Annotated in this window: 102 protein-coding genes, 7 tRNA genes, 1 other RNA gene and 2 pseudogenes (2 of these 112 cut by a window edge); 50 read left to right on the forward strand and 62 right to left on the reverse strand. The window is 56.2% G+C overall.

Annotation, left to right across the window (positions count from 1 at the left end):
* Together aroC and prmB are read right to left on the reverse strand one after the other, a co-directional pair.
* Positions 1–353, reverse strand: partial view of a chorismate synthase gene (aroC, locus tag ACLI4M_RS02610; protein WP_133623162.1) — the 5' portion only. 733 nt of this gene lie to the left of the window's left edge; 353 of the gene's 1,086 nt are visible here — the first part of the coding sequence; its start codon is at positions 351–353; its stop codon lies beyond the left edge, outside the window.
* 26 nt (positions 354–379) lie between these two features.
* Positions 380–1,312: a 50S ribosomal protein L3 N(5)-glutamine methyltransferase gene (gene prmB, locus ACLI4M_RS02615; RefSeq protein WP_048915386.1), complete on the reverse strand. Its 933-nt coding sequence runs from the start codon at positions 1,310–1,312 to the stop codon at positions 380–382.
* A 200-nt stretch (positions 1,313–1,512) separates the two neighbouring features.
* Here prmB and smrB point away from each other — a divergent pair, with 200 nt between their 5' ends.
* Positions 1,513–2,064 (forward strand): endonuclease SmrB, encoded by a 552-nt coding sequence (smrB, locus tag ACLI4M_RS02620; protein WP_133623161.1) that lies wholly within the window; start codon positions 1,513–1,515, stop codon positions 2,062–2,064.
* Positions 2,065–2,173: 109 nt separating this feature from the next.
* Here the strand turns inward: smrB and sixA are convergent, their stop codons facing one another.
* The 4 genes and pseudogenes from sixA to ACLI4M_RS02640 all read right to left on the reverse strand — a co-directional run bounded on the left by sixA (position 2,174) and on the right by ACLI4M_RS02640 (position 6,739).
* On the reverse strand, positions 2,174–2,656 hold the full coding sequence (gene sixA / locus ACLI4M_RS02625) for a phosphohistidine phosphatase SixA (protein ID WP_048915384.1): 483 nt from the start codon (positions 2,654–2,656) through the stop codon (positions 2,174–2,176).
* Between the two features lie 170 nt (positions 2,657–2,826).
* Positions 2,827–4,979 (reverse strand): annotated as a pseudogene (fadJ, locus tag ACLI4M_RS02630) (fatty acid oxidation complex subunit alpha FadJ).
* On the reverse strand, positions 4,979–6,289 hold the full coding sequence (gene fadI, locus ACLI4M_RS02635) for an acetyl-CoA C-acyltransferase FadI (protein ID WP_133623159.1): 1,311 nt from the start codon (positions 6,287–6,289) through the stop codon (positions 4,979–4,981). The pseudogene fadJ and the gene fadI overlap by 1 nt, the downstream one beginning before the upstream one ends.
* Positions 6,290–6,442: 153 nt before the next feature.
* Positions 6,443–6,739: a YfcZ/YiiS family protein gene (locus tag ACLI4M_RS02640; RefSeq protein ID WP_099753350.1), complete on the reverse strand. Its 297-nt coding sequence runs from the start codon at positions 6,737–6,739 to the stop codon at positions 6,443–6,445.
* A 374-nt stretch (positions 6,740–7,113) separates the two neighbouring features.
* Here ACLI4M_RS02640 and fadL point away from each other — a divergent pair, with 374 nt between their 5' ends.
* Positions 7,114–8,451: a long-chain fatty acid transporter FadL gene (gene fadL, locus ACLI4M_RS02645; protein ID WP_048915381.1), complete on the forward strand. Its 1,338-nt coding sequence runs from the start codon at positions 7,114–7,116 to the stop codon at positions 8,449–8,451.
* A gap of 73 nt (positions 8,452–8,524) precedes the next feature.
* Here fadL and mlaA read toward each other — a convergent pair whose 3' ends face one another.
* From mlaA to ccmA, 10 genes are all read right to left on the reverse strand, one after another.
* On the reverse strand, positions 8,525–9,286 hold the full coding sequence (gene mlaA / locus ACLI4M_RS02650) for a phospholipid-binding lipoprotein MlaA (RefSeq protein WP_133623158.1): 762 nt from the start codon (positions 9,284–9,286) through the stop codon (positions 8,525–8,527).
* A 27-nt stretch (positions 9,287–9,313) separates the two neighbouring features.
* Positions 9,314–10,534: a c-type cytochrome biogenesis protein CcmI gene (ccmI, locus tag ACLI4M_RS02655; protein WP_133623157.1), complete on the reverse strand. Its 1,221-nt coding sequence runs from the start codon at positions 10,532–10,534 to the stop codon at positions 9,314–9,316.
* Positions 10,531–10,989 (reverse strand): cytochrome c-type biogenesis protein, encoded by a 459-nt coding sequence (locus tag ACLI4M_RS02660; protein ID WP_048915378.1) that lies wholly within the window; start codon positions 10,987–10,989, stop codon positions 10,531–10,533. Before ACLI4M_RS02660 ends, ccmI begins: the two co-directional genes overlap by 4 nt.
* The gene (locus tag ACLI4M_RS02665) at positions 10,986–11,543 is read right to left on the reverse strand and encodes a DsbE family thiol:disulfide interchange protein (protein ID WP_048915377.1); all 558 of its coding nucleotides are present in this window, start codon (positions 11,541–11,543) and stop codon (positions 10,986–10,988) included. Before ACLI4M_RS02665 ends, ACLI4M_RS02660 begins: the two co-directional genes overlap by 4 nt.
* Positions 11,540–13,495: a heme lyase CcmF/NrfE family subunit gene (locus ACLI4M_RS02670; RefSeq protein ID WP_133623156.1), complete on the reverse strand. Its 1,956-nt coding sequence runs from the start codon at positions 13,493–13,495 to the stop codon at positions 11,540–11,542. Before ACLI4M_RS02670 ends, ACLI4M_RS02665 begins: the two co-directional genes overlap by 4 nt.
* The gene (gene ccmE, locus ACLI4M_RS02675; RefSeq protein ID WP_133623155.1) at positions 13,492–13,974 is read right to left on the reverse strand and encodes a cytochrome c maturation protein CcmE; all 483 of its coding nucleotides are present in this window, start codon (positions 13,972–13,974) and stop codon (positions 13,492–13,494) included. The genes ACLI4M_RS02670 and ccmE overlap by 4 nt, the downstream gene beginning before the upstream one ends.
* Positions 13,971–14,204: a heme exporter protein CcmD gene (gene ccmD, locus ACLI4M_RS02680; protein ID WP_133623154.1), complete on the reverse strand. Its 234-nt coding sequence runs from the start codon at positions 14,202–14,204 to the stop codon at positions 13,971–13,973. Before ccmD ends, ccmE begins: the two co-directional genes overlap by 4 nt.
* Positions 14,201–14,944: a heme ABC transporter permease gene (locus ACLI4M_RS02685; RefSeq protein ID WP_048915373.1), complete on the reverse strand. Its 744-nt coding sequence runs from the start codon at positions 14,942–14,944 to the stop codon at positions 14,201–14,203. The genes ccmD and ACLI4M_RS02685 overlap by 4 nt, the downstream gene beginning before the upstream one ends.
* A 79-nt stretch (positions 14,945–15,023) precedes the next feature.
* Positions 15,024–15,683, reverse strand: a complete 660-nt coding sequence (gene ccmB / locus ACLI4M_RS02690) for a heme exporter protein CcmB (protein WP_133623153.1) — start codon at positions 15,681–15,683, stop codon at positions 15,024–15,026.
* Positions 15,683–16,300 (reverse strand): cytochrome c biogenesis heme-transporting ATPase CcmA, encoded by a 618-nt coding sequence (gene ccmA / locus ACLI4M_RS02695; RefSeq protein WP_133623152.1) that lies wholly within the window; start codon positions 16,298–16,300, stop codon positions 15,683–15,685. Before ccmA ends, ccmB begins: the two co-directional genes overlap by 1 nt.
* A 246-nt stretch (positions 16,301–16,546) precedes the next feature.
* Between ccmA and ACLI4M_RS02700 the strand changes: the two genes are divergently transcribed.
* From ACLI4M_RS02700 to ACLI4M_RS02755, 12 genes are all read left to right on the forward strand, one after another.
* Entirely contained in the window at positions 16,547–17,467 is a 921-nt protein-coding gene (locus tag ACLI4M_RS02700) for a formate/nitrite transporter family protein (protein WP_099755043.1), read from the forward strand.
* A gap of 70 nt (positions 17,468–17,537) precedes the next feature.
* A tRNA-Arg gene (locus tag ACLI4M_RS02705) sits at positions 17,538–17,612 on the forward strand.
* A gap of 599 nt (positions 17,613–18,211) precedes the next feature.
* Entirely contained in the window at positions 18,212–19,492 is a 1,281-nt protein-coding gene (locus ACLI4M_RS02710; protein WP_133623151.1) for a nucleotide sugar dehydrogenase, read from the forward strand.
* A gap of 29 nt (positions 19,493–19,521) precedes the next feature.
* Complete coding sequence (locus ACLI4M_RS02715; RefSeq protein WP_166643166.1) at positions 19,522–22,074, forward strand: tetratricopeptide repeat protein; 2,553 nt, start codon at positions 19,522–19,524, stop codon at positions 22,072–22,074.
* On the forward strand, positions 22,071–24,104 hold the full coding sequence (locus tag ACLI4M_RS02720) for a glycosyltransferase (protein WP_133623149.1): 2,034 nt from the start codon (positions 22,071–22,073) through the stop codon (positions 24,102–24,104). Before ACLI4M_RS02715 ends, ACLI4M_RS02720 begins: the two co-directional genes overlap by 4 nt.
* Positions 24,105–24,218: 114 nt before the next feature.
* Positions 24,219–25,292: a polysaccharide biosynthesis/export family protein gene (locus tag ACLI4M_RS02725; protein WP_166643165.1), complete on the forward strand. Its 1,074-nt coding sequence runs from the start codon at positions 24,219–24,221 to the stop codon at positions 25,290–25,292.
* A 2-nt stretch (positions 25,293–25,294) separates the two neighbouring features.
* Positions 25,295–26,608: an ABC transporter permease gene (locus ACLI4M_RS02730; RefSeq protein WP_166643164.1), complete on the forward strand. Its 1,314-nt coding sequence runs from the start codon at positions 25,295–25,297 to the stop codon at positions 26,606–26,608.
* A 6-nt stretch (positions 26,609–26,614) separates the two neighbouring features.
* Entirely contained in the window at positions 26,615–27,337 is a 723-nt protein-coding gene (locus ACLI4M_RS02735) for an ATPase (RefSeq protein WP_133623146.1), read from the forward strand.
* A gap of 19 nt (positions 27,338–27,356) precedes the next feature.
* Entirely contained in the window at positions 27,357–28,493 is a 1,137-nt protein-coding gene (locus tag ACLI4M_RS02740; protein ID WP_208864877.1) for a Wzz/FepE/Etk N-terminal domain-containing protein, read from the forward strand.
* A 40-nt stretch (positions 28,494–28,533) separates the two neighbouring features.
* Positions 28,534–29,625, forward strand: a complete 1,092-nt coding sequence (locus ACLI4M_RS02745) for an SDR family oxidoreductase (protein WP_133623145.1) — start codon at positions 28,534–28,536, stop codon at positions 29,623–29,625.
* Between the two features lie 40 nt (positions 29,626–29,665).
* Positions 29,666–30,889: a pectate lyase family protein gene (locus ACLI4M_RS02750; protein WP_208864876.1), complete on the forward strand. Its 1,224-nt coding sequence runs from the start codon at positions 29,666–29,668 to the stop codon at positions 30,887–30,889.
* A 643-nt stretch (positions 30,890–31,532) separates the two neighbouring features.
* Entirely contained in the window at positions 31,533–33,473 is a 1,941-nt protein-coding gene (locus tag ACLI4M_RS02755; protein ID WP_133623144.1) for a methyl-accepting chemotaxis protein, read from the forward strand.
* A 59-nt stretch (positions 33,474–33,532) separates the two neighbouring features.
* Here the strand turns inward: ACLI4M_RS02755 and ACLI4M_RS02760 are convergent, their stop codons facing one another.
* The gene (locus tag ACLI4M_RS02760; RefSeq protein ID WP_048915310.1) at positions 33,533–34,780 is read right to left on the reverse strand and encodes a mechanosensitive ion channel family protein; all 1,248 of its coding nucleotides are present in this window, start codon (positions 34,778–34,780) and stop codon (positions 33,533–33,535) included.
* A gap of 72 nt (positions 34,781–34,852) precedes the next feature.
* Positions 34,853–35,404, reverse strand: coding sequence for a chorismate mutase (locus ACLI4M_RS02765; RefSeq protein WP_133623143.1), 552 nt, complete (start codon positions 35,402–35,404; stop codon positions 34,853–34,855).
* Between the two features lie 186 nt (positions 35,405–35,590).
* On the opposite strand from ACLI4M_RS02765, the gene ACLI4M_RS02770 reads away from it, so the two are divergent.
* Positions 35,591–35,800 (forward strand): hypothetical protein, encoded by a 210-nt coding sequence (locus ACLI4M_RS02770; protein ID WP_048915308.1) that lies wholly within the window; start codon positions 35,591–35,593, stop codon positions 35,798–35,800.
* 45 nt (positions 35,801–35,845) lie between these two features.
* Here ACLI4M_RS02770 and ACLI4M_RS02775 read toward each other — a convergent pair whose 3' ends face one another.
* Positions 35,846–37,774: a methyl-accepting chemotaxis protein gene (locus ACLI4M_RS02775; RefSeq protein ID WP_133623142.1), complete on the reverse strand. Its 1,929-nt coding sequence runs from the start codon at positions 37,772–37,774 to the stop codon at positions 35,846–35,848.
* 339 nt (positions 37,775–38,113) lie between these two features.
* Between ACLI4M_RS02775 and ACLI4M_RS02780 the strand changes: the two genes are divergently transcribed.
* Positions 38,114–39,340, forward strand: a complete 1,227-nt coding sequence (locus ACLI4M_RS02780) for an L-lactate MFS transporter (RefSeq protein WP_133623141.1) — start codon at positions 38,114–38,116, stop codon at positions 39,338–39,340.
* 43 nt (positions 39,341–39,383) lie between these two features.
* On the opposite strand, the gene ACLI4M_RS02785 is transcribed toward ACLI4M_RS02780, so the two are convergent.
* From ACLI4M_RS02785 to ACLI4M_RS02805, 5 genes are all read right to left on the reverse strand, one after another.
* On the reverse strand, positions 39,384–40,274 hold the full coding sequence (locus ACLI4M_RS02785; RefSeq protein WP_062818121.1) for an SMP-30/gluconolactonase/LRE family protein: 891 nt from the start codon (positions 40,272–40,274) through the stop codon (positions 39,384–39,386).
* Between the two features lie 519 nt (positions 40,275–40,793).
* Positions 40,794–41,075 carry a hypothetical protein gene (locus ACLI4M_RS02790; protein ID WP_048915303.1) on the reverse strand — a complete coding sequence of 94 codons (282 nt, stop codon included), beginning with the start codon at positions 41,073–41,075 and terminating at the stop codon, positions 40,794–40,796.
* Positions 41,076–41,330: 255 nt separating this feature from the next.
* Complete coding sequence (locus ACLI4M_RS02795; protein ID WP_133623140.1) at positions 41,331–42,140, reverse strand: hypothetical protein; 810 nt, start codon at positions 42,138–42,140, stop codon at positions 41,331–41,333.
* A 58-nt stretch (positions 42,141–42,198) separates the two neighbouring features.
* Complete coding sequence (locus ACLI4M_RS02800) at positions 42,199–42,648, reverse strand: universal stress protein (RefSeq protein WP_133623139.1); 450 nt, start codon at positions 42,646–42,648, stop codon at positions 42,199–42,201.
* A gap of 12 nt (positions 42,649–42,660) precedes the next feature.
* Entirely contained in the window at positions 42,661–43,443 is a 783-nt protein-coding gene (locus ACLI4M_RS02805) for an IclR family transcriptional regulator (RefSeq protein ID WP_133623138.1), read from the reverse strand.
* A gap of 171 nt (positions 43,444–43,614) precedes the next feature.
* On the opposite strand from ACLI4M_RS02805, the gene ACLI4M_RS02810 reads away from it, so the two are divergent.
* The 3 genes from ACLI4M_RS02810 (at position 43,615) to ypdK (ending at position 46,413) form a co-directional block, all read left to right on the forward strand.
* A complete protein-coding gene (locus ACLI4M_RS02810) occupies positions 43,615–45,222 on the forward strand; it encodes an MFS transporter (RefSeq protein ID WP_099754671.1) in 1,608 nt (535 codons plus the stop codon).
* Positions 45,222–46,250, forward strand: coding sequence for an efflux RND transporter periplasmic adaptor subunit (locus tag ACLI4M_RS02815; protein ID WP_133623137.1), 1,029 nt, complete (start codon positions 45,222–45,224; stop codon positions 46,248–46,250). Before ACLI4M_RS02810 ends, ACLI4M_RS02815 begins: the two co-directional genes overlap by 1 nt.
* Positions 46,251–46,317: 67 nt before the next feature.
* On the forward strand, positions 46,318–46,413 hold the full coding sequence (gene ypdK, locus ACLI4M_RS02820) for a membrane protein YpdK (RefSeq protein WP_208864875.1): 96 nt from the start codon (positions 46,318–46,320) through the stop codon (positions 46,411–46,413).
* A 50-nt stretch (positions 46,414–46,463) separates the two neighbouring features.
* Here the strand turns inward: ypdK and alaC are convergent, their stop codons facing one another.
* Positions 46,464–47,666 (reverse strand): alanine transaminase, encoded by a 1,203-nt coding sequence (gene alaC, locus ACLI4M_RS02825; RefSeq protein ID WP_133623136.1) that lies wholly within the window; start codon positions 47,664–47,666, stop codon positions 46,464–46,466.
* Between the two features lie 118 nt (positions 47,667–47,784).
* A complete protein-coding gene (locus ACLI4M_RS02830) occupies positions 47,785–48,312 on the reverse strand; it encodes a GNAT family N-acetyltransferase (RefSeq protein ID WP_099754674.1) in 528 nt (175 codons plus the stop codon).
* Between the two features lie 123 nt (positions 48,313–48,435).
* On the opposite strand from ACLI4M_RS02830, the gene ACLI4M_RS02835 reads away from it, so the two are divergent.
* From ACLI4M_RS02835 to ACLI4M_RS02845, 3 genes are all read left to right on the forward strand, one after another.
* Entirely contained in the window at positions 48,436–49,677 is a 1,242-nt protein-coding gene (locus ACLI4M_RS02835) for a DUF1479 domain-containing protein (protein ID WP_133623135.1), read from the forward strand.
* Between the two features lie 295 nt (positions 49,678–49,972).
* Entirely contained in the window at positions 49,973–51,658 is a 1,686-nt protein-coding gene (locus ACLI4M_RS02840) for a sensor histidine kinase (protein ID WP_133625032.1), read from the forward strand.
* A 14-nt stretch (positions 51,659–51,672) separates the two neighbouring features.
* A complete protein-coding gene (locus ACLI4M_RS02845) occupies positions 51,673–52,401 on the forward strand; it encodes a LytR/AlgR family response regulator transcription factor (protein WP_133623134.1) in 729 nt (242 codons plus the stop codon).
* 19 nt (positions 52,402–52,420) lie between these two features.
* Here ACLI4M_RS02845 and glk read toward each other — a convergent pair whose 3' ends face one another.
* Together glk and ACLI4M_RS02855 are read right to left on the reverse strand one after the other, a co-directional pair.
* Positions 52,421–53,386, reverse strand: a complete 966-nt coding sequence (glk, locus tag ACLI4M_RS02850; RefSeq protein ID WP_133623133.1) for a glucokinase — start codon at positions 53,384–53,386, stop codon at positions 52,421–52,423.
* A 158-nt stretch (positions 53,387–53,544) separates the two neighbouring features.
* On the reverse strand, positions 53,545–55,194 hold the full coding sequence (locus ACLI4M_RS02855) for an alpha-keto acid decarboxylase family protein (RefSeq protein ID WP_133625031.1): 1,650 nt from the start codon (positions 55,192–55,194) through the stop codon (positions 53,545–53,547).
* Positions 55,195–55,401: 207 nt separating this feature from the next.
* Between ACLI4M_RS02855 and mgrA the strand changes: the two genes are divergently transcribed.
* Both mgrA and ACLI4M_RS02865 read left to right on the forward strand, forming a co-directional pair.
* Entirely contained in the window at positions 55,402–56,391 is a 990-nt protein-coding gene (mgrA, locus tag ACLI4M_RS02860; RefSeq protein WP_133623132.1) for an L-glyceraldehyde 3-phosphate reductase, read from the forward strand.
* 186 nt (positions 56,392–56,577) lie between these two features.
* Positions 56,578–56,931 (forward strand): DUF2502 domain-containing protein, encoded by a 354-nt coding sequence (locus ACLI4M_RS02865; protein ID WP_099754678.1) that lies wholly within the window; start codon positions 56,578–56,580, stop codon positions 56,929–56,931.
* Positions 56,932–57,048: 117 nt separating this feature from the next.
* Here ACLI4M_RS02865 and ACLI4M_RS02870 read toward each other — a convergent pair whose 3' ends face one another.
* The gene (locus ACLI4M_RS02870; protein WP_133623131.1) at positions 57,049–58,290 is read right to left on the reverse strand and encodes an Nramp family divalent metal transporter; all 1,242 of its coding nucleotides are present in this window, start codon (positions 58,288–58,290) and stop codon (positions 57,049–57,051) included.
* 439 nt (positions 58,291–58,729) lie between these two features.
* Between ACLI4M_RS02870 and ACLI4M_RS02875 the strand changes: the two genes are divergently transcribed.
* A complete protein-coding gene (locus ACLI4M_RS02875; RefSeq protein ID WP_048915289.1) occupies positions 58,730–59,914 on the forward strand; it encodes a NupC/NupG family nucleoside CNT transporter in 1,185 nt (394 codons plus the stop codon).
* A gap of 56 nt (positions 59,915–59,970) precedes the next feature.
* Here ACLI4M_RS02875 and ACLI4M_RS02880 read toward each other — a convergent pair whose 3' ends face one another.
* Both ACLI4M_RS02880 and ACLI4M_RS02885 read right to left on the reverse strand, forming a co-directional pair.
* Entirely contained in the window at positions 59,971–61,275 is a 1,305-nt protein-coding gene (locus ACLI4M_RS02880) for an LLM class flavin-dependent oxidoreductase (RefSeq protein WP_133623130.1), read from the reverse strand.
* Between the two features lie 2 nt (positions 61,276–61,277).
* A complete protein-coding gene (locus tag ACLI4M_RS02885; protein ID WP_133623129.1) occupies positions 61,278–62,195 on the reverse strand; it encodes an aliphatic sulfonate ABC transporter substrate-binding protein in 918 nt (305 codons plus the stop codon).
* A 149-nt stretch (positions 62,196–62,344) separates the two neighbouring features.
* Between ACLI4M_RS02885 and ACLI4M_RS02890 the strand changes: the two genes are divergently transcribed.
* The 5 genes from ACLI4M_RS02890 to ACLI4M_RS02910 all read left to right on the forward strand — a co-directional run bounded on the left by ACLI4M_RS02890 (position 62,345) and on the right by ACLI4M_RS02910 (position 67,575).
* On the forward strand, positions 62,345–63,244 hold the full coding sequence (locus tag ACLI4M_RS02890) for a LysR family transcriptional regulator (RefSeq protein ID WP_133623128.1): 900 nt from the start codon (positions 62,345–62,347) through the stop codon (positions 63,242–63,244).
* Positions 63,245–63,350: 106 nt separating this feature from the next.
* A complete protein-coding gene (locus ACLI4M_RS02895; RefSeq protein ID WP_133623127.1) occupies positions 63,351–64,433 on the forward strand; it encodes an LLM class flavin-dependent oxidoreductase in 1,083 nt (360 codons plus the stop codon).
* Positions 64,433–65,407: an ABC transporter substrate-binding protein gene (locus tag ACLI4M_RS02900; RefSeq protein ID WP_133623126.1), complete on the forward strand. Its 975-nt coding sequence runs from the start codon at positions 64,433–64,435 to the stop codon at positions 65,405–65,407. The genes ACLI4M_RS02895 and ACLI4M_RS02900 overlap by 1 nt, the downstream gene beginning before the upstream one ends.
* Positions 65,400–65,984 carry a cysteine dioxygenase gene (locus tag ACLI4M_RS02905; RefSeq protein ID WP_133623125.1) on the forward strand — a complete coding sequence of 195 codons (585 nt, stop codon included), beginning with the start codon at positions 65,400–65,402 and terminating at the stop codon, positions 65,982–65,984. The genes ACLI4M_RS02900 and ACLI4M_RS02905 overlap by 8 nt, the downstream gene beginning before the upstream one ends.
* Positions 65,977–67,575, forward strand: coding sequence for a rhodanese homology domain-containing protein (locus tag ACLI4M_RS02910; RefSeq protein WP_133623124.1), 1,599 nt, complete (start codon positions 65,977–65,979; stop codon positions 67,573–67,575). Before ACLI4M_RS02905 ends, ACLI4M_RS02910 begins: the two co-directional genes overlap by 8 nt.
* A gap of 154 nt (positions 67,576–67,729) precedes the next feature.
* Here the strand turns inward: ACLI4M_RS02910 and ACLI4M_RS02915 are convergent.
* Positions 67,730–67,805 (reverse strand) — tRNA-Ala (locus ACLI4M_RS02915).
* A 50-nt stretch (positions 67,806–67,855) separates the two neighbouring features.
* A tRNA-Ala gene (locus ACLI4M_RS02920) sits at positions 67,856–67,931 on the reverse strand.
* A 345-nt stretch (positions 67,932–68,276) separates the two neighbouring features.
* Between ACLI4M_RS02920 and ACLI4M_RS02925 the strand changes: the two genes are divergently transcribed.
* Together ACLI4M_RS02925 and ACLI4M_RS02930 are read left to right on the forward strand one after the other, a co-directional pair.
* The gene (locus ACLI4M_RS02925) at positions 68,277–69,065 is read left to right on the forward strand and encodes a formate/nitrite transporter family protein (RefSeq protein WP_133623123.1); all 789 of its coding nucleotides are present in this window, start codon (positions 68,277–68,279) and stop codon (positions 69,063–69,065) included.
* Positions 69,066–69,217: 152 nt separating this feature from the next.
* Entirely contained in the window at positions 69,218–69,568 is a 351-nt protein-coding gene (locus ACLI4M_RS02930; protein WP_048915280.1) for a YfeC-like transcriptional regulator, read from the forward strand.
* Positions 69,569–69,613: 45 nt separating this feature from the next.
* On the opposite strand, the gene gltX is transcribed toward ACLI4M_RS02930, so the two are convergent.
* On the reverse strand, positions 69,614–71,023 hold the full coding sequence (gene gltX / locus ACLI4M_RS02935) for a glutamate--tRNA ligase (protein WP_048915279.1): 1,410 nt from the start codon (positions 71,021–71,023) through the stop codon (positions 69,614–69,616).
* A gap of 272 nt (positions 71,024–71,295) precedes the next feature.
* On the opposite strand from gltX, the gene ACLI4M_RS02940 reads away from it, so the two are divergent.
* From ACLI4M_RS02940 to ACLI4M_RS02965, 6 genes are all read left to right on the forward strand, one after another.
* Positions 71,296–71,371: transfer RNA gene (locus ACLI4M_RS02940), tRNA-Val, on the forward strand.
* Positions 71,372–71,423: 52 nt separating this feature from the next.
* Positions 71,424–71,499, forward strand: a tRNA-Val gene (locus tag ACLI4M_RS02945).
* 35 nt (positions 71,500–71,534) lie between these two features.
* Positions 71,535–71,610, forward strand: a tRNA-Val gene (locus ACLI4M_RS02950).
* 4 nt (positions 71,611–71,614) lie between these two features.
* Positions 71,615–71,690: transfer RNA gene (locus ACLI4M_RS02955), tRNA-Lys, on the forward strand.
* Between the two features lie 31 nt (positions 71,691–71,721).
* Positions 71,722–71,845: non-coding RNA, RtT sRNA (locus ACLI4M_RS02960), on the forward strand.
* A 291-nt stretch (positions 71,846–72,136) separates the two neighbouring features.
* A complete protein-coding gene (locus ACLI4M_RS02965; protein WP_048915278.1) occupies positions 72,137–72,481 on the forward strand; it encodes a FlxA-like family protein in 345 nt (114 codons plus the stop codon).
* Here the strand turns inward: ACLI4M_RS02965 and ACLI4M_RS02970 are convergent.
* On the reverse strand, positions 72,478–73,398 hold the full coding sequence (locus tag ACLI4M_RS02970; RefSeq protein ID WP_048915277.1) for a LysR family transcriptional regulator: 921 nt from the start codon (positions 73,396–73,398) through the stop codon (positions 72,478–72,480). The genes ACLI4M_RS02965 and ACLI4M_RS02970 overlap by 4 nt on opposite strands.
* 93 nt (positions 73,399–73,491) lie before the next feature.
* On the opposite strand from ACLI4M_RS02970, the gene ACLI4M_RS02975 reads away from it, so the two are divergent.
* Positions 73,492–74,514 carry a bile acid:sodium symporter family protein gene (locus ACLI4M_RS02975; protein ID WP_133623122.1) on the forward strand — a complete coding sequence of 341 codons (1,023 nt, stop codon included), beginning with the start codon at positions 73,492–73,494 and terminating at the stop codon, positions 74,512–74,514.
* A 50-nt stretch (positions 74,515–74,564) separates the two neighbouring features.
* Here ACLI4M_RS02975 and ACLI4M_RS02980 read toward each other — a convergent pair whose 3' ends face one another.
* From ACLI4M_RS02980 to zipA, 4 genes are all read right to left on the reverse strand, one after another.
* Positions 74,565–76,034 (reverse strand): PhoPQ-activated pathogenicity-related family protein, encoded by a 1,470-nt coding sequence (locus ACLI4M_RS02980; RefSeq protein WP_133623121.1) that lies wholly within the window; start codon positions 76,032–76,034, stop codon positions 74,565–74,567.
* A gap of 107 nt (positions 76,035–76,141) precedes the next feature.
* On the reverse strand, positions 76,142–76,354 hold the full coding sequence (locus tag ACLI4M_RS02985) for a DUF3820 family protein (RefSeq protein ID WP_048915272.1): 213 nt from the start codon (positions 76,352–76,354) through the stop codon (positions 76,142–76,144).
* A 1-nt stretch (position 76,355) separates the two neighbouring features.
* Positions 76,356–78,368: an NAD-dependent DNA ligase LigA gene (gene ligA, locus ACLI4M_RS02990; protein ID WP_133623120.1), complete on the reverse strand. Its 2,013-nt coding sequence runs from the start codon at positions 78,366–78,368 to the stop codon at positions 76,356–76,358.
* A 70-nt stretch (positions 78,369–78,438) separates the two neighbouring features.
* The gene (gene zipA, locus ACLI4M_RS02995; protein ID WP_133623119.1) at positions 78,439–79,398 is read right to left on the reverse strand and encodes a cell division protein ZipA; all 960 of its coding nucleotides are present in this window, start codon (positions 79,396–79,398) and stop codon (positions 78,439–78,441) included.
* 220 nt (positions 79,399–79,618) lie between these two features.
* On the opposite strand from zipA, the gene cysZ reads away from it, so the two are divergent.
* The 6 genes from cysZ to crr all read left to right on the forward strand — a co-directional run bounded on the left by cysZ (position 79,619) and on the right by crr (position 84,785).
* On the forward strand, positions 79,619–80,380 hold the full coding sequence (gene cysZ, locus ACLI4M_RS03000) for a sulfate transporter CysZ (protein WP_133623118.1): 762 nt from the start codon (positions 79,619–79,621) through the stop codon (positions 80,378–80,380).
* 297 nt (positions 80,381–80,677) lie between these two features.
* Positions 80,678–81,649, forward strand: a complete 972-nt coding sequence (gene cysK, locus ACLI4M_RS03005; protein ID WP_048915268.1) for a cysteine synthase A — start codon at positions 80,678–80,680, stop codon at positions 81,647–81,649.
* Positions 81,650–81,659: 10 nt separating this feature from the next.
* Entirely contained in the window at positions 81,660–81,911 is a 252-nt protein-coding gene (locus tag ACLI4M_RS03010; protein ID WP_208864921.1) for a hypothetical protein, read from the forward strand.
* Positions 81,912–82,040: 129 nt separating this feature from the next.
* On the forward strand, positions 82,041–82,298 hold the full coding sequence (gene ptsH / locus ACLI4M_RS03015; RefSeq protein ID WP_048915267.1) for a phosphocarrier protein Hpr: 258 nt from the start codon (positions 82,041–82,043) through the stop codon (positions 82,296–82,298).
* A 213-nt stretch (positions 82,299–82,511) separates the two neighbouring features.
* Complete coding sequence (ptsI, locus tag ACLI4M_RS03020; RefSeq protein WP_048915266.1) at positions 82,512–84,239, forward strand: phosphoenolpyruvate-protein phosphotransferase PtsI; 1,728 nt, start codon at positions 82,512–82,514, stop codon at positions 84,237–84,239.
* A gap of 42 nt (positions 84,240–84,281) precedes the next feature.
* Positions 84,282–84,785, forward strand: coding sequence for a PTS glucose transporter subunit IIA (crr, locus tag ACLI4M_RS03025; protein WP_012440843.1), 504 nt, complete (start codon positions 84,282–84,284; stop codon positions 84,783–84,785).
* A gap of 71 nt (positions 84,786–84,856) precedes the next feature.
* On the opposite strand, the gene ACLI4M_RS03030 is transcribed toward crr, so the two are convergent.
* The 12 genes and pseudogenes from ACLI4M_RS03030 to ACLI4M_RS03085 all read right to left on the reverse strand — a co-directional run bounded on the left by ACLI4M_RS03030 (position 84,857) and on the right by ACLI4M_RS03085 (position 95,552).
* Positions 84,857–85,552: a GntR family transcriptional regulator gene (locus tag ACLI4M_RS03030; protein ID WP_133623117.1), complete on the reverse strand. Its 696-nt coding sequence runs from the start codon at positions 85,550–85,552 to the stop codon at positions 84,857–84,859.
* A gap of 20 nt (positions 85,553–85,572) precedes the next feature.
* A complete protein-coding gene (locus ACLI4M_RS03035) occupies positions 85,573–86,925 on the reverse strand; it encodes an ATP-binding protein (protein ID WP_133623116.1) in 1,353 nt (450 codons plus the stop codon).
* On the reverse strand, positions 86,922–87,602 hold the full coding sequence (locus ACLI4M_RS03040) for a response regulator transcription factor (protein WP_048915263.1): 681 nt from the start codon (positions 87,600–87,602) through the stop codon (positions 86,922–86,924). The genes ACLI4M_RS03035 and ACLI4M_RS03040 overlap by 4 nt, the downstream gene beginning before the upstream one ends.
* Before the next feature lie 162 nt (positions 87,603–87,764).
* Positions 87,765–88,643: a cysteine synthase CysM gene (cysM, locus tag ACLI4M_RS03045; protein ID WP_133623115.1), complete on the reverse strand. Its 879-nt coding sequence runs from the start codon at positions 88,641–88,643 to the stop codon at positions 87,765–87,767.
* 76 nt (positions 88,644–88,719) lie between these two features.
* Positions 88,720–89,808 (reverse strand): sulfate/thiosulfate ABC transporter ATP-binding protein CysA, encoded by a 1,089-nt coding sequence (cysA, locus tag ACLI4M_RS03050; protein ID WP_133623114.1) that lies wholly within the window; start codon positions 89,806–89,808, stop codon positions 88,720–88,722.
* Entirely contained in the window at positions 89,798–90,673 is an 876-nt protein-coding gene (cysW, locus tag ACLI4M_RS03055; protein WP_048915260.1) for a sulfate/thiosulfate ABC transporter permease CysW, read from the reverse strand. Before cysW ends, cysA begins: the two co-directional genes overlap by 11 nt.
* Positions 90,673–91,506 carry a sulfate/thiosulfate ABC transporter permease CysT gene (cysT, locus tag ACLI4M_RS03060; protein WP_048915259.1) on the reverse strand — a complete coding sequence of 278 codons (834 nt, stop codon included), beginning with the start codon at positions 91,504–91,506 and terminating at the stop codon, positions 90,673–90,675. Before cysT ends, cysW begins: the two co-directional genes overlap by 1 nt.
* A 2-nt stretch (positions 91,507–91,508) precedes the next feature.
* Positions 91,509–92,522, reverse strand: a complete 1,014-nt coding sequence (locus ACLI4M_RS03065) for a sulfate ABC transporter substrate-binding protein (protein ID WP_133623113.1) — start codon at positions 92,520–92,522, stop codon at positions 91,509–91,511.
* A gap of 225 nt (positions 92,523–92,747) precedes the next feature.
* Complete coding sequence (locus tag ACLI4M_RS03070) at positions 92,748–93,641, reverse strand: Dyp-type peroxidase (RefSeq protein WP_133623112.1); 894 nt, start codon at positions 93,639–93,641, stop codon at positions 92,748–92,750.
* A gap of 116 nt (positions 93,642–93,757) precedes the next feature.
* Positions 93,758–94,382: pseudogene (locus tag ACLI4M_RS03075) on the reverse strand (RpoE-regulated lipoprotein).
* A gap of 69 nt (positions 94,383–94,451) precedes the next feature.
* A complete protein-coding gene (locus ACLI4M_RS03080) occupies positions 94,452–94,898 on the reverse strand; it encodes a DUF2919 domain-containing protein (RefSeq protein ID WP_099753437.1) in 447 nt (148 codons plus the stop codon).
* Between the two features lie 228 nt (positions 94,899–95,126).
* Positions 95,127–95,552: a GNAT family acetyltransferase gene (locus ACLI4M_RS03085; protein ID WP_048915254.1), complete on the reverse strand. Its 426-nt coding sequence runs from the start codon at positions 95,550–95,552 to the stop codon at positions 95,127–95,129.
* Between the two features lie 207 nt (positions 95,553–95,759).
* Here ACLI4M_RS03085 and amiA point away from each other — a divergent pair, with 207 nt between their 5' ends.
* A complete protein-coding gene (gene amiA / locus ACLI4M_RS03090) occupies positions 95,760–96,638 on the forward strand; it encodes an N-acetylmuramoyl-L-alanine amidase AmiA (RefSeq protein ID WP_133623111.1) in 879 nt (292 codons plus the stop codon).
* A gap of 47 nt (positions 96,639–96,685) precedes the next feature.
* A complete protein-coding gene (gene hemF / locus ACLI4M_RS03095) occupies positions 96,686–97,594 on the forward strand; it encodes an oxygen-dependent coproporphyrinogen oxidase (RefSeq protein WP_133623110.1) in 909 nt (302 codons plus the stop codon).
* A gap of 38 nt (positions 97,595–97,632) precedes the next feature.
* On the opposite strand, the gene maeB is transcribed toward hemF, so the two are convergent.
* The 7 genes from maeB to ACLI4M_RS03130 all read right to left on the reverse strand — a co-directional run bounded on the left by maeB (position 97,633) and on the right by ACLI4M_RS03130 (position 106,440).
* Complete coding sequence (gene maeB, locus ACLI4M_RS03100; protein ID WP_099753434.1) at positions 97,633–99,912, reverse strand: NADP-dependent oxaloacetate-decarboxylating malate dehydrogenase; 2,280 nt, start codon at positions 99,910–99,912, stop codon at positions 97,633–97,635.
* A gap of 562 nt (positions 99,913–100,474) precedes the next feature.
* The gene (locus ACLI4M_RS03105; RefSeq protein ID WP_048915250.1) at positions 100,475–101,437 is read right to left on the reverse strand and encodes a sugar-binding transcriptional regulator; all 963 of its coding nucleotides are present in this window, start codon (positions 101,435–101,437) and stop codon (positions 100,475–100,477) included.
* A 116-nt stretch (positions 101,438–101,553) separates the two neighbouring features.
* Positions 101,554–102,198, reverse strand: a complete 645-nt coding sequence (gene dhaL, locus ACLI4M_RS03110; RefSeq protein ID WP_133623109.1) for a dihydroxyacetone kinase subunit DhaL — start codon at positions 102,196–102,198, stop codon at positions 101,554–101,556.
* 4 nt (positions 102,199–102,202) lie between these two features.
* A complete protein-coding gene (locus tag ACLI4M_RS03115) occupies positions 102,203–103,204 on the reverse strand; it encodes a dihydroxyacetone kinase subunit DhaK (protein WP_048915248.1) in 1,002 nt (333 codons plus the stop codon).
* A gap of 34 nt (positions 103,205–103,238) precedes the next feature.
* Positions 103,239–103,985 carry an SDR family oxidoreductase gene (locus ACLI4M_RS03120; RefSeq protein WP_133623108.1) on the reverse strand — a complete coding sequence of 249 codons (747 nt, stop codon included), beginning with the start codon at positions 103,983–103,985 and terminating at the stop codon, positions 103,239–103,241.
* Positions 103,982–105,256 carry an MFS transporter gene (locus tag ACLI4M_RS03125; RefSeq protein ID WP_133623107.1) on the reverse strand — a complete coding sequence of 425 codons (1,275 nt, stop codon included), beginning with the start codon at positions 105,254–105,256 and terminating at the stop codon, positions 103,982–103,984. Before ACLI4M_RS03125 ends, ACLI4M_RS03120 begins: the two co-directional genes overlap by 4 nt.
* A gap of 71 nt (positions 105,257–105,327) precedes the next feature.
* Positions 105,328–106,440, reverse strand: coding sequence for an MDR/zinc-dependent alcohol dehydrogenase-like family protein (locus ACLI4M_RS03130; protein ID WP_048915245.1), 1,113 nt, complete (start codon positions 106,438–106,440; stop codon positions 105,328–105,330).
* 311 nt (positions 106,441–106,751) lie between these two features.
* Here ACLI4M_RS03130 and rpiB point away from each other — a divergent pair, with 311 nt between their 5' ends.
* The 3 genes from rpiB to tkt all read left to right on the forward strand — a co-directional run bounded on the left by rpiB (position 106,752) and on the right by tkt (position 110,460).
* A complete protein-coding gene (gene rpiB / locus ACLI4M_RS03135; protein ID WP_048915244.1) occupies positions 106,752–107,210 on the forward strand; it encodes a ribose 5-phosphate isomerase B in 459 nt (152 codons plus the stop codon).
* Between the two features lie 235 nt (positions 107,211–107,445).
* The gene (gene tal, locus ACLI4M_RS03140) at positions 107,446–108,396 is read left to right on the forward strand and encodes a transaldolase (RefSeq protein WP_048915243.1); all 951 of its coding nucleotides are present in this window, start codon (positions 107,446–107,448) and stop codon (positions 108,394–108,396) included.
* Between the two features lie 63 nt (positions 108,397–108,459).
* Positions 108,460–110,460: a transketolase gene (gene tkt, locus ACLI4M_RS03145; RefSeq protein ID WP_133623106.1), complete on the forward strand. Its 2,001-nt coding sequence runs from the start codon at positions 108,460–108,462 to the stop codon at positions 110,458–110,460.
* 239 nt (positions 110,461–110,699) lie between these two features.
* On the opposite strand, the gene ACLI4M_RS03150 is transcribed toward tkt, so the two are convergent.
* From ACLI4M_RS03150 to ACLI4M_RS03165, 4 genes are all read right to left on the reverse strand, one after another.
* On the reverse strand, positions 110,700–110,978 hold the full coding sequence (locus ACLI4M_RS03150; RefSeq protein WP_133623105.1) for a hypothetical protein: 279 nt from the start codon (positions 110,976–110,978) through the stop codon (positions 110,700–110,702).
* Between the two features lie 321 nt (positions 110,979–111,299).
* Entirely contained in the window at positions 111,300–111,578 is a 279-nt protein-coding gene (locus ACLI4M_RS03155; protein WP_133623104.1) for a hypothetical protein, read from the reverse strand.
* Positions 111,575–114,130, reverse strand: a complete 2,556-nt coding sequence (locus ACLI4M_RS03160) for a colicin-like bacteriocin tRNase domain-containing protein (RefSeq protein ID WP_133623103.1) — start codon at positions 114,128–114,130, stop codon at positions 111,575–111,577. The genes ACLI4M_RS03155 and ACLI4M_RS03160 overlap by 4 nt, the downstream gene beginning before the upstream one ends.
* Positions 114,131–114,337: 207 nt before the next feature.
* On the reverse strand, positions 114,338–115,035 hold the 3' portion of the coding sequence (locus tag ACLI4M_RS03165; protein ID WP_133623102.1) for a DUF1176 domain-containing protein. The gene runs 394 nt beyond the window's last position; the window shows 698 of its 1,092 coding nt (coding positions 395–1,092); its start codon lies off the right edge, out of view; its stop codon occupies positions 114,338–114,340.

Here is a 115,035-nt window from a genome sequence, read left to right on the forward strand (position 1 = left end):
CGGAAGCCGTACTTCTGGTCGTAGGTGTAATCCGCATGACCCGGGCGATAGAGATCTTTGATCGCGCCGTAGTCCTGCGAGCGCTGATCGGTATTTTCGATCAGCAGTCCGATGCTGGTGCCGGTGGTGCGCCCTTCGAACACGCCCGACAGAATTTTCACCTGGTCCGGCTCGCGGCGCTGGGTGGTGTAGCGTGAAGTGCCCGGACGGCGACGATCGAGATCGTGCTGAAGGTCGGCTTCGGTCAGCGGGATCCCCGGCGGTACGCCATCCACGATACAACCGAGGGCGATGCCGTGCGATTCGCCGAACGTTGTGACCCGAAATACTTGTCCAATGGTATTACCCGCCATACGGCTTCCTCACTAAAATTTAAAAATCAGTCTTTATAGATTTTGAAATGATGTTGTGCGTCGATAATCTGCTGTTTGGTCAGCATAAACACGCCGTCACCGCCGTTATCAAACTCCAGCCAGGTAAACGGTACATCCGGATACTGCTCGATCATGTGCACCATGCTGTTGCCCACTTCGCAAATCAGCACGCCCTGCTCGCTGAGATAATCCGGTGCGCAGGCCAAAATACGGCGCGCCAGCTTCAGCCCATCGCGACCCGCAGCCAGGCCGAGTTCCGGCTCGTGACGGTACTCGTTCGGCAGGTCGTCCATATCGTCGGCGTCAACGTAGGGCGGGTTAGTGACGATCAAATCGTACTGCGTTTTAGGCAGTTCGCGGAACAGGTCAGCGCGGATCGGCGTGACGTGGTGGTCAAGGCCGTGCGCGCTGATATTTTGTTCAGTCACCGCCAGCGCATCCGTGGAGATATCCACCGCATCGACTTCCGCATCCGGGAAGGCGTAAGCACAGGCAATCGCGATACAGCCGCTGCCGGTACACATATCAAGAATGTGCTGCGGCTCGTCAGCGATCAGACCGGCAAAGCGATTGTTGATCAACTCGCCAATCGGTGAACGCGGCACCAGCACGCGCTCATCGACGTAGAATTCATGGCCGCAGAACCAGGCTTTATTGGTCAGGTAGGAGACCGGAATGCGCTCGTTGATACGGCGGATCACGCGCTCAACGATGCGGTGACGCTCGCTGGAAGTGAGGCGCGCCGTGCGCATATCTTCAGGAATATCCAGCGGCAGATAGAGCGTTGGCAGCACCAGCTGAACGGCTTCGTCCCAGGGATTGTCGGTGCCGTGGCCGTACCAGATGTCAGCGGCAGAAAAACGGCTGACCGACCAGCGCAACATATCCTGAATAGTGTGCAGTTCATTGACTGCTTCTTCGACGAAAATTTTGTCCAAAGTGCCCTCCGCAGGCCGTTCTGTTAAACCCGGGCGTTAGTTTGCCATGAAGCTGGTGATAATTCAGCGCGCAGGGGTGAAAAAGCTGAGATTTGTTTCAGCCGCGGGCGCGGAAAAGGTAGACTGGCGACAGAAAATGACTGAAACGCCCCTTTAAAGCGGTTGCGAAACAGCAGCCAGGAAAATAGTGACCTACAGAGATGAGCAAAAAAGAGAAGCTGAGCGCGGAAGATGAGGCGCTGTTTCGCGGGTTGATGAGCGGCACGCGCAAGCTGGCGCAGGACACCATTGTTCATAAACCGCTGCGTAAAAAGATAAGTGAAGTCCCGCAGAAACGCCTGTTGTCGGAACAGATAGATAACAGCCACTATTTTTCCGACGAGTTTCAGCCGCTGCTGGCCAGCGAAGGCGCGGTGCGCTATGTGCGTGCGGATGTTGACCATTACAAGCTGAAGCAGCTGCGCCGCGGTGATTTCAGCCCGGAGATTTTCCTCGATCTGCACGGTTTAACGCAGAATCAGGCTAAGCAGGAGTTGGGCGCGCTGATTGCCGCCTGTCGCCGTGAGCATATTTTTTGTGCCAGCGTGATGCACGGGCACGGTAAACACGTTCTGAAGCAGCAGACACCGCTGTGGCTGGCACAGCATCCGCACGTAATGGCATTTCATCAGGCACCCAAGCTATTTGGCGGCGATGCCGCGCTGCTGGTGCTGATTGAAGTGGAAGAGTGGTTACCGCCGGAATTACCGTAGCCTGGATGGCTGATTTGACACGGGCCGACCGGAAAAAAGGGTCGGCCCCTACAGGTGACGCGGAATAGTGTAGGGGCCGACCTTTTTTTTCGGTCGGCCCGCAAGGCGATTACATCGCCTTGGCTAATTTCGCCGGAGAGACCTGCCACTCGAGCTTGCCCAGCACATTTTCCGCATCGAAGTCGATGCAGGCAATGGCGGAAGTGGCAAACATCGGCGGCGCTTCCTGCGGGCACAGCTCTGCCACCAGGTAGCCCACCAGCGGCAGATGTGAAATCACCAGCGCCGACTTCACGCCTTCATTCGCCAGCGCGTGCAGGTAGCACGCCACCAGCCCGGGGTCGCCACCCGGGGTTAATTCTGGCAGCACATCCTCACCTTCCGGCAGAGGCAGCGCTTCACGCACCGTGCTGAGAGTCTGCTGGGCGCGCAGATAGGGACTGACCAACACCCGTTCAATATCAACCGACTGACCGCTAAGCCAGGTCGCCATTTGACGGGTTTCATCACAGCCGCAGTGAGTCAAAGGTCGAACTGAATCACTTGCTGCATCTAAAGCCGCATCGCCGTGACGCATTATGAAAACTTGCATATAGCACCGCTGTTGTTAAACAAAAACGCCGGGGGACAACGCCAACCGACTCTTCATTCAGAGAATGAACGCTGTGTTGTACCCCAATGCCTTGAGTATAGTCAACCGATTGTTTACTTATTGAGCGCCCTGGTGGGCACCCGCCATAAGTAACTCACCCCGTGACCAGACTAACCCGCTGAATCACGAAAACTATTCAGATTTACGTCCGGTTTATAGAACGTTTGCTGCTGTTCCAACATTTTTTTCAGCAGCGCGCAGGGAGCAAAACGCGCACCGTGACGCTGCGTTAACAACTCTAAACTGTTAACCACTTCAGCAATGCCCAGCTGGTCCATATAGCGGAACGGCCCCCCGAGGAAAGGTGGGAAACCAATGCCAAATACCGCGCCGATATCACCGTCGCGCGCGCTGGCAATCACCTGCTCTTCCAGGGTGCGCGCCGCTTCATTCAGCATCATCATCACACAGCGCTGCGAGATATTCTGTGCGTCAAGGTGGTGTTTTGGCGTGATGTTCAGCAGGCGGTAAATGGCACTGTCCACCTGTTTTTTTCGCCCTTTCTGCGGATAGAGATAAAAGCCGCGCCCGTTTTTGCGCCCTTTGCGGTCGTCATTCAGCACCGCAACCAGTGCTGGCGGCAAGGCGAAACGTTCTCCCCAGGCCTGTTCGAGGATCGGCATAATATGGGTGCCAACATCAATACCGACCTCGTCCAGCAGCTGCACCGGACCGACCGGGAAGCCAAATTTAACCAGCGCCGCATCAATAGATTCGATCGGTTCGCCCTCCAGCAGGCAGTGCATCGCCTCGATCATATAGGGCGCCAGAATGCGGTTAACGTAGAAGCCAGCGCTATCCGCCACCACAATGGGGGTTTTACCCTGCTTTCTTGCCAGAGAGACTGCCGTCGCCACCGTCTCTGCTGCGGTTCCCGCATGAGGGATCACCTCAACCAGCGGCATTTTTTCCGGCGGGCTGAAGTAGTGCAGACCAATAACGTTATGCGGACGCTGCGCGCCGGCAGCGATTTCGGCAATCGGCAGCGAAGAGGTATTGGAGGCAAACAGCGTTTCTGCGCCGCAGTGCTGTTCAATCTCCGCCACCATTTTCTGCTTCAAGGCCAGATCTTCAAACACCGCTTCGATCACCATATCGCGCTGGCTGAACCCCTGGTAATCCGTGCTACCGCTGATCAGTGCCATCTGCTGCTGGCGTTCGGCCGCGCTTATCCGGCGTCTTTTAACGCCTTTACTTAACAGATCCCAACTGGTTTTCAGCGCGTGATTGATACCCTGCGGGCTGACATCCTTGATGCGCACCGGTAATCCGGCACGCGTGGCGGTCACACAGGCAATTCCCCCGCCCATCAGCCCCCCGCCGAGCACGCCAATGCTGCGCAATGCGCGCGGCTGAGCCTGTGCGCCCCGCTCTTTTTTCATTGCGGTGGTGGCAAAGAACAGGCTGCGCAGTGCGGCAGACTGCGGCGTCATTGCCAGCTCGCCAAAGGCGCGGGCTTCGGCGGCATAACCGCTACTGCTGCCCTTCTCCAGCCCGCAGCGCACCACGCTGAGGATTTTATCCGCCGCCGGATAGTTGCCGTGAGTTTTCGCCTGCGTCTGGCGCTGGGCCAGACGGAACAGGATGGCACGCCCCGCTGGGCCGGCGAGCAGCCGTTCGCGCAGCGGAAGACGCTGTCGGGCGGTACGCGGTTGCAGCGCCAGCTTAACGGCGGTATCCAGCAGGATACTGTGGGCGACGGCATCATCCACCAGCCCACATTTGCGCGCGGCGCGGGGGCGCAGCGTTCTGCCGGTAAGGATCATATCCAGCGCGGTCGAGGCGCCAATCAGGCGCGGCAGGCGCTGGGTGCCGCCGGAGCCGGGCAGCAGCCCCAGCTGCACTTCCGGCAGGCCAAGGCGGGTTTTGTCGTCGAGCGTGCAAACCCGGCGGTGGCAGGCCAGCGCCAGCTCCAGCCCCCCCCCAGGCAGGCACCGTGGATAGCTGCCACCACCGTAACCGGCAGCGCTTCAATCTCGGCCATCACGTTCTGCCCCTGCTCGGCCAGCGACTGCGCCTGCTGAGCATTTTCACAGGCGGCGATCATGCTGATATCGGCCCCGGCAATAAAGGAATCGGGCTTGCCGGAAATCAGTACGATGCCAGCCAGCCGGGGATTGGCGCGCGCATTGCGGATTGCCGTACGGATCTGCGCAGCAAACTCCGCTTTCAGGGTATTCATCTTCTCGCCCGGTACGTCGAGGGTAATCACCGCCACGTTATCCAGGCGCATCGTCAGCCTAAATGCGCTTGTCTGTTCCATTATTCCGCCTCCAGAACCATGGCTGCACCGAGGCCACCTGCCGCGCAGGCGGTGACTAATCCTAAGCCGCCGCCGCGCCGCCGCAGCTCGTTAAGCGTCTGGGTAATCATACGCGCCCCGGTGGCGGCAAACGGGTGGCCATAAGCGATGGAGCCACCCAGCACGTTAAACTGTTCCTGATTGACTTCCCCCAGCGCGTGCGGACGGTTCAGCACCTCACGGGCAAAACGCTCATCGGCAAACATTTTCAGATTAGCCAGGGTCTGGGCGGCGAAGGCTTCATGCATATCGATCAGGCTGAGGTCGGCAAGGGTAATTCCGGCACGATCCAGCGCCAGCGGTGAAGCATAAGATGGCCCTAACAGCATATCTTCGCGCACGCCAATCGCCGTGAAGGCATAGCTGCGCAGATAGCCGAGCGGGGTTATGCCCAGCTCGCGCGCGCGCGATTCCGTCATCAGGATCACCGCCGCCGCACCGTCGGTCAGCGGCGTACTGTTGGCGGCCGTCACCGTGCCATGCTGGCGGTCAAAGGCCGGGCGCAGGCGCGCATAATCTTCCGGCTTTGAGTCGCTGCGCACGTTGTTGTCCTGCTCCAGCGGCTGCTTCCACGGTGGCGCAAACGCCGTCATCACTTCTGCGTTCAGCAGCCCCTGCTGCCAGGCGCGCGCGGCGTGCTGATGAGAACGGTGCGCCAGCGCATCCTGCTGTTCACGCGTGATGCCGTGGCTTTTCGCCATCTGTTCGGCAGTATCGCCCATGCGCAGCCCGGTTGAATACTCCGCAACCGCAGGCGGCACCGGCATTAAATCACGCGGGCGCAGGCGGGAAAGCAGCCTGAGCTTTTGCCCGACGCTGCGTGCTTTACTGAGGTCGAGCAGCGTGCGCGCCAGGGTTTTACTGACGCCAATCGGCAACACGGAAGTGGAGTCAGCCCCGCCGGCGATGCCTGCCCGAATCGTCCCCGCCAGCAGGCTTTCCGCCACGTTGGCTACCGCCTGAAAGCTGGTGGCGCAGGCGCGGCTGACGCTGTAAGCATCCGTGCTGACGTTGAGTCCGCTGGCCAGCACGATTTCACGGGCAATATTCGGCGCTTCCGGCATCTGCACCACCTGGCCGAAGACCAGCTGCTCAATGATGTCAGCCGGCAGCTCGCTGCGCGCCATCAGTTCACTCACCACCATACGGCCAAGCTCCAGCGCAGGAATACCGTGGAAAGCCGTTGCCTGGCGGGCAAAGGGGGTACGTAAACCGTGGGTAATGGCGATACGATCGCCCTGACGGGTCAGCAAAGGTAATGCTTTGCTCATTATTCTCACCTGTGTCGTGTCGATAGAGGCATCATTGCCAAAGAGGTCGGACCTGATAAGTGTAATCAGAATTGATGCAGGCGCTACGACGGGAAGAGAAAAATGCGAGTGGAAACACGAATCTGGCGAAGGAGAGCTCCTCCGCCACGGGGATTAACGCAGAGCGAGCTGGAAGATCATCGTTTCAGCCTGGCAGCTGAAGGTAAAATCACAGTCCAGCTGTACGCCCTGTGGCGTTTCGCTGATGCGACTGTCAATAGTGCAGGGTTCAGATTCCACCGCCCGCGCTTTTTCACTTAGCGATTGCAGCATCGCCTGGGCTTCAGCATGGGTGCTAAATAGCTGGCTGAATGTGGCAGTACAGTCGGTATTATCCATTATCGTGCCCACATCCACACAGCAACAGGCCGCCGTTTCACTGGCACTACAGCGGTTAATGGCATCGCTCATACATCCTCCGGCATGCCACCCAGATACGGCGGCAGATTATTTAGACTGGCGTCAGTCTACGCTTGCCCGGTTTTCAGCTCCAGCCATCGGGCAAAAACAGCGTGTTAAGTGACGAAAATCACACTATTATTTGATCCAAAACAAGTCAGACTAAGACCAGTAAATATCAAGTGTAAGTTTTTTGTTAGCCAGATCTCTTTTCCAGCATCATTTCCGCAATATTTAAAAAACATTATTGCAACACATATACAGGTCAGACCTATACTTGCGCCACTGGTCTGATTTGTTGGTTGTCTGTCAGTCCCTAGAATTCGCGATCCCTTGTTACGCTAAGTAACAGAGTTTAATAAAAATCCGATAATGAGGTTGTGGTCATGAACCATAAAAACCTGTTTGCTAAGTCTGCACTCGCAGCAGCAGTGGCGCTTGTTTCTTCGAATGTCGTAGCAGCCGGCTTTCAGCTAAACGAATTTTCTACGATTGGCCTCGGTCGTGCCTATTCTGGTGAAGGCGCGATGGGTGATACCGCCGCGTCCGCCAGTCGTAACCCGGCAACCATGGCACTGATGGACCGCCCGATGTTTTCCATCGGCGGGGTATTTATCGACCCGGACGTGAATATTAGCGGTGAATCCGGTTCCGGCAACAGCCTGAACGCCGATAATATTGCACCAACGCAGTGGGTTCCTAATATTCACTACGTTCAGCCAATAAACGACCAGTGGTGGGTTGGCGCCAGCGCCACCTCTAATTACGGTCTGGCAACAGAATTTAATGATGGTTATGCCGGCGGTCCGTTTGCGGGTAAAACCGATTTAATGACCATGAACCTGAATTTAAGCACCGCCTATCGTCTTAATCAGCACTTCAGCTTTGGCGTAGGTTTTGATGCTGTCTACGCCCGTGCCAAAATCGAACGTAATATCGGTGAGCTTGGTGCCCTACTGCCTGCCGCAGGATTACCTGCTGCACCGGCCGACACGCAGATTGCCCATCTTAAAGGTGACGAATGGGGTTACGGCTGGAACGCCGGTATCCTGTATGAAGTAGATGACAACAACCGCTTCGGCCTGACCTACCGTTCTGAAGTTAAAATCGACTTCGACGGCGATTATCGCAGCGATATCCCGGTAGCTTATAACCCGATTGGCGGTCAGTTCGGCCTGCCAACCGGCACCAGCGGCCAGACAATTCCGGGGTCGCTGTCGCTGCATCTGCCAGAGATGTGGGAAGTTTCCGGCTATCACAAAGTCGCGCCTCAGTGGGCGGTGCACTACAGCCTGGCCTACACCAGCTGGAGCCAGTTCCAGGAACTGCGCGCCACCGACAGCAACGGCAATGATCTGTTCCTGAAGGATGAGAGCTACCATGATGCCTACCGCATCGCGCTGGGTACCAGCTACTTCTACGATAAAAACTGGACCTTCCGTACCGGTATCGCCTTTGATGACAGCCCGGTCCCTTCTGACAAACGCTCTATCTCGATTCCCGATCAGGATCGCCTGTGGCTGAGCGCCGGCGCGTCCTACGCGTTTAACGATAATGCTTCAGTCGATGTCGGCGTCTCCTACATGCACGGCCAGAGCGTAACGATTAAAGAGGGTACCGACCCGGTTGCCACCGCGCGAAATGGCGGCGTAGCAACCCCTTATACCTTTAATTCTGAAGGTAAAGCGTGGCTGTACGGCGCGAGCTTTAACTACAAGTTCTGATTGCCCGGCAGGCTCTAAGTACAAAAAACCCCACATCAGTGGGGTTTTTTATTGCCTGAAGCTAATCGGGTATTTACTGGGAGTCGATAGAATTCAGATCGCCCTCAATCGCCGACGCGTTCGGGTTTTCCTGCGGGATCAGCTTGCCGTCGCTGGCAAGGAAATCATGATGCTGGAAATAGGCCGCACGCACGAAGGCGTAAGGATCTTTCGAGTTTTTCAGCATAGCGTCGGAATCCAGCAGCTGGGCACGGGTTTCAATCCCTTCCAGCGTCCATTTACCAATCGACATCCACCAGGTCAGCCAGCTGAGCGGTGGGTACACATCGTCGACCAGCCCGCCAATATCTTCACGCGGCGTAAAGCCACCGTAGCCCGGCAGCTCCACATAGGTTCCGTAACCCACACCGTAATGGCCGAGCGTGCTGCCGAAGGCGCGCGTCTCTTCTTTTGCCAGTTTCGGGTTAGCCATGGAGGCAACATCGATAAAGCCGCCCATGCCCAGCAGGGTGTTCAGGAAGAAGCGGTTAAAATGCACCATCGCCTTGTACGGATTCCCTTCCACGAAGTAGTTCACCATGGTGGCAGGCTCATCGAGGTTGCTGAGGAAGTTCCCCAGACCGGTGCGCGCAGGCACCGGCACATAATCACGCCAGGCCACCGCGACGGGACGCACGACATAAGGATCCAACACGTTGTAGTTAAAGTTGAACATTGAACGGTTGAAACCTTCCAGCGGATCGGAACGCCCCTGTGGTTCATCCCCCGGTTTAGAGCTAGCGCAACCCACCATCAGTACGCTCGCCAGCACTAAGCCCGTCAGGCGATAGTTCATAGTTTTCTCCCTGTACTGTTTTATAAATTATCGCCCAGCGGATGACATTTGCCGGTTAATTTCAACAGCCATCTGCTGCTGCCCGGCAAACGGGGTGACCGCACTCAGCCCAAACCAGTCGCCCGGCTGCGGATTGGCGCTGCCATCACGTGAAATACGCACGCGGACCTGTAACTGGTGCTGCGCGGATAACAGGCGCTGCGGCATCATGGCATTGCTGTCATCCAGCGTGAGCGATAAAGGAAAATGGCTCAGCGGTAACTTTTTCACCGCCACGGGGACCGGTGAGTTCCCGTCTGACACGGAAATATACAACACTCCGCCCTCTGGTAACATTTTTTCTGCCGCAGGCGACAGAGTGACCGTTAGTGCCAGCTGGCTATTTTGCTTACCGGATGCGCTTTTGGCCTGCTCGATGCTGCGCTGGATCATCAGCACGCGCCGATCGTCAGCCGGTAACAACTGTAACATCTTTTGCCAGGCGCTAATCGCCTCCGCATAGCGCTGCTGACCAAAAGCATTAAATGCCAATAAGCCCAGCACCCGCAAATCGCTGCCGTCATGACGCGCCATCTCTTCCAGCATTGCCGTTGCCTGGCTGTTGTCCTGCGGATCTTCAGAACGGGTCAACACTTCAGCATAGCTCAGGCGCACTTGCTCATCGGTTGGCGCCAGCTGTAATGCATGACGAAACGCCTGGCTGGCCGTGCTGGCGTTGTTCAGCACCATGCCCAGCCGGCCGAGCATCATCCAGTCGTTGAGATTTGTCGGGTCGCGCTGTAGCTCGCTGCGAATGCCTAATGCCAGGCGCGCCAGCTGTTCCATGCTCAGCGGGCGGGCCTGCGGGTCCATCACCTGGGCACGCAGCGCGGGCAGTTCGTTCTTCACCTGCTGCCACGCCAGCACCTGCGACAGGCCACCGGTTTTCAGATAGAAACCGATGCTGACGCCGAGCAGCAGCAGCACGCCCGGCAGCAGCACCCAGCGGCCGATCGGACGTTCCCTCAGTGACGTTTGCGGCGGCACGTCCAGCAGCAGCGTTTGCTGCAGTTCGCGCACCATCTCCGGTCGCTCGGCCACCACGCCCTGCGCTTCATCTTCTTCCAGCTCGCGCAGGCGCTGATGGTAAAAGGTCTGGTTCAGCGTATCGCGGTCACTCACGCTGCCGCTATTTCTGCGCCAGGCCAGAACAAACAGCAGGCAGGCGGCGATCAGCAGCGCCAGAAGGGTTAGCAAAAGTGCGCTCATGGTTGCTTCCTGTTATTTAACAACGCATCCAGCCGCTGCTGCTCGGCGGCATCCAGCTCGACATGCGGCGTGCGTTTGCGGCTGCGCAAAATAATCACCAGCGCGCCAATGATCACAAACAGCGCCGGGCCAGCCCACAGGATCAGGGTGGAGGCAGTCAGCGGCGGCTGATAAGAGACAAAATTACCGTAGCGCGCCACCATATACGCCTTCACCTGTTCCGGCGTCTGCCCTGCGCGCAGCAGCTGATACACCTTGAGGCGCATATCCCCGGCGATCATCGCGTTTGAGTCGGCAATGCTGTTGTTCTGGCATTTCGGGCAGCGCAGCGATTCGGTCAGATGGCGGTACTGCTGCTCCTGGGTGACTGAATCAAACTGATAAGTATCGATATTATCGGCCAGCGCCAGGCTGCTAAACAGCAGTGACGCCAGCAGGATCAGGATAGATTTCACGAACCGCTCTCCTGGCTATATTTCTGCCACAGCGGTTTGACTTCGTCATTCCACACGCGCTCGTTGAGATCGCCCGCGTGGCGATAGCGGATAATCCCGTGACCGTCGATCAGGAAGGTTTCCGGCGCGCCGTACACGCCCAGATCCAGCCCCAGCATCCCGTCGCCGTCATACAGGCTCAACGCATACGGGTTACCCAGCGTATTGAGCCAGTTAATCGCTTTCTGGCGGTCGTCTTTATAGTTCAGGCCCACCACGCGCACGCCTTTGGTCGCCAGCGTGTTGAGGTACTGATGCTCCGCGCGGCAGGTTGGGCACCAGGTAGCCCAGACGTTCAGCAGCAGCGGTTTACCGTCGGTCAGCACTGACTGGTCAAAGGTTTTGCCCGGCTGGTCGAGTGATTCCAGCTTAAATACCGGCACCGGCTTGCCGACCAGCGCCGACTCCAGCCGCGTCGGATCATCGCCGTTGGCGTTACGGGTTAGCTGCCACAGCAGCGCCGCCGCCAGCAGCAGAAACAGGATCAGCGGGATATAGAGGATTTTCTTGCTCATGCCAGCTCCTTCTGCGCTTTCTTACTGGCGCGATAGCGCGGGTCGAGCAGGCAGAAAATGCCGCCCACCGCCATAAACACGCCGCCAAACCAGATCCAGCGCACAAAAGGTTTGTAATAGATGCGTACCGCCCACGAATTACCGCCCAGCTCTTCGCCCAGCGCCGCATAGAGATCGCGCGTAAAGCCGCCGTCGATCGCCGCTTCGGTCATCATGGTACGCGCCACGCTGTAGTAACGTTTTTCCGCGTGCAGCGTGGCCTCATGTTTGCCGTTGCGCGTCACGTCGATAATGCCCACGCCGCCGGAGTAGTTCGGTCCCTGCAGGCTTTGCACGTCGCGGAAGGTGAAGTGATAGTTGTGGATATCCACGCTGTCACCCGCCTTCATACGCACGTCGCGCTCCACGCTGTAGTTCTGGCTGAAGGCGATGCCGATCACCGTTACCGCCACCCCGAGGTGGCCCAGCACCATGCCCCAGTGGCTGCGCGACAGATGGCGCAGCCCGCGCAGAAAGCTGTGGCGGTGAGTCGCGCGCTCGTGCAGCTCCAGCAGCGTCAGGATAATCACCCAGACCGCCATCATCAGCCCCACTACCGTCATCGCTTCAATGCGGTCCTGCATCAGCCACGGCAGCAGTATCGACAGCAGCAGGGTAGCAACCACGGCAATCGCCAGGCGCTTCCACAGCTTCTGCGGCTCATCGCGACGCCAGCGCACCAGCGGACCGATGCCGAGCATCAGCGCCAGCGGAGCCATCAGCCAGGTAAACAGCGTATTAAAGAACGGCTCGCCGATGGAGATGGTGCCCAGCCCTAGCTGTTTATGCACCAGCGGCAGTAGCGTACCGAGCAGCACCACCAGCATCGCGGCAATCAGCAGCACGTTGTTGCCGAGCAGGAAGGATTCCCGCGACCACACCTCGTTCTGCACCCGGCTGCGCACCTTGCTGCCCTTGATGGCGTACAGCAGCAGCGAACCGCCGATAACAATAATCAGGAAGGCGAGGATAAACATGCCGCGCGCCGGATCGGAGGCAAACGAGTGCACCGACACCAGCACCCCGGAGCGCACCAGGAAAGTGCCCAGCAGGCTGAGGGAGAAGGCAGCGATCGCCAGCAGCACGGTCCAGGCCTTAAAGGTGCCGCGCTTCTCGGTAACCGCCAGCGAGTGGATCAGCGCCGTTCCGGCCAGCCACGGCATAAACGAGGCATTCTCGACCGGATCCCAGAACCACCAGCCGCCCCAGCCAAGCTCGTAATAAGCCCAGGCGGAACCGAGCACGATGCCGATGGTGAGGAACACCCAGGCCGCCGTGGTCCACGGACGCGACCAGCGCGCCCAGGCGGTATCCAGCCGTCCGGCCATCAGCGAGGCAATCGCAAAAGCGAACGCCACCGAGAAGCCGACATAGCCCATATACAGCAGCGGCGGGTGGAAGATCAGCCCAATATCCTGCAGCATCGGGTTCAGGTCGCTGCCGTCGATAGGGAAGTCCGGCAGCGTGCGGGTAAACGGATTCGAGGTTAGCGTGATAAACAGCAGGAAGCCGAGGTTGATCATCCCCATCACCGCCAGCACGCGGGCAATCGCCTCCAGCGGCATCGCGCGGCTGAACAGCGCCACCGCCAGCGTCCAGGTGCTCAGCAGCAGCACCCATAGCAGCAGCGAGCCCTCATGCGCGCCCCAGGTGGCAGCCACCCGGTAGTAAACCGGCAGCAGCGTATTGGAGTTGGTGGCCACATACGCCACGCTGAAATCATTCACCACAAAGGCGTGAACGAGGATAATAAACGCCGCCGCGATACAGGCAAACAGCCCGTAGGAGAGCGGGCGGGCCAGCCCCATCAGCCGACGATCGTGGCGCGCCGCGCCCCACAGCGGGTAGATGCTGAGCAGCAGGGAGAGCGCCAGCGCCAGGCACAGCAGGAAGCTGCCGATTTCGGGGATCATGACTGGCCTCCGTTATTGTCGTTAGCGGCAGGATGGGTGTGATTCTTCTTCATCGCGTCACTGATTTCCGGTGGCGTGTATTTTTCATCGTGCTTGGCCAACACTTCTTTGGCGATAATGTGCGTACCGTCCTGCAGTACGCCCTGCGCCACTACGCCCTGCCCTTCGCGGAACAGGTCCGGCAGAATACCTTCGTAGCTGACGTTAATCACCGCGCTGTTGTCATACAGCTGGAAGGCGACTTTCAGGGTATCCGGGTCGCGCTTAACGCTGCCCGGCATCACCATGCCGCCAATACGCAGCCGCTGCCCCGGCTCCGGCTTAACGTGGGTTTCACCTTTGCCATACACCACTTCACCAGGAGTGTAGAACAGATCGATATTAGAACGCAGTGCGTACATCACTAAAGCCGTTGCCAGCCCCAGCCCGACGAGCACCACCATCACCAGCATCAGGCGATTTTTACGACGGGGATTCACGATGGCTCTCCTGCCGCTTCACCGGCGTTTTTTTTCACTTTTGCCGCACGAATGCGCTGCTCACGCGCCTGGCGCTGACGAATATCCGCCAGCAGCCGACGACGTTGTAAAACGGTATGCACTACCAGGCCGCCAAGGGCAACCAGCGTACAGATTACGGCCAGCCAGACATAGAAGGCGTAGCCGCCCATGGCAAAGAAGTCGTGCCAGGTAGAGAATGCCGGCGTCATGATTTACGCCCCCCTTTTGCCGCCACGGCAGCCACCCACGGGCGGTGGCGCTCGCTCAGCAGCAGCAGATTGCGCAGGCGCATCAGCGTCAGGGTAACGAATATCAGCAGATAACCGAGGATTGACCAGCGCAGCGGCGTGCGCATACTCGGGTCTATCGCCTGCTGCAACACCCCGCTAGACCCCTGGTGCAGCGTGTTCCACCACTGCACCGAGTAGTGAATAATGGGCAGGTTAACCACCCCAACGAGGATCAGGATGCTGGCCGCGCGGCCCGCCATGCGGCGGTCGTCAAAGGCGTGATAAAGCGCGATAGTGCCCATATAAAGGAACAGCAGCACCAGCTCCGAGGTCAGGCGTGCATCCCAGATCCACCAGGTCCCCCACATCGGCTTACCCCATGCGGAACCCGTCACCAGGGCAATAAAGGTAAATACTGCCCCCACCGGAGCCATTGCGGCGGCGGCAAGATCGGCGGTTTTCCACTGCCACACCAGCCCGACAAAGGCCGCAATCGCCATTGAGGCATAGATGCCCATTGACCACATCGCGGCAGGCACGTGGATATAGATGATGCGGTAGCTGTTACCCTGTTGATAATCTGATGGGGCAAAACCGAATCCCCATGCCCAGCCGAGCAGCAGCGCCGCGATGCCGGGAATGGCAAACCACGGCACAAAACGGCCGCATAACGGGTACAGCCGCTCGGGCTGGCCCAGTTGATGTATCCATTTCCACATTATTATTTTGCTCACAATAAAAGAAATCGTTCTGGTATCTGCATCGGAACTGCCGCGCGCACCGGTCTCTGTTAGCCGTTTAGTGCACGCTTACCCGTAAAGCTGCTGCGGTGGCAAACGGCGCCAGCGTGGCGCTCCCCACCAGCAGCGCGCCGAGAATGGCCAGGTAACCATCAATCGGCAAGCCCATCCCGGCAGCATCAATCGCCGCACTGGCAAAAATCAGCACCGGTACCGCCAGCGGCAGCACCAGTAAACTCAGCAATACGCCACCGCGCCGCAGCCCGACCGTCAGCCCGACGCCAATGGCACCGAGGAAGCTCAGGGTGGGTGTCCCCAGCAGCAGGGTCAGAGCTACCGCCCGCCAGCTGGCAAAATCCAGCGACAGCAGCAGCGCCACCAGCGGCGACAGCAGCAGCAGCGGTAGGCCGGTGACGATCCAGTGCGCCGCCACCTTGCCCAAAACCGTTATCGGCAGCGGTGCGGGCAGCAGCAGCAGCTGTTCCAGCGAACCATCGAGAAAATCATCGCGAAACAGTCTTTCCAGCGCCAGTAGCGAGGAGAGCAGCGCCGCAACCCAGACAATCCCGGGGGCAATTCGCGCCAGCAGCTGCGGCTCCGGGCCGATGCCGAGTGGAAACAGGGTAATCACAATCAGGAAAAACCACAGCGGATTGATAATCTCCGCGCCGCTGCGAAAGGCAATGCGCAGTTCACGCTTGAGTACGCGCCAGAACATCACGGCTCCCCTGCGTAAGTGAGACGAATACGGCTGACGCGCTGAGCGGCCCCTGGCAGATCCTGATGGGTTGTGAGGATCACTGCCCCGCCCTGCTCTGCGTGCTGCACAAACAGCGCCATCAGTTTCTCCACGCCGGATTTATCGATTGCCGTCAGCGGCTCATCGAGGATCCACAGTGCGGCCTGGCTCAGCCACAGCCGCGCCAGCGCCACGCGCCGCTGCTGCCCGGCGGAAAGGGCTGCGACGGGCACATCTTCATAACCGGTGAGGTCAACCTGCTCAAGCGCCTGAAACAGCTCATCCGCCGTACGTTCGGCATGCCAGAAACTGAGATTTTCAAACGGCGTCAGCACCGCCTTCACCCCCGGCTGATGGCCGAGGTAGAGCAGGCTGGCATGATAGCTTTCGCGCTGGCGCTGGATGCTTTCCTGCTGCCAGAGGATCTCTCCCTGCTCCGCCCGGCTGAGGCCGGCAAGAATTCGCAGCAGTGAGGTTTTCCCTGCCCCATTCGCCCCTTCAACCTGCACAATTTCACCCGCCGCAACGGTAAAGCTGAGATTGCGAAACAGCGCCCTTTCGTCGCGAACACATGTCAGATTTCTGGCTGCCAGCATGGGAGGAAGATCACACTTTGTTAAATTTGATGGCGAATAGTACCACAGGCTTTACGTTCGCTGAAACGCGGCAGGTCGCGCCCGGCGCGGTTTTGCGGCTCTGTACGCCGTAAAGCGCACAAAAACAGCTGAAAACATCGCTGCGGTTAAAGCTTTGTTACTCTTCTTATAAAATCTACTTACATTTCACTTTTTAGCGACAATACCCGCTACGCTTATCAGGACACTTTATTACTGGGGGGAAAAATGGATAACACACAAAAAGAGACTGAAAATCAGGTTGAGAGCGAAGAGAGCGAACAGGGCGAAGAGATCGAGGTGGATGAGGAGGCGTTGCCCTCACGCGCTGCTGCGGTCCATGAACAGATCCGCCAGGAAGGTGAGAAGGAGTTAGAGCGTGATGGGCTGGCGCTGCTGTTTTCCGCCATCGCGGCCGGGCTGTCGATGGGCGCATCGCTGATGGCAAAAGGGATCTTTCAGGCCAATCTGCACGACGTGCCCGGTGGTTTTCTGCTGGAAAACCTCGGCTACACCTTCGGCTTTATTATCGTCATTATGGCGCGCCAGCAGCTGTTTACTGAAAACACCGTGACGGCCGTGCTGCCGATAATGCATAAACCTAGCGGCAGTAACCTGCTGCTGCTGCTGCGCCTTTGGGGGCTGGTTCTGGTCGGGAACCTGGTAGGTACCGCGCTGGCGGCGCTGGCCTTTACCCATATGCCCATTTTTGACGATGCGGTGCGCAGCGCCTTTGTCAGCATCAGTCAGAAAGTGATGGAGAATACGCCGGGAGAGATGTTTGCCAATGCGGTGGTATCCGGCTGGATTATCGCCACTATGGTATGGATGTTCCCTTCCGCTGGCGGCGCGAAAATCTGGATTATTATCCTGATGACCTGGCTGGTAGCGCTCGGCGACCTGGCGCATATCGTGGTGGGTTCGGTAGAGATCTTCTATCTGGTGTTCAACGGTGAGATCCCGTGGCAGCAGTTTATCTGGCCCTTTGCCCTGCCGACGCTGGCGGGTAATATCATCGGCGGCACCTTTATCTTTGCCCTGATCAGCCACGCGCAGATCCGCAACGATATGAGCACCGAGGCCAAAGCTAAAGCGCAGGCCGAGGCGAAGCGTAAGCAGCATAAAGAGAAGAAGGATTGCGCGGATTGATGGTTAAACGCGCAGTCAGTCAGGTAACTGGTTAATCCGCGGCGATAATTGCGTTATACTGCGCGCCGCGGTCCCCTTAGTTAAATGGATATAACGAGCCCCTCCTAAGGGCTAGTTGCAGGTTCGATTCCTGCAGGGGACACCATTTCACAGTTCGCCCCCTCCTTCGTGGTTCGCAAAAACGCTTAAAAGTCAGGCTCAACTTAAGACACTCTTTCGCGATGGTTCGTTGGCAAACATGCTCCACAACGGTTAAAAAAAGTAGTGCTTAAGTTATTGATTCGCAGAATCAATAATTCCGTAAGATATTTTTCCTGTTTAATATATTGTTGCATATTGGAATTAAAACCTCGTAAAGACGCTTAATTTTTTCATAAAACCTCGCCTGACTTACGCTTATAAAAAATGTATATTTCACCTAAATTTCAACCTGCAATAAACACTATATCTTGATAACATTGAAGATACATATTGAAAATGGTTTTATTGATTTTAGTAAAATCACCACCAGAGGCTTAACTTCCCGCAGAATCCTGAAAATTTAATGATTATCGATAAATATCTATTTAAATCGATCGATTCAATGATTATAAACTAACCACCACCCCACCCTAAATAACCGGACACTGGCTCTTACCAGTAAGAATCAGGAGTGAAATTAATAAAAAAACTATAGCTTATTAGCTGTAGAAAAAATCACGTATTGTTCATATCAAATTAGGATAACTTTTTAAGGATTTCGTTATGAATGTTCAGAATATCGCTGTATGCGGGTTAGGATATGTTGGCCTGCCTGTTGCTGTAGCACTTGCTCAACATTTTAATGTGATGGGTTTTGACGTAGACACCGAGCGGATAAGTCATTTACGGGACTTTAATGATTGGACTGGGGAAGTTAGTCAAGAAATACTCGCTCACTCAACACTTCAACTCACTGATAAGATAGAAGATATTAAAGATTTCGATTTTTTTATCGTCGCAGTACCAACCCCAATAGATGAACGCTGCGCGCCAGATTTTACCATGTTGAAAGAGGCGAGTCGTTTGATAGGCTCGGTGCTGACACAAGGAAGTACGGTTGTTTTTGAGTCGACAGTATATCCGGGTGCCACGGAGGAAATCTGTGCTCCTGAACTGGAAAAAAGTTCGGGGCTTCGTTGTGGTATTCATTTCAAAATTGGCTACAGCCCTGAGAGAATTAATCCAGGTGATACTGAACACCCGTTCGAAAAAATTATAAAGGTGGTAGCAGGCCAGGATGAGGATACGCTGGAGCGAATCGCCAGCGTCTATGAAACCGTGGTCGAAGCTGGCGTTTTTCGCGCTTCATCAATCAAAGTGGCTGAAGCTGCAAAAGTCTTAGAAAATACCCAGCGCGATATTAATATAGCCTTGATGAATGAAATATCTAAGATTTGCGCACTGATAAAAATAAATACTTCTGACGTGCTAAAGGCTGCGGGTACGAAGTGGAACTTCATGCATTTCACACCAGGTTTAGTGGGAGGGCACTGTATTGGCGTAGACCCTTACTATCTGACATCTAAGGCTCAGCAATATGGCTATCATCCCGAAGTCATCCTGGCAGGACGGCATATTAACGACAGCATGGCTGAGCACGTTGCCTCCAGACTGATCCAAATTTTGGCCTGTAGCAAGCGGCTCGCATCGTCAACTCGTGTCGGTATTGTTGGCATCACGTTTAAGGAAAATGTGCCAGATATTCGCAACTCGAAAGTCATCGATCTTTATAGAGAGTTAGGACGTTATGGCGTCAATTCACTGGTAAGCGACCCTCTTGCCGACCCAATTCAGACGGAGCGCGCATACGGGATGACTTTAGTTGACCCTTCGTTACTGATAGACCTCGACATGCTGATACTCGCCGTTCCCCATACCCAGTCGGTGAAACTCATTTATCGAAGGCTCGATCAAATGGTGGCGAAAGGTGGCGTGTTATGCGACCTCCGTTCAGTACTGGAACCGTCCCGGTTACGTTCAGACATTCTTCACTGGACGCTGTAATACCTGGTTCAACATGGAGTAATCATCCTATGACTTCCCTGAGTATTTGTCCGATAGGAACCTGCCGTATCCATCAGCCTTTGCGTATCTGCACTCAGCACTATCCAATAGCGTTAGAGCATGGGCGCAACTATGGTTATATCCATACCAGCACCGAAGCACTGCAGCAGTTACATTTTATGAAAGGAGAAAAAAAATTTTCCGACGATATAAAACCACTTATTTTCCGGCCAGGTACATCTGCCAGTTTTGTCTTAACCCCTCACCATCAAGCAGATATCTATATGGTGGAGATTTCATCAAACAAGCTGCATTACATCGATGATCAACCGATCCAGTGTAATTATACCTATCGCTATTTCAGTGATTTCTTTGCCAACAGTGAGCGCGCAAAGTTGTTCTGGTCAATGGCGGGAGATGATCAGATCAACGCCCGACGTAAAGTCCTTGAGGAAATGCCGGTGTTTCAGCGCCTGTCGTCGGACGATCGTGAACTTCTTGCCCGCATCCAAAGGCGAAATCTTGCTGACGATGAGATTGCACGCGATATGGAAGAAATCACACAAATCATCGGCCGCGATAAGCTGGTGTTTGTCACACATGTTAACGCTTGTACCGCAGACAGTGCTGTCATTAATCGGCGAAGCGCACTGATCAAGTTGGTGCGTGAGAAGGGTAAGCACCTGGACGTCGCCTGCTATGACCCAACACCGTTAATGCGCCGGCTCGGGCAGATCAACGCCATTGCCAATGACGGGCTGGATTTAGCGCACTATACCGATCTGTTTAATGAGCGGCTGGGTGAAGACTGGTACAAAATTTTTGTCTTGCCGCGACTCGATGCCTCGACTTTTCATGATGTGCCCTCACCCGAAGAGAGCCAGCTTGCCGAAATCGAGGCTCTATGGAACGCCGGAAAGCACCTTAGTGCCTCACGACAATTACATGAGGCTTTGCGTAATCAATTCGCCTCACGTCGTCACCGTATTCTGCTCGGGCGCATGCAGTATGAACTGGGCGACTTTGAGAATGCCATCCGTCATCTGCAGTCGGCCAAAGAGCAGGGCGACACCAATGATGAAAAAAACGATCTGATGCTAATGCGGGCCTATTTCAGAATAGGTCAATATCGCGAGGCCCGTTTGTGCGCGCAAGCGTTGCTGTCAGATGAAACCGTCACGCTGGAAATTATGCATGTCTGTGCAGTTTCGGCAACGCATCTTGGCGAGCATACTGCTGCGCTCGGTGAGTGGAAGCAGCTGTTTCGCCTGAGCGATGACAAAGCCGAAGCTGCTCAGGCAGTGTTGAGCCTGCTGGAAGCGATGGCAGATAAAGATGCTGTGCTTGACTGGGTAGAAAAAGTGCTTGAGGTACTGCCAACGCATGGTCCCTGTTTTGTTGTGTTGTGGAACCAACGGCTGGCAGAGGCAGATCGGGCGGGCCTGCTCGAACTTGCATCCCGACCCGTCGTTTTGAGCGAACAGGAGGCCTTCAATCTGACATGCCGCACTGCTGAACAGGGTTTTGCCCTGCCGGCAGCGTTACTCGTCGTAGCGCATGCACTACCTGAGAGCCATGACCCTGGGGTAACGACATGGATCAAAAATCAAGCTGGCAAATGGTTGCAGGAGGGTATGAGCCAGCTTGATGAAGGGGAGCTGCTAAAAGCTGCGGATAATATTCAGGCACGAGCCTGTCTACCTGCAATCAACAATACGCTCAGACGTGCACGGCGTTCACTGGAACAGAAGATGCGCGTTGATATACGCCGTGCCTTCCAGCAAAAACGTTATGAAGAGGTCATGGAGATCTCACTTATCGCTAGCCAGACTCTGACAAGTTTTCCCGAACTTAATAGTTTCACGGGCCGGGCGGCGTATGCGCAGGGAGACATCACAACAGCGTTGCTGTACTTGAGACGGGCCGCCAGCGAAGAAGACGCGACCGTCGTGGCGAAGGTTTTATTGGCGCGTACTGCCGCACGCAGCGGAGAACATATCGAAGAAGCCATTGACACCTATCAGGAGTTGCTAGGAAGTCATCCGACTGAGGCATGGGTAAGCGATGAAGCAAAGCGGCAGATTCCCCGATTGGAGAGTCGCCTGACACGTGTGGCGCGTGAGATGTTGACGCAAGGCGAATATGACAAAGCATGGGAGCTGCTCAAACGCGCTGAAAATGTTGATGCGGATAACCCGGCGGTCTCACGGGAGAAAAAACGCGTGATTTCGTCACTCTATTCCAGGCTTAAGTCACTGGCACCTGACAATGTCTCTGAGCGCCTGATGATTGGCGAAACGATCCTGCGTTTTGCACCCGATGATACGGTAGGACTTAAAGCCGCCGCGACGGGGGCAATGCGAACCCACCGATTTACCGAAGCCCTGCACTACTGGTCTTTATTACGGGCGCACTCTGAAAAACCAGAGTTGATCGATGCCAACATCAATAAGTGTCATTTGTGGATTGACCGTGCGCAGCGCAAAAAACAGCCTGATACTTTTATGCCAACGGTTTCCATTTTTCCTGCTTTCGATAGCCCATGTTCCCACGCTGAGTTGGTAATGGATCAACCACTATGAATGAATCGAACAAATTAGTTTCGGATCTGCATATTGCGCCGCTCCACGAGCTTGAAAATACGCGTGCTCGTCTGGCAGAAATACTTAAGCTTTGCCTTACAAGTGATACCGCGCATCGTCATCTGGAAGAGGCTGAAAATCTGGCGAACAGGTATCGTAATGACACTAAGGTACAAGCGTTTTGGCTGCAAATCAGGGAGCGAACGGGAGACAGCGGAGGTTTGAGCGAGCAATGGGCTGCGCTTTTGCTCAATTGCCCACAGGATCCTGCTCTTTTACGTCTCTATGTCCGTTACCTGATGAAGGCGCAGCGTAAAGGGGAAATCCCCGCGCTGATTGACCAACATCTGCCAGAAAATATGGAAGATATGCACTCTGCCCTGGCACGCGCAGGGATAATGGTGGATGCCCATCTGTACGACAGGTCAGATACCCTGTTTCTTAAACTGATTGACCGCTATGATCATCCGACCATACGGGTACGATTCGCCAAAAATTTGCACAAGCGCGGTTTGTTGTATGAAGCGATTGAGGTGCTCGCTCCAGTAGCTGAGGGTCAGGATCCGGATAGCCCGATCGGAGACTTCAATATTCGGCTCATGGATGACTACGACTTTTTCTGTCGGCTTGAGCCCAGCGGCAGTATTGTCGGGCAGCACATCTCGATGCTGTCACTCAAGCATGCATTGCTCCATTTCCGTTATCGGGAAATTGTCGCAGGGAAGGCGCAACCATCACGCATCGCCTTGATCACAGGAAGCCTCGGACCCGGGGGAGCCGAACGCCAGTTGGCCAGACTGGCCTGCTGCCTGACGTCTCCCCGCGAACGACATGAAGGGGCCGAATACCCGCTTCAACATCCACTTCTCATCAATGTCATCGTCAAGCGCTATACCGCAACGGTTGCAGAAACGAACACACATAAGCAGCTGGATTTTTTTCTCCATGACCTCCTTGACGCTGGAATCAAAGTGACAGAGATAAACAATCTGCCAGTGAATAACCTGTTCGCTTTAACAAACGGCGATCCTGATTTTCTCAGACTACTGGATCATCTCCCGGCTCAGGTGCGTTATGGCTTAACACGTCTGTATCCGTATCTTCTTGAACATCGTTTTGATGTTGCCAGCCTGTGGCAGGACGGAACCTGTTTCTTTGGCGCGCTGGCTGCGTTACTGGCGGGCGTGCCCGTCATTCATCTGGTGTTTCGCGGCCTGCCACCTAATCTGCGTGGCGCACGCTACAAACCTGAGTATCGTTTACTTTACCAGGCGCTGGCTGAAATTCCGGGTGTCTGTTTTATGAGTAACAGCAAGGTGATTGCCCGGGAATACGCTCAGTGGCTGGATTTGCCTGTCGAACGTTTCCATATTCTTTATAACGGTGTGCCAGTGCCAGCAATCGTCGCTCCGGCCCAGGAGGAAAGCAAATGGCAGGAATTTTCGCAACAAACAAAGGATGCCACCGAAACCATCGGCGGAGTGTTTCGCCATGAACCCGATAAGCAGCCACTCATATGGGTCAGGCTGGCACATCACTATTTGCAGCGTCGCCCAAATGCACGCTTTGTCATGGTAGGCGATGGGCGATTACTGGAAAGCACACGTAATTTAGTGAACGAACTGGGGATCCACCAGCATGTGCTTCTGGTGGGATTATCCCGTCACGTCGGATTCTGGTATTCGAAAATGGACGTAAAGGTACTCCTTTCATTGTATGAAGGATTACCGAATGTGCTCATTGAGGCGCAGCTGTTGGGCGTGTTAACCGTGTCAACACCCGCCGGTGGCTCTGGAGAATGCTTTGTTGATGGAGTGACCGGACATCTGCTCTCTCGGGCAGAGAATCCCGATCTTGATGAAGCCTGCGACAAAATTTCATTGCTGGTGGATAGCCTCCATTCCAATGCTGAGGTGCGCGAAATGGCAAAAGCACGCGCACGTAAGCTGTTTGCTGTCAACGCCATGCGCGATACGTTCATCGATTTATGTCGCTCTTCAGTCATGCATGGCGCGCTGACTACGGTATAGAAATCTCTGCTTTTCGCTGAGGTTACGCTTATTCATTTCAGGATGATGCTGCAGGAAAAAACGATGCGCTTCAGGGAGGATGGTATGAGGAAGATACGCGTTAAGGAGACACTGATGTTGGTACTCCTGGCCTGCACGACACTACAGGGGTGTGGCTTACCACGCAGTGGCCCCCTACTCAGTGAGGTAGAAAAGTCTCACAACCAGGGAGGCATCCAACTGCTGCCGGTGACGCCATCACTCGCAGCAGCCAGCCGCGATGCGCAACATGCCAGCTTTCCCGAAAGTTTTCTCGTTGCACAGGAAACCGACCTCACTCATTTGGCCCCGGGAGATAGTGTCATTGTCAGCCTTTGGGAAAGAGACGGCCTGCAACTGTTTATGCCGGACACCAACGGCAGGGCCGATCTGGGAGAACTGATCCTTGACAGCGAGGGGACAATCTATCTGCCATATGTGGGAAACATTCCGGCAAAAGGACTCACCATCGCACAATTACGCGCTGCCATCATGCGACATCTACGCGGCATCGTGATTGCTTCCGATGTGAACGTACAGCCCGGGTCACGGAGTGGCCAGATGGTCATCGCACAGGGCGACTTATCTAAATCTGGCGCATATCCGCTCAATCAGGCAACGCGAAGATTGAGCGGGTTACTTGCCCAGGCCGCACCGGATCAGCGTAATCCTGAACAAATGGCGATCGCGGTGCAACGCTCCGGGGAGTCGGGCTCTGTTCATTTGGCCGATATCTATCGTAATCCGGCTCAGAACATTGCGTTACAGCCAGGGGATGTTGTCGTTGTACACAACGTTACCCAATATTTCACTGTATTGGGCGCCGCCACCGGGCAAAAACGTCTCAGGCTGAGTAAACGTAACTATAGCGTGGCCGATGCACTTGGTGATGCCAGTGGCCTGAACGACAGCCTGGCCAACCCTAGTGCTGTTTTCCTGATGCACACACCGGATGCAGATAGCTTCGCTTCAGGAACGGAAGCACGGCCAGTTGTCTATCAATTTGATTTTACGCGGCCGGAGCAGATGGCCCTTGCCAGCCACTTCGTGGTACACGAAGGTGACCAGATTTACATTTCGGACGCACCATTTACCCAACTGCAGAAAGTACTTTCTGTTTTCAGCCCAACGCTGGGTTCCGTTCGCTCTGCCACGAACATAGGGCAATGAGAGTGGATATCAATCTTGAGAAGATAAAACAACCAACAGCGGTGTCTGCTGATACCGACCTTGATTTATTGCGTCAGCAGGTTGATGCCGCCACGAGCATAGAGCTGGAACCGCTTGAAGTTTCATTGGCGATATTCCTGAGCTCGCTGGCGCGTCTGCCACATGCCACGATCGGTCAACGACGCGCAATCTACGAGGCGATCCAGACCGGGCAGAAAAGTGGCCTCACCCGTCTTGGCGCTGAGGATGCGCTTGTAAATGTTCGCTACCGCCAGCTACGCATGATCATGCGCTATCTCGAACAGGATATCCGGGCTGGCGTTGACGTGCTGGCTGAGGGTTTTCAGTCAACAGATCTTGAGCGAGATTACCAACGGCTGGAGGCAGGCCATGCCATAAGGGTTGCACAGAAAAAGAGTCGGGCTGCGCGTGCAGCAAATTCCACCGCATCTGCGGCTGAGTTACTCGCCCCTCCAGAGGCCGGGCAGTGTTCGTCACTGGGCATACGCATGGATCGCATTCATGCCGCTCAACAGCTACGCCCGCTGGAGCGTGGTGCTTCGTGGCCAACCACACTGATGCCTTTGATCTGTTTTCTTCTGCATGTTATTCACAATGAAAGTCGGGTGGCGTTACTGTGGGCAATGCTTGGACCTGTCTTACTGCTTGGCTTGATCTCAACGCCCTATTTCCTGACAGGCGTTCGCTATATTTTGGGTATGGATGTCGCGACATTCGCACTGTTGGGTGCGATTACGTGGATTATGGTTCGGCAGATCGTCTTTCGCAGCAGTACCAACTATGTCGCATCGCGCGTATTAGTTCATTTGACTGTCATTACGCCACTGCTGTGTTCTCTGGCTTATGCGCTGATCCATCTCGGTATCTATCTGGTGGTATATCTGGTGCTGCTGTCTGCCGGGGCTTATCTGAACCTTATCACACCGCCCGATCGGTGGATGCTGGTTCTTTTATATGTGCTGATGATGGCGTTGGGGGCAACCTCAATCGGTATCCTGTTTGGCAGCATCGCCTCAATCTGGCCCTATTTCCTGCGTTTTTCTGCTGTTATCGAGCGTTTCCTTCAGGTGTTTTCCAGTGTCTTTCTTGTTTCAGAACAGTTGCCTGAAGCCTATCGGCGATATTTTTTGTGGTCGCCCTTTGCACACGGCATGCAGTTAATACGGCAAGCTTATTTCGAGAACTACACATCACAAGATGCAAGCCTTAGCTATTTTTTAATCATGATGATGCTCCTGGTCGCCATTAGCTTGCTCGCTGAACGTCTGTTGCGCTGCAATGTACAGCCAATGTGAGGAACAATGATCCATCTGACTGGTGTTACCGATCGCCCGCGCATTTTTGGCGAAAGAAAACTGCTGTTATCGAATGTTGATCTGGTGATTGCACGCGACCGCTATGCGTTGCTTTCAACCACACCTGAATGTCATCGTCCGCTGTTAGACGTGCTAGGCGGAATTCGCCCGCCACTGCGCGGTCTGGTACAGCATCGCGGTCTGGTTTCATGGCCGATGGGCCGCCAGGGCTTCATCCGTGGCAAAGGCTCAGGACTGAAAATGGTGCAGCTTGTCTGCAACCTGTACGGCCTGGATGTGCACGCTTCGGTCGACTGGTTAGCCGACTTGATGACCAACCCTGAGTACCTTTCCAGGCCAATGGCTGACTGGCCGGTTTTTATGCGACAGGAGTTTTCTTTTGCATTAGCCCTGATACCCGATTTCGATATCTACCTGGTTGATGGAGCAATGCCATTTCAGCCTTGCCGTTTTACAAGATTATGGCGAACGCTGTTTGAGAAGCGGCTGGCAAATCGCACGTTGATATTTTCCACTTATCGTCATTCGCAGATGACGGACTATTGTACGAAGGCAATGATCTATGAGCGAAATGGACTCCGCATCGAAGAAAACCTCACAGATTGCATCGGAAAATTCCCCGCAAGGCAAAACAGCAGCGACGCCTCTGCACAGTCAATCGACGCATTCAACTTCAGCTCCTCCGCAGGAGGCCCCTTCATGTATTAAGACCCACTCGCAAGAGGAAGTGACTTATCAGCACCGCCTCCGGGCCGACGCTTTGCGCAAGCTGCGCAGGGAGCGTTGGGTTATCGCAACATTACTTTTACTCCCCGTTCTGCTGGCAACGCTGTATCTGACGAATTTGGCGACGCCGCGCTACACCGCAGAGTCTAGCTTTTCGGTGCGTGCCAATGACCAGCAAAGCGACTCCTCACCTGACAACGCCACCAGCCTGATTTCAACGGGCGGCAGCGCTGCAAATGGTTTAGTGGACGGTTGGGCTGTTAACAGCTTTCTGAATTCACGTGATGCCATGCATCAGCTTGACAGGAAAATTGGACTGCGTCGCTATCTCACTAACACCACACGCGACCCGGTGAACAGACTGATGCCTGAGGCCGATGACGATGCACTGTATGAGGCCTATCAATCAATGATAAATGTCTCCTACAACATGCTCGAGCAGCTCAACCTGATGAGGATCAGCGCTTTTTCGCCAAACGATGCGCGAATAATTTCGCTTTTTTTGCTGGAGCTGGCCCAGCAATTCGTCCACAACATGGATGAAAAAGGCATTGCCGATGCGCTGAAAGTTTCCCAACAAGCAGTCACTCTGGCCGAACAACAGGCCCGGCATGCTAGAGAGAAACTGACGAGCTGGCGTATCACAAACGGCGATATCGATCCGGCCGCAGATGCGGCAATGCGACTCACGCTGATCGCTCAACTTGAAGGCGAACTCAATACTGCCTACATCAATCTTTACAAAATTCGTGCACTGGGCAATTCCCATCATCCAATGATGCAGGCAGCGCAAACAGAGGTAAACGCGTTACAAAAGCGACTGGTCGACATTCGCCAGCATCTGAGTGGTTTGGGAGATTCCGAAGTCAATCGGATGAAAACCTATGAGGTCCTCAAGAATGCACAGCAGTTTGCGGACGCTAATCTTGTCACCGCACGCCAGAATTATCATCAGTCGTTCATCAGTACGCTGCGGTTACGCCGCTATCTTAGCATCGTCGTCAACCCTGAGCCTGGCGTTCGCCCTGACAGCCCCAATGCATCCATCATCCTGTCAGAAGCTCTGGTGGTGGGTTTATTACTGATCTTCATTTATCGGATTGCTGCAGGAATATCACGCGCATTGCGCTTTAGATGAGCATTGCCATGCTTTTATTCTTCATTCAAAGGATTCTGATATGAAAATAGCGATTAACCAAAATTCTCTGTTGCCCGCCTGGGCACAGCACCCTACCCAGCAGGCATTGTGCGCAAAGTTACTGGCACAACGTTGTCACTGGCTAATAACCGGAGCCGCAGGATTTATTGGTTCCAACCTTGTAGAGACGCTGCTGATGCTTGGACAGGACGTGCGTGGTTTGGATAATTTCTCAACCGGACACCAGCATAACCTGGATGAAGTCAGGGATCGCGTGGGGGCCGAGCGCTGGCGCCGTTTTAGTTTTATTGAAGCCGATATCAGAAACTACAACCACTGTAGCAGAGCGGTCAGGCAGATTGATTACGTGTTGCATCAGGCAGCCCTGGGCTCTGTTCCGCGTTCGGTGGATGACCCGGTGACAAGCCATGAGGTTAACATCACAGGTTTCATAAACATGCTTGATGCTGCACGATGTGCACAGGTACGTCGCTTCGTTTATGCCGCATCCAGTTCGACCTATGGTGATGAGCCAAATTTGCCCAAGCGTGAGGATCGCATAGGTCAGCCTTTGTCACCTTACGCAGCAACCAAGCTAATTAGCGAAATTTATGCCGGAGTCTATGCGCGAACCTATGGTTTTGGCGCGACCGGGTTACGCTACTTTAATGTTTTTGGCGCGCGCCAGGACCCGGCAGGCGCCTATGCAGCAGTCATCCCTAAATGGATCTCCGCAATACTTGGTCAGCAAGATGTCGAAATATTTGGTGATGGCGAGACCAGTCGGGACTTTTGTCATATCGGCAATGTCGTGCAAGCCAATCTTCGCGCTGCGTTGCAATATAGGCCGGGAGTGAGCACGATTTATAATGTCGCTGTTGGCGAGAGAACCACCCTTAACCAGCTATTCGAGATCATCAGCAATAATATGAAATTGCTGGGCTTTGAGTATAGCCGGCAACCACGCTATAAAGCCCTACGGCCGGGCGACGTGCACCATTCTCAGGCTGATATATCTAAAGCTCAGAGCGAGCTGAGCTATGTACCTCTTCTGGATCTGAAAGCAGGCATGAGAGAAACCTTGCCATGGTACGTGCGCTTACTCATTGATAAGCGTATCAAGCATGACTAAGCATGGAATGAATGGGGGGGCATGCCGTCGGGTTCAACGCATGCTTGCGCGTGCATCTGTTACGCTACTGGGGATGGGCAGTGCGATCGGTATTTTTGAACCGATATCCCAGGCCTCCCCCCATCTACCCGAACTGTGCGACAGGGCATTAGAGGATTGTGCGTTCGTGAACTCTCTTCTGAAACAACGACAGGGATATGGTCGCATGACGGAGGGAGGCGTAAAGGGGGACGTTGTGCAGGTAACATCAATGGCAGATAGCGGTCCGGGGACACTGCGAGATATCCTCAAACAGGCACATGACTCGAATGTCCCTCTCTGGGTACGTTTTGCGTCCGACATGACGATCAGGCTTCATTCACAGATTCGGGTGCCTTCCAATGTGACCATTGACGGCCGAGATAAACGCGTGAAATTGCTGGATTATGGGTTAGGTATCTATCACAGTCATAATGTCATCGTCACTCATCTGACGATCGACGGGAGATTACGCACCTTCTCACAAGCCATCAATATCGCAAATTTTTCGCACAATGTCTGGATCGATCATCTCGATCTGTCCCGTTTTTCCGACCGGCTGCTCAACGTCAAAAATGGTGCTACGGACGTCACAGTGTCATGGACCCGCTTCCATGATGACGACAAGGTCATGCTGCTCAATAACATCACGTCGACCAACCTGTTCGAACATTATCATCGCGACTCACAGGCCCGCGTCACGCTGCACCACAACTATTTCTTCAATACGGTACAGCGCAATCCACGAGCGCAATTTGGCACATTCCATCTTTATAACAACGCACTGGAGAACTGGGATTTTTACGGTATGAGTTTTAGTCTTGAAGCCCGAGCATTGATTGAAGGAAATATCTTCATCAACCGCGCCAAAAGACCTTGTAAAGAACCCAAATTCTTTCCGACGGTTGAGGGGGTTAACGCCAGATACTGTCAGTATATTAAAAGCGCACCTGCCAGGAGCGCACTGGAAAATGGTAAATCAGATCGGCGAAGTTATGAGCGGACAAAAAAACGATATGGTTATAGACATAGCGTAAAGGCTTTTTTAAAGGTCAGAGACAATCTTTACCTGGCGGATGCCCGTCAGGTGCTCAATAACTTTCGCGCAGATCGTGTGCCTCAGCCACCTTATAATTACGATTATGAACAGCCGTCTTTAGCATTGTTAGATCGAATTCGACGGCTTGCGGGCAATACATCTAACGATTCAGAGGCCGCATTAAGCAGTAAGGCGCGCAGCAGGTAAAAAACAAGTCAATAAATCTACCCTCTGGAATTGGGCCAGTTAACGCACGAATCTGTTTTGCCAGCACTATCTTTTTACGACCTGATAGCCAAACACTCCATAACATACATCCTTAGAGATAAATAGACAGGATGCAATAAAGTAAGTTAAAAAACCAATCGGGTTATTTATTTAGCAGTCTTAACTCCTTGAGAAATATGCTCTTGTCCTTGCTGAAATGAGCTCTTTCTTGAGATAGCAGTATCAAAAACCCCCTTATCGGCATATTCCCTGCAAACTTTAACCTCTTTTTCCATCGTTAATAAAAATGCATTTATAGCGTTCAATTAAATACCACAAGAGTAGCAATAATATAAAAATAACAATAAAAACAACAATTTATAATAGCTTAAAAATAAACCTATCATTAATAAATATTACCAGTTTCCTTCATGGACAATCACTCACTTGAACCTATACTTCAACTCGCTATGCAAAAGATTTATTTATACCTTGATAACAAATCTCATTCTCATTATTGAGTCATGCAGTGGTTATCTCTGAGTATGAATTTTTAAGCACATTTGGCATTCAGATATAAATTAGCATTCACCCACCAGTGAAATAACGAACAGCCATATTTAACTTAAGTGAAATTAAAAAAATGAAAAACATCCTGAATACGATTAATTTGCCTGCAAAGTTTCTCATTCTTGCTTTTTTTGCTTTGCTGCTGTTTGCCGTACCCTCATGGCTTTTTGTCAATGAAGGTAATCAACAGATAAACGCTAAAGAGCGAGAATTGCAGGGAATTCCCGTTGAAAAACAGATGCTGAATCTGCTCAATATGATGCAGCTCCATCGCGCACAAGCGGCAATCGCCGTGGCACAGCAAAATGCCGCTATTCCTGCACGTCTGGCGCTGAAAGAGCAGGTAGAACAGTCAATTAGCACTCTTCAGACCACGCTGGCCGCCACCGGTCAGGACAATGTGGCCTGGCAAGATTTTAGCAAGGTGACAGCGCAGTGGCAGCAGCTACAGCGCGACATTGACAGCCGTAACCTGACGCTGCAAACCAACCTCTCGCGCCACGCCGAAATGATTCGGACGCTGCTTGATGCCAACATTGAAGTGATCGACTATTTTGGCCTGTCGCTGGATCCAGATTTAAATACTTACCAGTTTATTATCAGTACATTCAGTCGCCTGCCAGAACTGACAGAAACATTGGGTCAGATTCGTGCCCGGGGTACGTCACTACTGGCCAGCAAAGAGGCGATTCAGGACAGCGATTACGCCCGTATGGAGTTTCAGATCCTTAACGGTAAGAATGCTCTGCGTCTGTATAACGCGAATCTTTTAAAGTCCTTTAACACTGATAGCAGCGTACGCGAAAAGTTTAGTGGTCAGGCTAATGCCGCACTGCAACAGGCGGGTGAAGCCTTAGCCCTCGCTGAGGACGTCTTTATTAAGCGGACGAAAAACGATCTGCCGCCCACGGAGTTCGTGGCACGCTTTACCGCTGCGATCAATCAGTACAATCAATTTGCTAACGACGCGAGTGACCAGCTCAGCAACATGCTTTCTGAGCAAATTAGTCAGCATCGCACCGCTCAATTTGAATTGCTGGGCGTGCTGGCACTGCTGGCGGGGCTTATCATCTTCCTGGCGGTATTTATCATTCGCTCCATCACCGGGCCGGTACGTGATGCCGCAAAAGTTGCCAAAGATGTCGCTGCCGGTGATTTAACCTCGCACCTGGTGGTGACCGGAAGTAATGAAATGGCGGGCCTGATCGCCTCGTTGATGGAGATGCGCCAGCGCCTTTCTCTGCTGGTTGCGGATATCAAGGATAACGCCACGACGATTGCCACCTCTTCTGAAGAAATTGCTCAAGGCAATGGCGACCTCTCCGCGCGCACAGAGGAGCAGGCTGCTTCACTGGCACAAACGGCGGCCAGCATGGAAGAGCTGTCATCCATCATTCTGCAAAACGCTGAAAATACCCGCTATGCCGCAGGCATGGCCACTTCGGCCACCGATGCGGCGCTGTTAGGGGGTGAGGCGATGCAATCTGTCATGGTCTCCATGCAAAAAATCAGCGCCAGCGCGGGTGAGATTGAAGAGATCATCAGCGTTATCGACGGTATTGCCTTCCAGACAAATATTCTGGCGTTAAACGCCGCCGTTGAAGCAGCCCGAGCCGGGGAACATGGTAAGGGGTTTGCCGTCGTCGCCGCTGAAGTCAGAGCGTTAGCCCAACGTTCTGCCTCTGCCGCGAAAGAGATTAAACAGTTAATTGCACACTCGGTGGAAAATGCGCGTCAGGGAATTTCCATGGTTGCGGATGCCGGAGAAAAGGTGAAGCAAAGCGTGGGGGCGATTGAACAGACTGCGCAGCTGGTCAACGAAATCTCCTCCTCTTCCCAGGAGCAGAGCGCCGGCGTGTCGCAAATCAACATCGCCGTCAATCAGATGGACCAGGTGACTCAGCAAAATGCGGTGCTGGTGGAACAGTCCGCCTCGTCTGCAGATGAACTGGCCGCGCGCGCGATACAGCTACGAGAGCTGGTGGCCGTGTTTCGTACCGGGCAGCCAGCGTAACGGCACCGCGCATTAAGACAGGGCAATCCGGTGTGGTCAGTCCCACACCGGATGTGCCGTTACTGCACCTTGAACCCTTCCGCTATTGCCCGCACATCATTGCCGGTGGGCGCCTGATGAATACGCAGACCGAATTCATCCACCACCGCAAAGATGTGGTCGAAGATATCCGCCTGAATACTTTCATACTCCAGCCACACCACGGTATTGGTAAAGGCATAGATTTCTACCGGTAGCCCCTCTGCGCCCGGTGCCATCTGGCGTACCATCAGCGTCATATCCTTGCGGATTTTCGGATGCTGGCGCAGATATTCGGTGAGATAGGCGCGGAAAGTGCCCACGTTCGTCATCCTGCGCTGGTTAAGTACCGAATCACGGGTGTTGTGTTCGCCATTCCAGCTGTCGATCTCCTGCTGACGCTCGGCGATATAGGGTTGCAGCAGGCGCGCCTGCGCCAGCTTTTGCTGCTCCTCTGCGCTAAGGAAGCGAATGCTGGTGCTGTCGATATTAATGCTGCGCTTGATACGGCGGCCGCCGGAAGCGGACATGCCGCTCCAGTTTTTAAACGCATCGGAAACCAGCGCATAAGTTGGGATAGTGGTAATGGTATTATCCCAGTTCTGCACTTTTACCGTGGTCAGGCCGATGTCAATCACCGCGCCGTCGGCGCCGTATTTCGGCATCTCCAGCCAGTCGCCCATTTTCAGCATGCTGTTGGCCGACAGCTGTATTCCCGCCACCAGCCCGAGGATCGGGTCTTTAAATACCAGCATCAGCACCGCGGCCATCGCACCCAGCCCGCTGATCAGAATGGCCGGGGATTTACCAATCAGCAGCGAGATCATCATGATGCCAATCACGATCGCGCTCAGCAGCTTCACGCCCTGCAATAAGCCCTTAAGCGGAAACTGTGAGGAGAAGGCAAAACGGTGCGCCAGGCCCTGCATCACGTCCAGCAGCGAGAAGAATGACATCAGCGCGTACAGCATCACCCACAGCTGGGCGCAGGTGGTGACGATGGCGGCAGCATCGCTGCCCTTTTGCAGCCACAGCACCGCCTGCACGTTGACGATCACCCCCTGCAGGGTAAATGCCAGCCGGTGAAACAGATTGTTTTGCGTGATGACTTGCAGCCACAGATGGCTGCTGGCCTGCGCACGCTTCTCAAAGGTGCGCAGGACGATGCGGTGCAGGATAAAGTGAATAATAATGGCGGTGAGGAAAATAATGCCAAAAATAACAATAAGCGAAGTGGTGTGGTCGGGTTCTATTCCATATTGCTTTAATAATGCGAGTAACTGCTGCATGACGCCTCCTTTTCGAACGAGGAGGGATCATGCCTGCTGCGGCATCCAGGTTCAACCCCTGGTTATCCGTGCTCAGGTCTTGGTTTTACTCGCGGCGTGGCAGTCACCTGACCATAATCTGACCTCCCGGAGCGTGCGATAAAGGCGGGATTTATCCGCGTCGCTCAGGTTCGGCTGGTTAAGCTGCCCGACAAACTGCTTTTCATCCAGCGCGTTGAGTGTCTTCTGCTGCAAGCCTTGCGCAATCTGCTGCAATATAACGTCATTGAGTCTGGCGAGCTGTGCGCGCACCTCTTCCAGCGGTCGGGGCTGCCAGCCATGAATCGGCGTAGCCAGCCAGTCTGCACGAAAACGATACTGCACCGCTTTGGCCGCGTCCATCTGCGCCTGAATAAACGGCACCACCGAGTTCTCATCCAGACAGAACTGCGTCGCGCGCTGTTTGCTGGCAGCCAGCACCTTCTGTTCCTGCTGCAGATCCTCTATTGGCCGGTGCTTGTCGGCCTTAAACGCCGCCACATCTTTCATATAGCTCAGGCGTTGATTAACCGAGGCGGCGAGGTCGCTGGCCTGCGCGCTGCCGATGCTCAGGCATAACAGAGTAAATAGAATTTTTGCTGACATGTGGCTTCCCTGTTCCCGTTTATTGACCTGCAGACTGTAGATCATTGGGCTGGATATGCCAAAGCATGATGGCGCATTTAGCGACCTGCAGCAGAATCGCGGCAGAAATCGGCGATATTCGACGAATTGATTTGTGCGCACAGGGGCTAAGCTGGTGGAATAATTGATAGCTGTACGGAGCACCCTATGCCAGATAAAGACCCCGTTGTTGAACGCCTCTCCCTTGAGGTAGTTGCACTGCGCAATATTGTGCAGATGCTGATCGCCTACGGCAATGTGCCGACCGGCGGTAAGCTGAACAAGTACCTTGAGAAGGTGGCAGAAGACGTTGAGCACCGCGACGGGCGCGAAGCGAATAAAGCGATTGCCGATGTAATCCGCACCTATATTCGCTAAGTGCGGCGACAAAGCCCCGGTATCACGCCGGGGCCTGCCAGCCTGTTACGCCACTTTAAACACTGAGATATCCTGCGCCAGCTGCGAAGCTTCGGCATGCAGGGCGTGAGTGTTTTCAGCGGTCTGATGAACCAGCATCAGGTTCTGCTGGATGCTGCGCTCCATCTGCGACACGGCCTGAGTGACCTCGGCAATGCCTTTGCTCTGCTCATCGCCCGCCACGCGGATCTCACCCACCACCTCTTTCACCTTCAGCACATCTTTCACCAGCTCTTCCAGCTGACGCCCTGCCCCTTCCACCAGCTTGCTGCCGGTCAGCACATTGCTGTCTGACTGGCCAATCAGCGCTTTGATCTCGTGCGCCGCCGTCGCGCTGCGCTGGGCCAGTGCCCGTACTTCAGAGGCCACCACGGCGAAGCCGCGCCCCTGCTCGCCGGCGCGGGCTGCTTCCACCGCCGCGTTCAGCGCCAGAATATTGGTCTGGAAGGCGATACCGTCGATCACACTGAGGATCTCACCGACGCGGCTGGATGACGTGCGGATGGTCTCCATCGTATCAATCAGCTGACGCATCACATCGCTGCTATTGCGTGCGATCTCTGCGGTCTGCTCGGTAAAGGCATCGGCCAGCCGGGTGTTCTCGGCGTTCTGCTGTACTGTCGCATTGAGCTGTTCCATCGCCGCGGCGCTCTGTTCGACCGCTGCCGCCTGCTCGCTGATTTTTCCGCTCAGCTCCTGATTGCTCTGCTCCAACCCGCTGGCGTTGTGCGCCACCTGTACGCCGCTCGACTGCACGTTGGTGATCACCCCGGCAATCTTGTCGACAAACTGGTTAAAGGACACGGCAATATCGGCAATTTCATCACGGCCGGAGGTATCGAGGCGGCGCGTCAGGTCACCGTCGCCGTGGGCGATATCGTCCAGCGCTTTACGCGTGGATTCCAGCCGCCCGGAGATCTGGCGGGCAACAAACCACAAGATGACCAGCAGCAGCAGCAGTGCCGGGATCAGCAGGATGAAAATGTCCTGCATGATATTATCGGCCAGCGCGGTCACCTGGGATTCCGGCGTCACCAGGCCGATCATCCAGCCGGTATCCGCCATGCGAAACAGGGTCAGCTGGCTGCGGGTGTGCAGCCACTCATCATTCAGGTTCTTGAAGGTGGCGCTGCGCTTGCTGGCGCTGGCGGATTTCACTGCAGCCACCATCGGAGCAAGCCACGCCTGCTGCTGCGCCAGATCGCTGAACTTCTTCAGCGCCTTATCTTTGATACCCGGGAAATAGAGCACGTTGCCAGCCTGGTCGAGAGCAAAAGCATAGCCGCCGGTACTGGCGCCGTTGCGCTGCATAAAGCCGGAGAGGTTGTCCAGCAGCACGTCAAAAGTGGCGACGCCGGCAAAGGCATCGCCCTTGCGGTAAGGCACGCTGCAGGTCACCATATTTACTCTGGATACCGGGTCTTGGTAAACTTCCGACCAGTTGCACTTGTTGGGTGAAGTGGTGCGGGTCGAGGTGTACCACGACTCGTGGTGATAGCCGGTTCCGGCAGGGTCGTTATAGCCGTCAGAGTAGTCGAGGCTGCCGCTGGCGTTGCGCGCCCAGAAGAAGCTGCGGCGGGCTACGCCGTCACTGAATGCATTCGGCTCCGGCCAGATTCCACCGCCGGCAATGCTTTTGTCGCCCTTGCTGTCGATAATTTGCGGCAACACCTGGCGAAACAGCGCTTCATCGTGCGGCAACACTTCGGCCAGCCGCGCCAGGCTCACGCCCTCACCCTCTACGCGGATCAGCTGCTGATTAAGCTGGCCAACGATATTCTCTCCGGTTTGCTGAATTAAGCTGTTACTGGCCTCGATCACGCGCGGCTGGCCGCGCAGTGAAATAGCCAGATAGACCATGATGCAGGTAAGCAGCAGCATTAAGACGCCACCTGACATCAACTTCCCTGATAAACGAACTGGAACCCACGACATAATGAATATCCTCAAGATGGAATTGCACAGCGACTATCAGAGATAAGCTCAACGCTAAATATTGATTAAGGTTATGCAGCTGCGTTCTAAAGACGCTTTATCCGGTTAATATCGGCCGTGCCGTCATAAAACTTTAACTTGCGGGAAAAACTTGATATATATCAAAATATTCCACTGCCTGTTACTCTGCGTTCGTTCCCTGAGACTGCCGTTCATGTCGCTCTCAGTGCATTTCATTCCCTGCTAATGGCAGCTCATGCCCTTTTCTCACGCCATAAAGAAGCCGGTCTTACTATGGCTGCAATTCCATATTGTTAATTTTCCCACCGGGAGAGCCCCATGAGCACAGCAACCGTCAGCAGCAGCGTTAATCGCACTCGCTGGTTAACCCTGATAGGCACTATCATCACCCAGTTTGCGCTGGGTTCGGTCTACACCTGGAGCCTGTTCAACGGCCAGCTCTCTATGAAGCTGGACGCGCCCATCAGCCAGGTGGCATTTTCCTTTGGTTTGCTGAGCCTCGGCCTGGCGCTGGCTTCTTCAGTAGCAGGGAAATTGCAGGAGCGTTTTGGCGTGCGCAACGTCACTATTGGTGCCGGCCTGCTGATGGCGATTGGCCTGATGCTGACCTCGCAGGCGGATAATCTGTTTATGCTTTACCTCAGCGCCGGGGTACTGGTCGGTCTGGCGGACGGGGCAGGCTATCTGATGACGCTGTCCAACTGCGTGAAGTGGTTCCCGGAGCGTAAAGGGGTGATCTCAGCCTGTGCTATCGGCGCTTACGGCCTCGGCAGCCTGGGCTTTAAGTTTATCTGCAGCTACCTGCTGAGCGTCTACAGCCTTGAAACCACCTTTATGATCTGGGGCGGCGTGGCAATGACCATGATGATCCTCGGCGCGCTGATGATGAAAGATGCCCCTAAACAGCAGGCGGCGGGCAACAAAATGGCGAGCCAGGCGCGTGACTATTCGCTGGGCGAATCGATGCGCATGCCGCAGTACTGGATGCTGGCGCTGATGTTTTTGACCGCCTGCATGAGCGGCCTGTACGTGATTGGCGTGGCGAAGGATATCGGCGAGAGCATGGTACATCTGAGCGCGCAGACGGCGGCGAATGCAGTGACCATCATTGCGATTGCCAACCTCAGCGGTCGCCTGGTGCTTGGCGTGCTGTCGGATAAAGTGGCGCGTATTCGGGTGATCACCCTGGCGCAGGTGGTGTCGCTGGTCGGCATGAGCATTCTGCTGTTCAGCCATATGAGTGAAAGCAGCTTCTTTATTGCCATTGCCTGCGTCGCCTTCAGCTTCGGCGGCACCATTACCGTTTATCCGTCGCTGGTCAGTGATTTCTTCGGCCTGAACAACCTGACGAAAAACTACGGCGTGATTTACCTCGGCTTTGGTATCGGCAGCGTGATGGGTTCTCTGATCGCCTCACTGTTTGGCGGCTTTACCATCACCTTCAGCCTGATTATGGCGCTGCTGGTTATCTCCCTGCTGCTCTCCGCCACCATCCGCATGCCGCACAAGCCGGCAGCGCGCAAAGAGACGCTGCAGCACGCCTGACGGCACGCAAGAGTGGCCCGCTGCTGAACACAGCGGGCTTTTTTTATGCCTGTTGATGGCGGAACTTCGGCTCCGGCAGGCCCGCCACAGCCACGCGCACCGCAAACAGGTCTCCGCACTGCGGATATTGCGCCAGCTCCTCAGCGCTACGATTTTCGCGCGAGCTGGTGATATACAGCGTTTTCAGATCCGGCCCGCCAAATGCCACCATGGTCGGCCAGCGTACCGGCAGCGGGATCTCATCGACAATTTCCCCGCTGTGCGGATCAAGGCGAATGACTCGGGCGCCGTCGAACATCGCCGACCAGTAATAGCCTTCGCTGTCGACCGCCGCGCCGTCGGGGATCCCCCCCTGCTGCTGAATAAAGCGGCGCACTACCTGGCGCTTACCGATCTCCCCGCTGTGGGGGTCAAGCGGGTAGCGGTACATCACGCCGTTTGGCGTGTCGGTGTGGTACATCCAGCGGCGATCGGGAGAAAATGCCAGCCCGTTGGAAATCTTAATATCGTCGGCCTGCATGCTAAGGTTCAGCTGATTATCGACGCGGTAAAGCGCCGCCCCGTTGCGATCCTGCGGTTCCCACAGCGTGCCGCACCAGAAGCGCCCAAAGGGATCGACGCGGCCGTCGTTAAAGCGGCTGCGCGGCGCATCACCGGGATTATCCGCGATGCGCTGGGTAATTTGCCCCTGCTCATTAAGGAAGCAGACGCCGCTGCGCAGTGCGGCTATCAGCCCGCCCTCTGCGCGCAGGCCGATGCAGCCAATATCTTCCGCCACCGGCCAGCGCTGATGCTCGCCTGTGGCCGGGTCAAAGCGGTGCAATGCTGGCGCGAGGATATCGACAAACCACAGCACCTGCTGCTCGCTGCACCACAGTGGGCACTCACCCAGCTCCGCCTGTACCGGTAATACGTTGCTCACCTGATAATTCATCTCAGCTCCTTGCACGGTTATTTACCTTAAGTGTACGTGATTTTATCCGCGGCATCGCAGGCAAAATTCCCTACCTCATTTAATGTTTGAGACAATTCCCAATCGAAAGGCCTGTTTTTAGGCTATATCTTATTTAATAAATAGCAGCTTAATAAATAACTCTGCTATTGGAATTATTTTGAAATACCTTATTAAATAAATCTACAATCGACGCATTATTCCTCCACTTTTCCCACGTAGAGTTGTAGCTATAGAAAAGGGAAGGAGAGACATAATGATAAACATAATTAAAGCAGCGACCGTAGCTGCACTGATTGTCATGCTGAGTGGTTGTATCGTTGGCCGACCTTATCACGGCGGCGGAGGGTATCATCATGACCACGGCAGACACCGTGGCTGGTAAGGAAGTCAGGTGAGGTTTTCTCACCTTCGCGGGCAAAGCCTGCACACAGCAAGATAATAAAAACAGAGAAGTTGAAATAAATTGGGCGGGGATTTCCCCGCCCTTATTTTTTGCTTTTAGCTTTTAACGCTGAAATTACACTGATACCAGGCTTTCTTCAGTCCCGGGACGTGGCTGTCCTGCGGGTCAAGCGCTTCTACCTTATCGAACCCGCGCTCATTACAGTAGCGCTCAACATCTTCCAACATGGCGGTCTTATCCACGCTTGTCGGGTTAAAGCGATATTGCACGGTATTCACCGCCGGATCTTCATCGACTTTCTCAAAAGCCCCTGGTTTGCTGGAAGTACAGCCCGCCAGCAATAACAGCGCCAGAGCGCCGAACAGTTTCGTTTTCATTCTGATTCCCCTCTTCCGGTGCCGCATAATAACAAGCTCCCCCTCCGTGACTATCGGATTCCGGCGCATTTGCATAATTTTACTTAAGTTATGCAATGTTCTACCGATTGAATCGATTCAGGAAGACGCTTAGCGTTATCTGCTGTTAGGTGCGAATATGCTTTACAGACATCGCGACATGTCTGCACAACACCAGGATTTTTATTAATAATTACAATATTTTATGCCCGCGGCGAGCGGGCTTTTTTTTGCAGGTCAGTTACCTGTTCCGCTAATAATTATACGTAAGACGTTTGCTGAATCCTTATCAGTAAGTGCCAGAACCGACTGATAAAGATCAATGGTCATATCGCACAGCTTCGCTTCGTCAACGCCCGCTTCAGCAGGCGTATTGAGGGTTTGTAAGTCACTGCCCCACTTCGCGTACAGCGTGCGCACCACCCCCTGCAATTTTACTCTTCCCTGCTGTAAATCAACCGGTTGGTCAGCACCATTGCTGTGCTTAAACAGCGTATCCATCGCCAGCAGTTCGCTGTCGGTCAGCGGCTTGGGCAGCACATCGCTGATGTTGATCCCCCCCTTCACCTGCGGGAACAGAAAGCGGAAACATTCAGCGGCACCCCTTTCACGCATCGCTTTCATCTCCTCAAGGGAAATTTGCATATAGCGGATAAGATCTTCATCGCGCGCGGCGTTGATGCGCTGATTTAGCAGATCGGCAGCCAGCGGGCGCAGGCGGTCAATCGCCTGCTGTAAGGGTACGCCCGCCTCAAGGCTGCTGAGCAGCCGATCGTTTGCCTGACGGTAGAGCGTGGGCTGCTGCTCTTTGATGGTGCGCCAGACGGGCTGCACCGCCAGGCTGTCCTGCGCGGCAGCCAGAGCCGCTTCCTGCTGCTGACGCGGGGCTATCCAGCCGTAGTAGTAGAGATTTCCCATCAGCAGCGGCAGTACAAACAGCAGCGCGCCGGTTAGTTTCGACAATTTTTGGCGTTTTAGCAGCCAGCCGATAACCAGCAGCCAGACCAGAGCGGAGGACAGCGAGGCGAGAATAGCGTGAGAGTTCAAAACAGGTTCCTGAAATCATCAGGCCGGGTTGCCGGCCTGTCTAAGGTTCGTCGGTGGGTTAATCAGCGCGGACGTCAATCAGCACCGGGCAGCTGGCGCGTTCAATCACGGCGGCGCTGCACGATCCTTTCAGCAGGCGGTTGAACGAGGAGAGATGGCGGCGGCCCATGATGATCATCGCGGCGCTCAGCTCGTTGGCCTGGGCGACAATACTTTGTGCCGACTCGCCGGGAACCACCTTGCCGCGCGCCTTAACGCCCGCGCGTTGCAGTTCGGCCAGCGCCATGCGCACTACGGCTTCAGCGGTATTTTGCTCATCGAGCGCCAGGCCGAAATCACCCGGGTCCTCCCCGGCTTCAATATCAAACGCCCCGGAAGCAGAGTAGCTGGCATCAACACAGCACACCACAACCACTTCCGCCTGTAAAGCCAGCGCCTGTTCGGTGGCCAGCGCCACCACTTTACGTGCAATAACTGAATTATCTACAGCGACTAAAAGCGTTTTCATATCCCTCTCCTGTCAGTCACGTAATGCCGCTTTTCCAATCTCATCGATCAGCGCGTCTTTACACTTGAGGATTTCAGCGCGATTGCGCTCCTCATTCAGCTGAAAGCGTGCGCTGGGGATCAACAGGCTGATGGAAAAGCGGCCAAGAATGGTATCGATCGCCACGGCCATGGTGGAGATCCCTTCCAGCGTTTCGCCGCGATCGTAGGCCAGGCCAGTGTGACGAATTTCAGTTAAGTGCGCCAGCAGCGCGGGGAAATCACGCACCGTCAGCTCGGTAATGGCCTGGTAAGCCTCGCCCACCAGCTCTTTTGCCGCTTCATCACTGTCCAGCGCCAGCAGAGCGCGCCCGCCGGAGGTGCTGTAGAGCGGCAGATTCATGCCGATGCGCGGCACGACCCGCAGCTCGCGATCGGCCACCACATAGTGCACGATGGCCAGCTGCAGCCCGCTGGCGCGCGCCAGCGAGACGGTTTCGCCCGTGGCATCGCACAGCGCCTGCAGCCAGGGCTGAGCGATAGCCACCACGTCGGTATGCACGTTGGCGATCAGCCGCAGCAGCGCGGGGCCAAGGCGCACGCCGCCCACGCCGTGGCTGCGCACCAGCTGCACCGAGTCGAGTGCGCCGACGATGCGCTGCACGGTCGATCGCGGCAAATCAACGGCCTGGGCGATCTCGCCCAGACTCATGCCGTTTGGTGTGGCCCCCAGCGCATCTAATATTTTCGCGGCGCGTGTGATGACCTGAATGCCGCCGATCCGTTCATCATCGCGGCAGTGTAGGGGTTCAGACATAGGGATTCTCTTTCCTTGTAATCGGCAATTACTGTAGCACTAATTGGCTTAGCGGACACGCTGTATCGCATTGCAATACAGTGCATCACCCTGTACTATTGCCGCAAATGTATCACGATGCAATACAGTGCATCGATAATAATAACGATGAATGATGTCGGAGCCCCTGCTATGAACTCCCAGCCTGCCGCTATGCCCGCACCGCACCCATTTACCCTGCGCCTGGCGCTGGGGCTGGTTGGCGTGCTGATCGCCGCGCTCAGTTCAGGACTTAACGATCGCGTCACCGATCTGGCGCTGGCCGACATTCGGGCGGCGATCGGTATCGATTTTGACAGCGGCAGCTGGATCACCTCCAGCTACCAGGCCGCAGAAGTGGCGGCCATGATGATTGCGCCGTGGTTTGCCGTGACCTTCTCCCTGCGCCGCTTTGCGCTGGCAGTAACCTTTGGTTTTGCGCTGATCGCCATGATCCAGCCCTTAGCCCGCGATGCCAGCACCTTTATTACCCTGCGCACAATCCAGGGGCTGTTTGGCGGGGCGCTGCCACCGTTGCTGATGACGGTGGCGCTGCGTTTTCTGCCGCCGGGCATCAAACTCTATGGCCTGGCCGCCTATGCGCTGACCGCCACCTTTGGCCCGAATATGGCCGCCTCGCTTGCGGCGTTCTGGACCGATTCCGTCGGCTGGCAGTTTACTTTCTGGCAGGTGATCCCGGCTTGCCTGGTGGCCGCCACGCTGATTGGCTGGGGACTGCCGCAGGATCCGCTGCGCCTTGAGCGCTTTCGCCAGATTGATGCCTTCGGCATGCTGACCGGCTGTAGCGGCATGGCGCTGCTGGTGCTGGCGCTGACCCAGGGCGAGCGCCTTGACTGGCTGCAGTCACCGCTGATTAGCGCCATGCTGCTGGCCGCGGCTGCCCTGCTGCTGGTGTTCCTGATTAACGAATGGTATCACCCGCTGCCGCTGTTCAAGCTGCAAATGCTACAGCGTAAAAACCTGACCCACGGACTGCTGGTGTTAGCGGGCGTGCTGATGGTGGCGCTCTCCGGATCTGCGCTGCCCTCTGCCTACTTCGGGCAGATTGACGGGTTTCGCACCGCGCAGTTTGCTCCGCTGGCGCTGACCATTGGCCTGCCGCAGCTGCTGATTGCGCCGCTGATAGCAGCCCTGCTTAATCTGCGCTGGGTAGACTGCCGCTGGATGCTGACCGCCGGCGCTGCGCTGATGGTGCTCTCCTGCCTGCTGGGAATGCAGCTGACCGACGACTGGGCGCGGCAGAACTTCTGGCTGATCCAGAGCCTGCAGGCGTTCGGTCAGCCGATGATGATCCTGCCGGTACTGATGAGTGCCACCAGCGTCGTGTTACCGCCCGAAGGCCCCTTTGCTTCCGCGATGTTTAATACCGTACGCGGCTTTTCCAGCGTCGCCGCCGGGGTACTGGTGGAAAACTTCCTCACCCATCGTGAAAAATTCCATTCGCACGTGCTGGTCGATCAGCTCGGCAACCGTCCGTGGCTGATGACCGCCCCCGGCAGCGACAGCGCCAGTTCTCTGGCTCCGCTGCTGCCGGACGGTTCAATCAGCTCCGGCGAGAACCTTGGCCATTTCAGCACGCTGGTAAAACATCAGGCGGTGATCCTCAGCATCAGCGACGGCTACCTGCTGATCATCGGCTTCGCTCTGCTGCTGGTGCTGCTGACCGCCTGGCTGCCGAAACGCGTCTGGCCACCGCAAACCTTACTCACTTCTGCTCCGCTTACTCCGGGAAAATTATAATGCGCTTCACACCTGCCAAACGTACCACGCTGCTGCTCCTGCTGCTGTTGATCCTGCTGGCGATCGCCTTTTTCGTCTGGTCAGCGATCAACCACCGTTCGCTACGCACCGATGACGCGGTCGTCGCGGCGGACTATACGCTGGTGGCCCCGAAAGTCTCTGGCTATATTCGCACGGTAAATGTTGATGATAATCAGCAGGTTAAAGCTGGTGACGTGCTGGCAACCATCGACGATCGCGACTATCGCGTGGCGCTGGAAACCGCCCAGGCCAATTTACAGATCAGCGAAGCGAAGCTGAGCAGCATTGATGCCCAGCTTGAGCAGCAGCAGGCAACCATCGCCCAGACGGCCGCCGCGGTCAGCGCCAGCCAGGCGACCCTGAGCTACGCCGGGCAGAATGCCGAGCGCTATCGCCGCCTGCTGAAAAGCGGCACCGCAACGGCGGATGAACAGCAAAAATCCAGCTCCACCATGCAAAGCGCCGCAGCGCAGGTAAAGCAGAGCCAGGCGGCCGAGCTGGCCGCGCGTAAGGAAGTGGCCGTGTTGCAGGCCAGCAAGAAGCAGGCGCAGGCCGATATCGCCGCGATGCGCGCCAGCGTGGATCAGGCGCAGCTTAACCTTTCGTATACCCGCATCACCGCACCGATTGACGGCAGCGTTGGGCAGCGCGCGGTGCGCCAGGGGGCGTGGGTGTCGGCCGGAACGCGCCTGCTGGCGGTGGTGCCTTTGCAGCAGAGCTATGTGGTGGCCAATTTTCTTGAGACCCAGCTGGCGCATGTCAGCCACGGCCAGGCCGTTTCAATAACGGTGGATGCCCTGCCCGGAGTTACCCTGCGCGGCCACATCGACAGTATCGCACCGGCGACCGGCTCGACCTTTGCCGCAATTACCGCCGACAACGCGACCGGAAACTACACTAAAGTGGTTCAGCGTCTTCCAGTTAAAATCGTGCTGGAACCGGGCCAGCCTGAGCTGGCAAGGCTGCGCGTTGGCATGTCGGTGGTGCCGCAACTGGAAAGCCATTAATGTAAGAAAGGTCTCAGAACAAGCGTCTTTATTTTGCCGGAAAATAGCGGTAGATTAGCGTTCGATCATGGGTGTTCAGAGGGTTTTTGCAGTGAAATATGCTTTTATGGGGATCTCTTTTATCCTGCTAATCTGGGTTGGCACTTTCTATCTGATGCTGTAATGATTGGCCGGATAAAGAAAAGGGTCAGGTGCACCTGACCCCCAGCCTGGTTAGTTCACGCCTTCTCCACGAAACATCGCCTTTATCCCTCTAACTGCCTGGCGAATACGGTCGCTGTTCTCTATCAGCGCAAAGCGCACGTGCGTGTCGCCGTAATCGCCAAAGCCAATCCCCGGCGAGACGCAGACTTTCGCTTCCTGCAGCAGCAGTTTAGCGAACTCCAGTGAACCCAGCTGCGCATAGCGATCGGGGATTTTCGCCCAGACGTACATCGAGGCTTTCGGGTTATCCACCATCCAGCCCGCCTCGTGCAGCCCTTTCACCAGCACATCACGGCGGCGTTTATACTGTTCGGCGATGTCGCGCACGCACTGCTGATCCCCTTCCAGCGCGGCAATCGCGGCCACCTGAAGCGGGGTGAAGGTGCCGTAATCGTGGTAGCTCTTAATGCGCGCCAGCGCCGCCACCAGCTCTTTATTACCGACCATAAAGCCGATACGCCAGCCCGCCATGTTGTAGCTTTTCGACAGCGTGAAGAACTCCACTGCCACGTCGCGCGCGCCCGGCACTTCCATAATCGACGGCGCTTTCCAGCCATCGTAAACGATATCGGCGTAGGCCAGGTCGTGGATCACCAGCACGTTGTACTGCTTTGCCAGCGCGATGACCCGTTCAAAGAAGTCCAGCTCGACGCACTGCGCGGTAGGGTTCGACGGGAAGCCGAGGATCATTATCTTCGGCTTCGGATAGCTTTCGCGGATCGCACGCTCCAGCTCGTTGAAGAAGTCCACGCCCGCCACCAGCGGCACCGAACGTACCTGCGCCCCGGCAATCACGGCACCGTAAATATGGATGGGATAACTCGGATTCGGCACCAGCACGGTATCACCGTGATCGAGCGTTGCCAGCATCAGGTGTGCCAGCCCCTCTTTGGAACCAATGGTGACAATCGCTTCCGATTCCGGGTCGATATCCACCTGGTAACGGTCGGCATACCAGCGGGAAATCGCCCGACGCAGGCGCGGAATGCCGCGCGACGTCGAGTAGCCGTGGGTGTCATCACGCTGCGCCACGGTGCAGAGTTTTTCCACGATGTGCGGCGGCGTCGGGCCGTCCGGGTTGCCCATGCTGAAATCGATAATATCTTCCCCGCGACGGCGTGCGGCCATCTTCAGTTCGGAAGTGATATTGAATACATAGGGGGGAAGACGTTCGATACGGGAAAAACGGCGAGCGGAATGATTGTCAGCCATAGTAACCTCTGATTAACGTAAGCGCCCGGACCATCCGAGCGACGCTGACCACCGTAGTGGTCGAGGAATGACCATAGCGTACAATTCTGTAACCTGTCGAGAGGCAGAATAAAATTTTTTATCTGGCCGGATTAATGCGTCCAAACAGCCAGTCATTTACCCACTGGCCGCGCAGCAGATAATTATCCCGCAGCGTCCCCTCCAGCACGAAGCCGTTTTTTTCCAGCACCCGGCGCGAGGCGATATTGCCCTCCACCACCTGCGCTTTCAGCTTGTGGAACTCACAGTGCGCCAGCAGGAAGTCACACAGCGCCCCCAGCGCTTCGCTGCCGTAGCCCTGGCCGAAATAGTCGCTCAGCAGCGAATAGCCCACTTCCACCTGCCGATGGGGAGCCCATTCCGGGTTCGCCCCCATCATGCCTATCGCCTGGTTGTCCTCTTTGCGGCGGATAACCAGGCACAGCATATGAAAGCTGGTCACCTGCCAGGGCGCCAGCCGGTCCTGAAAACGCTGGCGGATATCGGCCAGCTGCGGTACTGCACTGATAAACTCCATGCAGGTTTCGTCAGTGTGGACCTGTAAAAAAAGCTGCCAGTCTTCCGGCTTAAGCCGGGTCAGTACCAGTCGTTGCGTGGTGAGTTGCATCGTTTCGCTCACTAAAAGGGGAAAAACCACAAAATAGCCATCTCTTTTATCTGCCGCTTTTTGGCCGTGTAATCGTCCTGCCCTACAGCAAAACGATAACAATTTTGTCACTGGAGAACGACCATGGCCCCTCTCAAAATCGACAATATTCCCGACGCAGTGCGCCAGATTAAAGCGCAGCTGCGCCAGCAGCTTCCCAACTATCGCCAGGTGTTTGCCGAACTGGATGCCGATATGCGCCGCCAGATTGCCACGCTCAACCATGAGCAGCAGCGCGGTGAGCATCCGGTACCGCAGCTTGAGGCCAACGATATCCTGAATCAGCGCGTGACGGAACAGCAAAAAAATCTGATCCGCCAGCGCGGCTGCTGCGTCATCAAAGGCGTGTTCACGCGCCAGCAGGCCAGCGACTGGAACCAGCAGATTGGCGATTACCTCGACGAGAATCAGTTTGTGGAAAAGCTAAAACATGCCGCCGAGGACAATTACTTTGGCGACCTGAAGCAGGGTAAGCCGCAAATCTACGGCATTTACTGGTCCAGACCCCAGGTGGAGGCGCGTCAGGATGCACGCATGCAGGCGGTGCAGGCATTCCTTAACTCGCTGTGGCAGAGCGAAAGCCACGGCCAGCAGCACTTCGACCCGACGCGCATCGTCAGCTACGCCGACCGCACGCGCCGCCGCCCACCGAACTCGGGTTCACTCGGCCTGTCGCCGCACGTGGATGGCGGGTCGCTGGAGCGCTGGCTGGATGAGAACTTCCGTCACGTCTACCGACACGTGTTTAGCGGCAACTGGCAGCAGTACAATCCGTTTGATGCCGAGAAACGCTGCGAAGTACGCGAATTTCCCTCCCCTGCCGTCTGCTCGATGTTTCGCACTTTCCAGGGCTGGACGGCGCTGACGCCGCAGCGCAAGCACGGCGGCACCCTGCAGCTGCTGCCGATCGCCAACGCCATGGCGTGGATTTTACTGCGCGCGCTGCAGGATGATGTCGCGGAGGATGACCTGTGCGGTGCCGCTCCGGGGCGCGCTTTATCGATTAGCGAGAAGTTTCATCCTCTTTTACTTGAAGGTTTTTCCTCTATTCCCGATATGGAAGCGGGCGACACGGTGTTCTGGCATTGCGACGTGGTTCACGCCGTGGAAAATGAGCATCAGGGCGAGTTCGACAGCAACGTGATGTACATTGCCGCCGCGCCGTGGTGCGAGAAAAATGTCGCCTATTTACAGCGCCAGTGGCCCGCCTTTGTTGAGGGGCGTTCGCCACCGGATTTCGCCGCCGACGATTTCGAAGTCGATTTCGTCGGGCGCGCCACCGCGCAGGATCTGACGCCATTGGGCAAGCAGCAGATGCTGGAGTAACCCTGCGGGGCGATCGAAAAAAGGTCCCCCGTGAGGGATCTGCACAAACATTGTGCCTGGATATTGTCGCGGGGTGACCGGTGTCAGGTTTCAGGAGGCGGTTAGCGGACGTTTAGCGAGGTAAGTCGTTTCTGGGAATACCCCAGTGGTTGCCCCCTGTTTATCCGGGAAAAATTGATCCAGGCCGGGATTAACCGATTGCCACGCTGTGATCCCTGGCACATCCCGCCCGCTTTCCCTATCATAGCGCCACTGTTTTCCGCCAGCCGAGATGCCCGTGCATTCGATGTTTGAGATGTTGCTCGCCGTGTTTGATCGCGCAGCGCTGATGCTTATCTGCCTGTTCTTTATTACCCGTACCCGTCATTTCCGGCAGCTGTTGCAGAAGGACGAGCACTCGCGCCAGGAGCTGCTGGCGGTGACCGCTATTTTCTCGCTGTTTGCCCTGTTCAGCACCTGGACCGGCATCAATGTTGAAGGGTCGCTGGTCAACGTGCGCACCATCGCCATTATGTCCGGCGGCATCCTGTTTGGCCCGTGGGTCGGCATCGCCACCGGAGTGATTGCCGGGCTGCACCGCTTCCTGATCGACATTGACGGTGTGACTTCGGTACCGTGCCTGATCACCAGCATTGCCGCCGGGATCGTCTCCGGCTGGATCAATCTCAAAGTGGTGAAAGAGAAGCGCTGGAGCAGCGGCATTATCGGCGGGATGGCCTGTGAAACGCTGACCATGGTGCTGATTGTGCTGTGGGCGTCACCGACCTCACTGGGCGTCGATATCGTCTCTGAGATTGCCATTCCGATGATCCTCGGCGCGGTCAGCATCGGTCTGATCGTGCTGCTGGTGCAGAGCGTGGAGGGGGAAAAAGAGGCTATTGCCGCCCGCCAGGCGAAGCTGGCGCTGGATATTGCTAATAAAACTCTGCCGCTGTTCCGCCAGGTCAACAGCCAGTCGCTGCGCCAGGTGTGTGACATCATCCGCAGCGATATCAACGCCGATGCGGTGGCGATGACCAATACCCGCCAGATCCTCGCCTACGTTGGCGTGGGCGAAGGCAACTATCGTGACGGCGATGACGGCATCAGCCCGACCACGCTGGCGGCGATTTCACAGGGTAAAATCATCATTAAAAATAATGATGAGGCGCACCGCACCCCGGAAATTCACTCGATGATTGTCATCCCCCTGTGGGAAAAAGGCGAAGTGACCGGCACGCTGAAGATCTACTATCGTCATGCGCACCGCATTACCTGGTCACTGAAAGAGATGGCGGTCGGGCTGTCGCAAATTATTTCCACCCAGCTGGAAGTTTCACGCGCTGAGCAGCTGCGCGAAATGGCTAATAAGGCGGAGCTGCGCGCCCTGCAAAGCAAGATCAACCCACACTTCCTGTTCAACGCGCTCAATGCCATCTCCTCCTCTATTCGCATTAATCCCGATACTGCGCGCCAGCTGATTACCAATCTTTCGCGCTATCTGCGCTATAACCTCGAACTGAATGACGATGAAACCATCGACATCAAAAAAGAGCTGTATCAGGTGAAAGATTATATCGCCATTGAGCAGGCGCGCTTCGGCGACAAGCTGACGGTGATTTACGATATCGATGAAGATGTCAACTGCCCGCTGCCCAGCCTGCTGATCCAACCGCTGGTGGAAAACGCCATTGTCCACGGCATCCATCCCTGCCGGGGTAAAGGCGTGGTGACGCTGAGCATTAAGGATCAGGGCCATCGCGTGCGTATTGCGGTGCGCGATACCGGCCACGGCATCAGCGAAGAGGTGATGGCGCGCGTGAAGCGCAACGAAATGCCGGGCAACAAGATCGGCCTGCTGAACGTGCATCACCGGGTGAAGCTGCTGTACGGCGAGGGGCTGCATATCCACCGTTTTAATCCGGGTACCGAAATCACCTTCTACATCAGTAAGAACGGCGCCATGTTGCCGGAAAACCAGAGTGTTTCATTGACTGCCTGAGATGGGAAACCGATGTGAAAGCAATAATCGTTGAAGATGAATTTCTTGCCCAGCAGGAGCTGAGCTGGCTGATCCGCCAGCACAGCAGCATTGTCATTGAAGCCACCTTTGATGACGGCCTCGACGTGCTGAAGTACCTGCAGAGTCACCAGGTGGACGTGATATTTCTCGATATCAATATTCCGTCGCTGGACGGCATGCTGCTGGCGCAGAACATCAGTAAGTTCGCCACTAAGCCGCTGATCGTGTTTATTACCGCCTATAAAGAGTACGCGGTAGATGCCTTTGAGCTGGAAGCATTTGACTACATTCTCAAGCCATGGTCAGAGATGCGCATCGTCACGCTGCTGCGCAAGCTGGAAAACCATGCGCAGAGCAGCGCACAGCTCAGCAGCACGGCGGCGCGCCCTGCTCCGTACACCATTAATCTGGTGAAGGACGAACGCATTATCGTCACCGATATCAACGATATCTATTACGCAGAAGCCCATGAAAAGCTGACGTTTGTCTATACGCGGCGGGAAGAGTATGTAATGTCGATGAATATCACCGAATTTTGCAGCCGCCTGCCGGAGGCGTATTTCTTTCGCTGCCACCGCTCATACTGCGTCAATCTGAGTAAGATCCGCGAGATTGAGCCGTGGTTTAACAACACCTATATTCTCAAGCTGCGCGATATGGAGTTCCAGGTTCCGGTCAGCCGCAGCAAGGTGAAGGAGTTTCGCCAGCTGATGCGGCTGTAGCGCCGCATCAGCCTGGAGATTACAGCACGCGGCCCAGGGTCTGACGCAGGTGCGCGCCCGCGCCCAGCAGGCCCGGCTGATCGTGAGTGATCATAAAGACCGGAATGCGCGAGGTGTAGTCGCGGAAGCGGCCTTTATCTTCAAACGCCGCACGGAACCCGGAGGCTTTAAAGAACTCCAGGAAACGCGGCACGATGCCTCCGGCGATGTAGACACCGCCAAAAGTGCCGAGATTCAGCGCCAGGTTGCCGCCAAAACGGCCCATGCAAACGCAGAACATCGACAGCGCACGGCGGCAGTCGGTGCAGCTACCGTCAAGCGCCCGCTCGCTGACATCGCGCGGCTTGAGGTTTTCTGGCTCCCGGTCATCTGATTTAACAATCGCCCGATACAGGTTTACCAGCCCGCCGCCGGAGAGAATACGCTCGGCAGAAACGTGGCCGAGCTCAGCGCGCAGTACCTCAAGGATCATATCTTCTTCGTCGCTGTTAGCAGCGAAATCAACGTGGCCGCCCTCGCCCGGCAGGCTCACCCAGCGCTTATCCACGTGGACCAGATGCGCCACGCCGAGCCCGGTGCCCGCACCATACACGGCAACCGGCTTATCCTGCACCGCCGGTTCGCCGCCGAACTGCAGCACGTCGTCAGGCGACAGCATCGGGATCGCCATCGACACGGCGGTAAAATCGTTGATGATCTCCAGCGACTCGAAGGCCAGGCTGGCTTTCATTTTACTGGTGGAAAATGCCCAGTCATGGTTGGTCATTTCGACCCAGTCTTCCGTGATTGGGCAGGCGATGGCAATACAGCCATGCTTAATATCCTGCTGCTGTTCATCCAGATAAGCGCGGATCACCGCTTCCAGACTGGCATAATCTGTCGTGGGGAACGTTTTGGCTTGTGAAATAGCACCGGTCTCAACTTCACACAGTGCCAGGCGCGCATTGGTGCCGCCGACATCACCTACCAAAGCATACTTAGTCATTATTGTTTTGCTCCACTTACGTCAATTAGACACACTATAAATTCCCCCCGTTAAAACGACAACGATCAGCGGAAGTAAAACCTACGCGAGCGTTACCTTAACGGGGTTAGTGCTTTTTGCCCACGGGCAACAGTCTGAATTGCGCACTAAATGGCAGTTTAGCTGCTGTTACGCTGATGCAGCGCCTGGGTGACGGCGGCCAGCAGCGGCGGAATGTCCTGCTGCGGCAGCACCACTTCCACCAGCGACAGGCGCGAGTTCCCCTCAAGCAGCTTCATCACTTCCTGCAGCTGCACCGTTTGCGTTACGCGCCAGCTCTGGGCCTGACAATCGACGTTCAGCGCCTGCGGCAGCCGCGTCCAGTCCCAGTGAGCGATATCGTTATAGCGCTGCTCTGCGCCGTGGATGGCACGCTCGACGGTGTAGCCATCATTATTGAGCAGGAAAATCACCGGTTTTTGCCCATCGCGCAGCATCGATCCTATCTCCTGCGCCGTCAGCTGGGCCGAACCGTCACCGATTATCAGCACCACGCGGCGGGCAGGCTCTGCCGTTTGCGCGCCAAAAGCCGCCGGTAATGTGTAGCCGATCGATCCCCACAGCGGCTGAACCAGCAGGCGGGCATCCGGCGGCAGGCGCAGAGAGGCCGCACCGAATGCCGCCGTTCCCTGATCGGCCAGAATAATATCCCCGGGGCGCAGAAACGCCTGAATCAGCGGCCAGAAGCTGTTTTGCGTCAGATTGTCTGAGCAGTCCCCTTCCAGCTGCGGCGGCGCAACAATGGCGCGCTGCCAGCCTGCACCATGCTTACGTGCCAGCTGGTGCAGCACTTCCAGCGCAGTCGCCATGGGCAGCTCGAACGTCTGGTCACCGATGCGGCTGCGATATAGCCCGACGTCAATGGTTTTTGCGCTGTCAATCTGCTGAGTAAAGCCGGCGGTAATGGTATCGGTATACATTACCCCCACGGTAACCAGCACGTCGCTCTGCTCGATCACCTGTCGAGTGTGTGGCGCACTGGAGGCCCCGGCATAGGTGCCGGCAAAGCCATGCAGCGTTTCCGGCAGCAGGCTTTTTCCCATCAGCAGCGTGGCAAATGGCATCGGCACCTCGCGCAGCCAGCGCACCAGCGGTTGCTGCTGCCCGGCACGATCGGCGAGGAAGTCAGCCAGCAGCGCCACGCTGGCGGCCGGGGCCAGCTTCAGCTCTGCGGCATCGGCAAAGGCCGCCCGCTGTGTGCTGTTGTGAGTGACGGGCAGCAATAACGGGGTTGAAGGCGGTGAAAGCGGGCTTTCTGCCACGTTGGTCGCCAGCAGCAGATAGACCGGGCGATACCCGGTCAGCGCGGCAATCAGCACCCGGTCAATCTCTGCGGCCGCGTTCTCTGCCGTCAGCACGCTGCTGGCGACGGAAATTTCCTGATGCATACGCATAAAGTGGCGGAAGTCGCCATCGCCCAGCGTGTGGTGCAGCAGCTCACCCTTATTCTGTGAGGTTTGTGAGGGCGCGCCAACGATATGCACCACCGGCAGATACTCGGCATAGCTGCCCGCCACGCCATTGATGGCGCTCAGTTCACCCACGCCAAAAGTGGTCAATAACGCCGCTGCCCCGCGGCAGCGGGCATAACCATCCGCCGCATAGGCGGCATTAAGCTCGTTGGCACAGCCCACCCAGGCAAGACGCGGATGGTCGATAACGTGGTCAAGAAACTGCAGGTTGTAGTCCCCGGGCACGCCGAACAGATGATCGATACCGATCTCATTTAAACGCGTAAGAAGATAATCCCCAACGGTATAACTGCTCATCATTCGGCTCCTCATGGCGGTATGAATTGAGTATTAGCGATTATTTTCACTCTGTTATAGGAAACTCCTTTGACCGCGTGGCAACAGATCGTTACGCCGTTCAGATTTATCTTTAAGTTGCGATCCATCCCGCTCTTTCGCTTAGTGTAACCGTATACACTGCTATGCTATCCCGCGTCCTTACCGTTTCAATCACAGGATTTACTCATGGTTTATCAAGCAGATGCCCAGCGTTATGAGAAAATGACCTACCACCGCTGCGGGCGCAGCGGCCTGAAACTCCCGGCAATTTCACTGGGTTTATGGCACAACTTTGGCGACAGCACACGCGTGGATAACAGTCGTGACCTGCTGCGCCATGCTTTTGATAACGGTATCACCCATTTTGATCTGGCCAATAATTACGGTCCGCCTCCCGGCTCGGCCGAGGAGAATTTTGGCCGGATTCTGCGCGAAGATTTTCGCCCGTATCGCGATGAGCTGGTGATCTCCAGCAAGGCGGGTTACACCATGTGGCCAGGACCTTATGGCGACTGGGGTTCGCGCAAATACCTGATTTCCAGCCTGGATCAGAGCCTGCAACGCATGGGGATGGAGTATGTGGATATCTTCTACCATCACCGCCCGGATCCGGAAACGCCGCTGGAAGAGACCATGGCAGCGCTTGACCATCTGGTGCGCCAGGGCAAAGCGCTGTACGTGGCGCTTTCCAACTACCCGGCAGAGCTGGCCGCGCAGGCGATTGCTATCTTGCAGGATCTCGGCACGCCGTGCCTGATCCACCAGCCGAAATATTCGATGTTTGAGCGCGCACCGGAAGGTGGCTTGCTGGATGTGCTGGCGCAGAAGGGTGTGGGCAGCATTGCCTTCTCCCCGCTGGCCGGTGGTGTGCTGACCGACCGCTATCTCAACGGCATCCCGGAAGATTCCCGTGCAGCCAGCGGCAGCCGTTTCCTCAGCAGCGATCAGCTGACGCCGGAGAAAATGGAGAAGGTTCAGCGCCTGAATGCGCTGGCGCAGCAGCGCGGGCAAAAGCTGTCGCAGATGGCGCTGGCGTGGGTTTTACGCGGCGGCCACGTCACCTCGGTGCTGATTGGCGCCAGTAAAACTGCGCAGATTGATGATGCGGTGCAGATGCTCAACAAGCGTGATTTCAGCGCAGATGAGTTAGCCCGTATAGAGTCAATTCTGGCTTAATCCCGCCATGCGGGCCGACCGGAAGAGAGGGTCGGCCCCAACGAGAATTGCCCCTTTCCCCCCTGCAGAAAAATCCCAATTCGCCGTTTTTGCGCGTTTATCAGAATTCACCAGGCGTTAAGCCAGCAATCTCGTTATATTGTGCTGCTACAGCGGAGAAGGCAGACCGCTGATAAAGGAGATAATATGAAACGCTTATTGCTTGTTGCCACTTTATTGGCAAGTTTGTCCCCGTTGGCGGTACACACAGCTTATGCCGACAGCGCACGTATTACTTTAGCCCCGGGAGTGACGCTGCATTTGGGCGACCGCGACGATCGCGGACGCTACTGGGACGGCGGCCGCTGGCGCGACAACCACTGGTGGCGTAATAATTATCGCTACAATGAAGGGCGCTGGTGGCGACACGAGCAGTGGCGACGCCATGAAGCAGAGCGCCGACATCATGAAAGGGAAAGGGAGCGCCGCTGGCGCGACCACGAGCGCCATCGTGAATGGCGTCACGACCACGGTCGCCATCACGGCCACGACCGTTGGTAACCATCCTGGCGGGTCAGGCATGCCTGACCCCTACGAAAAACATCCATTTGAATGCTGCGGCATAGGCCGCATGCATAACGTTAAGCGTAGGGGCGGCGGCATGCCCCGCCCGGTTTTTTACAAATTCATTCCCATCGATACCAGCAGATACCCATTCAGCACCACCACAACCGCGACGATCAGGCGGCCAACGTTCTGCATCAGGCGCGAGTTCACCATATCCCCCATCAGCTCACGGTTGCCGGTAAAGACCAGCAGAGGCACCAGCGCCAGCGCAATACCGAAGCTGAGCAGTACCTGGCTCATCACCAGTATCCGCGTGGGTTCCCAGCCTGCCATAATCACAATAAAGGAGGGCAGCATGGTGATCACGCGTCGCACCAGCAGCGGAATATGGAAGTGGATAAAGCCCTGCATCACCACCTGCCCGGCCATGGTGCCGACCACGGTAGAGGACAATCCTGCTGCCAGCAGGCTAAGGCCAAACACCAGCGCGGCGGCTTTACCTAACAGCGGGTCCAGCGTCAGATACGCCTGGTCGAGATCGGCAATCCCGCTGTGGCCGCTAAAGTGGAATGCGGCAGCCGCCGTGGCCATCATCGCCAGATTCACAAAGCCGGCGATAGTCATGGCAATCGCCACATCCAGCTTGGTTGAAGAGTAGCGCTGCTCCCGCGTACCGCCATCGCTGCTGTTCTGCGTCAGCGAGGAGTGCAGGTAGATGACGTGCGGCATAATGGTCGCGCCAAGCACCCCCGCCGCCAGCAGCACGGCATCTGCGGTTGGCAGTGATGGCACCGCCATACCCTGCAGCAGGTCGACCACCTTCGGCTGCGAGAAAAACAGCTCAATCACATAGGCCGCCGCGACAAACAGCAGCAGGCCACCGATCACCAACTCCAGCGGCTTTGAACCACGGCTTTGCAGCATCAGGATCAGAAACGTTGCCACACCGGTGAGCATCGCCCCCTGCAACAGGCTGACGCCAAACACCAGCTTGAAGCCTATCGCCGCGCCGATAAACTCGGCAAGGTCGGTTGCCATGGCGATAATTTCCGCCTGCACCCAGTAAAACCACACCGCCGGGCGCGGAAAACGATCGCGGATATGCTCGGCCAGATTTTTGCCGGTAGCGATACCCAGCTTGGCAGACATCAGCTGGATCACCATCGCCATGATGTTGGCCCAGACAACGACCCACAGCAGGGTGTAACCGTAAGAAGCACCTGCCTGGATATTGGTGGCGAAGTTGCCGGGGTCGATATAGCCAATCGCCGCAATAAAGGCTGGCCCCATCAAGGCAAATTTGATTTTACGACTACTGCGGACGTTCTGCTCCGCAGTGCGGCTTTCCGACATAGCTGTTACCCCTGCTGCTAAACACCTGACAATTATCATGCCTTTAAGTGATAATGATTATCAAGTGCATTTAAAATGGTTATCTTTATCGCTGTGATAGCCAGCGCTATGAGTTATAGCAATGGCTATACTTTTAGATAAAGTACGGCAACGCCAAAAAATGAGCAACCTTTTTCACTGTAGGGTATCTGGCATTCACTTACCACTTGTGCGGTGATTTTTTCATCGCAATTCAGCCAGGATTGTTTTAATAAAGAGGTCGGTAAGCGCAACTTTACGCGTAAGCTGTTAAAAAAGAGTGAAAACCTGTGACGCCTCAAGCTTTTCTGTAATCTGCTGCAATAGGGAATTGTTATATTGAGGCATAGATCTCGTTTTTCCGGTTCCTGTTACATAGAATGTGCAACGAAATATAACAGCCCTCAAATTTGGAGCAAATATGTCCCGCATTCTTCACTTTGCTTTGGCACTGGTGGTGGTGACTCTGCTGGCCTTGTTAGTCAGCCGTGACCGTAAAAACATCCGTGTCCGCTTTGTCATACAGCTATTGGTGATTGAAGTCGCCCTCGCCTGGTTCTTCCTGAACTCGGAAGTGGGTCTCGGCTTCGTCCAGGGGTTCTCAAATCTGTTCGAAAAATTACTGAAGTACGCGGCGGAAGGGACCAACTTCGTCTTTGGTAATATGAGCGATAAAGGTCTGGCCTTCTTCTGGCTTAATGTGCTGTGCCCTATCGTCTTTATCTCTGCGCTGATCGGCATCCTGCAGCACTTCCGCATTTTGCCCATCGTCATCCGTGCCATCGGTACCGTGCTGTCAAAAATCAACGGTATGGGCAAACTGGAGTCTTTCAACGCCGTCAGTTCTCTGATTTTGGGACAGTCAGAAAACTTTATTGCGTATAAAGATATCCTTGGAAAAATGTCCGAACGCCGCATGTACACCATGGCAGCGACCGCGATGTCGACCGTTTCAATGTCGATTGTCGGCGCCTACATGACCATGCTGCAGCCAAAGTATGTGGTCGCCGCGCTGGTACTCAACATGTTCAGCACCTTTATCGTGCTGTCATTGATCAACCCGTACCGCGTTGATAGCGAAGAAGACCTCAAGCTGGGGAATACCCATCAGGGACAGAGCTTCTTCGAGATGCTGGGCGAATATATCCTCGCCGGTTTCAAAGTGGCAGTGATCGTGGCAGCGATGCTGATTGGCTTTATCGCCCTGATCTCCGGGATTAACGCGCTGTTCGACTTTATTTTCGGTATCAGCTTCCAGGGCATTCTTGGCTATGTCTTCTTCCCGTTCGCGTGGGTGATGGGCGTGCCGGCTCATGAAGCGCTGCAGGTCGGCAGCATCATGGCGACCAAACTGGTATCAAACGAGTTTGTGGCAATGATGGATCTGCAAAAAATCGCCGGTACGCTGTCACCGCGTGGTGAAGGCATCCTGTCGGTGTTCCTGGTATCGTTTGCTAACTTCTCCTCGATCGGTATCGTGGCGGGTGCCATCAAAGGCCTGCATGAAGAGCAGGGCAACGTAGTTTCCCGCTTTGGCCTGAAGCTGCTGTACGGCTCAACGCTGGTCAGCGTGCTGTCGGCCTCGATTACGGGTCTGGTGCTGTAATAGGTTTGCGGGCTGACCGAAAAAAAGGTCAGCCCTGTGCCAAATCCCCCTTCGATTCACAACGGTACCGCCAGGTGCTCGCGCAGCGTTTTCCCCTGATACTCCTTTCTAAAGGCCCCGCGCCGCTGTAACTCCGGCACCACGTAATCGGCAAAATCATTCAGTGACGCAGGCATATCGGCCGGCATCAGCACAAATCCATCGCAGGCCCTCTCCTCTACCCAGCGAATCATCTCGTCAGCTATCGAGCGTGGTGTGCCCACCAGCAGCGGGAATGAGGCACTGGCGGCATAGGTTTTCGCCACCTGCGCCAGCGTCTTCCCTTCCTGCCGCGCCTGCCTGATCACATATTCAAAGCGCCCTTTGCTGCCGCTGATCTGCGCAAAGATATCCGGGAACAGCTCATCAGGGTCATGCTGTGACAGATCGTAATTCATGCTGGCCGACATAAAGCTCAGGCCCGCCAGCGGGTTAACCAGTTCGTCCAGCTCACGGCGTTTCTCTTCAGCCGCCCGCTGCGTGGCGGCCACCACTGGCATAATTCCCGGCAGCACTTTGCAGGCGGCGGGCGGGCGACCGTGCAGGGCCATCTGCTGTTTGAACTGCTGATAGAACAGCTGCGCGCGTGCCAGCTCGGGCTGCACGGTGAAGATCACCTCCGCCAGCCGGGTCGCCACCTGCTGGAAATCCGCCGAGACGCCCGCAAGGATCTGCACCGGCCTGCCCTGCGGCGGCTGGCTGACCGTCAGCGGACCTTTGATTTGAAAATGTTTGCCGTGGAAATGGCTGTAGCTGACCTTGCTGGCATCGACATACACGCCGCTGGCTTTATCAGCCACGCGCGCGCCGGGTTGCCAGCTCGCCATCAGCAGCTGCACCGCGTCGATAAACTCGGCCGCGCGCTGATAGCGTTCGCCGTGCGGGGGCAGCTGCTGACGGCTGAAGTTGTGCGCTTCGCCGTCGTTAGTCGACGTCACCGCATTCCAGGCGGCGCGCCCGTGGCTGAAGTGATCCAGGGTCGCCAGCGTGCGCGCCGCGTGAAACGGTTCGCCATAGGTAGTCGACAGCGTACCCCCCAGCCCGATGCGGCGGGTGAACAGGCTGAGCGCGGTCAGCAGCGCCATCGGTTCCGGGCGCGCATAGCCGGGACGATACTGCACGGTAGTGGCGATGTCCGCACCGTAGATATCATCGATCGACAGCTTATCGGCAATAAAGGCGAAGTCGAATTTTGCTGCCTCGGCCTTCTGCACCAGCTTCAGCCAGGTTTCCAGCTGCATCGGGTCCGGGTTTTCGGCGTCAGGATGGCGCCAGCCGCCCGCATGCAGCCCGGTGTCGCTCAGGTAGAGTGCCAGGTGCATAACTATTTCCCCGCCGATAAGGAGAGATCGATAAACGATTCGGCCTTGAGCGGTTTCGGGATCAGGCCATTTTTCGCGTAGAAATCAGCGGTATTTTGCTGGATAGCCAGCACCTGCGCCTTATCGCTGACCACCGTATTGATCTCACGCTTCACCTTTTGCAGCGCGACGTCCTGCGGGATGCGCAGCAGCTTAGCAATTGACGCGGCGTACTCCTGCGGATGCTGCGCCCCCCAGGCCCGTGCGCGCGTCAGCCGCTGGCTGAAGTCCGACAGCTCGCTGCGCCTGGCGGCAATCGCGCTGTTGCTGGCGACCAGGTAGTTGAGCGCCGGGTAATCTTTGCCGTCAGCAATAATCTGCGCGCCGGACTGCTGGGTGGCGAACGAGACGTAAGGCTCCCAGGTGGAAACCGCATCCACCCCGCCCTGATCCAGCACCAGCGTGGCCTCTGCCGGGGTCGTGAACACAAAATTGACCGCTTTAACCGCGACACCAGCGCGTTCCAGCACCTGCAGCGCCAGATTATGGCCCGACGAACCTTTGACGGTGGCAATGCGCTTGCCCGCCAGCTGCTGTGGCGTGGTGATAGCACTGCCCTTTTTGACGATAATCGCGTTACCCGCATACTGAGTGGCAAGAATGCCTTTGGCATCCAGGCCGGCGGCCACGGCAAAAGTGAGCGGTGCATCGCCGACCGAACCGGCATCAATCGAGCCGGCGCGCATCGCTTCCAGCAGCGGAGCGGCATTGGCAAATTCGTGCCAGTCGAGCGTATACGGCAGATTGTTCAGCTCGCCAGCGGCTTCAAGGATGGCACGGGCATTGCCGCGCTGATCGCCAACCGACAGCGTGGCGGCAAAGCTGGTGGAGCTGACGGCGGCCAGCAGCAGGGAAACAGGAAGCAGATAGCGTGATTTCATCGGGTGTCTCAGCAAGTGGAAAAAACTGAGACTAGCACCGCGCTGTTTATAATCTGAACGCATTTTATCGGCAATAAATATGCATAATGAGCATATTAAATTCCATAACGAGCCATTATGCTGACGTTTTTTACTGCTGGAAAACTGCGATGAAACTGGAAGATCTTCACGCCTTTGTCACCCTTGTGCAGCTGCAGTCCACGCAGCAGACCGCCAGCCGACTCGGGCTGACTCAGCCTGCCGTGACGCGACGGGTGCAAAACTTTGAGGAGGCGCTGGGCGTGCTGCTGCTGGACCGCCAGACCAAACCGCTGAAACCGACCGCGCTTGGCCTGCTGGTGTATCAGCAGTGCAAGCGCATCGCCGCTGAAGTAGAGGCCCTGACGCAGCTGGTCTCTGGTGATGCCGCCCCGCAGGGCGTGCTGCGCTTTGGCCTGCCGCACAGTCTGACCGATGATAGCCTGCTTCCGGTGCTGGCCGCCGTACAGCAGCGCTACCCCGATTTACAGCCACGCCTGAGCAGCGGCTGGGGTAATCAGCTACTGCAGCAGCTGGATCAGGCCCAGCTGGATGCCGCCCTGCTGCTGTTCCCGGCGGGGAAAATCTTTGCCGGTGGATTGCAGGCGCGCGGTCTGGGTGCCGTGCCGCTGGTGGTGGTGGCCGCCGATGACGGACAGCCGCTGCCGCGCACGCTGGCACAGTGCTATGCCCGGGGCTGGATCCTCAATCCGGACGGCTGCGGTTTTCGTGCCGCAATTGCCCGCGCGCTGGCGGACCAGGGGTTGCCGCTTCAGCTGAATATGGAAGTTCAGGGCACCGCGTTGCAGCTGGGGTTAATTGCCGGGGGCAGCGGGCTGGGCATTTTACCGCGCATGCTGCTGCCGCGTGCCGCAAAGCAGCTGCGGGTGCGGGAAGTCCCGCTGCAGGACTTCAGCCCGCAAAGCGAGCTGTGGCTGGTGCATCCGGCGCTCCCGGCCAGCCATCAGGCCGCCGTCAATCTGTTCGCCACGACGCTGGCAGGTGGATTTGGTCTCAGCGAGCATTGCTGATTTTTATATTAACAACGAAGAATTATGAATTTCACACATAGTGTTTTCGGCTTTAGGGTTGGCTCTCACCCCGCCAGTGCGCGGCGTTCACCACGGAGAGCACAGCATGAGCATTCAGTTCCTCGGTATGATTGGCCACCGCCTGGCCTCGGAAACCATTAGCGCCAGCGGCCCGGTGTTTAACAAACAGTATATTGCCGACTTCGCCCGCGCCCACGAGGACGCGGGGTTCGACCGCATTCTGATCGGCTACTGGTCCGATCAACCCGACGGTTTTCTGGTCACCGCCCATGCGGCGGCCAATACCTCAACGCTGAAGTTTTTACTGGCGCATCGCCCCGGCTTCGTCTCGCCAACGCTGGCGGCGCGCAAGCTGGCAACGCTTGACCAGTTAACCGACGGCCGCCTGGCGGTGCATATCATCAGCGGCGGCAGCGATGCCGAGCAGCGCCGCGACGGTGACTATCTGAATAAAACCCAGCGCTATGCGCGCACCGACGACTTCCTCAGCGTGCTGAACAGCAGCCTGACCTCCGCGCAGCCTTACGATCATCAGGGCGAGTATTATCAGGCGGAGCAGGCATTTTCGGCGGTAAAGCCCGTGCAGGGTAAGCTGCCGATCTATTTTGGCGGTTCCTCCGACGAAGCGATCGGCGTGGCGGCTCGTCACGCCGATGTGTTTGCGCTGTGGGGAGAACCGCTGAAAGGCGCGGCGGAAACCGTGCGCACCGTGCGCGCCGCAGCCGCCCGCCACGGGCGTGAGATCGGTTTTAATATCTCCTTCCGCCCGATTATTGCCGCCACGGAAAAAGAAGCCTGGGAGAAAGCGGAATATATCCGCGAAGAGGCGCGCAAAAGGCTGCATGAGAGCGGCCACAATTTTGGCTCCACCAAGCCGCAAAGCGTGGGGGCGCAGCGCCTGATGGCCGCCGCCAGTGAAGGTGAGCGTCTCGACAGCGTGCTGTGGACCGGCATCGCACAGCTGGTCGGCGGCGGCTATAACTCCACCTCCCTGGTCGGCACGCCGGATCAGGTGTCTGATGCGCTACTCAAATATTACGATCTCGGCATTGAGAGCGTGCTGATACGCGGCTTCGACCCGCTCAATGATGCGCTGGAGTATGGCCGCGAGCTGATCCCCCTGACGCGGGAAAAAGTGGCGGCTCGCCGCGTGGCAAGGAGCGCCTGATGAGACGTCATGCACTTTACGCCCTGCTGCTGGCGGCGGTGGCGACCTCGGCACTGGCGGCGGAAAAAGTCACGCTGCGGCTGGGCGATGTCAAAGGCGACCGCTTTATCTCGCTGCGCGCCTCGGGACAGCTCGATAATCTGCCTTACGAGCTCAAGCTCAGCTCGTTTGATTCCGGTGCGCCGGTGCAGGAAGCGCTCAATGCCGGGGCGCTTGACGTTGGCTTTACCGGCGACCTGCCGTTTCTGTTCGTCTATGCCGCCGGCGCGCCGGTGAAAGCGGTCGGTGCCTGGCAGAATAACGCCGACAGCATCGCCCTGCTGGCCCGCCCCGGCAGCGGCATCCACAGCCTGCAAGATCTGAAAGGTAAGCAGATTGCGGTCAATCGCGGCGGCTGGGGGCACTTTCTGCTGCTTGGCCTGCTGGAGCGTGCCGGACTGAAACCGCAGGATGTCACGATGCGCTTCCTTGGGCCGGTGGACGGGCGCGCCGCGCTGGCGACCGGATCGGTTGATGCCTGGGCCACCTGGGAGCCGTATGTCTCCTCCGCTATCGTGGTCGACCACGCCGTGCTGGTACCGCAGGGCGGCGGCAAGGGCATTCTTTCCGGTTACTCCTATGCGCTGGCGCGTGAAGAGGCGCTGAAAGAGAGCGGTAAACGCCAGGCTATTAGTGACCTGCTGGCAAGGCTGGCGAAAGCGCAAATCTGGGCACAGCAGCATCCGCAACAGTTTGCGCAGGCACTGAGTCAATCACTCAACATGCCGGTCAGCATTACCCAGCGCTGGATCGCCTCTGCGCAGATCCGCCCGACCCATTTTAATCCGCAGCTGGCGGCAACGCTGCAAAAGTCAGCGGACTTCTTCTATCGCTATAAGGTACTGCCAAAAGCCATCGATGTGCATAACGCCTTCGATTATTCGCTGGCCGACGCGGCCAACCGCATCGCCGCCGGGGAGAACCCCCATGAGTAATCCACAACGACTGCGTACCTTTCTCGCCGGGCTGGCGAGCCTGCTCGACGAGAAGCCGCAGCAGCAGGAGATCCTGCTGCACGGCAGTGCACTGCTTAAAGAGCTGGTGCGCGTTGATGACTGGCTGCCCGATGAGTTCGCCCAGCCCGATCCCGCGCGCTACCAGCAATACTTGCTGTATGCCGACGCGCAGCAGCGCTTTTCAGTGGTGAGCTTTGTCTGGGGGCCGGGCCAGACCACGCCGGTACACGATCACCGCGTCTGGGGGCTGATCGGCATGCTGCGCGGTGCCGAGGTTTCGCAAGGCTATCGCCTGACGGAAAGCGGCCTGCAACCCGACGGCCACGCTGTGCGGCTGGAGCCAGGTACGGTTGAGGCGGTGTCGCCGCAGGTGGGCGATATCCACCGCGTCAGCAATGCCTGGGGTGACCGCACCTCGGTCAGCATTCACGTCTACGGCGGCAATATCGGCGGCGTGCGCCGGGCGGTCTACCTTGATGACGGCAGTGAAAAACCGTTTATTTCCGGCTACAACAACACGCATTTACCAAATATCTGGGATCTCTCACATGACTGAATTCAATCCGCTTACCCGCGACTATCATCAGCTGCGCCACGCGCTGCTTAATCGCCAGGAGGTGGCGCTGGTCGATGTGCGCGAAGAGGCCGACTACGCCAGCGGGCACCCGCTGTTCGCGGTGAATATCGCGTACTCCAAATTGGATATCGAAATCCTTAACCGCATTCCGCGGCTGAATACCCCGGTGACGCTGTATGACAATGGCAGCGGGCTGGCGCGGGCTGCGGCGCTCAGGCTGCACGAGCTTGGCTATCAGGATATTGCCCTGCTGGCGGGCGATCTGGCAGGCTGGCGTGAAGCCGGAGGCGAACTGTTCATCGACGTCAATTCGCCATGCAAAGCGTTTGGCGAGCTGGTCGAAAGCTGCGCCGCAACCCCTTCACTCAGTGCCGAAGAGGTCGATGCACTGCTTCGCAGCGGCAAACCGGTGGTGGTGCTCGACGCGCGCCGCTTTGATGAGTACCAGACCATGAGCATTCCCGGCAGCATCAGCGTGCCGGGCGGCGAGCTGGCGCTGCGCGTGCGCGATCTCGCCCCTTCACCGGAAACCACTATTATTGTTAACTGCGCCGGACGCACGCGCAGCATTATCGGCACGCAGTCGCTGGTCAACGCCGGCGTACGTAACCCGCTTTTCGCCCTGCGCAACGGCACCATCGGCTGGACGCTGGCCGGCCTGGCGCTGGAGCACGGACAGTCACGCCAGTATGCAGGCACCAGCGATACCGCGCGAGTGCAGGCGGCGCGCCAGGCGAGGACGCTGGCAGATAAAGCCGGCGTGCAGCGCACCACGCTGAAAGAAGTACAGCTGTGGCAGCGCCAGCAGCAGCACACCGTTTATTTGTTTGATGTGCGCGCCGCCAGCGAATACGAACACGGCCATCTGCCGGGCAGCCGTCATGTGCCCGGTGGCCAGCTGGTGCAGGAGACGGACCACTATGCCAGCGTGCGCGGCGGGTGGATCGTGCTAATCGACGATGACGGCGTGCGCGCCAACAGCACCGGCTCGTGGCTGGCACAGCTGGGCTGGCAGGTGTGGGTGCTGGACGACCTGTGCGCGCAAGATTTCAGCGCCAGCGGCGGCTGGGCACCGCTTATCCCACCTCTGCCAGCTCAGCAGGAAGTTGAACCGCATCAGTTGGCCAACTGGCTTGCAGAGGGCGATACGCAGGTGCTGGATTTCACCACCAGCGCCAATTACGTCAACGCGCATATTCCCGGTGCGGCCTGGCTTCAGCGCTCGGCACTGACGCAGCAGGGTGCGGCCATTCTGCCCGCCGCGCAGCGTTACGTGGTGACCTGCGGCAGCAGTATGCTGGCACGCTATGCAGTGGCACAGCTGGAAGCGCTGACGGGTAAAGCGGTTATCGTGCTGAAGGGCGGAAATACGGCATGGAAAGCGGCGGAATTGCCGGTGGAAGCTGGGGAAACAGCCCTGCTGCTGCCGCGCATCGATCGCTATCGCCGCCCTTATGAGGGTACGGATAACTCCGCCGAGGCTATGCAGGCGTATCTCGATTGGGAGTATGGTCTGGTGGCGCAGCTGGAGCGCGACGGCACGCATGGGTTTAGCGTGCTGACGGGGTAAAATTCGTCGCGTCGCTATGCCGAAACAGGGGGCGGGCGTACGTCCAGACCGACCGCGACAGCGGTTTCTGGCCGGTAGTTGTAGCCTGCCCCTGATAAAACGCAGACGAAAAAAAATCCGCCTGAGCAGATTATTGTTCACATCATTAAGAATTTGGTGGAGATAAGCGGGATCGAACCGCTGACCTCTTGCATGCCATGCAAGCGCTCTCCCAGCTGAGCTATACCCCCACTACTAACTCTGCGATTTTTCGGTGCCACCCAATCTGCTGGTGAAGATTTGGTGGAGATAAGCGGGATCGAACCGCTGACCTCTTGCATGCCATGCAAGCGCTCTCCCAGCTGAGCTATACCCCCAAGCCGAAAAACCGTGTCGTGTTGACGGCGGGGATAATATGAAACGGTGGGGTTGGTGTCAACGGCAAAATGATAATCTGAGATCGATCGCTGAAAAAGCCGTCAAAGCGGGCAAGAAAGCGCTAACTCTCTGTTTTCTGCGGCGGTCTCATGCCTCTATATCTGCCTGAGCACTTTTTCTGTTAAGCGCAGGTTAAAACACTCCTAAAAGCTACTTGTTTTTGTTAATTGAGCGTGCAAAACTGCGGCGTTTTTTGTTGCCGGATCCCCTTGTGCGCTGGATACAAGCGTATTTAACCGCCCGCAGAATCCGGCCCTTTTTGTCACTACACCACCAGAGTTATTATGTCATTGCACACACCAAAAGAAATTGCGGCCGTTGCCGTTGAGTCTGGCGTGGTTAAAAGCCGCACCCCGGTTTCCTCATTACTGATCCTTGGTTTTCTTGCCGGTGCGTTTATTGCATTCGGTTTCCTGCTCTATATTCACGTCGTTAACCAGCTTCCAGCAGACTGGGGCTCTTTTGGCACCCTGCTGGGCGCAGCGGTATTCCCGGTGGGGATTATTATCACCGTGCTGGCGGGCGGTGAACTGCTGACCGGAAATATGATGGTGATGCCCGTCGCCTGGTTCGCACGTCAAATCAGTGCGCTGAGCGTCATGCGTAACTGGTTCTGGGTCACCGTTGCTAACTTTATTGGCAGCGTGGCTATCGCCTGGTTCTTTGGCCATATGCTCGGCATGACCGAAGGCGACTACCTGAAAAAAACCGTCGCTATTGCCAGCGCCAAAGTTAACGCCGATTTCATGCACGCGTTTATCTCCGGCGTGGGCTGTAACTGGCTGGTCTGCCTGGCGACCTGGCTGGCTTTTGCCAGTAAAGACGTGGTGGGCAAAATCTTTGGCATGTGGTTCCCGGTGATGGCGTTTGTGGCTATTGGCTTCCAGCACGTTGTCGCGAACATGTTTATCGTTCCTGCGGCCATTTTTGCCGGTTACCTGAGCTGGGGCGAATACCTGCCAAACTTTATTGCGGTATTCCTTGGTAACGCCGTCGGCGGTGCTATTTTTGTGGGTCTGGCCTACTTTGTTGCATTTCGTGCACCGCAGCCAGCAAGCTCGACTTCCCGCTAATCGTGCTATCCCCTGCTTATGCAGGGGTATTTCAGATCCTCCTCAACTTTTTTACTCTTCGTTCTGCCAGAGTTAGTAATTTGTGTTAGTTGTTCATGTGATGAATTGTTGTAATATGCACAATGACTTTATTCGGCAAAAGGGATGGTAAAGTGAAAAAGGATTGGTTAACGCCGGAAGAACTGGCACAGCAAACAGGTTTTAGCAGACAGACCATAAATAAATGGGTGAAGAAAGAGGCTTGGACGACCGCACCGAAGCCCGGTGTTCAAGGTGGAAAAGCACGCATGATTCATATTGATGAACGCGTAAAGCTCTTTTTGAAATCGACACGTCATGCTGCAGAGCCTAATGCCCAGTACCGCGTCAATCAAAATTCTCTTCCCGCACTTTTAGTGACTTCATTGCAGCAGTTGAGCCATGAGGAACAGGAGAAGCTGGCAGCGATGCTGCTACGCGAGGGAATTCAGGGGATTTTGCAGCGATTGGGTATCAGTAGTTAATACTATAAACCCGGCCTGGCGGCCGGGTTTTTTAATGGCGGAGGGTTAGGCTTCGCGGGTGGCAATAAACGCCAGCGCCTTCTCAATGCGCGCCACGCTGCGTGACTTTCCAATAGCATGCACTGTCACGTCCAGCGCAGGAGACTGACCGCCACCGGTCACCGCGACACGCAGCGGCATGCCAACCTTGCCCATGCCGACTTCCAGCTCATCCGCCGTCGCCTGAATCGCCTGATGGACGTTTTCCGCCGTCCAGTCGCTGATAGCAGCCAGCTTGTCACGCACCACTTCCAGCGGCTGACGCGCAACCGGACGCAGGTGCTTCTTCGCGGCATCAGCATCAAACTCAGCAAACTCTTCATAGAAATAGCGGCAGGACGCCGCCATCTCTTTCAGCGTCTTGCAGCGTTCACCCAGCAGTTTTACCAGCTGCGCCAGCTCAGGACCGGTGCGGGTATCAATGTTTTCCTGCTCGATATGCCACTGCAGGTGGGTAGCCACGTATTCCGGAGCCAGGCTGTTGATATAGTGGTGGTTCAGCCACTGCAGCTTTTCGGTGTTAAACGCGCTGGCAGATTTGCTGACCTGATCGAGATCGAACAGTTTGGTCATCTCTTCAAGGGTGAAAATCTCCTGGTCACCGTGTGACCAGCCCAGGCGCACCAGATAGTTCAGCAGCGCTTCCGGCAGATAGCCGTCATCGCGATACTGCATTACGCCGACCGCACCGTGGCGCTTGGAGAGTTTCTTACCGTCATCGCCGAGGATCATTGAAACGTGGGCATACACGGGCACCTGCGCGCCAATCGCTTTCAGGATGTTGATCTGACGCGGCGTGTTGTTGATGTGGTCTTCACCACGAATAACGTGGGTAATTTCCATATCCCAGTCGTCAATCACTACGCAGAAATTATAGGTCGGCGCACCATCGGTACGGCGAATGATCAGGTCATCCAGCTCCTGGTTGCTGAACTCGATCGGGCCACGGATCTGGTCGTCAAAAATAACCGAACCTTCCTGCGGGTTGCGGAAACGCACCACGCAAGGTTCATCATCCGCATGATGCTCATGGCTGTCGCGGCAGCGGCCGTCGTAGCGTGGCTTTTCGTTGTTTGCCATCTGGGTTTCGCGCAGCGTTTCCAGACGCTCTTTAGAGCAGTAGCACTTATACGCGCTACCCGCTTCCAGCATCTGGTCAATCACCGTGTTGTAACGGTCAAAACGCTTGGTCTGGTAGTAAGGGCCTTCATCCCAGTTGAGATTCAGCCAGTTCATGCCATCCATAATGGCATCGATCGCCTGCTGAGTTGAACGCTCCAGATCGGTGTCTTCAATACGCAACACAAACTCGCCGCCGTGATTGCGGGCAAATAGCCAGGAGTAAAGTGCGGTACGAGCGCCGCCAACGTGCAGATAGCCAGTTGGGCTGGGAGCGAAGCGGGTTTTGATTTTCATTAATGAATGCCTTATTACGCGGATGCTTTGGCCAGTGTCAGAAGCGTGCTGTCACGTTCTGATTTTTGTGGGGCACATTCTACCATCTGTCGTCGAATCCTCAACGCCATTCCCCGTCTGCCGGGGGAACATTGCCTTGATTTCGTTCAGCAACCCGCTGTTTTTGCCTGAAATCACCACTTCCTGACTATTTTTACGACGAACACACATTTTACATTGAAAAAGCGTTGACTCATTTCGGCGACTCCCTATAATGCGACTCCACACAGCGGGGGTGATTAGCTCAGTTGGTAGAGCATCTCCTTTACACGGAGGGGGTCGGCGGTTCGAGCCCGTCATCACCCACCATCATTTGATGAATGATGCCCGCGAAAATGCAGTACCCAGAGATTCGAGATATGGGTGATTAGCTCAGTTGGTAGAGCATCTCCTTTACACGGAGGGGGTCGGCGGTTCGAGCCCGTCATCACCCACCATATCTCAGTAAGATTTCTGGCCCGCGTGACGATATGGGTGATTAGCTCAGTTGGTAGAGCATCTCCTTTACACGGAGGGGGTCGGCGGTTCGAGCCCGTCATCACCCACCATATCGGGTCGTTAGCTCAGTTGGTAGAGCAGTTGACTTTTAATCAATTGGTCGCAGGTTCGAATCCTGCACGACCCACCAATGTAAGAAGGCGCCCTAAAGGCGCCTTTTTGCTATATGCGATTCGGGCGGGGTTCGAACCTGCAGCAGGTTCGGGTCGAACGCAGTGAGACAGCGTTGCGCCAGCAACGACCCGAAGGGCGAGGCGAAGCCGAGTTATCCTGCACGACCCACCAATGTAAGAAGGCGCCCAAAGGCGCCTTTTTGCTATGTGCGATTCTGTGCGATTCTGGCTGACCGAAAAAGAGGGTCAGCCACTACAGGCTGGTAAGTCGCATATCGCGCCGGGTTTCGTAGGGGACGACCGCTTTTCTGGTCGTCCCGTATTTGCCGCGCAATTCCCCCAACTTTACTGGTCACCCTGCCCCTCTTTGCACTTTCTTATCACTCCTTTTACGCTTTAACGCCTCAAGTCTTATGCGATCCCGTCCGATAACCCGTATTGGTTAATGACAAAGGAGACAGAGATGAGCACTATCGGCAGCAGTAGCAGCGTCGCCAGCAGTTCAGGCAGCGGCAGCTCAGCTTCACAAACCACCAGCATCACCAAGCAAATCATCGCGCTGGAAAACCAGCTTAAAAGCCTGAGTGATGACCATGAGCTGACGGATGAGCAGAAGTCTGAGCAGCAGCAGATGATCGAAGGCCAGATCGCGATGCTGCAGGCACAGCTGGCGCAAATCCAGCAGCAGCAGGCGGAAAAAGCGGCGGAAAAGCAGGAAGCGAGTAAGCAGCCTGATAGCGGCAGCAGTAAAGTTGCTGACGGCGTTAACCGCCCAACGGCAACCAATACGCTGAACGTTTATATCTAAAACGGCGGCGCACTGGCCCGCTGTTGCGTCAGCAGTTCCGCCTGCTGACGCACTTCCTGCCAGATAGCTTCTGCCGCAGGCGTCAGCGAGCGGTTTTTACGCCGTATCAGCATAATGGTGCGATTTATTTCCGGCAGAATGCGCTTGACCATCAGCGGCCTGCCCTGCGGTAACGGCAGGGCCAATGCAGGCAAAATGCTGATACCAATCCCTGCTTCCACCATCGGGTAAAGCGTGGCCGGATGGCCAATCTCCTGGGCGATTTCCGCCTGCACCTGCTGCACGCGCAGTGCCTCATCAATCAGCACCCGGCTACCGGACGCATAATCCTGTAATACCAGCGTGCGCTGATTCAGCATATGCCAGTGGATGGTCGCCTGCGCTGCCAGCGGGTCATCCTGACGGCACAGCAGCAGAAAGGGTTCATCGAGGATCGCCTCCGACTCCAGATCGTCGGCCTGCAGTGGCCCGACGACAATGCCAAAATCCACTTCCGCATTGCGAATGCTTTGCAGCACCCACTGCTGAGGGCGGTCGCGCAGCATCACTTTGATCTCCGGGTAATGCAGCTGCCCAGCCGCCAGGCACTGCGGCATCAGGTGTGCGGAGATGGTCTGGCTGGCTGCCACACGCACCGTCCCGCTGCGCTGCTGCCCGTAGCTGCGCACATCCAGCAGCGTGTTGTTCAGCTCCTCTAACAGGCGTTCAAGGCGGCTGGCGAGCTGCTCACCTGCTTCGGTCAGCAGCACTTCACGGGTAGTGCGATCCAGCAGGCGAATACCCATTTCGTTTTCCAACTCTTTAATGCTATGGCTGACGGCAGACTGGCTCAGGCCAATCAGCTGCCCCGCCTGGCTGAAACTGCCCTGCTGGGCCACGGCAACAAACACGCGCAGCTGACGAAGCGTATAATTCATCGATTTTTCTCATATATGAATTCAATAAATCAATTTTATTTCTAAACCTCCTCAGCGCACAATAGCCGCATGTTTTTTTAACCGGGCATTAACATGCGTATTTTTCGTATCGACCCACTGATGTTGAAACTGATTATCACCGTGCTGCTGGCCTCTTTCCTGCCTGCGCGCGGCCATTTTGTTGATTTCTTTGAGTGGCTGACTACCGCCGCGATCGCCCTGCTGTTCTTTATGCACGGCGCCAAGCTGTCGCGGGAGAAAATCATCGCCGGCGGCGGCCACTGGCGTCTGCACCTGTGGGTAATGTTCAGCACCTTCGTCATGTTCCCGGCGCTGGGCATGCTGTTTGTCTGGTGGCATCCGCTTAATCTCAGCACCGAGATTTATACCGGCTTTATGTATCTGTCGATCCTGCCGGCTACCGTTCAGTCATCGATTGCCCTGACCTCTCTGGCCGGGGGGAACGTTGCGGCGGCGGTGTGCAGCGCTTCGGCTTCCAGCCTGCTGGGGGTATTTATCTCTCCTCTGCTGGTTGGCCTGCTGATGAACGTCCACAGCGACGTCCCGGGCGGCAGCCTGGCGCAGATCGGTCGCATTATGCTGCAGCTGCTGGTGCCGTTCGTGATTGGTCATCTGTCGCGCCGCTGGATTGCCGGATGGGTTGAGCGCAACCGTGGCCTGATTGGTAAAACTGACCAGGCGTCGATTCTGCTGGTAGTTTACTCCGCCTTTAGTGAAGCGGTGGTCAACGGTATCTGGCACCGCGTGGGGGCGATGACCCTGGTATGGATTGTGGTCGGCAGCCTTGGCCTGCTGTTTGTGGTGCTGGCCGTTAACCTGGCCGCCGCGAAGCTGTTCGGCTTTAATCGGGCGGATGAGATCACCATTCTGTTCTGCGGCTCGAAAAAGAGCCTGGCAAACGGCGTACCGATGGCGAACATTCTGTTCCCGTCCGCGGCGGTGGGGATTATCGTTCTGCCGCTGATGATCTTCCACCAGGTGCAGCTGATGGTCTGTTCAATGCTGGCGCAGCGCTATAAGAAGGCGGGAGAGAAGCTGGCCACCGGGGAAAAAGCCACCACGAGTAGTAAAGCGGTGGTTGAATCGCAGAAGTAACGTGCCACACTTACCGTCGCAGACCGAGCGGCTGCGACGGTTACCCCTCTTTATTCCTGACTTTCCCCCAGGCCACGTCCCGGCAGCGTCTTACAGGCCGGGCCATTCTCCGCTGGCGCAACCGTCGGATATTTATCATCCGGAGTAATATAGACCGGCGTTGTGGCAACAAAACCATCTGCGAAGATGGCTTCAACGTAGGTTGCCTGCCAGCCTTTCTCCGGTGATGCTAATTTGATATTCAGCGATTCGCTAATCGGCAGCGCTTCTGCCTGGTATTCAATCTGACAGGAGTGGCGGAAATCACGCGCTTCCGGGTTTACTGCCTGCCAGAGCTTAAGCTCTTTGGGTGACTCGGAGAATGTTACTTTTAGCTGGCTCTCCTGCAATGCCGTTGTTACCACCGGCAGCGGCTGCGACTGCTGGATTCGATTCACAAAATGGGTTAATGACTGCTCGGCGAAGTCACGGATACCTGCATGCCCGCTGTTGGGTGCCATACGCAGGGATTTTTGCCCCGGCAGCTGGTCAAAGTAGAAACGGCTATTATCAGGGACATAGAAGTCATCACCGCTGGCATTGATAATATATTTAGGGATCTCCAGACGCTGACCGTACGCGCTGTCTTTATATTCCAGCGGGTCTTCAATTTTCATTAACTCAGCAAACTGTGGCGTTTCCACGCTGGTATCCACCCCTTTTTGGAAATAGGGATAAAATGCCACTGGCCAGTTATTACCATAGCTGCGATACATATGCTTTAGCGCAGGGCGAATACCCAGTAAATCAATGGCAAACGGTGCAATAGCCTCAACGCGAGGATCGGCTATCGCCGCCAGCCATGTGGTCCAGCCGCGTTTTGAAATACCGGAAACAATGAATTTTTTCACCTGCCACTCATCAAGCTCGCGCTCTGCCAGATTCATCACCTGCGACACCGTGGCCGCCATCGGTACGTGCAGCGGGATCGTTGGCGTTGCCTGCGGATCTTGCATAAAAATAGACCAGCTGTGCGCCACGCTGTCATCTTCCGCTTTAGCCTGCGCATCGTTAGCGTAAGTGAGAAGCTGATTCGGGACATTGCTGACTGAGACAATAATCGAGCGGGTATTACGCGCCAGCGAGGCTAATTTCTCTCTGGTCATATCGGTTGAGGCTTTGGCCGGCTTACCCGGTTCGGGATTATTGGTGCCGTTATTAATAAATACCACCGCCCGGGCGGAAAGCGCATTCTGCGGAATATAGATATCAACATCGTGCTGCCATACTGCAGGCTGAACCAACCCTGCCGGTGACCAGGACTGAGAGTTGAGTGAATAGTGGCGCAGTTCCAGCTGCTCGAGATTTTCGCTGCCTAGCCAGTGGTAGTCCAGCGGTTCGGATGCCAGCGCTGCACGATAGCAGGGGATAACACTGCTGAAGCTGTCTTGCGGATTACCACAATCAGCCCAGGCAGCGGTAGAGCAAGCAGCGCCGGTGAGGCCAGCCAGAGTAAGAATATAAGCACTTAAACGCGGCATTAACGTTCCTTTTAGCTAAAATCATCATTAGCTGACGATGATATCGCGTAAAAAGTGCCAGTTGCCGCATGGCTAAGGTTGTTTAAGGTGCAAATCAACTGTTTAAGCTAGCGCTTAAGCGGTTTCACCAGCCCTTCCAGACCTTCGATTTTAATCGCCAGCGCGATCTGCATCAGCTCCCCCAGATGCCCCTGCGGGAACTCATCTTTACGCGCAAACCACAGCAGATACTCTTCCGGCAGGTCGATCAGCACCCGCCCTTTGTATTTGCCGTAGGGCATGACGGTATTGGCGATCTCAATCAGGTGTTGTTTTTCCATGTCACTCGCCCAGTAAGCGGATCATTTCTGCTTCGTCGATCACCTCAATCCCCAGCTCCTGCGCTTTGACCAGCTTGGAGCCGGCGGCTTCCCCGGCAATCACCAGATCGGTTTTCTTCGACACGCTGCCGCTGACTTTCGCCCCCAGCGCCACCAGCCGGTCTTTCGCTTCGTCGCGCGAGAGAATGCTGAGCGAGCCGGTCAGCACCACGGTTTTCCCGGCGAACGGGCTGTCGATCTCTTCGGCTTTCACCACTACCACTTCCGGCCAGTGGATGCCGGCTTTCTCGACCAGCAGGCGGATCACCTCACGGTTGCTCTCTTCATCCATAAAGTTACGCACGTGGCTGGCGACCACCTTGCCCACGTCCGGTACGGCGATTAACGCCTCCAGATCGGCGGCCATTAACGCCTCCAGGGTACCGAAATGCGCGGCGAGGTTAGCAGCGGTGGCTTCACCAACTTCACTGATGCCCAGCGCATAGAGGAAGCGGGCAAAGGTGGTTTGTTTAGCTTTCGCCAGCGCGTCGACGACGTTCTGTGCCGACTTCGGCCCCATACGATCCAGCCCGGTCAGCTTGCCGGGGGTGAGATCGAACAGATCCGCCGGATTTTTCACGTACTCTTTATCCACCAGCTGGTCGATGATCTTCTCGCCCATGCCGTCGATATCCAGCGCCCGGCGCGACACAAAGTGTTTAAGCGCCCCTTTGCGCTGCGCGCCGCAGATCAGACCGCCGGTACAGCGGGCAACGACCTCTCCCTCAACGCGCTCAACGTCCGAGCCGCAGACCGGGCAGTGCGTCGGGAACTGCACTTCACGCGCCTGTTGCGCGCTCTCCACCACGCTGACCACCTGGGGAATCACATCACCCGCGCGACGGATCACCACGCGGTCACCAATCTTCAGGCCGAGGCGTTCAATTTCATCGGCGTTATGCAGCGTGGCGTTACTCACCATCACGCCCGCGACCAGCACCGGCTCCAGGCGCGCTACGGGAGTAATCGCGCCGGTGCGGCCCACCTGGAATTCAACGTCGCGCACCACGGTCATCTGCTCCTGCGCCGGGAATTTAAACGCCACCGCCCAGCGCGGTGCGCGTGCCACAAAGCCGAGCTGCTCCTGCAGATCGAGCGAATCGACTTTGATCACCACGCCATCGATATCAAAGCCGAGATTCGGGCGGTCGGCCTCCACCTGATGGTAAAACGCCAGCACTTCTTCCGCGGTGTGGCACAGGCGCACGCGTTCACTGACCGGTAATCCCCAGGCTTTAAACTGCTGCAAGCGCCCGATATGGCTACGCGGCATGTCACCGCCTTCCAGCAGGCCAAGACCGTAGCAGAAGAAGGTCAGCGGGCGTTTGGCGGTGATACGCGGGTCAAGCTGGCGCAGCGACCCGGCGGCGGCGTTACGCGGGTTGGCGAACACCTTATTGCCGGTGCGGCGCGCTTCGTCGTTCATCTTTTCGAAGCCAGGCTGCGGCATAAACACTTCGCCGCGCACTTCGACGCGGGCTGGAATATTCTCCCCGCGCAGGCGCAGTGGGATGGCGCGAATAGTGCGCACGTTAGCCGTGATATTTTCGCCAGTGGTGCCGTCGCCACGGGTGGCAGCGCGCACCAGTTCGCCGTTCTCATACAGCAGGCTGACCGCCAGTCCGTCGAGCTTCAGCTCGCAGCAGAAGGTGATCTCATCCACGCTTTTCAGGCGATCCTGCACGCGCTTGTTAAATGCCAGGTAGCTCTCTTCATCAAAGGCATTATCCAGCGACAGCATGGGCACTTCATGACGCACCTGCTCGAAGGCGCTTAATGGCGCAGCCCCGACGCGCTGGGTCGGGGAATCGCTGGTGATGAGTTCAGGATGCTCAGCTTCCAGCGCGCGCAGCTCCGCCATCAGACGGTCATATTCCGCATCGGGGACTTCGGGGGCATCAAGCACGTGGTACTGGTATTCGTGGTGGCGAAGCTGGGTTCGCAGATGGGTGAGTTGTTGTTGTACGGATTCCATAGCGGCACCATCAAAGATAAAAAACCCCCGAAGACGGGGGTTTGGGAAGAGTTCGATTATAGCGGGAAACTCAGAGGCTGTTAGCGTCAATAACGTCGCGGATGCGCGCCTTGTAAGTTTCCAGCTTTTGCGGCGTCATCATGCGGCGTTCATCATCCAGCACCACGCCACCAACATCGTCGGCGATGCGCTGTGCGGATTGCAGCATCAGCTTGAAATTCTGATGGGCATCACCGTACGACGGCACCATCATAAAGATAGAGACCCCCGGGGTGGAAAACTCGGACATGTTATCCGGGTTGAACGACCCTGGCTTGACCATATTCGCCAGGCTGAACAGGACCGGGCCGCTGCCCGCTGGGTTCAGATGACGATGGAAGATGTTCATTTCGCCAAACTGGAAGCCAGCCTGCAATACGCCCTGCAGCAGCGCTTCACCGTTGATCACGCCACCGGCGTGGGCCGAAACGTGCAGTACCAGAACGGTCTCTTTACGCCGCGCTTCTTCACGCTTCTGCTCAGCAATCTCTTCAACCGTCGGTTCCGTCACTGCTGGCTGCACAGGCGCAGCGGGCGGGCTAACAGGCTCACGCGTGACGGCCGGGCGAGCAGGCTCAGGCTGACGCACCGGCGCTGAAACTTCCGGTTCATCGTATTCAGGTTCCGGCGCGTGCGGCAACTCACCGCCAAACAGCGGATCCAGCTCTGGCTGCTCATCAATTTGTGGCTGATGACGCACAGGTTCTGGCTGCTGACGTGGTTTGGGCTGACGCGGCGGCTCATCCCCGGCATTAAATCCACCCAGGGAGGTGTCCGTTGGCTCAGGCTGGTTACGCTGTACGCGCACTTCACCCACGCCCTCTTCATCATCCTCGAACGCTTCTTCTCTGTCCTGCTTTAAACGCTTGTGCGGGCGATCGCGAAAAACCGATGAGCGCTCTTTACGGCTGGTCCACAAGCCGTGCAGTAAAAGCGCTATTATGGCGATCGCGCCAACAACGATTAATATCAGACGCAAATCCTGCATCATTGTATTCTCTGTTGTTCCAATACCTTGCCACCGCGGCAAACTTTATCCTCTAACTGTATTTGCCCGAGTACACAAGTGCAAGTCCGTGCAGTATTTTCTGACAAATATCACGTACCAGGTGTGCTTTTTTGCTGTTTTTTCGCGCAAAGGGCACCTGGTAAGTAGAAAAAGCTGGGTTATGATAGCCTCAGCCTGCCCGAATAATGGAGAAAAACCGTCCATGTCACATCACAATTCCGACCCCGCATACAACGGCGTGCACTATTTTGCTCAGGGATGGAAACTGATCCGCCTGCCTGGCATCCGTCGTTTTGTCATTCTTCCACTGTTAGTGAATATCGTCCTGATGGGTGGCGCCTTTGTCTGGTTGTTCCACCGCATGGGCCAGTGGATACCAGAGTTGATGGCGCTGGTTCCCGGCTGGCTTCAGTGGCTGAGCTATCTGCTCTGGCCACTGGTGGTGTTGTCGATCATTTTAGTCTTTAGCTACTTTTTCTCCACTATTGCCAACTGGATTGCTGCACCGTTCTGCGGGCTACTGGCGGAACAGCTGGAAGGAAGGTTGACCGGTAAACCGCTGCCGGACAGCGGCTGGAGCGGGCTGGTGAAAGATCTGCCGCGCATAATGAAGCGTGAATGGCAGAAACTGGCTTACTATCTGCCGCGTGCGCTGGTCCTGCTGTTGCTCTATTTTGTCCCAGGTTTTGGTCAAACCGTTGCACCGGTGCTGTGGTTCCTGTTTAGCGCCTGGATGCTATCGATTCAGTACTGCGACTATCCGTTTGATAACCACAAGGTCAGTTTCCGCCAGATGCGCTCTGCCCTGCGTCAAAATAAGACCGACAATATGCAGTTCGGCGCGCTGGTCAGCCTGTTTACCCTCATCCCTGTTCTGAATTTGGTGATCCTGCCCGTCGCCGTTTGCGGCGCTACCGCGATGTGGGTCGATCGTTACCGCGCGCAGCTGGCACTGCATCGCTAAACGTTCTCTCCCCCCGCTGATTGCAGCAGGCTCACGGCCAGGGATGGCCGTGCGGAAAGCAGCCCTCCCTCCTGAAACCTGTCATGGCGCGATGATATTCAACCCAATATTCCTGGTAAAACTTCAGTGTTCGCCCTCTGCGCATTGATTCCTCATGCTTACAGATGCCCCTTATGCCATTTCGGCAGGGCTTATTTCCAGCGAACATATCTATATACGATTTCTTCACTTCCTTGTGAAATTGAACAAGGTATGCTCTAAGCCAATCCCAAAATTTCAGACAGTTAAGGACAGGCTATGAGCAAGATCTATGAAGACAACTCTTTAACAATCGGTCATACGCCGCTGGTTCGACTGAACCGCATCGGTAATGGACGCATTCTGGCTAAAGTTGAATCGCGTAACCCTAGCTTTAGTATCAAATGCCGTATCGGTGCCAATATGATTTGGGACGCGGAAAAACGGGGAATTCTGAAACCGGGCATCGAACTGGTGGAGCCGACCAGCGGCAACACCGGTATTGCGCTGGCCTATGTGGCAGCAGCACGCGGTTATAAGCTGACGCTAACCATGCCGGAAACCATGAGCGTTGAGCGCCGTAAACTGCTGAAAGCACTCGGCGCTAACCTGGTGCTGACCGAAGGTGCGAAAGGCATGAAAGGGGCAATCAGCAAGGCAGAAGAGATTGTTGCCAGTGACCCGGATAAATTCGTGCTGCTACAGCAGTTCAGCAACCCGGCAAACCCGGAGATCCACGAAAAAACCACCGGCCCGGAAATCTGGGAAGATACCGATGGCGAAGTGGATGTCTTTATTGCCGGTGTTGGTACCGGTGGCACCCTGACCGGGGTGAGCCGCTACATCAAAAACACCAAAGGCAAAAAAGACCTTATCACCGTGGCAGTGGAACCGACCGACTCGCCGGTCATTGCTCAGGCAATTGCTGGTGAAGAGATCAAACCTGGCCCGCATAAAATTCAGGGTATCGGCGCTGGCTTCATTCCTGGCAACCTCGATCTCAACCTGGTTGACCGCGTGGTCGCCATCACCAATGAAGAGGCGATCTCCACCGCACGTCGTCTGATGGAAGAGGAAGGTATTCTTGCCGGTATCTCTTCCGGGGCAGCCGTTGCTGCCGCGCTGAAACTGCAGGAAGACGAGGCGTTCGCCAACAAAAATATCGTGGTAATCCTGCCCTCTTCCGGCGAGCGTTACCTGTCAACCGCCCTGTTTGCGGACCTGTTTACTGAGAAAGAATTGCAGCAGTAATGCCGGCTGGATGAAATTGTCTGAAAAAGCACCCGAACGGGTGCTTTTTTGTGGACTGCGTCAAACTTTTGTCACCCTGCAGATTGATTTTACCCTCGTGTGTCTGGTATTTAGACTGCCAATTATTTCGATCCGTAAAATTAATCGCGGCGTGAACTGGATCAAGCTGAATCGATTTACTGGTTTGGCGCTGAAAGGTAATCGCGGCATAATGGTAGGCGGAAAAGCGAGGCGGAAATCCCGGATTTTCACTCAATCTTAACTCCACCTTACCAGCGCATTTTTTGGCCAGTCTTCATACCATGCCAGCGCGACTCAATACAGGCTAAAGTCATGCCCCCAGGCTAGACTTTGGATCAACAACACCAAACCATGAAGTTGGGGAAACATAATGTTCCAGCAAGAAGTCACCATTACCGCACCAAACGGCCTGCACACTCGTCCAGCAGCTCAGTTCGTTAAAGAAGCGAAAGCCTTCTCTTCCGAAATCACCGTTACTTCTAACGGCAAATCTGCCAGCGCCAAAAGCCTGTTCAAGCTGCAGACGCTGGGTCTGACTCAGGGCACCGTTGTTACCCTGTCAGCAGAAGGCGAAGATGAGCAGAAAGCCGTTGAGCATCTGGTTAAACTGATGGCTGAACTCGAGTAATCAGCACACTTTCCAGCTGTCCAGCGCAGTGTTTCAGGACAGATGATTGCAATATTGATCGCGGACAGTACGTCCGCGATGTTGCTTTCGTAAAGTAGCCGAAAGTAGTCAACTCACATTGCATTCTGTTCCGGCTCGCTGAGTGGATCAACCGATGCAGTCATCTGGGCTACTTTGCTTCAGATGATTATCAGAGAAAGAAAAGGTAGGGTTATGATTTCAGGCATTTTAGCATCACCGGGTATCGCTTTTGGCAAGGCGCTTCTGCTGAAAGAAGATGAGATTATCATCAACCGGAAGAAGATTACTGCCGACCAGGTCGATCAGGAAGTTCAGCGTTTTCTTGATGGTCGTAAAAAGGCTGCCGTGCAGCTGGAAGCGATCAAAATCAAAGCCGGGGAAACCTTCGGTGAAGAGAAAGAAGCGATCTTCGAGGGGCATATCATGCTGCTGGAAGATGAAGAGCTTGAGCAGGAAATCATTGCCCTGATTAAAGACGAGCATGCCACAGCGGATGCCGCTGCCTTTTCCGTGATCGAAGGCCAGGCGAAAGCGCTGGAAGAGCTCGATGACGAATATCTGAAAGAGCGTGCTGCCGACGTCCGTGATATCGGTAAACGCCTGCTGCAAAATATCCTTGGTCTGCATATCGTTGACCTCAGCGCTATCAACGAAGAAGTTCTACTGATCGCGAAAGATCTGACGCCATCAGAAACCGCGCAGCTGAACCTGAATAAAGTGCTTGGCTTTATCACCGATATCGGTGGCCGCACCTCACACACCTCGATTATGGCCCGCTCACTTGAGCTGCCCGCTATCGTAGGTACCGGCGATGTGACCAACCAGGTAAAAAACGACGACTTCCTGATCCTCGATGGCGTTAATAACCAGGTGTACGTGAATCCAACGCCTGAGAAAATCGAAGAGCTGAAAGCGGTCGCTCACCAGTATCTCAGCGAGAAAAACGAGCTGGCGAAGCTGAAAGATCTGCCTGCCGTGACGCTTGACGGTCACCAGGTTGAAGTCTGCGCCAACATCGGTACCGTACGCGACGTGGCCGGTGCAGAGCGCAACGGCGCGGAAGGCGTAGGTCTGTACCGCACCGAGTTCCTGTTTATGGACCGTGACTCACTGCCAACCGAAGAAGAACAGTTCCAGGCGTATAAAGCCGTCGCGGAAGCTGTGGGTTCTCAGGCGGTGATCGTGCGTACTATGGATATCGGCGGTGACAAAGATCTGCCGTACATGAACCTGCCGAAAGAAGACAACCCGTTCCTCGGCTGGCGCGCAATCCGTATCTGCATGGACCGCAAAGAAATTCTGCATGCCCAGCTGCGCGCGATCCTGCGTGCCTCCTCCTTTGGCAAGCTGCGCATCATGTTCCCGATGGTGATTTCCGTTGAAGAAGTACGCTTCCTGAAAGCCGAACTTGAAACGCTGAAAGCTCAGCTGCGTGCTGAAAGCAAATCCTTCGATGAGAGCATTGAAGTCGGCATTATGGTGGAAACCCCTGCCTCGGCCGTTATCGCTCACCATCTGGCAAAAGAAGTTGATTTCTTTAGTATTGGGACAAACGACCTGACGCAGTATACTCTGGCCGTGGATCGTGGTAACGACCTGATTTCCCATCTCTACAACCCAATGTCTCCTTCCGTTCTGACGCTGATTAAGCAGGTTATTGATGCTTCTCATGCCGAAGGCAAGTGGACTGGTATGTGCGGTGAGCTGGCAGGCGACGAACGTGCTACACTACTGTTATTGGGAATGGGGCTGGACGAATTCAGCATGAGTGCCATTTCTATCCCACGCATCAAGAAAATTATTCGTAATACGAATTTTGAAGATGCGAAGGCATTGGCAGAGCAGGCTCTGGCTCAACCGACAGCGGACGAGTTGATGAACCTGGTCAACAAGTTCATTGAAGAAAAAACACTCTGCTGAAGCCTGACACGCTGGCCCAATATTACTGCTTAGGAGAAGAACATGGGTTTGTTTTCAAAACTTTTTGGCGATAAGTCAGATTCCGCATCTGGTGCCATTGAGATCGTAGCACCGCTGTCTGGCGAAATCGTTAATATCGAAGATGTACCGGACGTCGTGTTTGCGGAGAAAATTGTTGGCGACGGTATCGCTATCAAACCTACTGGCAATAAAATGGTTGCGCCGGTCGATGGCACCATCGGTAAGATTTTCGAAACCAATCATGCTTTTTCCATCGAATCTGACAATGGCATTGAGCTGTTCGTCCACTTCGGTATCGATACCGTTGAGCTGAAAGGCGAAGGCTTCAAGCGCATCGCTGAAGAAGGCCAGAAAGTGAAAAAAGGCGACGTCGTGATTGAGTTCGATCTGGCTCTGCTGGAAGAGAAAGCAAAATCGACGCTGACGCCAGTGGTGATCTCCAATATGGATGAGATCAAAGAGCTGGTTAAGCTGACGGGTAGCGTTGTAGTGGGTGAAACTCCGGTTATCCGCATCAAGAAGTAACGCTATCGTTAACGTCAAAAGCCCCCCGCAGGCAGCTGCGGGGGGCTTTTTTTTATGCCAGTGATACCGGGTTAAGAGCTGGAGAGCAGCGCATCACGCAGGCTGAGGGCATTCAGCGGGGTGTCATCCAGATCCAGCTGGTGCTCCAGCTGAAGCAGGTGCTCATTCATCATCGCCTGAGCATCTGCCACCTCCCCTGCTTTCAACGCGTTAATCACTGCACTGTGCTCCTGACACTGACAGGCGGGGCTGTCATTGCGCTGATACAACGCCACGATTAACGAGCTGCGCACCATCAGGTTTTCCAGCATCTCAATCAGTACCTGATTATCGCTGATCCTCGCCAGCAGCAGGTGGAACTGGCTCAGTTCACGCACGATATCACGGCGATCTTCACCGGCGATGGCGCGCTTTTCCGCCTGCATATGGGCATCGATTTCGGCCTGATGGCACGCCAGTTTTTCGGGGGTAATTGCGGCAATCATTGCGCCTTCAATCGCTCGACGGGCAATAAACACTTCTCTGGCCTCACGCGCCTGCGGCCGTGCAACCCGCGCGCCGCGATTTGGCGCGATCGTCACAATTTTCTGAAGCGCCAGCCGCTGCAGCGCGGCCTGGACGTGATTGCGATTGGCCGATAACGCCTCCACAATTTGTGACTCAACCAGACGTACTCCCGGTTTTAACCGATGCTGTGCAATAGCCACTGATAACGCATCGACTATGCGCTGCACTTCCTGTTGTCTGGCGCTGCTCACACCGCTCATGACGTTTCCTCTTTAAATACTTATACCACCCAGTGCGGCAGGCGAAGAGTGATTTCCAGTCCGCCGTCACGGGCATTCATTGCGCTGACGTCACCCCGATGGGCCGCCACGACTTTACGCACGATGGATAACCCAAGGCCATAGCCTTTACCTGAAAGGGGCGAGTTTACGCGCACAAACGGGTCGAAAATGCTGGAAAGCTTATCCGCCTCCACCCCCGGCCCGCGATCGCGCACGCTGATAATCAGCCAGCCCTGCTCCTGGCGCAGGTTTATCTGCACCTGCTGGCCTTGCAGCGAGAAGCGCAGCGCATTACGCACCACATTCTCCACCGCCGAGCGGATCAGATTAGCATCCCCTTTGACGGTGTAATCCTGCTGCTCATCAGCGTACAACAGGATTTCAACGCCGGGAACCTGTGCTTCATAACGCGCATCGTTCGCCACCGCTTCCAGCAGCCCCAGCAGGTCGAAATACTGCTCATCCGGCAGCGCCTGATGCTCTGCTCGCGACAGCGTCAGCAATTCGCCGATCATTTTATCCAGGCGCCGGGCTTCTTCATCAATGCGGTCGAGCGAAGCACCAACCGATTCCGGCGTCTGGCGCGCCAGCCCGGTCGCCAGCTGCAAACGTGCCAGCGGTGAGCGCAGCTCGTGCGAGACATCGTGCAGCAGCTCCTCACGGGCGCTGACCAGCACCGACAGGCGCTCGACCATGGCATCAAAGTCCTGCGCCACCACCGACAGCTCATCGTGGCGGCGGCGCATCTGCGGGAACAGACGCACCGAAAGGTCACCTTTTGAAACGCGGGCAAAGCCGGCGCGCAGCTGGCGCATCGGGCGCGTCAGGTTCCAGGCAAGGATCAGGCTGAACAGCAGGCCACACACCATGCCGACGATAAACAGCGGTTCCGGCATGTTCAGGATGCTGTGAGGATGCCTGCCCATGGAGCTGTCAGCGCGCAGCCCCGCCACGTCGTAGCTCAGCTGATACTGGCGGCCATCGGCCCCTTTGACCCACTCCGTTACCTCTTTGGGAAACTCACCCGGCCCCAGATCGCGGTTGAGTTCATCGCGCGGCTGAAGCTGCGGCGGCGGTGACGCCACCACTTTGACCGAGAAGAAACGCCGGTCGTTAGGCGGCCAGTCGACCATCATATCGTTCAGCGCCTCCATCCCGCCGCGCTGCAGCACCGAGACGGCCGACGTCATCTGCAAATTAACGATGCGCTTAGTGGCCATGTTTTCTGGCGGCTCATGATGCTTGCCATATAAGCTAAAACCCAGCCAAAGCAGCTGGGTAATAGCGATATAGGTGAGCCAGAAGCCGATCAGGATCTTCCAAAACAGGAAGCCGCGGAAGCCGGTTTTCATCGGATACGGTAGCCGATACTGCGCACCGTCTCAATATTGATGGTGTCATGGGTCAGCGCGGCCAGCTTCTGGCGGATATTACTGATATGCACGTCCACGCTGCGGTCGTAAGCTTCACGCGGGCGGCCTAACCCCTTTTCAGAGAGTTCATCTTTCGACACCACGCGGTCCGGCGAGCGCAGCAGCAGGTCCAGCAGGTTGAACTCCGATGCCGTCAGGTCAAAGGGCTTTTGCTGCCACTCGCTGATGCGCGTGGCCGGATTAAGCGTCAGCTCGCCCCAGGCGATAACATCTTTATTCTCAATAACCACGGGCTGCTCCTCCACGCGGCGCAGCACCGCCCGCAGGCGCGCCACCAGCTCGCGCGGGTAGCATGGCTTCGGCATATAGTCATCCGCACCCATCTCAAGGCCGATCACGCGATCGATGTTGTCGCCCTTGGCGGTCAGCATAATCACCGGCAGGCGGCTGTTCTGTCGTACCTGGCGCAGCACGTCAATCCCACTCATATCCGGCAGCATAATATCAAGGATCATCGCGTGGTACTGGCCAGATAGCGCCCCATCCACGCCCGCTTTGCCGGTCAGAACCAGCGAGGCGTCAAAACCTTCCGCAATCAGATACTGACTGAGCATGGTGCCCAATTCGAGGTCGTCATCGACCAGTAAAATTTTCATACAGGATCTCTCAATGATATAGCCGCCATTTTCGCCTTAAACCGACGAATTAGCAGCCGCTTTTACCCAATCCTTACAGTCTAACAAAGGCGGAAAAAAGGGGCGGAAGGATTTGATAGGCGTGGCGCCAGAAGGTTCTGCCGCCGTTGAGAAAAAGGGAGGCTAATAGACGCCGGTTGAGAGGTAGCGGTCGCCGCGATCGCAGATAATCGCCACGATGACGCTGCCGGGCTGTTCACGCGCAATACGTAGCGCTCCCGCCACCGCGCCGCCGGAGCTGACCCCGCAGAAGATGCCTTCGCGCTGTGCCAGCTGGCGCATCGTCTCTTCGGCTTCCTGCTGTGACATATCGATCACCCGATCTACCAGCTCAGGACGGAAGATGCCCGGCAGATAGGCGGCAGGCCAGCGGCGAATGCCGGGAATGCTGCTGCCTTCCGAGGGCTGCAGCCCGACAATCTCCACCGAGCTACTCAGCTCTTTCAGATACCTGCCGACGCCGGTAATGGTCCCGGTGGTGCCCATGCTGGAGACAAAATGGGTCAGGCGGCCAGCGCTCTGCTGCCAGATTTCCGGCCCGGTCGTCTGATAATGCCCGAGCGGGTTATCCGGGTTGTTAAACTGATCCAGCACTTTGCCTTCCCCGCGTGCCGCCATCGCGGCGGCCAGGTCACGCGCGCCCTCCATGCCCTGCTCGCGGCTGACCAGAATCAGCTCGGCACCGTAGGCCTTCATCGCCGCCTGGCGCTCAATGCTCATATTCTCCGGCATCAGCAGCTTCAGCACATACCCTTTCATCGCGGCGATCATCGCCAGCGCGATACCGGTATTGCCGCTGGTCGCTTCAATCAGCACGTCGCCGGGGCGAATTTCCCCGCGCAGCTCAGCCTGATGGATCATCGACAGCGCAGCACGGTCTTTCACCGAACCAGCGGGATTATTTCCCTCCAGCTTTAGCCAGATTTCGCTGCCGTTGTCCGGCGCCAGGCGCTGCAGCTTAATCAGCGGCGTATTGCCGATGGTATTTTCGAGTGTGGTCAAGGTGTGATTCCCGGCATGAAATGAGAGAGGCCGGAATTACCCAGCCTCTCTCCAAAAGATGTCAGCACAAAAAATATCAGGCGCTCTGCGCAAAGGCAACAGGGCGTAACGGCGTATCGCCGTGATACAGGCGCGCGTGCTGCAGGCCGACGAACAGGCGCTCACCGCGGATCGGTGCAACCTGGTCCCCTTCCATGACCACGGTAATCGGCTCACCGCTCCACTCTGCGGGCTGAACCACCAGCTGCCAGTAATGCCCACGCGGACTGACTTCAAGAATCTGCACCGGCAGCGGCGTTTCCAGGCTGCTCTGACGGCTGACGTTAATCTCCCACGGGCGCAGGAACAGCTCAACCGCTCCCTGATGCGCCGGCGCGTAGCCCAGCGGCCAGTGATGGGCACCAACATGGAACTGGGAGCCGTGCACTTCGCCGTCGAAGCGGTTCACTTCACCGAGGAACTCCAGCACAAAACGGGTGGCCGGATCGCGCCAGACGTCGTCCGGCGTGCCCACCTGCTCAATGTTGCCCTGGCTCATCACCACCACGCGGTCGGCGACTTCCATCGCTTCTTCCTGGTCATGGGTCACGAAGACGCTGGTGAACTTGAGTTCTTCATGCAGCTGACGCAGCCAGCGGCGCAGCTCTTTGCGCACCTGCGCATCCAGCGCGCCAAATGGCTCATCCAGCAGCAGGATCTGTGGCTCAACGGCCAGCGCACGCGCCAGCGCCACACGCTGCTTCTGCCCGCCTGACAGCTGTGCCGGATAGCGGCTGGCAAGATGCCCCAGCTGCACCATCTCCAGCAGGCGGGTGACCTTCTGCTTAATTTCTGCTGCTGACGGGCGTTCGCGGCGTGGCAGCACCGACAGGCCAAAGGCGATATTGTCGAACACCGTCATATGGCGGAACAGCGCGTAGTGCTGGAACACAAAGCCGACCTGGCGATCGCGGGCATGCACGCGGCTGACATCCTTCCCGTGGAAGCTCAGGCGCCCGCTGTTCTGGTTTTCCAGCCCGGCGATAATACGCAGCAGCGTGGTTTTGCCGGAGCCAGACGGCCCCAGCAGCGCCACCATTTGCCCGGAAGGGATATCCAGGGAAATATCGTTCAGGACTTTCGTCTTGCCGAAGGATTTATTGATGTTACCGATCTCAATGCTCATGGTTCCCCTCCCGTTGCAAGCGCTTCTGCTGGCTCTCTAACCGCCACTGCACCGCACTTTTCAGAAACAGCGTCACTATCGCCATCAGAGTCAACAAGCCCGCGGCGGTAAATGCGCCCACGCTGTTGTAGTCCTGATGCAGTAATTCAACCTGTAATGGCAGCGTGTAGGTCTCGCCGCGAATCGATCCCGATACCACCGAGACCGCACCAAACTCACCAATCGCACGGGCGTTGGTTAACACCACGCCATAAAGCAGCGCCCAGCGGATATTGGGCAGCGTCACGCGCCAGAACATTTTCCAGCCGGAGGCGCCCAGCAGCACCGCCGCTTCATCTTCGTGCGAGCCCTGGCTCAGCATCACCGGCACCAGTTCGCGCACCACAAACGGACAGGTGACAAATATGGTGACCATGGCCATGCCCTGCCAGGAGAACATCAGCTGGATGTTATGGGCATCCAGCCAGCCGCCTGCCGGGCCGTTCACGCCCCAGAACAGCAGATACATCAGCCCTGCCACCACCGGCGACACGGCGAAAGGAATATCAAACAGCGTCAGCAGCAGCTGGCGACCGGGGAAGCTAAAACGCGTCACCAGCCAGGCCAGCAGGGTTCCGAACACCAGGTTGACCGGCACCGCGATCAGCGCAATCAGCACGGTCAGCCAGATCGAGTGCAGCATATCGGCATCGCCAAGATTGCTCAGCGTGGCCATCAGCCCCTCAGAAAATGCGGTAGTGAAAATTGCCACTAAAGGCACCACCAGCAGCAGCAGGGAGATCAGCATCCCCAGGCCAATCAGGATCCACTTACCCCACTGAAAGCGGGTACGATCTGCCCCTTTAAAATCGGTAACGTCTGCCATTAGTGGCCTCCAATACGACGGCCAAAGCGGCTCTGCAGGGTGTTAATCGCAAACAGCAGCAGCAGCGAGGCGGCGAGGATAACCGAGGCAATCGCGCTGGCTGCCGGATAATCGAACTCCTGAAGGCGCACAAAAATCATCAGCGAGGTCACTTCGGTTTTCCACGCGATATTCCCGGCGATGAAGATCACTGCGCCAAACTCGCCGAGGCTGCGGGTGAACGACAGCGCGGTTCCGGCCAGCAGCGCCGGGCCAACTTCCGGCAGCACCACGCGGCGGAAGCTCTGCCACGGCGTCGCGCCTAAGGTTTCAGCCGCTTCTTCATACTCTGGTCCTAACTCTTCCAGCACCGGCTGCACGGTACGCACCACAAACGGGATACTGGTAAACGCCATCGCCACGGCAATACCGAGCCAGGTGTAAGAGACTTTAATATCGAACTGCGCCAGCCACTGACCGTACCAGCCGTTGACCGAGAACAGCCCGGCCAGCGTCAAACCCGCTACCGCGGTTGGCAGCGCAAACGGCAGGTCCATCAGGCCATCAAGCATGGCGCGGCCCGGGAAGCGGTAGCGCGTCAGGATCCATGCCATCAGCATGCCAAACAGCGCGTTGAAGAGGGATGCCACACCGGCAGCCAGCAGGGTCACTTCATACGCTGCAACCACCTGCGGGTTGGTGATCACTTCCCAGTACTGCGCCAGCGTCATCTGCGACAGCTGCATCAGCAGCGCGCTGATCGGCAGCAGCAGGATCAGACAGGTGAAAAACAGGCTGCTGCCAAGGCTGATGCCAAACCCGGGCAGTACGCGCTTACTACTGGTTGCAAACATCTTTAACGCCCCGCCGCTAACAGCTTATCCAGCTCGCCACCGCTGACGAAATGGGTTTTCATCACGTGATCCCAGCTTCCGAAAGACTCCTCAACCTTAAACAGGTTGGTCTGCGGGAAGCGATCTTTCTGTTCGGCCATCAGCTGCGGATTATTCACCCGGTAGTAAAACTGGGTCATTATCTGCTGTGCCTTCGGCGTGTAGAGATAGTTGAGATAGGCTTTGGCCGCGTCTTCGGTTTTGTTGTGTTCGACATTTTTATCGATCCACGCCACCGGGAACTCCGCCAGAATATTGGTTTTCGGTACGATCACTTCATAACCGTCTTTCGCGTACTGGTTGCGGATGGTGTTCACCTCCGACTCAAAGCTGATCAGCACATCGCCCAGCCCGCGCTCCACAAAGGTGGTGGTGGCCCCGCGTCCGCCGGTATCAAACACTTCGACGTTTTTCAGAAACTGGGTCATCGACTTTTCGGTTTTGGCTTTATCCTGGCCATCGGACCGATCGAAAGCCCCCCACGCGGCCAGGTAGGTATAGCGCGCATTACCGGAGGTTTTCGGATTCGGGAAAATCAGCTTCACATCGTCACGCACCAGGTCGTTCCAGTCGTGGATGTTCTTCGGGTTACCTTTACGCACCAGGAAGGCCATGGTGGAGTAAAACGGCGAGCTGTTATTCGGCAGGCGCTGCTTCCAGTCGGCCGGGATCAGGTTGCCTTTGTCATGCAGGATCTGCACGTCCGTGGTCTGATTGTAGGTCACCACGTCCGCCTTTAGCCCCTGCAGGATTGCCAGCGCCTGCTTGGAGGAACCGGCATGGGACTGTTTTATGGTCAGGGTGTCGCCCGGATGCTGCTGCGCCCACTGCTGCTCAAACGGTGCATTCAGGGCGGTAAACAGCTCGCGTGACACATCATACGAACTGTTGAGAAGTTCTGTGGCCTGCGCGCCTGTTGCCAGCAGTATAGAAAGTGCGGTAGCGCTCACTAATTTTTTAACCGTCGGTAACGTCATATTGCACCCTGAAAGATTGCCCGCCAGCCAGGCCATAAGAGCGTTCAGTTTATTTATAACCCGGGTGAAAGCTGTAGCGGTTTTATATACCGTTTGGTGCTTTGCAAGTAGAAAACGCTATAAGGGTATGGAATTGGTTATGCAGGGGATGGGAAATGAAGGTCGGGGCGGGTCATGACCCGCCCGGTCCAGGCATGCCTGGACCCTACGCGTGGCTAACTGACATTACAACGCCGCTAGCTGCTCCAGCGACGGTGCATAGAAGTAGCTGCCGCTGACCGGCTTGGTGAAGCGCAGCATCGCATCGAACTTGCCGTCGGTTTCGCCGAACATGCTCAGCAGCTGCTGCTCAATGTTATGCAGCGTATGGCAGTAGGCGAGGAAAAACAGCCCGTTGGTGCCGCTGGCCGTGCCGTACGGCAGGCTCTGACGCAGGATCTTCAGCCCTGCCCCGTTCTCCTTAAGGTCAACGCGCGCCACGTGTGAGGTCACCGGGCGGGCATCCCCTTCCAGCTCTTCATTACTGACTTTGGTACGGCCCATGATCTGCTGCTGCTTATCCACCGTCAGGCGGTTAAACATTTTCAGATTGTGCTGCCAGCGTTGGCTGAACACGTAGCTACCACCCGCATTATCGCCCGCGGCAATAATCGCCACCTGCTGGCGCTTTTCACCCTGAGGGTTTTCAGTGCCGTCAACAAAGCCGCTCAGATCGCGGTCTTCCGTCCAGCGGAAGCCGTGCGTCTCTTCGGCAATGCGCAGGGTGTCACCAAAGGCCGCGAGCGCAGCCTGGGCAAGGCTAAAGTTAACATCGTGACGCAGCGACTGAATATGGATCAGCAGGTCGCGCTGGGTGGCGGGGGCCATGCCCTTGCCCAGCGGCAGGAAATCTTTCAGCTCGCTGACCTGTGACGGATTGAGGTCGCTCCACAGGCCGTTGCCAAAAGCCATCACGGCACCGAGGCCGGCATCCGGGTACTGCTGCTGCAGTGCTGCTAACTGCTGTAAGAAGTTCGTCACGGCGCGGCGCAGAACGGCAATATCGCCCGCCACCATGGCTTCAAGGTAAATAGCAAAACGGCGATGCTCTAACAAAATGCCGCTCTGGAAATGGGACATACTGCTCTCCTGGCGTTCAGGTTATTTCTGCTCGATTTTGCGCCGTATCATACCTTAAATCGTACCGCCAGGAGACTATTTATACGCAGTATTACTGGGGTCTTTGTCGCCAGGCGTTAGCGGCGCCAGATAATTTTGCTCAGCTTCCAGCTTTTCAGCGCATCGTCAGAACGGCATCAATCCTTCCGGCCCGTGCCATTCGCCGCTGAACTGGTAGCTGATGTGCTGGCTGCCCGGCGCCTTACACTCCACGCTGGCGCTGTCGCCTGCGCTGGTCTGCTGGCAGGCGCCAAACGCTTTGCTGTAGAGATCGCTGAATGGCGTGCCGATCTTAACGCCGCTCTCAGTGGCCACATCGCTGTCGCTGACCTCAATCTGGTTAACGGTCGTCTGCCCCGTCAGCACCATCTTGACCTGTTTGTCGCTGTCCAGCGCCTGCCAGAAGTGCACGATATTGCCGTTGGCGGTGCGCATCCCCTGGCGCAGCTGATAGTTGCCGCTCAGGCCATCCTCTATCGCCTCCTGCTGCATGGCGGTGCTGCCATTGACTTTACCCACGCCCTGCTCGCTCACCTGCAGCGAAGAACTAAACCAGTGCGTGGGGGACAGGCTGGACCACGACCAGGAAATCGGATTCCACCAGGTGGATGACGAGGCGCTTTGCGGCTGCGAAGAAGAGGAACCGGCGCAGCCAGCCAGCATGATGGTGGCGATTAACAGCGCCGGGCGAAAAGTTTTCATGACAACTCCAGTGAATAAACGGGGTCCTTAATTACCTGCTTGGAGTACCGGCAGGCAAAAAAGTTTTATTTAATGATTTTTTGCCGGGTCGAAGCAGTCGCGCAGCCGTGGGGAGAACAGCAGCGCCAGCAGCGCAAGACCATCCAGCAGCGTCACCATCAGCAGCAGTTCGGAGAGCGGATCCTCTTCCTGCCACTGCATCAGCAGCGGCGCCAGCATCGTCACCGCCAGCGTGATAATCAGCACCCAGCGCCAGGCCTGCCACAGGCGCGGCAGGCGCTGACGATAACCGGTCAGCAGCAGGCCAATGGCGGCTGGAATGCCAAAACCCAGGCCAAGCCAAAACGAGTGAGTATCCGGGTAGAATAGCTCCAGCAGCTGCGTGCCCTGCTGGCGCGACGCACCGGCCATAACAAACATCACCCAGGTGCGGGCCTGCAGCAGTAAGATTGCCCAAAAGCTCAGCGGCAGTCGCAGCTGGCCTTTGGCGTCGTAATCATCAGGGGAATAATTCACATTAATTACTTAACAAATCAGGCACCGTATTCCTCAAAATCATTGGCGTTGTGGCAAGGCAGCAAAAGCGTGACAACTCGCTCAATGAGCGAGTTGAACAGCGCCTGCGCTGGCCCGCAGGGTGAGCTTCATCAATGAAGCTCATAATCCCGATGAGCTTACATAAGTAAGTGATTCGGGTGAAGGCTTGCCGCTAACGCCGCCACGGCGTCAAGGATGACGAGGGATTTAATACTCGCGGTCTTCAATCAGACGCTTGCCAAGCAGCAGGCTGTCCTGAGTTTCATAATCCAGCTTTTCGTAAAAGCCCGCTACCGCATCGTTCTCTTCGCGCACCATCACATTGATTTTTGGGCAGCCGCGCGCAATCAGTTTTTTCTCCAGGCGATTAATCAGCGCGTTGGCAAAGCCACGGCCCTGATAATCAGGATGCACGCCGAGATAATAGGCAGAGCCGCGATGTCCGTCGTAGCCGCCCATCAGCGTGCCAACGATCTCGCCCCCCACCACCGCCACCAGGAACAGGTCCGGGTCGTGATTGAGCTTACGCTCGATATCCATTTCCGGGTCATTCCACGGACGTAACAAATCGCAACGCTCCCAAAGGGTGATCACTTCTTCAAAATCATCTTGTCGGAATGCGCGGATTTCCATGGGATATACCTGATGTTAAGGCTAATTTGCTGATTATCACGCTTTCTTCTGCAGGTGCAAGTCTGTTAACGCACCTGAAAGAAAAAAAACGGCTGTTGTGCAATTAGTCTGCTGAAATAACTGGTAAAAACCTGAAATAGTTCCCCCCTCGCTGTCGACGCATTGTTACGATATAACACTAAGCACTTAATGCTTCAGGATCTTCTTATGAAAAAGATTTCTCAGCTGACGCCGCTCACCAGCCGCCGTCAGCTTCTGCTCTCCGGCCTGGCGCTGGCGCTGCTGGCGAACAGACCGGCCCGCGCAAAACAAGAAGAGGCCACGCTGCGGGGCAGTTCAGTTCTGCCGAGGCCGGTTTCTCCACCGCCGCCGCGCGCGAAAAACGCTAAACGTATCGTGATGATTGACCCCGGCCACGGCGGGATTGACTCCGGCGCGGTCGGTCACGAAGGCTCGGAGGAGAAGCACGTGGTGCTGGAGATCGCCAACCATATTCGTCACCTGCTGGGTGACCATCCGCGTATTGAAGTGCGCCTGACGCGCGAAACCGATCGCTTTATTCCGCTCGGCGAGCGCGTGGAGATCGCCCATCAGCACGGTGCTGACCTGTTTATGTCGGTGCACGCCGACGGGTTTACCAGCCCGAGCGCTAACGGCGCCTCGGTCTTCGCCCTCTCAAATCGTGGCGCCAGCAGTACCATGGCACGCTACCTCTCCGAGCGTGAAAACGCGGCAGATGACGTCGGCGGCGTCAAAGTGGCGGCGAAAGATCACTATCTGCAGCAGGTGCTGTTCGACCTGGTGCAGACCGATACCATTAAAAATAGCCTGACCCTCGGCAAGCATGTGCTGAGCCAGATCCGCCCGGTACACCATCTGCACAGCCAGCACACCGAGCAGGCGGCGTTTGCGGTGCTGAAGTCGCCCTCCATCCCGTCAGTGCTGGTGGAAACCTCATTTATCACCAACCCTGACGAGGAGCGCCTGCTCGGCACCACCGCGTTTCGCCAGAAAATTGCCGGGGCGATCGCCGACGGCATCGTCAGCTTTTTTGACGAGTATGATGCGACCAGGCGCACAGGCTGAGCCAAATGGCGTATAATCCGCGCGTCTTTTTGCCACAGGATTTGCTGATGAACACTCCGGATATCGCCCAGGTTAAGCAATTTTTACTCCACCTGCAGGATGAAATTTGTCGCAAACTGGCTGCCGCCGATGGCGGGGCTGAGTTTGCTGAAGACAGCTGGGATCGCCCAGGTGGCGGTGGCGGGCGCAGTCGCGTACTGCGCCAGGGTCGGGTGTTCGAGCAGGCTGGCGTTAATTTTTCTCACGTCCACGGTGATGCAATGCCGGCTTCCGCTACCGCTCACCGCCCGGAGCTGGCGGGACGCAGCTTCGAGGCGATGGGCGTATCGCTGGTGATCCATCCGGAAAATCCCTATATCCCGACCAGCCACGCCAACGTGCGCTTCTTTATTGCCGAGAAGCCGGGCGCCGACCCGGTGTGGTGGTTTGGTGGCGGTTTCGATCTGACCCCTTATTACGGCTTCGAAGAAGATGCGGTGCACTGGCATCAGACCGCTGCCGACCTGTGTCAGCCATTCGGCGACGATCTCTATCCACGCTATAAAAAGTGGTGCGATGACTATTTCCATCTCAAGCACCGCAACGAGCAGCGCGGCATTGGCGGGCTGTTCTTTGACGACCTGAACACCCCGGATTTCGACCAGAGCTTCGGCTTTATGCAGGCGGTAGGCAATGGCTTTAGCGACGCCTATCTGCCGATTGTCGAGCGCCGCAAGGCGATGCCGTGGGGCGAACGCGAGCGCGATTTCCAGCTCTATCGCCGCGGGCGCTACGTCGAGTTTAACCTGGTATGGGATCGCGGCACGCTGTTTGGCCTGCAAACCGGGGGCCGCACGGAATCGATCCTGATGTCGATGCCGCCGCTGGTGCGCTGGGAATATGACTATCAGCCGCAGCCGGGCACGCCGGAAGCCGCGCTGTACAGCGATTTTATCGTTCCCCGCGAGTGGATCTAAATGAAGTGGCCGGGCATCACACCCGGCCTTTTTGAGGATCAGAGCGGTGCGGTTTGCGCCTCCACCACCGCCAGCGCCACCATATTGACGATGCGCCGCACCGAAGAGATCGGCGTCAGCACGTGGACCGGTTTGGCAATCCCCATCAGTACCGGGCCAACCGTCACGCCGTCGGAGCAGGAGACGCGCAGCAGGTTGTAGCTGATACGCGCTGCCTCTACGTTCGGCATAATCAGAATGTTGGCCGAGCCTTTTAGCGGGCTGTCCGGCATCAGATCCTGGCGAATACTCTCCACCAGCGCGGCGTCGCCGTGCATCTCCCCGTCGATTTCCAGATCTGGCGCACGCGCCTTCACCAGCGCCAGCGTGTCACGCATCTTGCGGGCGGCGGGCGCATCGGAAGCGCCAAAGCTGGAGTGCGACAGCAGGGCGACTTTAGGCTCAATGCCGAAGCGGCGCACGGTTTCTGCCGCCATCAGCGTCAGCTCGGCCAGCTGTTCCGGGGTCGGGTTTTCGTTGACGTAGGTATCGGCAATAAAAGTATTGCCGCTCGGCAGCTCCAGCGCATTCATCGCTCCGGCGACTTTCACATCCGCACGGAAGCCAAACAGCTTCTCCACAATGTCGTAATGCTGCTTGTAGTCGCCGACGGTGCCGCAGATCAGCGCGTCGGCTTCACCGCGATGAACCATAATCGCGCCAATCAGCGTCGGATTACCAATCACCGCCCGCTGCGCCTGCTGCGGTGAAACGCCGCGTCGCTTCATGATCTGGTAATACTCGTTCCAGTACTCTTTGAAGCGCGGATCGGATTCGTTGTTCACCACCTCGAAGTCTTTGCCCGCCTCAATTTTCAGCCCCAGCTTCTGCAAGCGCATCTCGATCACGCTTGGGCGACCAATCAGGATCGGTTTTGCCAGGCCGAGCGTCACCAGCTCCTGCGTGGCGTGCAGCACGCGCGCCTCCTCCCCTTCGGCCAGCACCACCCGCTTCGGATCCTTACGCGCCTGCGAGAACACCGGTTTCATAAACAGGTTGGTTTTGTAGACGAACTCCATCAGCTTTTCGCGATAGGCATCGAAGTCGGCAATCGGCCTGCGCGCCACGCCGGACTCCATCGCCGCTTTCGCTACCGCCGGGGCGATCTGCACAATCAGACGCGGATCAAACGGTTTGGGGATCAGGTACTCCGGGCCAAACGACAGCTCCTGATCGCCGTAGGCCGAGGCAACCACGTCGCTCTGCTCCGCCAGCGCCAGTTCGGCAATAGCGTGCACCGCCGCCAGCTTCATCTCCTCGTTAATTGCCGTCGCGCCCACGTCGAGCGCCCCGCGGAAGATAAACGGGAAGCACAGCACGTTATTCACCTGGTTGGGGAAGTCCGAGCGGCCGGTGCAGATAATGGCATCCGGGCGCACCTCTTTCGCCAGCGGCGGCAGGATCTCCGGCTCCGGGTTGGCCAGCGCGAGGATCAGCGGGTCACGCGCCATCCGTTTTACCATCTCCTGAGTCATCACTTTTGGCCCGGAGCAGCCGAGGAAGATATCGGCATCGGCAATCACCTCGAGCAGGCTGCGCTTGCCGCTGTCGGCTACCGCATAGGCTGCCTTGGTCTGTTCCATGTTGGCGTCACGGCCCTGGTAGATCACCCCTTTTGAATCGCACACCACGATGTTGTGCTTCTGCATACCCAGCGCCACCAGCAGGTTAAGGCAGGCAATGGCAGATGCGCCGGCGCCGGAGACCACCAGCCGCACGTCGGAGATGTTTTTCTTCACCACGCGCAGGCCGTTAAGCACCGCGGCGGTACAGATGATCGCCGTGCCGTGCTGATCGTCGTGGAACACCGGGATATTCATGCGCTCGCGCAGTTTCTTTTCGATGTAGAAGCACTCTGGCGCTTTGATATCCTCCAGATTAATACCGCCAAAAGTCGGCTCCAGCGCCGCCACCACGTCGATCAGCCTGTCGGGATCCAGCTCGTCCACTTCGATATCAAACACGTCGATCCCGGCGAATTTCTTAAACAGTACGCCCTTCCCCTCCATCACCGGCTTACTCGCCAGCGCGCCGATATTGCCCAGCCCGAGCACTGCCGTACCGTTGGAGATCACCGCCACCAGGTTGGCACGGGCGGTGTATTTATCCGCCGCCAGCGGATCGGCGGCAATCTCCAGGCAAGGCGCAGCCACGCCAGGAGAGTAGGCCAGCGCCAGATCGCGCTGGGTGGCGAGCGGCTTAGTCGGGGAAACCTGAATTTTTCCCGGGACCGGGAACTGATGAAAATCGAGCGCACTCTGTTTTAACTGATCGTCCATTAGCAGGATCCTTTTCTTTTCTGAGGGTACAAACATCCCAGTATAGAAGGGGCGGACGGGGGAAAAACTTGAGGGAGTGCATAGAATTGGCAATCGCATGATAAGGGCCGATCGAAATAGAGGATCGCCCCCTACAGTAGGGGGTGACCCCTGAGGTATCCCCAGAAATAACCTCCATCGCTAAACGTCCGCAAACCGGTCTGAGCTCAGCCTGAGCACGCCGGAACGGCAAAAGACGCTCCCTGCGGGCCTCGGCACGCGGCATCCCTGCCGCGTGACGTCCGGCTTACCTCAGGCCAAGCTCATCCCCCACTCGCATCGTGCTCGCTGTAAGTTTTAAACCGCGACGCTGCGGCTTTGGGTGCAAGGAGGGAGGGCTGATTGCAGCAGGCCCACGGCCAGGGATGGCCGTGAGCCAGGCTACAGGGATGTATTCATGCCGGTGCGGAAAGCAGCCCTCCCTCCTGAAACCGGGCACCTGTCATCCCGCAACATTATTCAAATCAATTTTTGTGGGGATACATCAGGGGCTGACCCTCTTTTTCGCTCAGCCCGCGAAACATTATTTGGTCATATTCAATAACGTACGGATATTCTGTGCGGAAGTGGCAATGATATCGATCGCGCCAGTGCGCAATGCACCGAGAATCGCCATCGCTTTGGTGTTTTCGGAGGCGATGGCAATCACGCAGGGAATTTTACGCAGTTCATCAATGCTCAGGCCAATCACCCGATCGTTCATTACCGTATCCACATGCTGACCGTGCGCGTTGAAGAAGTCATAACCTGCAATGTCACCGATCACGCCCTGATTAAGGCTGGCATCAATGATCTCATGCGGGGTGAACCAGCCGAGCTTTACCATATAGCTATTTTCGTTCATATCGCCGATACCGACCAGTGCCACATCCGCCTTACGGGCGCGGTCCAGCGTCTCTTTAATGGTGCCGTTCTGCATAAAAGCCGCTTTCAACGCCCGGTTTTCCACATAGGCCGGGGCGTAAAGCGTTTCGCTGATCCCGCCAAATTTTTTCGCCAGGCGGCGGCTAATATGGTCGGCGTTGATGGCATCACCGGGACGGTGGGTGCCGCCAATGCCGCTGATAAAGTGGCAGCTGCGGGTGGGAACGCTGCCAGGGTGGTCCGCCACCGCCGCGATATTGCGCCCCTGCCCGACCGCCACCACCGCGTTGTCTTTTAGCGACTGCGACAGATGCATCGCCACCAGCGCTGCCACCTGACGGCGCTGCTCTTCTTCATCCTGATGGTCAAGGGCAATTAGCGCCCGCTGCAGCGGGAAGCGCTCCAGCAGCTGCTGCTCCAGCCGGGTACTGAACACCGGGTGATAGCGCACGTTAATCTCAACGATGCCCTCTTCTTTCGCCCGCTTGAGCAGGCGCCCCACTTTAATGCGGGAGATACCAAATTTACGCGCAATCTCTTCCTGGGTAATTTCATCCTGATAATATGCAACGGCAATTTCCGTCAGCAGTTCAGTGTCCTGAGATAGCGTGTTTTTTTCCATCCGGGCAGTCGTCTCTCTTGTCGGTTTGAGGTGCTGGCGCGGAAGAATTCACCGCGCCTCAGGCAACAATTTACACCATTTTTTACTTTGACCGGGCGGATTTCTCTCTCGTCAAATCAGGCTGTTTCCGTACTTAACGCGCGCTCGACGCAATCTGCCATCTGCGTCAACAGCAGACAGCAGGAGACTGCGCCAGCATCCAGCACGCCGCGAGAGCGTTCACCAAGACGGCTGGCGCGGCCAATTTTCGCCACCAGATCTTTGGTTGAGTCTCGCCCTTTAACCGCCGCCTGCGTCAGCGCGGCTAACATGGCAGGATAACCGCTTGCTGCCGTCGCCTCTGCCGCTTCCACCGCCGGGATCAGCGTATCCATCAGGCATTTGTCGCCAACGCCCGCCTCACTGATATCCTGCAGCTCGCTAAGCCCAGCCCGCAGCATGGCGGCAAACTCGGGGGCGCTCAGCGCGGACTTGTCGCGGATGCTGTCGGCCATTCCCATAAACAGGCTACCGTATAACGGCCCCATCGATCCGCCGATCCCCTCCATCAGCGCATCTGAAAGCTTGTCGAACGCCTGCGCCAGCGAATGCTGTGGCGAGAGTTTCTCCCCACACTGAGTGAATCCCTTAGCCATATTGATGCCGTGATCGCCATCGCCGATAGCCCCGTCAATCTCGCTCAGGTAATCACGATTTTGCCGAATAACGCTAACCAGATCGTTCACGAGGATGTCGCCGTGCTGCGTCGAAAATTGTGTCATGATCTCACTCCATGTGGGTTAAACCCGGCGCCTGCGTTGGCAGGTCCACCAGTTTCTTCAGTTCATCGTCCAGCGTCATCACCGTTAGCGTCACGCCCATCATCTCCAGCGAGGTAAAGTAGTTACCGACTAGCGCCCGGTGGACCCGAATGCCTTTTTCCGTCAGCAGCCTCTCCACTTCGGCGTAGTAGATGTAGAGCTCCATTACCGGCGTGGCCCCAAGACCGGACGCCAGCACCACCACCTCCGGGTGTGGGCCGCTTACAGGCTCCTCCAGCACAAAGTTCAGCATGGTGGCCGCGATCTCACGTGCGCTCTGAGTCGGAACCACTTCGATCCCAGGTTCACCGTGATGGCCGATGCCAATCTCCATAGTGCCCGGCTCAATATGGAAATTCGGTTTACCCACTGCAGGGATCGTGCAGGAACTCAAACCGACGCCGATGGAACGACAGTTATCGATCGCCTTTTGCGCTACGCCGATCACGCCATCGAGGTCATATCCCAGAGCCGCCGCCGCCGCCCCGACTTTCCACATCAGAATTTCGCCCGCTACGCCGCGACGTCGTGCTTTTTCACTGGCCGGAGCGGAGGCGACATCATCGTTCGCCACCACGGTTTTTACCTCAATGCCCGCAGCGGTCGCTTTTTTGATCGCCATTTTGACGTTCATATTATCGCCCGCATAGTTGCCGTACAGACAGGCGACACCCGCCCCCCCGTCCGCCGCTTTACACGCGTCGAGGAAAGCACCTGCGGTTGGCGAGGAGAAGACTTCGCCAATCGCCACGGCATCGAGCATGTTCTCGCCCATATAGCCGAGGAATGCGGGTTCATGCCCGGAACCTCCGCCGGTGATTACCCCGACTTTCCCCTTGATGGGGGCCTGCGGGCGCTTCAGTACGCGCGGATTTTCAGTCGCCTGATACACCGCTGGATGCGCTTTCAGATAGCCCTGGATGGCATCCTCTACAACATAATCGGGGTCGTTAATAATGCGATTCATTGTCACTCCTTATTATTGATGCGCCTGTGGCACCTCAGCAGATGGTGAAACCACCGTCGACCACCACATTGGCGCCGTTCATCATTGCCGCTCCGGGGCTGGCAAGGAACAGTGCGGTAGCGGCAATGTGCGCTGGCTCAGCAAAGCGCCGCAGCGGGATCTGTTTTTTGTGGGCTTCCCCGGCTTCTCCTGCCCAGGCTTTCGCGCCCAGCTCGGTCAGCACCACGGTCGGAGAGATGGCGTTGACGTTGATATTGTGCGGTCCCCACTCCAGCGCCAGCACCTGGGTTAACCCCACCACCGCCGCCTTACTGGCGCAGTAGGCAATGTGCTGCGGCAGCGCCACCCGGCTTGCCTGCGAGGCCATATTGATAATGTTGCCGCTGTTCTGACGCAGGAAATGCTGCCCCGCCGCCTGACACACCAAAAACGTGCCTTTAAGATTGATATCCAGCGTTCGGTCCCAGTCTGCTTCACTGAGTGCCTCTGCCGGCCCAAGCAGCGCCACGCCGGCACAGTTGACGGCAATATCCAGCGCGCCAAAGTGGCTAATCACCTCTGCCACCGCCGCGTTAACCGCCGTACGTTCAGTCACATCCAGCGCAATACCCAGCGCGCTTTCAGCGTTTAGCGCGGCGGCAACCTGTACCACACGGTCGTCACGGTCCAGTAGCGCGACCCGTGCTCCCTGCTGCAAAAATTCCTGGGCGATGGCATAACCAATGCCTGCCGCCCCACCGGTTATTAGCGCAACTTTGCCGTCTAATGGCAGTTTCATCATGAAGCTCCTTTTTGTTTCATCAACGGGCCGGAGGGCGAGGGTATCGGGTGCGATGAACTCGCAGGCAGCGTGACGAACTTCATCAGCAGCGCCGCCACCAGATAGAGACCGGTGTAAATCCAGATCACTCCGCTAGCGCCGAGCGAACCGATAAACAGCCCGACCACCGCCGGGCCGACAAAGGTACTCAGCCCTGCGCCCAGATTGAGAATCGACATCGCGGCACCTTTATTTTCAGGTGCCAGGGTGGGCATCAGGGCTGACAAAGGCACAAATGCCGCCAGGCAGGCGCCGAACAGCCCGGCCATGGTGACGGTAGCCCAGTAGTTGGGGCCAACCCACTGCGGCATATAGAAGAACAACAGGGTCGTCATCGCGCAGCCGATGCAGCCAAACCACATCACCACGTTGCGCCAGCCTAAACCGTCACTGACAATGCCGAACAGCAGGTTGAAGATGATATTGACGCCCCACAGCGCGGCGTACATGTGCAGCCAGTCGGTGCGGGTAAAGCCCAGGTCCATCATGTAGGTCGGCATAAACACCACGAAGCCATACGCCGCCGAGGTATTGATAGTGCGCACGATACCGCCAAGGCCAATCTTCGGATTTTCAAAGGCAATGGTGATGCCCTTCAATACATATGCCAGCGACGGTTTCTCGCGTTTTTCCTCTACCGTCTCACCGCCGCGGTTGAGGAACAGGGCGATCATCGCACCGAGCATGACAAAAATCAGTGCACTCCACAGCGTGTGGATCTCCCCGAGCCAGGGCAAGGCAATGCTGGAGTAAAGCACCCCGAGCACGCTCAGGCCGCCGCTGTAGACAAACCAGAAGATGCCCACCGCCGAGCCGAGGCGCTCTTTCGGTGCCTCATACGCGACCCACACCAGAAAACCGTAGGCAAACAGCGGATAACCCAGGCCACGCAACGCGTAAGTCGGGATCATGGTTGCCAGATGATGGCTGGGTAGGCCGAAAGTGAGGAACAGCACAGAGCCGATCATAAACATCACCAGCCCGGCCAGCATCACCCGCCTGGCGGTGAAGATCTCTGCCAGCACGCCAGAGAACCACGCGGCAATCGCGGCGGCAAAACCGTAAACGCTAAACAGCAGCGCAGACTGCTGAACGGTCATGCCATTCTCAATCAGATAAGGCGACAGCCAGCCCTGCTCCAGCCCCTCACCCATCATAAAGATCAGTACCCCGGCATAGCCCAACAGCAGCTTCGGCGACAGGCCAATGCGGTCAATCATTCGTTGCAACATACAACCCCCTGGAAAAAAATGTCAGGAAGTGCGCCCGGATTAAGCGGGACGACCGCACCGTAAGATTTGGTTTAAAGATTGGGATTGAGCACCACTTTGATGGAATCAACACCGCGCTTCATCAGGTCAAATCCTTCAGCAAAACGTTCAAGCGGCAAGGTGTGTGTCACCACGCCACGGGTCGGCAGCGATCCGTCACGAATGCCCTCAATGACCAGCGGGTAACAGTAAGGACCAAGGTGGGAACCGAGCACGTCAAGCTCTTTGCGATCGCTGATAATGCTCCAGTCGATACTGACCGGATCTTTGAATACCGAGAATTCGACGAACGTGCCGAGCTTGCGGATCATCGCCAGCCCCTGCTCAACAGATTTTCCTGCACCGGTCGCTTCGATATAGATGTCGCAGCCGTATCCTTCAGTCATCTCCTTAACGATTTTCTCCGCGTCCTGACGCGCGGGGTTAATCACAATATCGGCGCCGAAGCGCTTTGCCAGTTCCAGACGGTCGTCAGAAAGGTCCAGCACCACCAGTTTCGCCGGGCCGGATTTCTTGATTGCCCCGATCATTCCCAGGCCCAGCGTCCCCGCTCCTGCCAGCACCACCACATCGCCCAGCTTGATGTTGGCACGCTGCACGGCGTGGAACGAACAGGCGTAAGGCTCAATCAGAATGGCATCTTCAATTGGCAGCTCAGCGGGCACGTGGTAGTTGATCGCCTCTTTGGTGAACTTCATATACTGCGCCATACCGCCATTGACGTTGTTCTGGAAACCGTACAGATCGTGTTTTTCACACATCCAGTACTGACCGCGGTTGCAGAAACGGCAGCCCCAGCACGGCACAATCTGCTCGGAGATTACCCGATCGCCCAGCGCAAACTGTTCAACATCGTCGGCCAGCGCCACGACATGACCAATAAATTCATGGCCGGGGATCATTGGCGCCTTAATATAGGCAGGCTGCTTGTCATCGCCCCAGAAGCTCGGCGCGCCCTCCCAGGCTTTGACATCGCCTGCGCATATCCCGCAAGCCTCAACCTTCACCAGAATTTCACCTGGGCCAATGGACGGCACCTCCACTTCCTGCAGGCGGTAGTCTCCGGGCGCAAATGCCACAACAGCCTTCATCCGTGACGGAATTCCCTCTTTACGGCGGTTCTGCACTTCACACTGCTGGCACATAATCCTCTCCTCAACGTTTGATCATTTACACATCCAAGTAACAATTGAACAGTACGCAGGGCTTATGGATAAGCCAACCGGAGAGAGCTTAAATTGTGATTTGGTGCATAAAACGCGTAATTAGTGGGTCAGCACTCGTTTTCAGATCCTGAATATGTGACAAGACCCTATTTTATTTTTGTGAACAGCCAGAAAACAAATAATCAAATGAACTTCTATTGAACATTTGTTTTATTGCGATTAGGGTACTTCTGTGCCGGTGCGATCCCAGGGATCGCGCCGCTTCCGTCACGTTATTTTGGAGATCTGCTATGCTTTCTATTGCAATTGGCGCTGATGATGCCGCCATTGAGTTAAAAAACATCCTGGTCAACTACCTGCAGCAGGCGGGCTTTGCCACCACTGATTACAGTGCTGACATGCAGCAGGAGAGCGGTTGCGCCTACCCTGATATTGCCTGGACAGTGGCACAAGCCATCAAGACTGGCCGGCATCAACGTGGCATCCTGGTGTGCGGTACGGGCATAGGAATGAGTATCACGGCGAATAAAGTGCCCGGCATCCGCGCCGCTCAGTGTCATGACACTTACTCAGCTGAGCGCGCGCGTAAAAGCAATAACGCGCAAATCATCACGTTGGGCGCCCGCGTAATTGGGCTGGAGCTGGCAAAATCCATTGTGGCAGCCTGGCTTAAAGCCGAATTTGAAGGGGGCCGTTCGGCGCCTAAAATCGAAAGAATTGGTTACTACGAGCAGCTTACAGGCGGTTAAAGGTCAGCGCCGCGATGGCGTAAACTTCCGCTAAGAGTGATAAGGCATCACCCATTGGGCGGGCCCATTGCAACAATCAGAAAAAGCGCATTCCTATTCGACAGCGCCTGATGCACTGTGATCCGCCTGAGATATTTTTCTTATCATCGTTACACCCAAAATAGTTGGGGTTGCAGGCAGGCACTTAGCGCCTGTGCAACCTGAAGTATCAAGGGTATTCAAGGAGCTTAAAGAGATGAACCAGCTAGACGCACTAAAACAATTCACCACCGTGGTGGCAGACAGTGGTGATATTGAATCGATTCGTAACTACCACCCGCAGGATGCGACCACTAACCCGTCTCTGATCCTGAAAGCCTCCGGCCTCGACTCTTATAAGCATCTGATTACTGACGCCATCGACTACGCCAAAAAACAGGGCGGCAGCAAAGAGACCCAGATCATTAACGCCAGCGACAAAGTCGCCATCAACCTCGGTATGGAAATTCTGAAAAGCGTTCCCGGCCGTGTTTCTACCGAGGTGGATGCGCGCCTCTCCTTTGACCGCGGTATGTGCGTGACCAAAGCCGAGAAGCTGGTAAGAATGTATGAAGAGAACGGCATTGACCGCTCGCGCATCCTGATCAAACTGGCTTCCACCTGGGAAGGCATCAAAGCGGCGGAAGAGCTGGAGAAGAACGGCATCCAGTGTAACCTGACGCTGCTGTTCTCCTTCGCCCAGGCCCGTGCCTGTGCCGAAGCGGGCGTGTTCCTGATCTCCCCGTTTGTTGGCCGTATCTACGACTGGTACAACAGCCGCAAGCCGCTGGACCCGTATAACGTGGATGAAGATCCAGGCGTGCAGTCGGTACGTAAGATCTACGAATACTATAAGCAGCACCGCTACAACACCGTGATCATGGGTGCCAGCTTCCGTAAGACCGAGCAAATTGTTGCGCTGGCAGGCTGTGACCGCCTGACCATCTCCCCTAATCTGCTGGAAGAACTGCAGGCCAGCAACGCGCCGCTGGAGCGCAAGCTGACCCCATCAACCGAAGCTTTCCATCAGCCAGCCTCGCTGTCTGAATCTGAATTCCGCTGGGAACACAATCAGGACCCAATGGCAGTAGAAAAACTGGCGGAAGGTATTCGTCAGTTCGCCGTCGACCAGCAGAAGCTGGAAGATGTGCTCGCCGCTAAGCTGTAACCTCTTTACACCCTCTATTAAGGCGGGCCACTGGCCCGCCTCCACCACTTTCGGGAGAAAATTATGTCTCAACGTAGAGAACTGGCTAACGCAATCCGCGCACTGAGTATGGACGCCGTGCAAAAAGCCAATTCCGGCCACCCTGGCGCACCGATGGGCATGGCGGATATTGCGGAAGTGCTGTGGCGTGAATTCCTGCATCACAACCCGGCCAACCCAACATGGGCCGACCGCGACCGCTTTATCCTCTCCAACGGTCACGCCTCGATGCTGCTTTACAGCCTGCTGCACCTCAGCGGCTACGACCTGCCGATAGAAGAGCTGAAAAACTTCCGTCAGCTGCACTCCAAAACCCCGGGTCACCCGGAAATCGGCTATACGCCGGGCGTGGAAACCACCACCGGCCCGCTGGGCCAGGGTCTGGCCAATGCGGTGGGGATGGCGATCGCCGAACGCACGCTGGGCGCCCAGTTCAACCGCCCTGACCACGAAATTGTCGACCACTTCACCTACGTATTTATGGGCGATGGCTGCCTGATGGAAGGCATCTCCCATGAAGTCAGTTCTCTGGCGGGTACGCTCGGCCTTGGCAAGCTGATTGGTTTCTATGACCATAACGGCATCTCGATTGATGGTGAAACCGACGGCTGGTTTACTGACGACACGGCGAAACGCTTTGAAGCCTATCACTGGCATGTGATCCACGACATCGACGGCCATAACCCGGACGCCATTGCCGCGGCGATCAAAGAGGCGCAGAGCGTCACCGATAAACCGTCGCTGATCATCTGTAAAACCATTATCGGCTTCGGTTCACCGAATAAAGCCGGTAAGGAAGAGTCGCACGGTGCTGCGCTGGGCGTGGAAGAAGTGGCGCTGGCGCGCAAAGAACTGGGCTGGAACTACCCGCCGTTTGAGATCCCGAAAGAGATTTATGCGCAGTGGGATGCGAAAGAAGCCGGTGCGAAACACGAGAAAAGCTGGAACGAAAAGTTCGCCGCCTATCAGGCTGCGCACCCGGAACTGGCGGCAGAATTTACTCGCCGTATGGATGGCGGCATGCCGGATAACTGGCAGGCAGAGACCCAGAAATACATTGAACAGCTGCAGGCTAACCCACAGAAAATCGCCAGCCGTAAAGCCTCACAAAACGCGCTGGAAGCCTACGGTCCGCTGCTGAAAGAGTTCCTGGGCGGCTCCGCTGACCTGGCACCGAGTAACCTGACCATCTGGTCCGGCTCGAAGTCGATCAAAGAGGACTTTGCCGGTAACTATATCCACTACGGCGTGCGCGAGTTCGGGATGACGGCAATTGCCAACGGCCTGGCCCATCACGGTGGCTTTATTCCCTATACCGCCACCTTCCTGATGTTTGTGGAGTATGCGCGTAACGCGGTGCGTATGGCGGCGCTGATGAAGGCGCGCCAGATTATGGTCTATACCCACGACTCCATCGGCCTGGGCGAAGATGGTCCAACCCACCAGCCGGTCGAGCAGCTGGCCAGCCTGCGCGTCACGCCGAATATGAGCGTCTGGCGCCCGTGCGACCAGGTAGAAACCGCCGTGGCGTGGAAGCATGCCGTCGAGCGCCATCACGGCCCAACCGCGCTGATCCTCTCGCGTCAGAACCTGGCGCAGCCGGAGCGTACTCAAGCGCAGCTGGAGAATATCTCACGCGGTGGCTATGTACTGAAAGACAGCGACGGCACGCCGGAAGTGATCCTGATCGCCACCGGTTCCGAGGTGGAGATTACCCTGGGCGCAGCCGCTAAGCTGACGGCCAGCGGCCACAAAGTACGCGTGGTCTCCCTGCCCTCTACCGACCTGTTCGACGCGCAGGATGCCGCCTACCGTGAATCCGTACTGCCTTCCGGCGTGACGAAACGCGTCGCGGTGGAAGCCGGTATTGCTGACTACTGGTATAAATATGTCGGCCTGAACGGCGCTATTGTTGGCATGACCGGATTTGGTGAGTCGGCTCCCGCTGATAAGCTGTTCCCGGAATTTGGCTTTACGGTGGAAAACATCGTCAGCCATGCCGAAGCGCTGCTGAAACCACACTGATAGCGAAATAAGTGTGAAAAAAAACCGCCGCAAGGCGGTTTTTTTATGGTGTGAACAATCATGTTAGCAGACATTATTGTTCACATGTCCTGCAGGAAAAGACAGGCAGAGCAGCGGGAGGAAATATATTCCTGCGCAGAGAGAAACACCAGACTTCTTGTGAAAAAAGCAGCAAAACACCATTGGGCGGCTTTTCTGCTTAGCGCAGATTGAACAGTTCAAAATATCGCAGGAATTGATCACTCAAAGCCATATTTTTTATCCTTACGACACTGAGGCATTTTCCAGTTAATACCACGTGAAAGGCCCATTTGAGGAGACATATCCAGAATTTGTTTATCAACCAATTGGCGAATAGCCTCACGAAATTCTCGAGTTTCATGCACCTTGGGGTTATATTGCGAGTAAAGCCTATCCAAAAAAATGTAAGATACTGTACGTTCACTTCCAGTACCTGCCAGACAACATGCTACATCAGCTATAGTTTCGTTCGTAATAAGAGATTTTACATCAATCATTTATTTCTCTCCAACTCGTCCTTAAGATCTGCATCCAGGGATTCTTGTGTATAGAAATTCAAAACCTTATCAGCAAGCTTATAATCCTCCAGCGTTGCCGAATGGGTATTGTTCCATACCTCATCATCCGTTTCGTTATCCGCATAGCCCAGCGCCCGGTAACGCTCCAGCTCGCGGATTTCATGGGTGTAGAAATTTTATGGGAAAGAGTGAACAATCTCCTCAAAATAAATCACAAAAAAATCGCCCCCTTTGGGGCGATTTAAACTAAATGGTACTACGGGGGTTCTGTTAGTCAAATAATGCTGAATTTATATAAACTCATTCAAAGCCATATTTTTTATCCTTACGACACTGAGGCATCTTCCAGTTAATACCACGTGAAAGGCCCATTGTGGATGACATATTAAGAATTTGCTTTTCAATCAACACCCCCAATGTATTTTGAAACTCAAAACTTTGAATAACTTCAAATTTATATCTACTATAAAGTCGATCTAAACTTACGTAGGAAAAAACTTGCTCGCCTCCACTTCCAGCCAATGCACAGGCAACATCTGCTAAAGATTCATTTTCAATCAAACTTTTAAGGTCAATCATTTCTTTATCTCCTCCTCTTCTCTTTCGAAAGCATCCAATGCCTCATTTGTATAAAGATCATTACCCTTATCAGAAATTTTATAATCTTCAAGAGTTGCCGAGTGGGTATTATTCCATGTTACACCATCCGTTTCGTTATCGGCATAGCCCAACGCACGGTAGCGCTCAAGCTCGCGAATTTCATGAGTGTAAAAACGTTTATCGGTATCCGTGGCGGCGATCTTGCCACCAGTAATATCCGTTAAACGTTGCACCATTACATCATTACCCGATGATGCACCAAAACGCTTCACGTGTATTTTCACCAGCTCCACTCCAGCAGCATCAATATCTGCCGTGCGCCAGTCAAGGTCGCGTATCGGCCCACCGCACTTTTCGCTGTTATATTTACGGCCACTGTATTTACCTTGGGTATTCCACTCCCCATAGGGGCTATGCAACATGACATACAGCGGCTGAATGCCGGAACCGTCCGGGAACACCAGGATAAAGTCGCGCCAGCTTTGCACCGCGGGCAGCGGCAGCACCGTGGCGCTCAGCGCAGGCAGATTGGTGATATTGCCGCCGGTATGAATAAACGCGCCCGGCAACGGCGCCGGACCATCCAGCACAATCAGGCCGTTCACACCGGGGGCGTTTGCCGGGCTGACCAGGATCTGCGGCTGCCCCGCCGCGATATCGGCAGGCAGCGTGAACTGGTAGTAGTCACTCTGCGGATCGAGGGTGGCTGACAGCACGCGCAGCGGCTGCGGCGTCTGCGTTCTGACCAGCTGCAAAAATGCCGCGCCCGCATACACCGCCAGCTGCCCGCGTAGAGACGTATTGACGCTTTTACCCACTGCGGCCCGCAGTGCGCCAGTGTCCGTCAGGCCAATCACTACCGGGGAAATCGCCGCCAGAAATACCTGACTGAAATCCGTGCTGCTGAGCTTGCCGGACTGCCATAACGCCTGGGTATCCAGCTCCAGCCCGGTGGTGGTGATGTTGACATCCCCGTGCGGCTGCGGTTTTAGCCGTGCAGCCGCCGCCAGCAGGTTTTGCGCGTAGGCAGCGGACTGCGCCGCCGTCGGCCCGGCGTAACCATTACCCAGATAGCTAAATCCCGGCGGCGTGTTGCTGCCGTAGCCGCGCAGCGGGAAAACATTCGCGCCCGCCAACTGTTTGTTAGCGCTGTCGCGTAACTGTTGCAGCAGCAGCCCTAGCGTCTTATCGGCAGCGACTTTAGTCTGATTTAGTAACTCAAGCTTTGGTGCAATGACAGCCAGCTTAGCCTGGGCGAGGAAAATCTCTGCCGGAGCGTTGTCATGCTGCGCCTTCAACGATTCGACAATCTTTTGTTTCTCCTCATAAAGTGTCTTGAACTGCGCCAGCGTCATTTTTCCAGTCAGGGTCTGGTAAAATTTGTCGATCATCTCAGCGGCTATCTGGTCTATCGTCGCCTGGCTCGTTTTCGATGTCGCCCTGGCCTGGTCAAGCTCCTGCGCCCAGCGCTGCTGCTGCGCTCTGGTTGCCGCCAGCGCTCTGACGCACGTTTCGCGATCGCTACGTGCCAGCTTCAGCCTCATCTGCAGCGTCTCGCCGGGATGCTGTTTATCCCAGGCGGCCTGCTGCGCCGCTAACTGCTGCTTTTTTTCATCCAGCTGTTTTTGCGGCAGAGCGGGTGTGACCGTGACATAGATCGGGGCAATATGGCTGCCAACCGGAAAGGAGATGATGGCATCGTGAGTCTGATTGCCCGGCACCGCGTGTAGCAGTTCAACACTGGCAGGCGTGCTGGCGGTGACGGTTTTCGAGCTGCTGGGCGTGACATTTTTTGCCGGAGAGGTATCAATTTTAATCGTCAGAGCGGGTTTACCCGGCACCACGCTGGCGGTAAATACCCCCGGTCGGCTGGTTGCCGTCGCCTGCACAACTTTGACCTGAGACTGCGCCGGAGCAGGCTTCACCAGCGCCAGCTGTTGCTTACCATCAACAATGACATCCTGAATCCGTAACTGAGTCCTGACGGCTGGCTGGGTGGTAATCGTTTCTTTAGTCAGCAGGCCTGCGGGCAAAGTATCGACCACCGACACCATGTCATTACCACTGAGCGAGGAAGGGATCAACATGCCAACCACCATGCCCGCCAGACGCCCCGCGTAGGGTAAAGCATCCACGGCCAACGCTCCAAGTCGGGCTAAAGCCTCATCCATCGCCGCACTGACAGAAGTGCTGGTATTCAGCGTGGTTCCCCATCCGCCGCTAATAACAGCCAGCGACATCGGCACGCCGGGCAACATCATCGCCTGTAATTCTGGGTGACTTTTCAAATCATCTTCTGATGATGAAGTATGACTCCCCCCATTTCCGCCCGCATTACCGGTATTATGTGAATTACCCCCTTTGCCGCCGGTATAATGATGGATCGTGTGACCACCGGGATCGGTGGTATTGCCCCACCCCGGACCATCATTAGAGGTAATAGCGGTAAGCCCGGCAGTAAAGGTAATTCCCCCATCCTGGGAATGAATACCTGCATGCCCGCAATAAAACTTTATTCTATTTCCTTTCATCTTTACTCCATGTCCCGCGTCTTTGCGGTGTGAACAGCCCTTCCAGTTATCTGGTTTGAAAAATGAGAAAGTGAATAGCCAGGTGCTCAGTACTTCAGAGCGTTAATATCAACAGAGTTTCAGGGCGGGGATAAGCAGACGCAGGCGTGCAGCCCATGACACATCAATGGGCTGCACGAAATTAAGCGGGGAATAAAGAAAAGAACGTTAAGGCTGCATCTCCACGCTGGCAGTCGCGGGCGGTGGCGTATTATTGCTGACCCACAGCGTCGGCCACTGGTCGCTGCTATGCCAGGCGTCACAGGTGCTCTCCTGGGCGTATTCCGCCAGCACAAACTCGCGACCATTATACTGCCAGCGGGTCGCCACACCGCAGTCGCCGAGGCCGCGATCCTTACTGTAGGTCAGCAGCTCACCGCGTGCAGCATCGAAGTCAGCATTGACCAGCTCCAGCTGTTTACTGCTCTGCTCGGGCGGTGCGAACGGCAGCGTCAGCGTGACGCTTTTGGAGACATAAGGCTGGCTGCGCGTCACTTCAAACGCGAGATCGATGGTGTTATACGCCCCCATTTCACAGCTCACCAGCAGCAGTGCCTTCTCATCGTTCAAGGGAGAAACGCTGACCTCGCGCCGCTGCGGATTAAGCGAACAGCTATCGCTGTTAACCCGCCAGGTGCCGAAATCGATCAGCCCGCTGGTTTCATCGTGCGTCAGTGCCAGCGGCGGGCGCGGCGGCGGGGCAACCTGCGGCAGCGCCGGCACCGGCGGTACATCCCAGGCGGCGCGGTCGCCACGCTTAATCCAGGCACTGGCACCGTTGACGCGCCCCTGCACCTCATCCATCAGCAGCAGCGCCGCCTTCAGGCCGTGCAGCGACACCGTGGCATCCGCCCGGTAGAGCAGCT

Origin of the sequence: Erwinia sp. LJJL01 (assembly GCF_047300805.2) — a bacterium.
GTDB classification, from domain to species: domain Bacteria; phylum Pseudomonadota; class Gammaproteobacteria; order Enterobacterales; family Enterobacteriaceae; genus Erwinia; species Erwinia aphidicola.

Coding starts and splice junctions, on each gene's coding strand:
- ACLI4M_RS03010 (WP_208864921.1), top strand. CDS start 81,660: ATGAAATTGTCTGAAAAAGCACCCGAACGGGTGCTTTTTTGTGGACTG.
- ACLI4M_RS03035 (WP_133623116.1), bottom strand. CDS start 86,925: ATGAAAACCGGCTTCCGCGGCTTCCTGTTTTGGAAGATCCTGATCGGC.
- ACLI4M_RS02875 (WP_048915289.1), top strand. CDS start 58,730: ATGTCCCGCATTCTTCACTTTGCTTTGGCACTGGTGGTGGTGACTCTG.
- ACLI4M_RS02985 (WP_048915272.1), bottom strand. CDS start 76,354: ATGGAAAAACAACACCTGATTGAGATCGCCAATACCGTCATGCCCTAC.
- ccmA (WP_133623152.1), bottom strand. CDS start 16,300: ATGCTGGCAGCCAGAAATCTGACATGTGTTCGCGACGAAAGGGCGCTG.
- cysK (WP_048915268.1), top strand. CDS start 80,678: ATGAGCAAGATCTATGAAGACAACTCTTTAACAATCGGTCATACGCCG.
- ACLI4M_RS03160 (WP_133623103.1), bottom strand. CDS start 114,130: ATGAAAGGAAATAGAATAAAGTTTTATTGCGGGCATGCAGGTATTCAT.
- glk (WP_133623133.1), bottom strand. CDS start 53,386: ATGACTAAGTATGCTTTGGTAGGTGATGTCGGCGGCACCAATGCGCGC.
- ACLI4M_RS02905 (WP_133623125.1), top strand. CDS start 65,400: ATGAGTAATCCACAACGACTGCGTACCTTTCTCGCCGGGCTGGCGAGC.
- amiA (WP_133623111.1), top strand. CDS start 95,760: ATGAAAAAGATTTCTCAGCTGACGCCGCTCACCAGCCGCCGTCAGCTT.
- alaC (WP_133623136.1), bottom strand. CDS start 47,666: ATGGCTGACAATCATTCCGCTCGCCGTTTTTCCCGTATCGAACGTCTT.
- sixA (WP_048915384.1), bottom strand. CDS start 2,656: ATGCAAGTTTTCATAATGCGTCACGGCGATGCGGCTTTAGATGCAGCA.
- tal (WP_048915243.1), top strand. CDS start 107,446: ATGAACCAGCTAGACGCACTAAAACAATTCACCACCGTGGTGGCAGAC.
- dhaL (WP_133623109.1), bottom strand. CDS start 102,198: ATGACACAATTTTCGACGCAGCACGGCGACATCCTCGTGAACGATCTG.
- ACLI4M_RS03030 (WP_133623117.1), bottom strand. CDS start 85,552: ATGAGCGGTGTGAGCAGCGCCAGACAACAGGAAGTGCAGCGCATAGTC.
- ACLI4M_RS03040 (WP_048915263.1), bottom strand. CDS start 87,602: ATGAAAATTTTACTGGTCGATGACGACCTCGAATTGGGCACCATGCTC.
- ACLI4M_RS02840 (WP_133625032.1), top strand. CDS start 49,973: ATGTTGCTCGCCGTGTTTGATCGCGCAGCGCTGATGCTTATCTGCCTG.
- ACLI4M_RS02865 (WP_099754678.1), top strand. CDS start 56,578: ATGAAACGCTTATTGCTTGTTGCCACTTTATTGGCAAGTTTGTCCCCG.
- ACLI4M_RS03105 (WP_048915250.1), bottom strand. CDS start 101,437: ATGGAAAAAAACACGCTATCTCAGGACACTGAACTGCTGACGGAAATT.
- ACLI4M_RS02725 (WP_166643165.1), top strand. CDS start 24,219: ATGTTGGTACTCCTGGCCTGCACGACACTACAGGGGTGTGGCTTACCA.
- ACLI4M_RS02760 (WP_048915310.1), bottom strand. CDS start 34,780: ATGCAGCAGTTACTCGCATTATTAAAGCAATATGGAATAGAACCCGAC.
- ACLI4M_RS02805 (WP_133623138.1), bottom strand. CDS start 43,443: ATGTCTGAACCCCTACACTGCCGCGATGATGAACGGATCGGCGGCATT.
- ACLI4M_RS02835 (WP_133623135.1), top strand. CDS start 48,436: ATGGCCCCTCTCAAAATCGACAATATTCCCGACGCAGTGCGCCAGATT.
- maeB (WP_099753434.1), bottom strand. CDS start 99,912: ATGGACGATCAGTTAAAACAGAGTGCGCTCGATTTTCATCAGTTCCCG.
- ACLI4M_RS03085 (WP_048915254.1), bottom strand. CDS start 95,552: ATGGAAATCCGCGCATTCCGACAAGATGATTTTGAAGAAGTGATCACC.
- ACLI4M_RS02910 (WP_133623124.1), top strand. CDS start 65,977: ATGACTGAATTCAATCCGCTTACCCGCGACTATCATCAGCTGCGCCAC.
- ACLI4M_RS03065 (WP_133623113.1), bottom strand. CDS start 92,522: ATGACGTTACCGACGGTTAAAAAATTAGTGAGCGCTACCGCACTTTCT.
- ACLI4M_RS02710 (WP_133623151.1), top strand. CDS start 18,212: ATGAATGTTCAGAATATCGCTGTATGCGGGTTAGGATATGTTGGCCTG.
- ACLI4M_RS02965 (WP_048915278.1), top strand. CDS start 72,137: ATGAGCACTATCGGCAGCAGTAGCAGCGTCGCCAGCAGTTCAGGCAGC.
- ACLI4M_RS02685 (WP_048915373.1), bottom strand. CDS start 14,944: ATGTGGAAATGGATACATCAACTGGGCCAGCCCGAGCGGCTGTACCCG.
- ACLI4M_RS02890 (WP_133623128.1), top strand. CDS start 62,345: ATGAAACTGGAAGATCTTCACGCCTTTGTCACCCTTGTGCAGCTGCAG.
- zipA (WP_133623119.1), bottom strand. CDS start 79,398: ATGATGCAGGATTTGCGTCTGATATTAATCGTTGTTGGCGCGATCGCC.
- ypdK (WP_208864875.1), top strand. CDS start 46,318: ATGGGTGTTCAGAGGGTTTTTGCAGTGAAATATGCTTTTATGGGGATC.
- ACLI4M_RS02765 (WP_133623143.1), bottom strand. CDS start 35,404: ATGTCAGCAAAAATTCTATTTACTCTGTTATGCCTGAGCATCGGCAGC.
- rpiB (WP_048915244.1), top strand. CDS start 106,752: ATGCTTTCTATTGCAATTGGCGCTGATGATGCCGCCATTGAGTTAAAA.
- mgrA (WP_133623132.1), top strand. CDS start 55,402: ATGGTTTATCAAGCAGATGCCCAGCGTTATGAGAAAATGACCTACCAC.
- ACLI4M_RS02970 (WP_048915277.1), bottom strand. CDS start 73,398: ATGAATTATACGCTTCGTCAGCTGCGCGTGTTTGTTGCCGTGGCCCAG.
- cysW (WP_048915260.1), bottom strand. CDS start 90,673: ATGGCAGACGTTACCGATTTTAAAGGGGCAGATCGTACCCGCTTTCAG.
- ACLI4M_RS02715 (WP_166643166.1), top strand. CDS start 19,522: ATGACTTCCCTGAGTATTTGTCCGATAGGAACCTGCCGTATCCATCAG.
- ccmI (WP_133623157.1), bottom strand. CDS start 10,534: ATGAGCGCACTTTTGCTAACCCTTCTGGCGCTGCTGATCGCCGCCTGC.
- ACLI4M_RS02810 (WP_099754671.1), top strand. CDS start 43,615: ATGAACTCCCAGCCTGCCGCTATGCCCGCACCGCACCCATTTACCCTG.
- ACLI4M_RS02880 (WP_133623130.1), bottom strand. CDS start 61,275: ATGCACCTGGCACTCTACCTGAGCGACACCGGGCTGCATGCGGGCGGC.
- ACLI4M_RS02755 (WP_133623144.1), top strand. CDS start 31,533: ATGAAAAACATCCTGAATACGATTAATTTGCCTGCAAAGTTTCTCATT.
- ACLI4M_RS03120 (WP_133623108.1), bottom strand. CDS start 103,985: ATGATGAAACTGCCATTAGACGGCAAAGTTGCGCTAATAACCGGTGGG.
- ACLI4M_RS02640 (WP_099753350.1), bottom strand. CDS start 6,739: ATGAGCGATGCCATTAACCGCTGTAGTGCCAGTGAAACGGCGGCCTGT.
- tkt (WP_133623106.1), top strand. CDS start 108,460: ATGTCTCAACGTAGAGAACTGGCTAACGCAATCCGCGCACTGAGTATG.
- ACLI4M_RS02780 (WP_133623141.1), top strand. CDS start 38,114: ATGAGCACAGCAACCGTCAGCAGCAGCGTTAATCGCACTCGCTGGTTA.
- ACLI4M_RS02925 (WP_133623123.1), top strand. CDS start 68,277: ATGTCATTGCACACACCAAAAGAAATTGCGGCCGTTGCCGTTGAGTCT.
- cysT (WP_048915259.1), bottom strand. CDS start 91,506: ATGTTTGCAACCAGTAGTAAGCGCGTACTGCCCGGGTTTGGCATCAGC.
- ligA (WP_133623120.1), bottom strand. CDS start 78,368: ATGGAATCCGTACAACAACAACTCACCCATCTGCGAACCCAGCTTCGC.
- hemF (WP_133623110.1), top strand. CDS start 96,686: ATGAACACTCCGGATATCGCCCAGGTTAAGCAATTTTTACTCCACCTG.
- cysZ (WP_133623118.1), top strand. CDS start 79,619: ATGTCACATCACAATTCCGACCCCGCATACAACGGCGTGCACTATTTT.
- ACLI4M_RS02900 (WP_133623126.1), top strand. CDS start 64,433: ATGAGACGTCATGCACTTTACGCCCTGCTGCTGGCGGCGGTGGCGACC.
- ACLI4M_RS02775 (WP_133623142.1), bottom strand. CDS start 37,774: ATGTCGTGGGTTCCAGTTCGTTTATCAGGGAAGTTGATGTCAGGTGGC.
- ACLI4M_RS02700 (WP_099755043.1), top strand. CDS start 16,547: ATGGATAACACACAAAAAGAGACTGAAAATCAGGTTGAGAGCGAAGAG.
- cysA (WP_133623114.1), bottom strand. CDS start 89,808: ATGAGCATTGAGATCGGTAACATCAATAAATCCTTCGGCAAGACGAAA.
- ACLI4M_RS03150 (WP_133623105.1), bottom strand. CDS start 110,978: ATGATTGATGTAAAATCTCTTATTACGAACGAAACTATAGCTGATGTA.
- ccmD (WP_133623154.1), bottom strand. CDS start 14,204: ATGACGCCGGCATTCTCTACCTGGCACGACTTCTTTGCCATGGGCGGC.
- ACLI4M_RS02720 (WP_133623149.1), top strand. CDS start 22,071: ATGAATGAATCGAACAAATTAGTTTCGGATCTGCATATTGCGCCGCTC.
- ACLI4M_RS02670 (WP_133623156.1), bottom strand. CDS start 13,495: ATGATCCCCGAAATCGGCAGCTTCCTGCTGTGCCTGGCGCTGGCGCTC.
- ACLI4M_RS02745 (WP_133623145.1), top strand. CDS start 28,534: ATGAAAATAGCGATTAACCAAAATTCTCTGTTGCCCGCCTGGGCACAG.
- ACLI4M_RS03115 (WP_048915248.1), bottom strand. CDS start 103,204: ATGAATCGCATTATTAACGACCCCGATTATGTTGTAGAGGATGCCATC.
- ACLI4M_RS02735 (WP_133623146.1), top strand. CDS start 26,615: ATGATCCATCTGACTGGTGTTACCGATCGCCCGCGCATTTTTGGCGAA.
- ACLI4M_RS03130 (WP_048915245.1), bottom strand. CDS start 106,440: ATGTGCCAGCAGTGTGAAGTGCAGAACCGCCGTAAAGAGGGAATTCCG.
- ACLI4M_RS02855 (WP_133625031.1), bottom strand. CDS start 55,194: ATGAGCAGTTATACCGTTGGGGATTATCTTCTTACGCGTTTAAATGAG.
- ACLI4M_RS02665 (WP_048915377.1), bottom strand. CDS start 11,543: ATGAGCAAGAAAATCCTCTATATCCCGCTGATCCTGTTTCTGCTGCTG.
- ACLI4M_RS02895 (WP_133623127.1), top strand. CDS start 63,351: ATGAGCATTCAGTTCCTCGGTATGATTGGCCACCGCCTGGCCTCGGAA.
- ACLI4M_RS02870 (WP_133623131.1), bottom strand. CDS start 58,290: ATGTCGGAAAGCCGCACTGCGGAGCAGAACGTCCGCAGTAGTCGTAAA.
- ccmB (WP_133623153.1), bottom strand. CDS start 15,683: ATGTTCTGGCGCGTACTCAAGCGTGAACTGCGCATTGCCTTTCGCAGC.
- gltX (WP_048915279.1), bottom strand. CDS start 71,023: ATGAAAATCAAAACCCGCTTCGCTCCCAGCCCAACTGGCTATCTGCAC.
- ACLI4M_RS02815 (WP_133623137.1), top strand. CDS start 45,222: ATGCGCTTCACACCTGCCAAACGTACCACGCTGCTGCTCCTGCTGCTG.
- ACLI4M_RS02980 (WP_133623121.1), bottom strand. CDS start 76,034: ATGCCGCGTTTAAGTGCTTATATTCTTACTCTGGCTGGCCTCACCGGC.
- fadL (WP_048915381.1), top strand. CDS start 7,114: ATGAACCATAAAAACCTGTTTGCTAAGTCTGCACTCGCAGCAGCAGTG.
- ACLI4M_RS02790 (WP_048915303.1), bottom strand. CDS start 41,075: ATGAAAACGAAACTGTTCGGCGCTCTGGCGCTGTTATTGCTGGCGGGC.
- ACLI4M_RS02800 (WP_133623139.1), bottom strand. CDS start 42,648: ATGAAAACGCTTTTAGTCGCTGTAGATAATTCAGTTATTGCACGTAAA.
- smrB (WP_133623161.1), top strand. CDS start 1,513: ATGAGCAAAAAAGAGAAGCTGAGCGCGGAAGATGAGGCGCTGTTTCGC.
- ACLI4M_RS02770 (WP_048915308.1), top strand. CDS start 35,591: ATGCCAGATAAAGACCCCGTTGTTGAACGCCTCTCCCTTGAGGTAGTT.
- ACLI4M_RS02885 (WP_133623129.1), bottom strand. CDS start 62,195: ATGAAATCACGCTATCTGCTTCCTGTTTCCCTGCTGCTGGCCGCCGTC.
- crr (WP_012440843.1), top strand. CDS start 84,282: ATGGGTTTGTTTTCAAAACTTTTTGGCGATAAGTCAGATTCCGCATCT.
- ptsI (WP_048915266.1), top strand. CDS start 82,512: ATGATTTCAGGCATTTTAGCATCACCGGGTATCGCTTTTGGCAAGGCG.
- ACLI4M_RS02750 (WP_208864876.1), top strand. CDS start 29,666: ATGCTTGCGCGTGCATCTGTTACGCTACTGGGGATGGGCAGTGCGATC.
- ptsH (WP_048915267.1), top strand. CDS start 82,041: ATGTTCCAGCAAGAAGTCACCATTACCGCACCAAACGGCCTGCACACT.
- ACLI4M_RS02785 (WP_062818121.1), bottom strand. CDS start 40,274: ATGAATTATCAGGTGAGCAACGTATTACCGGTACAGGCGGAGCTGGGT.
- ACLI4M_RS02830 (WP_099754674.1), bottom strand. CDS start 48,312: ATGCAACTCACCACGCAACGACTGGTACTGACCCGGCTTAAGCCGGAA.
- ACLI4M_RS03155 (WP_133623104.1), bottom strand. CDS start 111,578: ATGATTGACCTTAAAAGTTTGATTGAAAATGAATCTTTAGCAGATGTT.
- mlaA (WP_133623158.1), bottom strand. CDS start 9,286: ATGAACTATCGCCTGACGGGCTTAGTGCTGGCGAGCGTACTGATGGTG.
- fadI (WP_133623159.1), bottom strand. CDS start 6,289: ATGAGCAAAGCATTACCTTTGCTGACCCGTCAGGGCGATCGTATCGCC.
- ACLI4M_RS03070 (WP_133623112.1), bottom strand. CDS start 93,641: ATGTCCCATTTCCAGAGCGGCATTTTGTTAGAGCATCGCCGTTTTGCT.
- ACLI4M_RS02975 (WP_133623122.1), top strand. CDS start 73,492: ATGCGTATTTTTCGTATCGACCCACTGATGTTGAAACTGATTATCACC.
- ACLI4M_RS03125 (WP_133623107.1), bottom strand. CDS start 105,256: ATGTTGCAACGAATGATTGACCGCATTGGCCTGTCGCCGAAGCTGCTG.